The following is a 111,514-nucleotide window of genomic DNA, read 5'->3' as shown; positions in this document are numbered from 1 at the left end:
GGGCGGCCCGGGGAGAGCGGGGGGCCGAGGTGGGTCTTCCCTTGGGTGGGCTGCGTGGCGGGCCGGGGTGTGGGGGCGCGGTCGCGTCTCGCCTGCACGCCGGGTGGGTTTGGCGGCTTGGGGGTGAGTGGGGGTGGGGGTTGGGGGTGGGGGTTGGGTGCGCGCTGGGTGGGTTGGGGTATGCCGGGCGGGTTTGGCGGCTTGCGGCCGGTGGGTGGGGTGCGGTCGCGTCTCGCTGTATGCCGGGTGGGTTTGGCGGCATGGGGGTGAGTGGGGGTGGGGGTGGGGTGCGCGCTGGGTGGGTGGGGGCACGCCGGTTCGGTTTAGCGTCGATCGGTAAGTGGGTGGGGCGCCAGGCGGGCGTGGGTAGGGCGCCAGGCGGGCGTGGGTGCGGCTCCAGGCGGGTGGCGGCGCGCTTGGCGCCTTACGGCGGACGGCGGACGGTGGACGGTGGACGGCGGGCGATGGGCGATGGGCGGTGCATAGGGCGACGGGAGGGCTCAGCGGTCTACCCTCCCGTCACACCAGTCCCACGAGCCACGCACGATGAGCAATTGGAAGATGTGAGCAGCGATTGGGAGACAAAACCGCAGGTGGGAGAGGTTGGGCGTGGCCCATGTCTTGCAATTGCGTCCCAGAGCCGCTCCGCGCGCTCCGCATGGGTCCCCACCCCGATCGCACCGGCCTTGCCGGGATTGGGATCCGACATCCCTCCGGCCGCAAGCCGCTCAGTCGTCCCGGCATGCCCCCGCCCACCCCCCCACTGGCTGTCAGCCCCTGAGCCTGCCCGGCGTGCCCTCGCCCACCCAGCGCGCACCCCCCACCCACCGCAAGTCGCTGAGCCGGCCCGGCGTGCCCCCGTCCACCCAGCGCGCACCCCCCACCCACCCCCCACCCCCCACCCCCACCCACCGCGCACCGCACCACCCACCCACCGCTCGCCGCCAAGCCGACCCGGCGTGCTGGCGAGGCGCGACCGCGCCCCCGCACCCTGGCCGGGGACGCAGCCCACGCAAGGGAAGGCCTGCCTCGGCCCCTGCTTTTCCTGGGCCGCTCGCTCGCTTCTTCCCCGTGCTGGAGCGGCCCGGGTCAAGGGTCGGCCGTAGGCCGATCGCCGAAGGCGACGCGGAGTGGAGCGAAGCGGAACGCAGCGCCCTTGAGGCGGGCCGCGGAAGCACGACACTGGCAAAGAAGCGGGCGGCCCCCACGGTCACCGGACGACGCGGGCCAGGGAAGCCAGGACGGCCCGGATCTCCTCGACCATGTAGGCAGGCCGGTGGAAAACGTCCTCGGCGCTGAAACGGAGGAGCCTGCGCACCTCCGGGCACTGGAGGAGCTGGTTGTAGCGGGTGATGTCCCGGCGGTGGGCGTCACGGGTGCCGTGGTAGGCGTAGCCCTCGATCTCCACGCCGAGCCCCTCCGCCCGGAACAGGAAGTCGAGGTACCGGCTACGACCGTCAGGGGTACGCACCTCGGCCTGGCTCTCGGGGTGGAGCCCGGCGTCGTACATGCGCAGTCGGGCGACGGTCTCGGCGGGTGACCCGGCGAGCGGATCGGCCAGGCGCAGCCAGCCCCGGGCCCTGGCCGACCCCCGGGAGGGGACCTCAAGGGCGGCGGCGATCGAATCCAGCCCGGCGAGCGGGGCGCGGCGGACGCCTGCGACCCTGCGGTAGGAGAGAGCCGAGTCCACGGCGACGACCGCCTCGTCCCTGGGGCCGCATCGCAGCAGGTCGGTGAGTGTGCGGGCCAGGGTCGTGATCCGCAGGCCCTGTCGTTCGCCCATTTCCGTCCCAGTGAGCGGCAGGCGGTGCACGCGGACGCCGCTGCCCACACGGCGGACGGCGAGCTGCGGGTCGATGAACTCCAGGGGCGCATCGGAGCCACCGTTGAGAGTCTCGATCCGCCAGAGAGCAGCCGCCGAACGGTGGCTCACGACGAGCCGGGGGTCGAGCAACTGCACCGCGCGGAGTTGAGTGAGCAGGCCCAGCTCCCGCCCCGGCTCGGCCCAGGCGCCACGGCGGAGCTGGGTCCAGCCCTCGGCCCGCAGCGCACGCGTGAGGCTCCGCCGGGGCCAGCCGGCTTCGACGGCCCGTGAGGTGAGGAGGATGCCCCTCACCGACAGCGCCTTTAAGTCCTTCCGTTCCACTCGGTCAAGATCGCAGAATTCCCCGTCTGCCGCTTGGCCTGTGGATAACTCGGGTGAGGGCACAACTCATCATCACTGATCGCCAGTTGGGCTTGCGCAGCCGAAGCGTCTTCAAGGCCCTGCGCCGCACCGTACGCCGGTATCTGGAAGCCGCTTGTGCCGATGTGCAGCTCTGCGTCACCGAGTTCGTCACCAATCTCATCCGGCACGTAGGGCAGGGAAGCCCGGTTGGACGGGACGGACGTGGTGGCCGACGGCTTCGAGGGGGGAGGTGGGGCGGATTCCAAGGGCGTAGGTGACGCCAGCTTCCAAGGAACGAGCGTTCGAGTAGATCGAATACTTCCTGTCAAAGAACGGTCCGGGTCTTCCTCCGGCTCCGGACACACCTCGGCCGCGGCAGCTCCCCTCCGCGCTGCCGCGGCCGATCCCCGTCGGGATGGAGGTCTACTTGCCGTTCAGGTCCAAGGCGGGCGGGGCCGGCATGTTGTTGTCCATCGTCTTGATGGTGTCCTTGGCGGGCTCACTCGGCATGTTGTTGTCGAGCGTGATGATGGTCTCGTCGGTCGCCGCCGGCTCGCTCGGCATGTTGTTGTCCAGCGGAGTCGCGTCCGCGGCCTTCTTCGAGTCGCTCATGGGCTTGCTTCCCTCTGCTGTGGTGACGAGTGAGGAACGCCCGCCCGGAAGCTCCCCCGAGGGCTGCCGGACGGGCGTTCGGAGCCGCAGATTAGCCGGTTGGGCTCCTGGTCAGACCGTCTGCCCCCCGACGCGACGGTGTGACACGTACGAGAGTGCCGGGTTCGGATAAACGAATGCTGAACGTCGGCAGTGCGCGTTCGTGCGCGCTGACTATGCCGCTGCGGTCGGTGAGAGCAATGCGCGCACCTCTTGGGCCTCCTCAGCGCCATTCTGTTCGTAGAGGTTGAGTGCATCCCGCCAGCAGGCCTTTGCGCGGTCCGCCTGTCCCAAGGAAGCAAGGGCGCGACCCAAGAGTGTCAGGACGCTGCCCCGCGTCCGGTCGCCGCCGATGCATCCGAGTGCCAGGGCCTGTTCGGCGTGCTGAGCCGCTTGGGCGGGACGACGGGCAGCCATGTGCGCCTCGGAGATCCTGAAGTGGGTGGTCCCTTCCCAGAGCCGCTGTCGGTGGTCTGTGAAGATGGTCAGGGCCTCGGAGAACTGACTGAGGGCTTCAGCGTGCCGGTCGGCCTTGGTCAGCGCCACTCCCAAGGCGTAGTGCCCGTTCGCCAGCCGCATCGTGCTGCCCACTTTGATGTGGACGGCGAGGCCGTGCTGCGCGAACTCGATCGCCTTCGTGATGTTGCCCATCCCCATGTGGGCACGCGAGAGATTGCACAACGCCGTTGCCTCACAAAGGCCGTTGCCGGCTGCTCGGAACCCCTCTATCGCCTGATCGAAGAAGACCTTGCCAGCCGAGTACTGGTGCTGGTGAAGGGCGATGAGCCCCCGGTCATTGGCCGCCCAGCTGGCGGCAGTTGAGTCGTCGGCGGATGCCGCGCACTCCATGGCGAGCCGTGCCTCCTCAGCAGCCTGTTGGATGCGGCCTGAGACCAGCAGCACAGCCGTGAGCGTCGTGCGGGCTCTGCCTTCGGCGTGTACATCCCTCGCTGCCTGTGTTGCTTCGCACATGGCCACAGCCGTCGCCTCGTACTGATGGGAGTTGGCGCCCGACTCGGCCAGGTCCCTGGCCGCCCACAGCAGATCCACCCCCCGCCTGAGCCGCCCCGTCCCCGCCGACTGCCGCACGCAAGCCAGCAGCGGCGCTGCCTCCGTGTACAGCCAGTCCAGAGCCGCAGTTCCCTCACTGAACCACAGCCCCGGGAACTCCGTCGGCTCCAGGTCGTCCACCAGCCGGTCCCCCGGCCGCTCGATGGCGTACACCCCGGCCGTCGTGGCCAGGTAGAAGTCCAGCAACCGCGACATCGCCGCATCCCGCATGTCGGCCGACAGCTCATCCCTCTCCGCACAAGCACGCGCGTAGAGCCGGACCAGGTCATGGAACCGGTACCGCCCAGGCGCCGCCGATTCCAGCAAGGAGGTGTCGACCAACGCCTCCAGCAAGTCCTCGGTCTCCTCCGCAGGCAGGTCCAGCACAGCCGCAGCCGCCGCCAGGGAGATGTCCGGCCCGTCGGCCAGCCCCAGCAAGCGGAACGCCCGTGCCTGCGCGGGCTCCAGTTGTCCGTAGCCCAGCTCGAAGGTCGCCTTGACCGCCAGGTCGCCGGCCTGGAGTTCGTCCAGTCGCCGCCGCTCGTCCGCCAGCTTCGCCGCGAGTACGGACACCGTCCATGTCCGCCTGGCAGCGAGACGGGACGCCGCGATCCGGATCGCCAACGGCAGGAAACCGCACGCCGCGACCACGTCCAGCGCCGCTTCCCGCTCCGACGCCACCCGCTCCTCGCCCACGATCTTCGTGAACAGGGAAAGGGCCTCCTCGGGGGACATCACATCCAGGTCGACCAGGTGCGCCCCCGCCAGATCCACCATCCGCACCCGCGAGGTCACGAGTGCCGCGCACCCCTCGGTCCCGGGCAGGAGTGGCCGTACCTGCGCCGCGTCCCGCGCGTTGTCCAGCAGTACCAGCACCCGCCGCCCGTCCAGGACCGACCGGTACAGCGCCGCCCGCTCCTCCAGTGAGTCCGGGATCGCCGAGTCCGCCGTGCCCAGTGCCCGCAGGAAGGAGCCCAGTACCGTCTCCGGCTCCGCCGCCCTCGGGCCGGCGCCCTGCAGGTCCACGTACAACTGGCCGTCGGGGAAGGTGGAGCGCGCCTGGTGGGCCACGTGCACGGCCAGCGTCGTCTTGCCCACGCCCCCGATCCCGGCCAGTGCGGAGACGGCCATCACTCGGCCCTCGGCCGACGCCAGCACCTCGCTCAGCTCGTCCACAAAGCCGGCACGCCCCGTGAAGTCCGGCACCGTCGCCGGAAGCTGCGCCGGGCGCACCGGCACCACCGCCGGTTCCGCCACCGGCGCGGAGGGCTCCGCGAGTGCCGGGTCCGCCTGGAGGATCCTCTGCTGGAGTTCCTTCAGTTCCGGCCGCGGGTCCACCCCCAGCTCCTCGTCCAGCAGGCGCCGCGTGTCCGCGTACACCGCGAGCGCCTCCGCCTGGCGGCCGCTGCGGTACAGCGCCAGCATCAGCAGCTCGCGCAGCCGCTCCCGGAGCGGGTGGGCAGCGGTCAGCGCCGTCAGCTCCGAGACCGCCTCCGCGTGGCAGCCCTGCTCCAGGTCCATGTCCAGGCGGGTCTCCAACAGCTGGAGCCGCCACTCCTCCAGACGCACTCGTTGCGCGTCCGCGTACGGGCCCGGCACCCCCGCCAGGGGTTCGCCGTCCCACAGCCCCAGCACCCGGTTCAGCACATCGCGCGCATGGCACAGATCCCCGGCGTTCCGCGCCTTCTCCGCCTGTGCCGCCCACTCCTGCGCGACCGCCAGGTCCAGGGCCCCGTCGCCCAGCGCTCGCACCGCGTAGCCGCCCGACTCGCTCACCAGGACCCCGGGGTCCAGCACCTTCCGCAGCCTCGACGCGTACGTCCGTACCGCCGCCAGGGCTTGGGAGGGCGGCTCGGGGCCCCACAGGGCGTCGATCAGTTCCGCGGCGGTCGCCGTCCTGCCCTCGCGCAGCAGGAGGGCGGCGAGCAGGGCGCGCTGCTGGGGTGAGCCGGTGTTGAGCGGCTCCTCGCCTCGCCAGGCGCGCACCGGACCGAGCACGCTGAAGCGCAGCGCCGCCGGCTCCCCGGCGGAGGAGGCGGGGCGCCGCTGCTCCGGTACTCGCGGTCCACCGTCCATGCGTTCGTCCCCCTAGGCATCCCGAACAACTACGTCAGTTTGCCTTGTTCAGGGCGGATGCGTCAGCCGTCGGAGGCGCCGATCACAGGCCGACTCACGGGAGTCCACAACCCCCTCACATGCTCTGTGCACAGTTCCGCACAGACCCCACCATCACACACCATCACCCCAGCAGCTGACGGTCCGTCAGTTCGGCGCTACGGTGGGCGCCATGGACACTCACGACAGCCGGAGCGGCACCCTCGGCAGCATCCCGCTCGGCGCCCCCGGCGACTTTCCGCGGATCATCTCCGTCGACGACCACACCGTCGAACCCGCGCACGTCTGGCAGGATCGACTTCCCGGCAAATACAAGGACATCGGGCCACGTATCGTCCGCGCCCCCCTGAAGGAAATGACCTTCCTCGGTGGCCGGTTCAAGCCCGTCATGGGCGAACAGGGCGACGAGGGCCCGGTCGGCGACTGGTGGGTGTACGAGGACCTGCATCGGCCCCTCACCCGTCTCGACACCGCCGTCGGCTACGGCAGGGACGAGATCAGGCTCGAGGTGATCACGTACGAGCAGATGCGGCCGGGGTCGTACGACGTCCCGCAGCGCCTCGCCGACATGGACGTCAACCACGTGCAGTCGGCGCTCTGCTTCCCCACCTTCCCCCGCTTCTGCGGGCAGACCTTCACCGAGGCCGAGGACCGCGACCTCGGCCTGCTGTGCGTGCGGGCCTACAACGACTGGATGGTGGAGGAGTGGTGCGGGCCCGAGGCACACGGCCGGCTCATACCGCTCACCCTCATTCCCCTCTGGGACGCCGAGCTGGCGGCCCGGGAGGTCCGGCGGAACGCCGCCCGCGGGGTCCGTGCCGTCGCCTTCTCCGAGATACCCCCGCACCTCGGCCTGCCCTCCGTCCACACCGACGACTGGGACCCCTTCCTCGCCGCCTGCGACGAGACCGGCACGGTCGTCGCCATGCACATCGGCTCCAGCAGCCGCATGCCCTCCACCTCCGCCGACGCCCCGCCCGCCGTCGGCTCCACCATCACCTTCGCCAACTGCTGCTTCTCGATGGTGGACTGGCTGATGAGCGGCAAGTTCGAGCGGTTCCCGAACCTGAAGGTGATGTACGCGGAAGGGCAGATCGGCTGGATCCCGTACATCCTGGAGCGTGCCGATGTGGTGTGGGAGGAGAACCGGGGGTGGGGAGGCGTCGCCGACAAGGTCCACCGGCCGCCCTCCGAGCTGTTCGCCGAGCACGTCTACGGCTGCTTCTTCGACGACGCCTTCGGGCTGCGCAACCTCGACTCGATCGGCGTCGGCAATGTGCTGTACGAGACCGACTATCCCCACTCCGACTCCACCTGGCCGAAGTCCCGCGAGGTCGGCGAGGCCCAGATGGGGCACCTGGCGGCCGACGTGGTCGAGCGGATCGTACGGCGCAACGCGATCGAGCTGCTCGGGCTGACGGAGGACGGGCTGTGGCCCGGGAGCGGTGCGGGCGGGGCCGGCCGGGCCCGTGTCTGACGGAGCGTCAGTTACGACGATGTGCCCAGCCGTTGATCTGACGGAGCGTCAATGATCCTCAGGGGGTTCGTCATGTCCGTCCTGCGCCGGGGACTGCCCGAGGGGCTGCCCGAGGGGCGCCTCGCCTACGGCATCCAGCTCCCCGTCCAGTCGCAGAGCACCCTCTACGCGGAAGCCTGGGAAGCCTCCGCCGGCCCCGCCGACCTCGTCGGGATCGCCCGCGCCGCCGACCGCGCCGGCTTCGCCTACCTCGCCTGCTGCGACCACGTCGCCATCCCGCGCCGCCTCGCGCCCGCGATGAGCACGGTCTGGTACGACCCCGTCGCCACCCTCTCCCACCTCGCCGCCGTCACCGAACGCGTCCGGCTGCTCAGTCACGTCGCGATCGTCGGGCTCCGGCACCCGCTGGTGACCGCCAAGCAGTACGCCACCCTCGACCAGCTGAGCGGCGGGCGGCTGGTCCTCGGGGTCGGCGCCGGGCACGTGCGGGAGGAGTTCGAGGCGCTGGGGGTGGACTTCGAGCGGCGCGGCCCGCTGCTCGACGAGTCGATCGACGCCCTCCGGGCTGCCCTGGGCCCGGACGAATACCCCGAACACCACGGGAAGACGTACGACTTCGAGGGGCTCGGCCAGCGTCCCCGGCCCGCCCAGCCCCGTATCCCCCTCTGGGTCGGCGGCTCCTCGCCCGCCGCCGTGCGCCGGGCCGCCCTCAAGGGCGACGGGTGGCTGCCGCAGGGGGACCCGCGGGACCGGCTGCCCGCGCAGATCGCCCGGATCCGGCGGGTCCGGGAGGAGGCGGGCGTCGAGGCGCCCCTCACCATCGGCGCGATCACCGAACCCCTGTACGTCGGCCGGCCCGCCTGGGACACCGGCCGCCGCACCCTCACCGGCAGCCCGGACGCCCTCGCCGAGTCGCTCCGGGCGTACCGCGCGATGGGCGTGCACCAGATCCAGGTGCGGTTCCGCTGCCGGAGCCGTGCCGAGCTCACCGATCAGATAGCCGCCTTCGGGGCGGAGGTCGCCCCCGGACTCGACTGAGGAGAGACATGGCCAAGCTGGACGGACGCGTCGTCATCATCACCGGCGCGGCGCGCGGACAGGGCGAGCAGGAGGCGCGGCTCTTCGCGGCGGAGGGCGCCCGGGTGGTCGTATCGGATGTGCTCGACGACCAAGGGGAGGCGCTGGCGAAGGAGCTGGGGGCGCCGTACGTCCACCTGGACGTGAGCCGGGAGGACGACTGGCAGGCCGCGCTCGCCGCCGCGCGGAAGGCCTACGGCCGGGTCGACGGGCTGGTCAACAACGCCGGAATCCTGCGCTTCAACTCCCTGGTGGACACGCCGCTGGCGGAGTTCATGCAGGTCGTGCAGGTCAACCAGGTCGGCTGTTTCCTCGGCGTGAAGACGGTCGCGCCCGCGATGACCGAGGGCGGGGCGATCGTCAACACCGCCTCGTACACCGCGCTGACCGGCATGGCGGCGGTGGGCGCCTACGCCGCCACCAAGCACGCCGTCCTCGGGCTCACCCGGGTCGCCGCCCTGGAGCTGGCGCACCGGAGGATCCGCGTCAACGCCATCTGCCCGGGCGCCATCGACACCCCGATGTCCAACCCGGCCGGGCTGGACCCGGACGCGGACCCCGAGGAGACCACGAAGGCCCTCGACGAGCTGTACCGCAGGCTCGTACCGCTGGGGCGGATCGGCAGGCCGGAGGAGGTGGCGCGCCTCGCGCTCTTCCTCACGTCCGACGACTCCTCGTACATCACCGGGCAGCCGTTCGTGATCGACGGGGGATGGCTCGCCGGGGTCTCCGTTATCTGACTCTCCGTCAGCTATTGACCCTCCACGCGCCCGGTGCCAGAGTCGGCGGACAGCTGAATCTGACGATGTGTCAGAACGACTATCTGGGGACGGTGGTCCGCCTTGGAATTCGGGCTCTTTGTACAGGGATACGTGGGCAAGCGCGCCGAGACCGACCCGCTGGCCGAGCACAAGGCGCTGATGGAGGAGACCGAGTACGTCATCCAGGCGGACAGGTCCGGCTTCAAGTACGCCTGGGCGTCCGAGCACCACTTCCTGGAGGAGTACTCGCACCTCTCCGCCAACGACGTCTTCCTCGGCTACCTCGCCCACGCCACCGAGCGCATCCACCTCGGCTCCGGCATCTTCAACCCCCTCGCGCAGGTCAACCACCCGGTGAAGGTGGCCGAGAAGGTCGCCATGCTCGACCACCTCACCGGCAGGCGCTTCGAGTTCGGCAGCGGCCGGGGCGCCGGATCCCACGAGATCCTCGGCTTCCTGCCCGGCATCACCGACATGAACCACACCAAGGAAATCTGGGAAGAGACCATCGCCGAGTTCCCGAAGATGTGGCTCCAGGACGAGTACGCCGGCTTCCAGGGCATGCACTGGTCGCTGCCCCCGAGGAAGGTGCTCCCCAAGCCGTACGGCAAGTCGCACCCGGCGATGTGGTACGCGGCCGGGTCGCCGCCGTCGTACGCCATGGCCGCGCGGAAGGGCCTCGGAGTGCTCGGCTTCAGCATCCAGAAGGTCTCCGACATGGAATGGGTGCTGGAGCAGTACAAGACGGCGATCGTGAACGCCGAACCGGTCGGGGACTTCGTCAACGACAACGTGATGGTGACGACCACCGCCATCTGCGCGCCCACGCACGACGAGGCGATCCGGATCGCGGCGGGCGGCGGCCTGCACTACCTCCCCTCCCTCGTCTTCCGCTACCACGACACCTTCCCGCGCCCCGAGGGCTTCCCGGAGTGGCCGGAGACGCTCCCCGAGTACACCCCCGAGTTCGTCGAACTCCTCGTCGAGGAGGAGCTGCTGATCTGCGGCGACCCCGACGAGGTGCTGCGGCAGTGCAAACGCTGGGAGCAGGCCGGCGCCGACCAGCTCAGCTTCGGACTGCCGGTCGGGGTTCCCAAGGAGGAGACGCTGCAGACCATCCGGCTGATCGGTGAGCACGTCATCCCGAAGATCGACACGGATCCGGTCCACCGGACCACCCGGTTCCGGGAAGCGGCGTAAGGGGGGACCGTGCTGGATCACGTCATTCGGGGCGCCACCGTCGTCGACGGCTCGGGAACGCCCGCGTACACCGCCGACGTGGGGATCCGGGACGGCCGGATCGCCGTGATCGGCCAGGTCACCGAGGACGCCGGGACCACCGAGGACGCCACCGGCCTCGTCCTCACCCCCGGTTTCGTCGACCCCCACACCCACTACGACGCCCAGCTCTTCTGGGACCCGTACGCGACGCCGTCGTTGAATCACGGCGTGACGACGGTCGCCGCCGGCAACTGCGGCTTCACCCTCGCCCCCCTGAACCCGGACAGGCCCGAGGACGCCGACTACACCCGGCGGATGATGTCCAAGGTGGAGGGCATGTCCCTGGTCGCGCTGGAGGAGGGAGCGCCCTGGACCTGGCACGCCTTCGGGGAGTACCTGGACGCCCTGGAGGGCCGGATCGCCGTCAACGCGGGCTTCATGGTGGGGCACTGCGCGCTGCGCCGGTACGTGATGGGCCCGGAGGCGACCGGCGGGCAGCCCGCGCCGGAGCAGCTGCAGCAGATGCTGCGCCTCCTCCACGAGGCGATGGACGCGGGTGCCTTGGGCTTCTCCACCACCCAGTCGTCCACCCACTCCGACGGTGACGGCAGACCGGTCGCCTCCAGGCACGCGCGGCCCGAGGAGCTGCTGGCCCTGTCCCGGGCCGTCGGCGAGCACGAGGGCACGCAGATCGAGGCGATCGTCGCGGGCTGCCTCGACCAGTTCAGCGACGCCGAGATCGACCTGTTCGTGGAGATGAGCGCGGCGGCCGGACGGCCCCTGAACTGGAACGTCCTCACGGTCGACGCGGCCGTTCCCGAGCGGGTGCCGAGGCAGCTGTCGGCGAGCGAACGGGCCCGCAAGGCCGGCGGCCGGGTGGTGGCGCTCACCATGCCGATCCTCACGCCGATGAACATGTCCCTCGGCACCTTCTGCGCGCTGAACCTGATCCCCGGCTGGGGCGAGATCCTCGGCCTGCCCGTGCCCGAACGGATCGCGCGCCTCAGCGACCCGGAGGTCCGGGCGGAGATGCTGCGCCGCGCCGAGTCCAAGGAGGCGGGCGTCTTCCGGCGGCTGGCGGACTTCGGGCGGTACGTCATCGGCGACACCTACAGCGCGGCGAACCGCGGGCTGACCGGCCGCGTGGTCCGGGACATCGCCGAGGAGCGCGACCAGGACCCCTTCGCCTGCCTGGTGGACATCTGCGCGGCCGACGACCTGCGTACGGTCCTGTGGCCCATGCCCACCGACAACGACCCCGCGTCCTGGGCTCTGCGCGCCGAGACCTGGCAGCACGAGGACGTCCTGCTCGGCGGCTCCGACGCGGGCGCGCACCTGGACCGCATGTGCGGGGCGCCGTACACCACCCGGTTCCTCGGGGACTGTCTGCGCGGCCGGAAACTGGTCGGCCTCGAGCAGGCGGTGCGGATGCTGACGGACGACCCGGCACGCCTCTTCGGCCTGCGCGAGCGGGGCCGGGTCCGGGAGGGCTGGCATGCCGACCTCGTCCTGTTCGACCCGGAGCGGATCTCCGCGGGCCAGGCCACCCTGGTGCACGACCTGCCGGGTGACAGCCCGCGGCTGGACTCCAAGGCGATCGGCGTACGGGCCGTCTGGGTCAATGGGGTCGAGGCGATCCGGGACGACGTGGTGACCGGGGCGGTCCCCGGCCGGGTGCTGCGCTCGGGGCGGGACACCCGGACGGTGAGCACGAAGTGAGCGGTGGACAGCGGCTGTTCATCGGCGGCGCATGGGTCGACCCCGACGGCGGCCACTACCCGGTGACCGACCCGGCGACCGAGGAGACCGTCGGCTGGGCACCGGAGGCCTCGCGGGATCAGGCGCACGCGGCCTGTACCGCGGCCCGCGAGGCCTCCGGCCCGTGGTCCCGCACCCCGCCGGAGGAACGGGCGGCGGTCCTGGCCCGGGCCGCCGACCACATCCGCGCCCACCTGGTCCCGTACGCCGACCTCGCCCGCGCCGAGACCGGGGCCACGACCGGCACGGCCCGGGCGATGCAGGTCGGGGTGGCCGCGGCCCGCTTCCGCCGGTACGCGCGTGTGGAACCGGCCGAATGGGCGATCCCGCCGCAGATCAACGAGGCGGGACCGATGGGGAAGGCGGGGGTGATGGGCGCGCTGGCCGTACGCCAGCCGGTCGGCGTCGTCACGTGCGTCACCTCGTACAACAACCCCTGGGCGAACCCGGCCGGAAAGGTCGCCCCGGCGCTGGCCATGGGCAACACGGTCGTGGTGAAGCCCGCCCCGCAGGACCCGCTGTCCGTCTACCGCATGGCCGAGGCCCTGGAGGCGGCCGGGGCACCGCCCGGTGTCGTGAACGTCGTCTCCGGCCGCGAGACGGCAGTCGGCCAGGCCACCGTGGCCTCCCCCGACGTCGACATGGTGAGCTTCACCGGCTCCACGGCGGTCGGACAGCGCATCGCCGAGGTGTGCGGGCGGGGGATGAAACGGCAGCTGATGGAGCTGGGCGGGAAGGGCGCGGCGGTCGTCTTCGAGGACGCGGACATCGGGTCGGCGGTGGCGGGGATCGGCACGACCTTCTCCTTCTACAGCGGGCAGATCTGCACGGCGCCGACGCGAGTGCTGGTGCAGCGGGGCGTGTACGACCGTCTCGTCTCGGGACTGGCCGCGTACGCGGGGAAGCTGAAGGTGGGGGACCCGGCCGAGGCGGACACGGTGGTGGGCCCGGTCATCTCGGCGGAACACCGCGACCGGGTGGAGTCGTACGTCGAACTGGGCCGCAAGGAGGGGGCGACGGTGGTGGCGGGCGGCGAACGCCCGCCGCTCGACCGGGGCTTCTACGTCTCCCCGACCCTCCTCGCCGACTGCACCAACGACATGCGGGCGGCCCGCGAGGAGATATTCGGCCCTGTCGTCTCGGTGATCCCCTTCGACGACGAGGAGGAGGCCGTGACCCTCGCCAACGACTCCGACTACGGCCTGATCGACTACGTCTGGTCCGGCGATGTGGCCCGCGCCTTCCGGGTGGCGCGGCGGCTGCGGTCCGGCGGCGTCGGGATCAACACCGTCGGCCGCAACATGGAGGCGCCGTTCGGGGGGTTCAAGAGGAGCGGGGTCGGCCGGGACGTGGGGGTCTACGCGCTGCACGCGTACAGCGAGGTGCAGGCGATCGTCTGGCCGGGGTGAGGGACGGGGCGGGGGGCGGTGGGGGTCAGCTCTCCAAATCCACCCGCACCGTCAGCAGACCGGTCCCCAGCGCCCGTACCGCCGTGCTGTTCATCCGGGGCAGGTGGCGCAGGCGGGCGACCGGGTCGTCGTCGGGGAGCAGGTGGGCGGTGCCGGTGTGCCAGCGGCCCCGGATGCGGACCCGGACGGCCGGGTTCGCCTGGATGTTCCGTACGTACTGGGACCTCTCCCCGAACTCCGACACCAGCCAGAAGGAGTCCCCGATCCGCCGGCCGCCCACCGGGGTCTGCCGGGGCAGGCCGGAGACCCGGCCCGTGGTCTCCAGGACCGTCTGCGGGGGCAGACGGCGCAGTACCGGGTTGGCCACATGGCGCTGGAATGCGGTGGTGGCGCGGAATCTGAGGTCGGAGAGACGGGACATCGGTGGCGGGCTCCCTTGGGTGGGCGTGACCGGGAAGTGCTGCGTCCACGCTATGTTCGACCCCGGCAACAGGCGTTCGGGAGTCGGCGTGCGGAAGACAGAGCAACCTGTGGAGGCGGCCGGGACGGCGGAGCCGGCCCTCGCGTACACCGACGACGGCAGAACCCCTCCACCCCGGTTCTGGCCGCTCCTGCTGCTCGCGGCGGCCGTCCTGCCCGGTACGGCGATCGTCCTCGTCGGCCGCTGGTCGGAAGGCCCGGCCCTGCAGGCCTGGCGGACCGTCTGCCTGGCCGTCACCGTACAGGCGATGCCCTTCCTGCTCCTGGGCACGGCACTGTCCGGCGCGATCAACGCGTTCGTGCCGGCGCGGGTCTTCACCCGGCTGCTGCCCGGCCGGCCCGCGCTCGCCGTCCCGGTCGCCTCGGTCGCCGGGGCCGTGCTGCCCGGCTGCGAGTGCGCCTCCGTGCCGGTGGCGAACAGCCTGATCGGCCGCGGGGTCACACCCGCCGCGGCCTTCGCCTTCCTCCTCTCCGCCCCCGCGATCAACCCGGTCGTCCTGACCGCCACGGCCATCGCCTTCCCCGGCAACCCGGCCATGGTCCTGGCCCGGCTGCTCGCCTCGCTCGCCACAGCCGCCGTCATGGGCTGGCTCTGGCTGTGGCGGGGCCGCGAGGAGTGGCTGCGGCCGGCCGCCCGCCACACCGGCCACCACCCCGGCCGCAGCCGCTGGACGGAGTTCCGGCGCGGCTTCCAGCACGACTTCCTGCACGCGGGCGGCTTCCTGGTCGTCGGCGCGATGGCGGCGGCCACCTTCAACGTCACGGTCCCGCGTTCCGTACTCGACACCTTCACCGGCTCGCCCTGGCTGTCGGTACTGTTTCTGGCCGGGCTGGCCGTGCTCCTCGCGGTCTGCTCGGAGGCCGACGCCTTCGTGGCCGCCTCAATCACCGGCTTCTCGCCCGTCGCACGGCTCGCGTTCATGGTCGTCGGCCCCATGGTCGACCTGAAGCTGATCGCCCTCCAGACGGGCACCTTCGGCCGGGCCTTCGCGCTCCGCTTCTCCGCCGCCACGACGGTGGTCGCCGTTCTCTGCACCGCCCTGATCGGGGGAGTCCTGCTGTGAAGCGCTTCATACCCGCGGGCCTCCTCACCCTCACCGGCGCAGGCCTGCTGTACGCCTCGCTGTTCACCGAGCTGTACCTGAGATACGTCAGGGCGGGGATGCGGCCGTTGCTGGTCGCGTCGGGGGTGGTACTGGTGGTCTTGGCGGTGGGGGAGGCGTGGTCCTGGCGGAGGCGGGAGGGGGGAGAGGAGGATCGCGAGGGCGAGGGCGCCGGTCACGGGCACGACCACTCCACCGTGCCCCGCGCCGCATGGCTGCTGCTCCTCCCCGCCCTGAGCCTGCTCTTCTACGCCCCGCCGGCCCTCGGCGCCTACACCGCCTCCCATGCGGCCCCCAAGGCGGTGACGCAGCAAGGTCACTTCGACCCCCTGCCCGCGACCTCACCGCTCCCCATCACGCTCACCGACTTCACCCGCCGCGTGCAGCAGGACCGGGGCCAGGCCATCAAGGGCCGCAGCGTCCGAATGACGGGCCTCGTCACGCCCGGCAGGAGCGGCGAGGACGGCTGGTACCTGACCAGGATCGTCATCTCCTGCTGCGCGGCGGACGCCCAGACCGTGAAGGTACGGATCCACGGGGTCACCGCCCCCTCCGTCAACACCTGGGTCACCGTCACGGGAACCTGGCACCCCGGCGGCACGCTGGGTACGAGCAGTGCTGCGGTGGCCCTGGACGCCGGCAGCCTCAAGAAGGTCCGCCGTCCGGCGAACGGTTACGCGGACGCGCTGCCGCTGCCGGGGTTGGGCCTGGGGGAGTCCAGGAGGGTGGCGAAGGCGGTGGGGTGAGTGGTGAGGGCGGTTGCGGTGGGGTCTGCGAATTCTGTCAGGTGGATGGTGGTGGGGTGCTGGATATGTGGACGCAGGCCTCGCCTTCTTGGCAAGAGGACGACTTCTGCCAGACACGCGGATGGCGCGGCGGCGGGGGTGGGCGGCGTTCGGCCGGCTTGGCGGCCTCCGGGGGATAAGCCTCCGCCATATGTGGGCAAATCAGGCGGCGAGGTGGGGTGGTAGGCGCGATTGGCAGAGATGGGCCACCCCCAAGCTCAGCGGCCTGCGGTTTTGTCGTCCGCCTCTGGCGCATATCTGCCAACCGTGGTCGTGTGCGGCGGAGAGGGTCATGTGACGCACGACGGGCGCCGGCGGGGGCACAAGCCCCGGGCTCGTGGCCCCGGGCTCGTGGCTCCTGGCTCCTGGCCGCCATGCGCTCTGACTTCGGCTTGCCGCGGCTCGCTTGGTGCGCGCCCCACCCCCGGGGCGCAAGTCCTCCACACCCGTCGAGCGCGCCCGCTCAAGGCCCACCGTCAAGCGCTCCGACCTGGCCGGCTGGGCCGTATACGGCTACTGCCCCTCCCACTTCCGGTTCTTCTGGGGTCTGCGTCTGCACCTCATGTGCACGCCCGGCGGACTACCGATCGCCTGGGCGACCAGGACCTGCTGTCCACACACCCCGGAAAGACGATCGTCGGCGACAAGGGCTACGGAGGCGGAGGCCGAGCGGCTGCGCACCGAGGCCGCCGCCGACGCGTCCGCGTCCCGGGCGGAGGCCCCTGGGGAAATGAGCGGCAGAGTCCCAAGTCCCCTTGGTACGGTGCACCGATGTCAGCGATCAAGCAGTTCCAAGTCACCTTTGACTGCGCAGAACCTGAGCGTCTCGCTCGTTTCTGGTGCGAGGTGTTGGGGTACGTCGTACCGCCGCCACCGGAGGGGTTTGCCACTTGGGATGATTTCAAGCGTTCGCTGCCACCTGAGCAGCGGGATTCATGGTTCGCCTGCATAGATCCCTCAGGGGTGGGCCCGCGGCTGTACTTCCAGCGCGTCCCCGAGGGGAAGGCCGCCAAGAACCGGGTGCATCTTGATGTGCGGGTCGGCACCGGACTCGTGGGTGAAGAGCGCCTCGCCGCGCTTGAGGCGGAATGCGCACGACTGGTCCCGCTCGGCGCGGTACACGTGCGAACGCTGTATGACGGCAATGATTCGTGCATCCCGATGCTGGACATCGAGGGCAACGAGTTCTGTATCGACTGAGCTATGGGGCGGGAGTCATCCCGTGAGGGCGAGGTTGTGCAGCCGGGCGATGCCAAGCATGGCGGTGTGAACGCCGTCGCCTTTCAGGCGGCAGCCTCGAAGGATCTTCCAGGACTTCATCCGCGCGAAGACGTGCTCGACGGAGCTGCTGACCCGGATGCCGGAACCAGCCCGGCGTGCCGCCACTCGCCCAGCGCTCCCCAGCCCCTCACTCACCGATCGTCGCCAGCCTCACCCGGCATGCAGGCAAGGCGCGACCGTGCCCCCACACCCCGGCCCGCGCCGCGGCCCACGCAAGGGCCTTCGCTCCCAAACTCCGCCCCACAGCCCGGCCGACCGCAGGGCCCCACCCACCCAGGCCCCGTTTTTCCGGGCTGCCCGCTCGCTTCTCCCCCGTGCTGGAGCGAGCCGAGTCAAGGGTGGCCCGCAGGGCCATCGGCGAAGCCGACGCGGGAGCGCAGCGCAGCGGAGCGGGAGCGCCCTTTACTCGGCTCGCGGAAGCACGACAATCGACGAGAAGCGGGCGGCCCCCACGGCAACCCACAAAGCGGCGGCTACCTGACCCCCCCGCATCCCACCGTCACGCCCTCGCCTCCCCGAAAGGCATTACGTGTCCAACCCTCTTCTCACCGCCGACCCCATCCGCACCCGCGTCTGGACCTGGCCCTCCTCCTTCTCGAGCACGCCGAGGAGATGGCCGGGGTGTTGGACGACCCCGCTCCGCACCCCTTCACCGGGGGTGCCCCGGACACGCCGCAGGCTCTGCGCTCGCGCTACCTGCGGATGACCGCGGGCTCTCCCGATCCGGATGTCGTCTGGTTGAACTGGGTGATCAGGCTCAGGGACGAGGACCGCCTCACCGGTACCGTCCAGGCGACGGCCGGCCCCTCCGCCGACGGCCCCGTCGCCGAGATCGCCTGGGTGGTGGGGACCTCGTGGCAGGGGCGGGGCATCGCCTCCGAGGCGGCCCGGGGGCTCGTGGGCCGGCTCGGTCGGCAGGGCGTGCACGCGGTCGTCGCCCACATCCACCCGGAACATGCGGCGTCCGCCGCCGTCGCCGCCGGGCTCGCGCCCACCAGCGAGTGGCAGGACGGTGAAATCCGCTGGCGCCGCGTCCTCAACGCCCCAGGAAGATCGGGTTCGTGAGCGCCGCCAGCGCCCCCGGTACCGTGCCCGCCGCCGTCTCGTGTCGCAACTCGGCCCGCACGTAGGCCGCGTAGGCCGGAGTCGTGTGCCACTCGACGACTCCCGAGCCCGATACGGGGAGCGGGTCGCTCGTCAGCAGTACGCCCTGGTCGGTGACGAGGCGGGCCGTGCAGCGCGGTGCGCCCGACACCTCCAGGCGGACGGTCACCGGTGTGTCGCCGTCCACTTCCAGCCGCTCCCCGATGCCCGCGTGCCGTCCCCGGCCGCCCGTCGCCGTGAACGCCAGCGTCACGTTCTTCGACTCGGCGACGTACGACCGCCCCGCGCGGATGCCCTCCTGGATGGCCTCCCGGGTCAGGTCGTCGGCCAGGACGACGGTCTGGGGGCTGCCGACCACGTCCGGGTCGCGGTGGGCGTCGCTGTTGCCCATCGCCGGGAGCCACCCCCGACCGTCCCGTCCGTCTCGCCCGTCCCGGCCCTCCCGTACCGAGGCGACCAGCAGGTTGTCCCATTCGGCCAGTGTCACCTCGTCGTCCGGTGTGTACGGGCCGTTCCACACCTCCACCGCGTCCGCCTCGCCGAAGCCGAACTTCCAGCCGCAGCCGACGCAGGTGGCGTGCGGGTGGGCGGGGACCACGAGGCCGCCGGCGCGGCGGATACGGCCGGCGAAACGGGAGAAGCGGTTGTCCCGCGCCCGGTAGCGCCAGTCGATGAAGGTGCCGGGGTCGGTGCCGAGGGCGACGACGTGGCCGTTTCTTGTCGTGATCTCCTCGCCCAGCATGATCAGCAGGTCGTCCCCGGCCACGTCCGCCCAGTGGGGGTGGGAGGCGTGCGTGTTGTGTTCCGAGGTGTTGATGAAGTCCAGGCCCGCCGCCCGGGCGAGGGCCGCGATCTCCGCCGGGGTGCGGCGGCCGTCGGAGTACCAGGAGTGCAGGTGGCAGTCGCCCCGGTACCAGGCCCGGCCCCGCCCCGTGGCCCGCGAGGGCGGATACAGCGGCGGCACCGCGGCGCCCGGCTCGCCATAGGTCAGCGTGATCGTCAGCTCGTACGTCAGGCCCTGCGGGGCCACGGTGTAGGGGCCGAGGGCGACGTGCCAGGTGCCCTCCCCGACCGGTCCGGGGATGTAGCCCGGCGTCGCGTCGTCCGCGCGGACGAAGAACTCCGTGCGCGCCCCGCCCGACCAGCCTCGGAAGCCCCGGCCGCCGAGTTCGGTGCCGTGCTGGTCGAAGATGCCGATGTCGAGCGCGTTGCCGGGGGTGCCGGCCGGGACGGGCGGTTTGTCGTAGGTGTAGGCGACCTTGATCTCCCGTACGCCCGGGGGGACTTCGACGGGTACGTACACGAAGTCCGGGGAGCCGGGCGGCAGCGTGCCGCGTACCGTCCGGTTCTCCTGTCCCTGCTCGTCCGCCGCTGCGAAGCTCACGCTTCCCAACGTAAGCGCGGCTGCCGTTCCCGTCACGAACAGGGCGCGTCTTCCGATGCCGTGCGCGTCATCACACATGGGGTCACCGTCCAGTACGGGCGTGAACTCACCTCGTACACAGGGGAATCGCGAGTTGCCAGATTGTCATGGACGCGCACACCGGCGGATATGCCGACCAGTCGGTATGGACAGTGGACCTGCGCCCCGGTACACCTGGGACATGCGCATCGCCGTCACGATCTTCCTCACCGACGAGACCATCGCCCCGACCCGGCTCGCCCGTGAGCTGGAGCGGCGCGGGTTCGCCGGGCTGTACCTGCCGGAGCACACCCACATCCCGGTCGAGCGGACCAGCCCGTACCCGGCGGGCGGCGAGCTGCCGCGCGAGTACGGCCGTACCTTCGACCCCTTCGTCGCGCTCGGGCAGGCGGCGGCGGTGACCGAGCGGCTGGGGCTGGGCACGGGCATCACCCTCGTCGCCCAGCACGACCCGATCGACCTGGCCAAGCAGATCGCCACCCTGGACCACCTCTCCGGCGGGCGGTTCACCCTGGGTGTCGGCTTCGGCTGGAACGTGGAGGAGGCCGCCGACCACGGGGTGGAGTGGCGGACGCGGCGGGAGCTGGTCCGGGACCGGATGGCGCTCATGCGGGCCCTGTGGGCCGAGGAGCCGACCGCGCACGAGGGCGAGTTCGGGAGCGTGCGGGCCAGCCTCGCCCACCCCAAGCCCGTACAGAAGCCGCGCGGGCCGGTCGTCGGCCCCCGCACCCTCGTCGGCGGGGCCGCCGGGCCCAAGCTGTTCGCGCACATCGTGGAGTACGCCGACGGGTGGCTGCCGATCGGCGGGAGGGGCCTGACCGAGTCACTGCCGGTGCTGCGCGCCGCCTGGGCCGACGCCGGCCGCGACCCCGCCGCCCTGCAGGTCGTGCCGTACGCCGTCCACCCCAGCCCGGGCAAGCTGGCGCACTACGCGGAGCTCGGCATCGAGGAGGTCGTGGTGCAGCTGCCGCCGGCCGGGGAGGCGGAGGTGCTGGGGCTGCTGGACGGGTACGGCGACCATGTGCATGCCCCCTCCGCCTGACACCGTGTAACGGCCGGTGGGCGGGGCGGACCGGGCGGCTCCTGTTTGGCCTGATCACCGCGCTCGTATGCTCGAAGGATGACGACTTCCGCGACCTCCGGAACCGGCCCGACCGAGAACTCCATGCGTCGCGCCCTCAAACGCGCCCGTGAGGGCGTCGCCCTCGACGTCGCCGAGGCGGCGGTGCTGCTCCAGGCGCGCGGCACGGACCTCGAGGACCTCACCGCGTCAGCCGCCCGGGTGCGGGACGCGGGCCTTCAGACGGCGGGCCGGCCCGGTGTCATCACGTACTCGAAGAGCGTCTTCATCCCCCTCACCCGGCTGTGCCGGGACAAGTGCCACTACTGCACCTTCGTCACCGTGCCCGGCAAACTGCGCCGGGCCGGTCACGGGATGTTCATGTCCCCCGACGAGGTGCTCGACATCGCCCGTCGCGGTGCCGCCCTCGGCTGCAAGGAAGCCCTGATCACCCTCGGCGACAAGCCCGAGGACCGCTGGCCCGAGGCGCGGGAGTGGCTCGACGCGCACGGTTACGACGACACCATCGCGTACGTCCGGGCGATCTCGATCCGGATCCTGGAGGAGACGGGGCTGCTGCCCCACCTCAACCCCGGCGTCATGACCTGGACCGACTTCCAGCGGCTCAAGCCGGTGGCGCCGAGCATGGGCATGATGCTGGAGACGACCGCGACCCGGCTCTGGTCCGAGCCCGGCGGGCCGCACCACGGCTCCCCGGACAAGGAACCGGCCGTACGGCTGCGCGTCCTGGAGGACGCCGGCCGCTCCTCCGTCCCCTTCACCTCCGGCATCCTCATCGGCATCGGCGAGACCTACGAGGAGCGCGCCGAGTCCCTCTTCGCGCTCCGCAAGGTCTCCCGCGCCTACCACGGCATCCAGGAACTGATCATCCAGAACTTCCGCGCCAAGCCGGACACGGCCATGCGCGGCATGCCGGACGCCGAACTGGACGACCTCGTCGCCACGGTGGCGGTGGCCCGGCACATCATGGGGCCGAGCGCCTGCCTCCAGGCCCCGCCGAACCTCGTCGACGCCGAGTACGAGCGGCTCATCGGCGCCGGCATCGACGACTGGGGCGGGGTGTCGCCCCTGACCATCGACCACGTCAACCCCGAACGGCCCTGGCCGCAGATCGAGGAGCTGACCGCCAGGTCCGCGGCGGCCGGTTTCGCGTTGCGGGAACGTCTCTGCGTGTACCCGGAGTTCGTCCGGCGCGGCGAGCCCTGGCTGGACCCGCGGCTGCTGCCGCACGTACGGGCGCTGGCGGATGCGGAGACCGGGCTGGCGCGTGCGGACGCCGTGGTCGAGGGGCATCCCTGGCAGGAGCCGGAGGAGGCGTTCGCCGCGTCCGGCCGTACGGACCTGCACGTCTCGATCGACACCGAGGGCCGTACGTCGGACCGGCGCGACGACTTCGACGAGGTGTACGGCGACTGGGCCGCCCTGCGGGAGGCCGCCGCGCCCGGGATGGTGCCGGAGCGCATCGACACCGACGTACGGCAGGCCCTGCGCACCGCGGCCGACGACCCGACGCGGCTGACCGACACCGAGGCGCTCGCGCTGCTGCACGCGGACGGCCCGGCGCTGGACGCGCTGTGCCGGATCGCCGACGACGTCCGCAAGTCGGCGGTGGGTGACGACGTCACGTACATCGTCACCCGGAACATCAACTTCACCAACGTCTGCTACACCGGCTGCCGCTTCTGCGCCTTCGCCCAGCGCCGCACGGACGCCGACGCCTACACCCTGTCCCTGGACCAGGTGGCGGACCGCGCCCAGCAGGCCTGGGAGGTCGGCGCGGTGGAGGTCTGCATGCAGGGCGGCATCCACCCCGACCTGCCGGGGACGGCGTACTTCGACATCGCGAAGGCGGTGAAGTCCCGCGTCCCCGGGATGCATGTGCACGCCTTCTCCCCGATGGAGGTCGTCAACGGTGCCACCCGCACCGGGATGTCGATCCGCGAGTGGCTGACGGCGGCGAAGGAAGCGGGCCTCGACTCCATTCCGGGCACGGCGGCGGAGATCCTCGACGACGAGGTCCGCTGGGTGCTGACCAAGGGCAAGCTGCCCACGGCCACCTGGATCGAGGTCGTGACGACGGCACACGAGTTGGGCATCCGGTCCAGCTCGACGATGATGTACGGCCACGTGGACCAGCCCCGGCACTGGCTCGGCCACCTGCGGACGCTGGCCCGCATCCAGCAGCGGACGGGCGGCTTCACGGAGTTCGTGACGCTGCCGTTCATCCACACCAACGCGCCGGTGTACCTGGCGGGGATCGCGCGGCCGGGCCCGACGACGCGGGACAACAGGGCCGTCACGGCGATGGCCCGCCTCCTCCTGCACCCGCACATCCCCAACATCCAGACCAGCTGGGTGAAGCTGGGCACGGAGGGCGCGGCGGAGATGCTCCGTTCCGGCGCGAACGACCTGGGCGGCACCTTGATGGAGGAGACCATCTCCCGCATGGCGGGCTCCGGTTACGGCTCGTACAAGTCCGTCAAGGACCTGATCGCGGTGGCCGAGGCGGCGGGCCGTCCGGCGAAGCCGCGGACGACGCTGTACGGCGAGGTGTCCGAGGAGCGGCAGCGCGCGGCGGCGGCGTCGGACGGCCATCTGCCCGAACTGCTGCCGGTGTTGGACTGACAGGTGCCGGACTGACGCCCCCGGCGGGAAAGCCGGGGCGGCCGTCATGGCGGCCACGTCCAACGCGGCGCACGCGGTCGGCCGTCCTGCCTGGGGCGTCTGAAGGAATCAGTTGTTCTCCGGGGCCGCCCCAGGCGCATAGGTCACCAGCAGAGTCACCCCCGTCAGCACGATCACCCGGGTGGCCGCGTCCAGCCCGTTCCAGGTCTTCGACTGCCACATCGCGAACCATTCCCCGCCTATCGCGATGAACCCGGCGCCGAACAGCAGCAGGAGCATCAGCAGGCCGGCGGTGGAGGCCTGCCGGGCGCGCGGGTGGCGGCGGGCCCACAGATACGTCGCGGCGATCAGGACCAGCGCCGCGAGCGTCTCCCAGACGATGATCGCGACGTACGCCGCGTCCTGCCAGGCGTGCGAGGTGATGGCACGCCACATCAGGTCGTCGTCCTTGAACGTCGTGTCCATCGCCAGGACATGCCGGACGAACTGCTGGTTGGTGCCGAAGTCGGTGATGTTCCCGAAGGCGACGAGCGCGATGTAGAGGGCGACCGTACCGGTCAGGAGGGTGGCGGCGAGGCGGGGGGCGCGTGAGGAGTTGACCATGACAGCCACCTTCCCGGTACGGCCGGGTGCGGCCGTACACATTGAGACAGAATGGTGCGGCTGGGATCCGGAGCGAGGGGGACGTACGGATGGCGCAGTCGCGGTGGTCGATGCAGGAGCTGATCCGGCAGCGCAGGCGGGCCGGTTTCGTGGGGCGGAACGACGAACGGGCCGTGTTCCGCAGCAACTTCGACTTCCCGCCCGAGGACGAACGGCACCGCTTCCGCTTCCACGTGCACGGCAACGCGGGCGTCGGAAAGACCTTTCTCGTGAGGGAGTGGGAGCAGATAGCGCGCGAAAAGGGCGCGCTCACCGCTTACGTCGACGAGAGCGTCAGTAGCGTGCCGGAGGCGATGGCGGCGGTCAGCCGGCAATTCGCCGGCCAGGGACATCGGTTCAAGGGGCTGGACCGTTTGCTCTCCGCACACCGGGAGCGACGGCATGAGGCGGACGCGGCGGCGGTCGCCACGCTCGACGACGAGCCGGAGGGACCGTCGGCGGGCAGCATGGTGGCAGCCCGGGCGGGGTTGGCGGGTCTGGGGATGGTGCCCGGAGTGGGTGCCTTCGCGGGCGCCGTGGACGCCGCCCAACTGGCGCGCGGAGCCGACCGGTTGCGAGCCGGGCTCAGTGCCCGCTTCCGCGACCAGGACGAGGTGCTGCTGGTGCTCTCCCCGGAGCGCGTGCTCACGCCGGTCCTGCTGAGCGAGCTCTCGGACGCAGCGTCCGCCGCGCCGTGGACCGTCCTGTTCTTCGACACGTACGAGCGGACCGGACCGTTCCTCGACGGCTGGCTCCACGAGATGATGACGACGGACCGGTACGGCGCGCTGCCCCCGAACCTCGTTGTGGTGACGGCCGGTCAGCACTCCTCCGATGCCCATCTTTGGGGTGGTTTCGCCGACTTTGTCACGGATGTTCTGCTCGGGCCGTTCACGGAGGGTGAAACACGGTCACTGCTCGCGGGGAAGGGAGTCGTTGCCGAGCCCGTGATCGAGGAAGTGCTGAGGCTCACCGAGGGACTGCCCGTGCTGGTCTCGACCCTGGCCGAGCAGCGCCCCACTGATCCGGACGACATCGGTGATCCCAGCGCCACGGCCGTCGAACGCTTCCTGAAGTGGGAGCAGGATCCGGTACGCCGGTCGGTGGCACTCGCGTGCGCACTGCCCCGGAGCCTGAACATGGACGTGTTCCGTGCGGCGGCGGACTGCCCGGACGGGGAGGCCGACGCACTGTTCGGATGGCTGCGCGGGCGGCCGTTCGTGGACGACCGCGGGGACCGGCTGCTCTACCACGACCTTGTACGCGAGCCGATGCTCCGGTTGCAGCGGCATCGCTCGCCTCGTGGATGGGCCGAGCGTCACGAGAGGCTTGCGGGGGTCTTCGGGCGCTGGCGTGAGGAGGCGGCGAGGGAAGCGGCGAGGGATCCGCGCTACTTCCCGGAGTGGGCGTACGAGACCTGGCGCGAGCTGCGGCTGGAAGAGACCTATCACCTCCTTTGCTCCCGGCCCCTCGTGGCGCTCTGCGGGGCGCTGCGGGACCTGGTGGTGGCCTGCCGTGAGGATCAGGCCATCGGCCGCCGCTGGGCGAGGATGCTGGAGGACGCGGGCAACGCGGCGGACGTGCAGGTACTGAGCGACTGGGGCCGGCGCCTGCGCGAGGCGCTCGCGGACGACGCGGCTGGGGTGACCCATGCGATGGACCTGCTCCTTGCACGGCCCGGGCTCGACACGAGCGGCCGGTCGCTGGCCCATGCGCTGCGGGGCAGGGAGCTGCGGAAGGCCGGGGAACACGAGCGGGCGCTGGTCGAGTTCGACCGGGCGATCGAACTCGATCCGCGGTTGGTCGGGGCCTACAGCGGCCGTGGCGTCACGCACAGGCTCCTGGGCGACTACTCGGCGGGGCTGGCGGACCTCGACCGTGCGGACGAACTCGCCCCCGACACGTATTGGGTCCTCGCGGCGCGTGGTGAGATCAATCGGCTCGCGGGCCGCCTCCAGGAGGCGGTCGCCGACTTCGACCGGGCCGTCGCCCTCAACCCGATGCACGCCCAGTCTCTGGCCTGCAGGGCGGCGTGCCGCCACGCGCTCGGGCAGTACGGCGAAGCACTGGCCGATTTCGACCGTGCGCTGAGCCTCGACGAGGACTACCTGTGGGCGCTCGTGCGCAGGGCTCGCCTGCACCGGGTCATGGAGCGGTGGGACGCCGCGTTCGCCGATCTCGACCGGGCGGTTCGTCTCGCGCCCGACTCCGCGTGGGTGGCCTCGGAAAGGGGTGACGCCTACCGGATCGCGGGCCGGTTCGAGGAGACCGTCACCGAGCTGAGCCGAGCCATCTCCCTCAGCCCCGACCATGCCTCCGCGTGGGCAGGCCGTGGAGCGGCCCAGCACGAGCTGGGCCGACACGAGGAAGCGCTGGCCGACCTCGACCGTGCCATCGAGTTGAACCCCGGCTACCTCTGGGCGTTGGAGCGCCGGGCTCAGCTGGACCGACGCGAGGCGGAATGACCGGCGAACGCCACGAACTCGGCCCACGAGGCGCCCGTGAACGCGATCCGGGCGCCCTGCTTGTCCTTGGAGTCGCGTACGTGGACGGTGGCGTCGGTGGGGGGTATGGCTACCTCGACGCAGTCGGGGCCGTCGTTGCCGCTGTAGCTGCTCTTGAACCAGTTCAGGGCGGAGGTCACGTCTCTTCTCCCAAGACTTTCTCGATGAACGCTCGCGATTCACGGGGCGTGAGAGCCTGCGCCCGGATCATTCCATAGCGCATCTCAAGGATCTGGGCCTCCCGGTGATCACTGATCACTCGGTCGTGCATCTGGCCCTCCGTGCCCGAGCGTCTTGCCGTCCGGGAGTTTCAGCAGTCTGACCGTCGTCTGCAGTGTCACGGGGTACGGCTGACCTCGCGGCGACACCTTCTGGAGTGCAGCACTCCCGGGTTCACATCCCCCACACTCCGCCGACCGTTCCGCCCCCTAAATCGACCGTCCCCGGTCGATTACAGTGCTGACCTGTCGCACGTCGGACGGTGCCGTGAGGAGGTCAGGATGGGGGTGACATCCGGTGCCGTCTGGGGCCGTGTGGAGCAGCAGGACTTCCGTAGCCGGGTGCGCGGGGCGTTGCTCGGGGTGGCCGTCGGTGATGCGCTGGGGGCGCCCGTCGACGGGCTCGGGATGGAGGAGATCCGGGCCGGGTACGGGGTGGAGGGTCTCGTTGACCTGGCGGTGGGGTACGGGCGGCGCGGTGCCGTCACGCATCACACGCAGCTCACCCTCTTCACGGTGGACGGGCTGATACGCGCGCAGGTGCGGCGGGACACCGGTGCCTGGCATCCGCCCACCGATCTGCACCGGGCGTATCTGAGGTGGGCGGCGACGCAGCGGGACTGGGGCCCCGACGAGCGGCGCAAGGACGACGGGTGGCTGGCCCGGGAGGAGTGGCTGTACGCCCGGCGGGATCCCACGCGGGCGCTGCTGCTCGGGCTCGGTGACGAGACCATGGGCACGCTGGAAATGCCGAAGAATCCGGGCGAGGCCGGGCCCGAGGCCGTTGCCCGTTCCGCTCCCTTCGGGCTGCTCGTCGGCTGGGAGCCGCAGCTGGTGCTGCAGTTGGCCGTGGAGTGCGCGGCCCAGACCCACGGTCACCCCACCGCCTGCCTGTCGGCGGGCGCGTACGCGGTGATCGTGCACACGCTGGCCCGCGGCGAGAGCCTGGACGGTGCCGTGCAGCGGGCGCTGGCCCTGCTCGCCGTCCGGCCGGGACACCAGCCCGTCTCGGACGCCCTGCAGCATGCGCTGGGGGCGGTGCGACAGGGGATTCCCGGTCCGCCGCGGGTGGAGGAACTGGCCGGCGACGGTACGGCGGACGGGCTGCTCGCGGCGTCCGTGTACTGCGCGCTGGTGGGGGAGGACGTGCGGCACGGGCTGTGTCTGGCGGTGAACCAGAGTGGGCCGTCGGCGGCGGCGGGCGCCCTGACCGGCGGTCTGCTCGGCGCCCTGCACGGCGAGACGGCCCTCCCGCCGGGGTGGCTGGCGGAGCTGGAGGGCCGTCCCACGGTGCTGGAACTCGCCGACGACTTCGCGATGGAGATGACCCAGGGGCCGGCTCTGCACGGGCCCGCCGGGTCGTCGCCGGGGTGGCTGGCCCGGTATCCACGGGCCTGAGCCGGGCACGGACGCCGGGCGGGAAGGGGCCCTAAGCCCGGGTGCAGGTGTGTTCCGTCGTGCTGCCGTTCTCGTCCACGTGCCTGATGTGCAGGACGCCGTCGGCGTACATCACCTCGAGCCGCTGACCGGAACCGGTGCCGGCTGTCCCGGGCGGCTGCCAGGGGAGGACCTGGTTCACGGAGTTGCCGACCGACGCGGGGACGTTGGACGCGGCGGCGCTCTGTCCGCCGGAGCTGTCACCGCCCATGTCCTCGGGGACGCTCATCACCAGTCGCCCGTCCTGGAGCGCCCAGGTGCCGTTGACCGACTTCCCGTCGCCGTTCATCGACCACGTGCCGTCGGCGATGTTCATGGAGTAGGAGAAGGGGGCTCCGGAGGAGGGCTTCGAGGTGACTTTCCAGGAGCCACGGACGAACGCCGCGAACGCCTTTCCGGTCACCCCGGGCGCCGGCGACGATCCGCTCGTACCGGCCGTGCCCTCGTCCTTTCCCGTCCTCTGGCTCTTCCCCGGCCCCTTTCCCTTGCCCTCGTCGTTCCCCTTGCACGCCGCCAGCAGCGATGCGCCGACGCCGACGGTGAGATAGCGCAGGGTGGTACGGCGGCCCACCAGCCGGGAGGCCGCCCGCCACGCTTCGATGCTCATCCGTTCCCCGTTCCTGCCGATCAATGTGAACAGGCAGGTTACAGCCGCCGGTTGGGTGCTCCCGCCACGCCGTCCCCGGCACCCGCGGCCACCGGAACCGCGGCCACCGCATCACCGTCGGTGTTGACCTTCTCGATGACCGCCAGGCGGTCCGGGGTGTCCTCCGGCTTCAGGTGTCCGACGAGGATGTACAGGACCAGGGAGACGGCCAGCGGGACCGAGACCTGGTACTGGAGCGGGACTCCGCCGTCGACGTTCCAGTTGATCGGGTAGTTGACCAGCCAGAAGGCCAGCAGGCCCATCGCCCAGCTGGTGAGCGCGGCCGTCGGGCCGGAGCGGCGGAACGGGCGGAGCAGGCCCAGCATCATCGGGATCGCGATCGGGCCCATCAGACCGGCGACCCACTTGATGACGACGGTGATGATGTCCTTGAGGGTGGGGGAGTTGACCTGCGTCGCCACCGCCATGGACAGGCCGAGGAAGACGACCGTGGTCACCCGGGCGGCGATCAGGCCGGAGCGCTCGCCCCACGCCCGGGCCCGCGCCGACAGCACCGGCGCCACGTCCCGGGTGAAGACCGCGGCGATCGCGTTGGCGTCGGAGGAGCACATGGCCATGGTGTGGGAGAAGAAGCCGACGACGACCAGGCCCAGCAGGCCGTGCGGCAGGAGCTGTTCGGTCATCAGGCCGTAGGAGTCGGAGCCGTCCGGCTTCTGGGCGTGGACCAGGAGCGGTGACATCCACATCGGGAAGAAGAGGACGACCGGCCAGACCAGCCAGAGCGCCGCGGACAGGCGGGCGGAGCGGGTGGCCTCCTGCGGGCTGCCCGTCGCCATGTAGCGCTGGGCCTGGTTGAGCATGCCGCCGTTGTACTCGAAGAGCTTGATGAAGAGGAAGGCGAGCAGGAAGACGGTGCCGTAGGGGCCGACCAGGGGTTTGGCGTGGCCGTGCAGGGCGGGCTCGTCCCAGGCGCCGAAGAAGCCGATGCCCTTGTCGTTCAGCTTCAGTACGACCGCGACGAACATCGAGACGCCGGCCAGCAACTGGATGACGAACTGGCCGAGTTCGGTCAGCGCGTCCGCCCACAGGCCGCCGATGGTGCAGTAGACGGCCGTGACGGCGCCGGTGATGAGGATGCCCTGGTTCAGCGACACCCCGGTGAAGACGGACAGCAGCGTCGCGATCGCGGCCCACTTCGCGCCCACGTCCACGATCTTCAGCAGCATGCCGGACCAGGCGAGCGCCTGCTGGGTCCGCAGGTTGTAACGGTTCTTCAGGTACTCGAGCGGGGAGGCCACGTGGAGCCGGGAGCGCAGGCGGTTGATGCGCGGCGCGAACAGTTTCGAGCCGATGGCGATGCCGAGGGCGATCGGGAAGGACCAGGTGATGAAGGAGGTGACGCCGTAGGTGTAGGCGATGCCCGCGTACCCGGTGAACATCACCGCGCTGTAGCCCGACATGTGGTGAGAGATGCCGGACAGCCACCACGGCATCTTTCCGCCGGCCGTGAAGAAGTCGCTGACGTTGTCCACGCGCTTGTGCGACCAGACGCCGATGGCGACCATCACGCCGAAGTAGCCGATGAGCACAGCCCAGTCGAGACTGTTCATGCGCCCCCTTCCAGGGTCCGACTTGTGAACTCCGCTCAGCTGGCCGGCACTTCGCACAAACGGAGTGTGGACGGGGAAGGCCGCGAAGTGCCCGCTCATCGTGGGTGCGGTTACGCGGGCACGACAAGCGAGCGTAAGGTCAAGAGCAGGCAAAGATGTTCCGCTCGCTGACGCTAGTTCATGTACATGAACAATTATGAAGAGCCTCGAGTGGTTGAAAACAGAGGGTGGTCAGCGCATCAGTTCCCCGGCGTTGACCAGCAGTGACTGTCCGGTGATGGCCTTTGCCCGGTCCGAGGCCAGGAACGCCGCCGCGTCCGCGACGTCCCCGTCCGTGGCCAGTTCCGGCAACGCCATCCGCCCGGCCAGCCGCCCCAGCACCTCCGCCTCCGGCACGCCCTCCGTCTGCGCGGTGAACCGCACGTACGCCTGGACCGGCGGCCCCCACATCCAGCCGGGCAGCACGGTGTTGACCCGGATGCGGTACGGCCCGAGCTCTCGGGCCAGCGAGTACATCGCGCTGGTCAGGGCGCCCTTTGAGGCCGCGTACGCCGCCTGCTTCACCTGGGTGGGTGCGGCCACCGCCGACTGGGTGCCGATGAACACCACCGATCCGCCGCCGCCCTCCTTCAGCGCCGGCAGACAGGCCCGGGTCATCCGCAGTGTGCCCAGCAGGTTCACGTCGATGACCGACTGCCAGGTCGTGAAGTCGGCGTCCTCCAGCCCGCCGAAGCAGGAGTCCCAGGCGGCCACGTGCACCGCCGCGTCGATCCCCCCGAACCGCTCCCGCGCCAGCCCCGCCAGCGCCTCGCACTGCCCCTCGTCGGTGATGTCGGTCGCCCGGTGGGCGGTCCGCGTGCCTTCCGGGTCGATCTCGGCCGCGCTCTTGGCGAGGTTCGCCTCGGTGCGGGCGCCGAGCACCGCGTTCCCGCCCTCCCGTACGACCGCGGCGGCGACCCGGTGTCCCAGCCCGGCCCCGACCCCCGACACGACGACCGTCTTGCCCTCGAGCAGTGACATCCGGGCCTCCCGGGAGATGGCGCATTACCTGACGAGGCGTCAGAGTATGGGCGGCCGGCGGAGACCGGAAGGGGAACGGTACGAGCGAGGAGACCCGCAGCGAGACGGATCCGGGCAAGATCCTCATGACGTCCCGCCGTGTGGTGCACGCGCCCGTCGGCCACTGGAGAAGACGATCCCCAGTGTCGGCCGGGGCATCTGCTCCAGTGAATCCCCGTGAACCGCACTCCCGAGCCACGCGCCGCACTCAGGGAGACGGCGGGCCGCCGGACCGCGGCGCACGCCCCCGACGGGCCGTGCACCGGATCCTGGACCAGGACAAGCGGCACTCCTCGGAGGGCGGCCGGCCCGGCCTGGTCGCGGACCTTGGCCGCAACGCCCTCACCTCGCCGCGTTGATACGCGATGTACGCGGCAGACCTGCATGGTTCCGGTGGCGACAGCCGCCGACGGGTTCACCGCAACTCGTTCACGTAACGGTCCGTCCCGGGCACCGTGGGGATGAAGGGTGCGACGAACTGGACATCGCCCAGTCCCGAAGCGGCCACTGCTGTGTGCAAGTCCGCGAAGTGGTCGCGCCAGTTGTCGCGGGGATCACGCTGGAGGAACCACAGCAGTGTCAGCCGGGTCCCGACTCCCTCGACCTGTTTGACGTAGGTCATCCGGTCCAGGGGCAGCGGCGTCGGCGTGAAGACGGTCACCATGGCCGCGGGGGAGCCCGCCAGCCGTTTCGGGAGGTGGTCGTCGCACAACCACGTGAGCAGTTCCCCACGCCGACCGGGGGAGCCGGCCTCGATGACCTGGACGACGAGCCCGGCGTAGGGGTGGTCGAGGGCGTGGATGTCACGCGGGCCGTGATCGCCGTCGCGGTAGACGGTCGCCGCGTGGTCCTGGAAGGCCGTGAAGATGTGCGTGCGGTCCTGGAAGACACGGTGGTCCCGGTTGAGGCGCTTGTTGATGCTGACGGTCCACCGCATGTGGTCGTCGTAGCGGCCGGCGGTCATCCAGTAGACGGACAGGTAGCACCCTGCCGTCACCGGCTGGGCCACCGAGGAGGTCCGGGGACAGCGCAGGAGCTGCAGGTCTCGCGTGGCGACCCAGCGGCGTCCCGCGTACATCCACGGCATGGCCATCGCGCCGGCGATGTAGTGGTCGTCTTCGTACCAGCGGTTGTACTCACGCTCCCGGCCGGGGTGCGGCTCGACCATGGTGATGAGCGCGTGCCCGAGGTCGGCTCCGTAGGGGCCGACGGCGGCCAGTTCCGCGTACATGTGGCTGCGGGTATCAGCTGCGTGCGTCGCGTCGTCTGTCATGGGTCCGGTGTAGCTGACGGAGCGTCAGTTCGGGAGAGGCGTGCCGCTCATCCTCCCCGAAAAGTAGTGGCTGCGCTCCCGCCCGCCTGACCCTGCTGTGGTTCCCGGAGGCGGACCCGCCGGAGTGCGCCGGGGAGGGTCGAGCTGGTGGCTCCGTTCGTCCCGGCGGTCCCCCGGCACGGACCGGTACCTGGCCGACTTGCGCTGAACGTCAGCGGCTCAGGGCTCCTTCAGCTCGTCCGGGCACGGCGTCCCCCTGGGCAACTGATAAGGCGCGGCCAGCCGGTACGTCCCCGCCTTCGGCGCGAGCAGCATCGTCCACTTGTCCCCCTTGGCGTCCTCCGGCGTCTCCAGCAGGCAGCCGTTGACGTTGTCGTACGTCTTCGGCGTGCCGTCGGCCCGGTGCTTGGAGGCCTCGGTCTCCTGGGGCGGCTTCAGGCTCTTGCCCTTGGCGTCGACGATGCTCAGCCACGGCGAGTAGGGGATGCGGATGAGGATGCGCCCGGCCTTGCGGACCTCGATCGTCATCTCGCCCTGCTCCGCCCGGTCGACGACCGCGTTCGGCTCGGCGAGCGGGGCCGGGTCGGTCACCCGGAACAGCTGCCAGTTGGCGTCGCCCCAGATCTGCGTGAGGTACGGCATCCCGCGCTGGACGAGTGCCAGCTCCCGCTTGCCGCCGCCGTCGTCGTCGGGCTGGTCCTTGGGTACGACGATGAAGTGGACGGCCCAGCGCTGCAGCCACTCGTGGTAGTTGGCCGAGTTGAGCGTGTCGTCGTAGAAGAGCGGGTTGCGCTCCATGTCCGCCTGGCGGTTCCAGCCGCGGGCCAGGTTGACGTACGGGGCGAGCGCGGAAGCCTCCCGGTGGGAGCGGGCCGGGACCACCTCGACGCGGCCCTTCTCGGCGCCGACCTTCTGGAGTTCGTTGACCAGCGGAGCCAGTTCGCGCGCCCAGGAGGCGGCCGGGGTCGTGTGGACGATGTCGTCGACGGACTTGAAGCCGATCCAGCCGACGGAGCCCAGGAACGCCAGCACGATCGTGTACCACTTGCGCGAGCGCGGCACGGTGAACGGCAGTGCCGCGATCAGGGTCACACCCGCGAACAGCATCGGCAGCCGCGAGATGTTCGAACCGATCTGCGAGCTGACCAGCCAGACCAGCACCACCCCGAGGCTGAAGACCGCGGCCGTCAGCCGGACGGTCTTCCACTCCCTGGGGACGAGGAAGAGGCAGAGGAGCCCGTACAGCAGCGGCATGATCACCGAGCCGAACTTCATCGGCTGGGTGCCGGAGAAGGGGAAGAGCCAGGCCGAGACGGCGACGACCGCCGACGGCGCGAGACCCAGCGCCCAGGCGCCCGGCCGCCGCTTCTGCAGGAACAGGGCCACCGCGATCAGACCCACGAACAGGCCCGCGACCGGCGACGCCATGGTGGCGAGCGCGGCGAGCGGCGCCGCGACCAGGGCCTTCGCCCAGCGTTTGTGCCGCCAGCGGTACGGCCAGCAGAACACGGCCGCGACCGCGCTGAGCGCGAACACCGTGCCGAGGCCGAAGGTCACCCGGCCCGAGAGCGCGTTGCAGATCAGCGCGAACACACCGGCCAGCGCGGCCCACAGCGGGTTCTTCACCGACCGGCTGCGGATGAGGATCATCGTCAGCAGGCCCGCCGACAGCGTCCCCGCGATCATCATCGTCGTACGGACGCCGAGCACCGACATCAGATACGGCGACACCACGCTGTACGACACCGGGTGCATGCCGCCGTACCAGGCCAGGTTGTACGCCGAGTCCGGGTGCCGGCCGACGAACTCGGCCCAGGCGTCCTGCGCCGCGAGGTCGCCGCCGCTGTTGGCGAACGTGAAGAACCAGATGATGTGCAGTACGCCGGACAGCGCGGTCATGGACAGGGCGGGGTGGAGCAGCAGCCGCTGCCGGAGGGGCTCGGCGGCGGTCCGCAGCCGGGCCCGGCGGCCGGGACGGCCGTCCGGAGGTGTGTCAGCCTCGGACAGGCCTATTCGCGGGCCGGACCCCGGGCCGCTTCCCGGGCCCGGATCGGCGTCGTCGGCGCGTGTCGGCTCCGCAGTGGCCACCTGAAGGCACTCCCCGTGTCCCGTCTTCTGTTCTCGGCCGCGTTCCTCGGTGTTCCCGGCCGCTTCTCGTCCAGTTCGCGGCCGCGTCTCCTCGACGGCGAACCTGCCCCGATTCGTGACGCTAGCACGCACCCCGCCGCGGAGCTCCCGGGTGGTGCTCCGTCGGCGGGGGCGCGGCTGCCCACCATCGGTTCCCTGCCCATGATGCGCCGGACAGGCCCTAGCCGATGCGGGTCAGCTTGCTGCTCAGGCCCGGCTCGGTGAGGTCCTTGCGCAGGGCCACCGGGACCTTCACCGCGCCGCTCTTGCCGTCTCCCACGGTGAGGGTGCCCACCTTGGTGCCGGCCTTCGCGGTGTGCGGTACGTCGTCGGCCGCGAAGGACAGCTTCGCCTTCAGGCCGGCCCAGCCGACCGCGGTGACGTCCTCGGTGACGACCACCGGGGTGTGGCCGCCCAGGCCGTCGTCCACGTACCCGACGACGTCGCCCTTCTTGAGTATCTTCGCCGAGGTGAGCGCGTCCTGCGCGGCGACCAGCGCGGTCTTGCTGACCGCGTTGACCGTGTCGAGGATCGACGGCCCCTTGTGCTGGCCGAGGATCGCGCCGACGACGGTGACCGTCTCACCGCCGACCTTCTTGGTCGCGGCGAAGAGCAGGTTGCCGCCGGCCGCGGTGGTGGTGCCGGTCTTGATGCCGATCGCGCCGATGACGTAGGGGAGCTGGTTGTAGTTCGGCCAGGTGTGGCCGGACGGGTCCTTCCAGCTGGCCATGCTGGTGATCGCCGTCAGAGCCGGGATCTTCACGACCGCGTTGCCGAGCTTCACCTGGTCCTCGGCGGTGGAGACGGTGGTCTCCTTCAGGCCGGAGGGGTCGGTGTACGTCGTGTGCGTCATGCCGAGCTCCTTCGCGGTGGCGTTCATCTTCTTGACGAACGCCGCCTCTGAGCCCTCGTCCCAGCGGGCCAGCAGACGGGCGATGTTGTTCGCGGACGGAATCATGACGGCCGAGAGGGCCTGCTTCTCGGTGAGCTTGTCACCCTTCTTCACCGTGTTGAGGGTGGACTCGTTGTCCTTGTCGTAGCCGCCCTCCTTCTCGGCGGTGGCGTCGACGGTGATGGCCGGGCCCTCGGCGCCCGTCTTCAGCGGGTGGTCCCTGAGGATGATGTACGCGGTCATCGTCTTGGCGACGGAGCCGATGGCGACGGGGGTCTGCTTGCCGAAGCTGTCCATCGTGCCGATGCCGTTCACGTCCATCCAGCCCTGGCCCTCGGCCGGCCAGGGGAGGGTGATCTTGCCGCCCTTGAACTGGTACGTGTCCTCGGCGGTCAGGCCGAGGGTGGGGGTGGGCAGGGGGCGCAGAGCCTGTACGACCGCAAACACGATCGCCAGGAGAACCACCAGCGGGGTCCAGATCTTGACCCGGCGGACGATCCTGCGGACCGGGGTCTCCGGCGGCGGGGGCGTGTTCGTCAGCTCGGCGAGCAGGTCCAGCGGGGGCTTCGGGGGGAGCGGCTGCTGCGTGGTGCGCTCGGGGCCGATCTGGGGGACGGGGGCGGTGGCGTCGGCGGGGGCCGCCTTCGCCTCCGGCTCCGTCTTCGGGTCAGCCTTCGGCTCCGTCTTCGGCTTCCGGGTGGACGGGTCGTCGAGGGGCTTGAGCGCGACGAACTTGCTGGTGCGCTCGGCGTCGGACTCGGGGGTGCCGGGTGCCTCGGGCCTGCCGCCCAGCTTCAGCATGGTGGTCGGCTGGTCGACCCGCGGCTTCGGGGCCTTGAAGACGGCGGTGGGCTGGTCGACGGCCTTGGCTTCGCCTTCGGCCTCCGTCTTCCCGTCCGCAACGCCCGTGCGGCTCTCGTCGTCGGGTGCCGCCCCCTTCGGGGCGGAATCGCCGTCGGCGGCCGGCGGCTTGGGGGTGGCGTCCGCGTCCGGCTTCGCGGTGGTGTCGGCCTTCGGCTCGGCGTCCTCGGGCTCGGCGTCCTCGGGCTCGGCGTCCGTCTCCGAGGTGTCGCCCGCTTCCGGCTTCGCCGCAGTGTCGGTCTTCGCGGTGGCGTCTGCCTTCGGCTCGGTGTCCTCGCGGGGGTCCAGGGCCGCCTTCGGGTCCTCGTCGGCCACGGCCTCGGCTTCGGGGTCGGAGTCAGGCTCCGTCGTCTCGGCGTCCCCGTCGCCGGCCGAAGCCTCCGCGTCGGCGTCGGCGGGCTCGGCCACGTCCGCGGAAGCGGTGCCGCGCTCGTCGGCGGCCGTGGGCTCGTCCAGGTCCGTGGAAGTGCCCGCAGGCTCGTCCGGTACGTCGGCCTCGCCGTCGGAGCCGGCCCGCACGGCAGCCGCGCCGTCCTCGCTCCCGGCGTCCGTCTCCGAGGCGTCCCCGGCGTCCTCGTCCCCGGAATCGGAATCGGCCCGCGACGAACCCTCCGTCGCCTTCCCCTCGTCCGCCGAGTCCCCCGACCGTACCCACGCCGCCACGGCCTCACGGAGGCGGGCGTCGTCCTCGGGGGCGGGGTTGTCGCGTTCCCCGGCGCCGGACGCGTCGGACGCCAGGTCCCGGATCGAGAGGATCTTGGTCGCTGTGTCCACGGCGCCGCGCTTGCCGGACTCGCGGGACACCGCGAGCCGCGGGTCGCGTGCCTCGGGAACCGGACGCGCGCTCCCCGGCGTCGGTTCTGCCGACGACTCGCGCTGCTTCGACCTGTCGGGGGACTCGCCCGCCACCGATGCCTCCTCCATGTGCCGCACGTCTGCCGTGCGCCTGCCGAACCGACCGCCGTACGACGGCCAACCACCCGCCCGGACAACGCCTCCCCAGCACTGTCCGAACCATGTACCAGTGTCCTGTGTGCGGGCTTGTCCCCAGCGGTAGACGAGAACGACATACCTACCGGTTCCCTTACGAACCGGTCACGCACCCTCGACAGACCATTGTGAGAGGGGTCACCCTGTCATTCATCCACGCGGGGAGGCATGGATGGGCAGGAGCCGCAGAACAATTCCGGAAGAGCTTCTGCTGCTGGCACTGGACCCGACCACGGGTACCACTGCACAGCCGCAGTCGCTCGACCTCGGTCTGGCCGGAGCACAGCTAGTGGAGCTGGCGCTGGCCGGACGGATAGCCCCAGACGGGGATCGTATCGCCGTGGTGGTACCACGGCCGACAGGAGATCCAACACTGGACTGCGCGTTGGAGTTGCTGCGAAGGCGCGGCGCTCCGGTGCGTGCCGTCCACTGGATCGGCGGGCCGCGTCTCGGGCTCCGCCAGGTCTACCTCTCGCATCTGGAGCGGTGCGGCATGGTCGCCGCCGTGCCGGGACAGATGTGCGGGGTGCTGCCGACGACTCGCTACCAGGCGACGGACAACGAGATCAGCCGGGAGATCAAAGCCCGGCTGGACTCCGCGATCCGCACCGGCGTACCGCCGGACCCGCGGACCGCGGCGCTCGCCGCCCTGGCACACGCGGTCGGCCTCGGCAAGCACCTGTACCCGGGTAACGAAGGACGGTCCTCTCGTTCCCGGTTGCGGGACCTGATCAGGCACGACCCGATGGGCGGCCTCGTGGCGCACGCCGTGATGGACGTCCAGAACGGCGCGGCGGCCCAGCCGCGCCGCAGCCCGGCCCCGGCCGGCCGTCAGGCCGGACCAGGCGCCAGGCCCGCACCGGAACCCGCCCGCGGTGTTCCGATGCAAGCGCGCCATGGATCCATGGCGCGCGCCGTGGCCCACTGAGCCGCAGTCCCACGGCACCCACGCACGACAGCACCGCCGCACCGTCAGTCCCCAAGGCCCGGTTCGGGAGCCGCTGGTTCGAGCGGGGTGGGGGGACCCCGGGTCCCCCCACCCCGCTCGGCTGTGTCCGCACCGGTGCCCGAACTGACGCGTACGCGCCGCATATCCACCGTTTGCCAGCGGTAGGAAGCCCCTTGGTGGCAGTCTGCTCAACGGCAGATACGCAAAGTGGTAGGTACAGGCAGGCAGCCGGAGGTGCACGTCCCGTGGCGTCCAATGTCAATCCCACCGTCAGGCGGCGCCGGCTGGGCCAGGAGCTGCGCAGGCTCCGCGAGCTCAAGGGCATGACAGCCGAGGAAGTGGCGGAAAGACTGCTGGTGTCGCAGTCGAAGATCAGCCGTCTGGAGAACGGCCGGCGCAGCATCAGCCAGCGCGACGTCCGTGACCTGTGCGGGGTGTACGAGGTCGAGGACCAGCGGATCGTCGACTCCCTGATGGAGATGGCCCGCGACTCCCGGCAGCAGGGCTGGTGGCACGCGTTCGGTGACATCCCGTACAGCGTCTACATCGGGCTGGAGACGGACGCGGAGTCGCTGCGCGTGTACGAGCCCCAGCTGGTCACCGGCCTGTTGCAGACCCGGGCGTACGCGGAGGCGCTCGTGCAGGGGGCGTTGCCGGAGACCTCGATGTCCGACATCGACAAGCGCGTGCAGGTGCGGCTGCGGCGACAGGAACGTATCACCGCCGAGAACAACCCGCTCCGGCTGTGGGTGGTGCTCGACGAGGCCGCGCTGCGCCGGGTCGTGGGCAGCAAGCTGGTGATGCGGGAGCAGCTGGAGTACCTCATCGAGATGTCCCAGCTGCCGCACGTCACCGTGCAGGTGCTGCCGTTCGAGGTGGGCGCGCATCCCGGGCTCAACGGCCAGTACGCGATCCTGGAGTTCGCCGACGCGGCCGACTCCAGCGTGGTGTACCTCGAGGGCGTCACCAGTGACCTGTATCTGGAGAAGGCGCAGGACGTGCAGAAGTACGCCGTGATGTACGAGCATCTGCGGGCACAGTCCCTGAATGTGGACCAATCCCGCCAGTTCATCTCGGATGTGGCGAAAGAGTACGCCCGCTGAGCCCTCCGGCATGAGGGGCGCCGGATCGTACACCGGTGCCAGGTCCCGGCGGAAGTCCCCACTGGAATATGCCATCCAGTCGAGTGAACGAGTACGCCAGGAGGGGATGTTGCCGAGTAGCGTCGATCACGCCAACCGGTCGACAGGGTTGGCGTGAATCGCACTACAGAGCAACTCGCAACAGGAGTGGACATGGCACTGCTTCAGGGCGCCACGGAGACGTGGACGAAGTCCTCCTATTCCGCCGGGAACGGGGCATGCGTCGAGGTCAAGTCGCCCGCGACCGCGGAACTCGCCGTACGCGACTCCAAGGTCCCCGAGGGCCCCATCCTGGCCTTCCCCGCCAACGCGTGGAACGCCTTCGTGGCCTCGGTCAAGGCGTAGGGGGCCTCCCTGACCCACGCCCACCCGACTCCCGACCACCACAACTCCACAAGCACCACCCGGAGCCCTCTCGACCAGCCCGCCGTCCTTGCCGAGAGGGCTCTCCTCTCTTTCACCCACCCCCGCGGGCCGGCCCCACCATCACCTCACCGGAAACCCCACATCACACACCGCGTCCCCCACCCCCGCCGCATCCCAGTCGGCGAAGTACACCTCCCGGCAGGGCCCCGCGGCCTCAAGCCCCTCCCTCGCCATCCACTCCTCCACCGCCTCGAACGCCGCGAGGATCTGCGGATGAGCCACCTGCGCCTTGGTGATCCGGGTGAACACCAGCCGGTGGGCCCGGCTCCACCTTCGTACCGCCGTCTCCCACGTCCGCCCCCGCCGCTCCGCCCACGCACGAGCCGCCCCCTCGTCGGCGACGGGCACGCACGACTCCGCGGGACCGTCGCTCTCCATGGACACCTCGGAGTGGTACACGACGAACGGCGCCGCCCGACACCCCCGCACGCACGGGCCGCCGCCTCCAGCCGCCCCAGCGACGCCCCGATCCAGGCCGGCAACTCGTCCGCCAGCGTGTGCCGTTTCTCGGTGATCACCACCTGCTCGGGCACGTCCACCGTCTCGACCACGAACCTGCCGTACATCTCGGAGCTCCTCCCCGACAGCCGTCCACGGAGGTACTCGGCGAGCGTCCGCTGCTCCGCCACCCGCGCCTCGACGTCCGCCCAGTACCCGCCGAGCAGTTCCGCGGCCCGGGACCCGTCCGCCTCGACCACCTCCGCGATCAGCGCGAGCGGCATGCCGAGCCGGCGCAACTGCGCCACGAGCCGGGCGCGTTCGGCCTGGTCGGCGCGGTAGTAGCGGTAACCGCTGACCGCGTCGACGTACGCGGGGGCGAGCAGCCCGAGGCGGTCGTACAGCCGCAGTGCCTTGGCCGACAGACGGGCCCGCGCCGCGAACGCCCCGATGGTGAGCAGTTCCTCGTTCACACCGGCATCCTCCGTCACCGGGCGGTCCTTCCCCGCCCGGTGACAAGGACGCTCAGCCCTGCCCCAGGGGCAAGGTCAACGGCTAGGCCAGCTGCGCCTCGATGGCCGCCACGACCTCCGCCGCCTCCGGCTCGGTCTGCGGCGAGAAACGGGCGACGACGCGGCCGTCCCGCCCGATCAGGAACTTCTCGAAGTTCCAGCGGATGTCCCCGCTGTGCCCCCCGGCGTCGGCGAAGCCGACCAGGCGGTCGTACAGCGGGTGCCGGCCCGCCCCGTTCACCTCGACCTTCTCGGTCAGCGGGAAGGTCACACCGTACGTCGCGGAGCAGAACTCGGCGATCTCCTCGGCGCTGCCGGGCTCCTGCCCGAGGAACTGGTTGCAGGGCACGCCGAGGACGGTGAAGCCCTGCTCCGCGTACCGCTCCTGGAGGCGCTCGAGCCCGGAGTACTGCGGGGTCAGCCCGCACTTGGAGGCCACGTTCACGATGAGCACGGCCTTGCCCGCGTAGGCCGGCAGGTCCGCGGAGCCGCCCTGGAGGGCGCCGATCTCGACGTCGAGCACGGAGCCGGTGTGGTCAGTAGTCGTCATGAGCGGATGCTAGCTCCGCCGGCCGGTCGCGGGTTCCACGCCCCCCGCGGCCTGCAGCAGCACCTCCCCGGCCGCCGTCCGGGAGTACAGCACCGACCGGCCCGCCCGCCGCCGCTGAACCAGCCCCGCCTCCAGCAGCACCTTCAGATGCCGGCCCACCGAGCCGAGCCCCTGCCCGGTGACGGCGGTCAGCTGGGTCGTGGACATGGGGGAGCCGAGCAGTACCAGCACCCCCGCCCGCGCGGTCCCCAGCAGGGCGCCCAGCGCCGTAGGCCCGGCGCGGTCGTCGCGTCCGGCCAGCACACCGTCGCAGGAGTAGACCAGGGCGTACCGGTCGGGCTCCTCCCAGGACACCCAGCCGGTCCTCGGGGTCACCGGCACGAAGAGGAGCGCGCCGGATATCTCCCGGGGCGGGTACTCGTGGAGGTTGATCTGGAGCCGGTTGGCGCCCAGCCAGCGGGTCCGGCCCGGCCTCAGCGAGTCCAGCACCTCCGCCCAGCCGCCCCGGCTCACCCGGTCCGTACGGGCGACCACGTCGGCCTCCAGCACCCGCCGGCGCCGCTCCCAGTACGGCCGTACGGTCTCGGTCCAGACGTACTCCAGCAGGTCGGCCGCGCGGGCCGGCAGGTCGTCGCGGTGCAGGGCGTCGGGCAGCGGCCCGGCGAGCGAGACCCGTAAGTGGGTGCGGGCCTCCTCCGGCCGGGCGGCCCGCACCCGGGCGAGGCCCTCCTCGGCGCTCTCGTCGTCCCGGGGCGTGGGGGTGAGGAAGTCGGCGATCCAGTCCCGGCCGAGCCCGGACCGCACGAGCAGCGCGGTCACCGGGTCGGCGGCCAGCCGCTCCCGGTAGCCGGGCAGGTGGTCGCGCAGCCACCGCTGCTCACCGGGGTGCCCGGCCGTGCCCGTGTGCAGCAGTTTCAGGCTCGCGAAGGTTTCGGCGAGCGGCGAGATGACGAACCGGCTGCGGGCGAGCGTGTCCGCGTTGACCTGCCACCAGCCCATGGTCACCTCCGGAGCTCTCGCAGGGACGGAACTTTCGCACGAGCGCGAAACAATAACGGCCGCCCGGCGCCCCGCGAAGACTCCCCGCATGCGCAGCTACCGGGACCTCTTCCGTACCCCAGAGTTCAGCCCCTTGTTCCTGACCGTCGGCGCCCAGACCGCCGCCCAGACGGTGGGCGGCCTGGCGCTGGGCACCCTCGTCTTCCGGACGACGGGCTCGCCCCTGCTGTCCGCGCTGAGCATGTTCGGCCCGTCCCTGGCCCAGGTGCTGGGTGCGAGCCTGCTGCTCTCCGGCGCCGACCGGCTGCCCCCACGGGCGGCGCTGACGGGCCTTCCGCTCGCCTTCGCGGCCTGTGCCGCGCTGCTCGCTCTGCCCGGCCTGCCGTTGGCGGCGGTCTTCGCCGTCGTGCTTGTCCAGGGACTGCTGGCCTCCCTCGGCGGGGGAGTCCGCTGGGGTCTGCTGAACGAGATCCTGCCCAAGGAGGGCTATCTGCCGGGGCGTTCGGTGTTCAACATGATGAACGGGCTGATGCAGATCGCCGGGTTCGCCACCGGCGGCGTCCTGGTCTCGGCGCTGACCCCGCGCGCCACCCTGCTGACCTCGGCGGCGCTGTATCTGACGGCGGCGCTCGGCGCCCGCCTCGGGCTGACCCGGCGCCCGCCCCGGGCCGTCGGCCGTCCCTCCGTCGCCGCGACCTGGCGCACCAACGCCCTGCTGTGGTCCTCCCGCCCCCGCCGCCTGGTCTACCTCGCCCTGTGGGTCCCCAACGGCCTGGTGGTGGGCTGCGAGTCCCTGTACGTGTCCTACGCCCCGGACGCCGCCGGCACGCTGTTCGCCTCGGGCGCGCTGGGCATGCTCGCCGGGGACGTCGTCGTGGGCCGCCTGCTGCCTCCGGGTGTGCGGCGACGGCTGGCCGTACCCCTGCTTCTCCTGCTGGCCACGCCGTACGTCTTGTTCCCCCTGCACCCGCCCGTGCCGCTCGCCGCCGCCCTGGCCGCCCTCGCGTCCGTCGGCTTCGGCGCGAGCCTGGTCCAGCAGGAGCGGCTGATGGCCCTGACCCCGGACGAGCTCGCCGGGCACGCCCTGGGCCTGGACTCGGCGGGCCGGCTCACCCTGCAGGGCGTGAGCGCCTCCCTGGCGGGTTCGGTGGCCCAGCTCACCTCCCCCGCCACGGGCGTGGCGGCCATGGCTCTCGCCTCGGCCACCGTGACGCTGGCGCTGGTTACGGCTGCCCGGCGGGACGTACGGGAGCGGCTTCGGCCGGTGTCGCCGACGTAGCCGGCGTAACCGGAGCCGCCTCGGTCGCCGGGGGCGCCTGGGTCGCCGGGGGCGCGAACTGCTGGGCCGCCCGGTCGAAGTAGCGCAGCAGCTCCACCGGGAAGGGCATCACCAGCGTCGAGTTCTTCTCGGCGGCGACCTCCACGACCGTCTGCAGCAGCCGCAGCTGCATGGCCTCCGGGGTGTCGGACATGATCCGGGACGCGTTGGCGAGCTGCTGCGCGGCCTGGAACTCGCCGTCCGCGGTGATCACCCGTGCCCGCCGCTCCCGCTCCGCCTCGGCCTGCCGGGACATGGACCGCTTCAGCGACTCAGGCAGCTGTACGTCCTTGATCTCGACGCGGTCGATGTGGATGCCCCACCCGGCGGCCGGGCTGTCGATCATGAGCGCGAGCCCCTCGTGCAGCCGCTCCCGGTCCGACAGCAGGTCGTCCAGGTCGCTCTTGCCGATGATGGACCGCAGGGAGGACTGGGCGACCTGCCCGACGGCGAAGACGTAGTCCTGCACCTCGATGGCGGCCTTCACGGGGTCCGTCACCCGGAAGTAGACGACGGCGTCGACCTTCACGGACACGTTGTCCTTGGTGATGCCCTCCTGGGTGGGCACCGGCATGGTGACCACCTGCACGTTCACCTTCCGCATCCGGTCGGCGAACGGGATGAGGAAGGTGACGCCCGGCTGCCGGTACCCCGGCAGCGCCTTGCCCATGCGGAACACCACCCCGCGCTCGATCTGGTTGACCACCCGCATCCCACTGCGCAGCACGAGCAGGGCCAGCACGGCCACGACCACCACTGCGACGACGGTGCCTTCCATGGCACTCCATTCCTTCTGCTGACTCAGCCGGCTCGGCCGGCCTTTCCTGGCCGGCTGACTCCGCTGACCGGGACACGAATGAGGACACCGGACGAGGGGCGCTGGATGCGCTGAGCGGCGTCAGGAATGCGTAAAGAAGCCCGGCCCATGGCGCAACCCGCCGGATCCCTCCTCGCCCGGGGCTTCTTCGCCACGACGGGGCCACGACAAGGGACACTGGACACGTGCCCTTCGACACCACGCCACCGCGCCCGCTGCTCCCCGGCGAACACCCGCTGTGGGACGAGGCGTTGGCCCTGGTGAACCGCGATTTGGCGGCCACCCTCCCGGAACAGCGCCCCCTGCGCCTGCTGGCCCACGCACCCTGGGCGGACGGGGAACCGGAGCAGGTGTACGTCTGCCTCGCCAACGGCGACTCCCACGGCCGGCCCCTGTGGCCCGACTCCGCGACCACCCTCGAGTCCGCCGTCTCCGCCGTGGCCGAAGCCGCCCAGGACACCATGATGGAGTGCCTCTGGCGGGTCTGGCCGGTCTGCCCCGCCCACGACCTGGGCATGCACGTAGGGGGCGCCTCCGACCGCCCGGCATGGTGCTGCGCGGGCGGCCGCACCCCGAAGGATCCGGCTCACGCACGTGCGGCCGTGGGTGAACTGGACACGCTCCAGCGACCGCACCGCCCCAACCGGAAGCGCCGCGACAAGGACCGGCGCCGGTGAACCCCTACCGCGCCGCCTTCTGTCAGGACGGCTTGACCGCCGACGCCGCGGTAACGGTCACCTTGTTGTCGCACTCGGCGAACTGGCCGTCCTTCAGAGCGACTTGGTGCGACCCCGAACCCGGCAGACCGACCACCAGCGTGGGGTAGACCACGGGATCCGCGCCGGACTCGCAATAGCCGTCCGCCTCACCCTGGACCTGGACGAAGGTCAGCTTCACCCATGCCTTGCCACCCGGGGACACCTTCACGGGCGACGCCGTCCCCGCGCGGGTCACCGACAGCGGAGCGTTGTGCTCGGGGGAACCGTTGCCGGCCCCCGCCACCGACGGATGGCCCTTGAGGACGCACGGCTGACTCGAGACGTTGGTGAACTCGACGACCGCCGCTCCGGTGCCCGTGCCGGCCGGACGATCGGCGGCCTGATAGGCAGCCGCCTCCAGGCTGTCCACGGCACACGTCTTCACGGCCCCGCCCGCCGACCCGGACCCGGCCCCGGCCCCGGAGGAGACGCTGGCCGCCGGCACCGCCGACGTGCCTTCCGTCGCAGGCGCCGAGGTGGCGGAGCCCGGCGAACCGGAGGGAGCGTCCGTCGTACTCGACGGGCTGGAGGCCGCCCCGGCGGATCCCGAGCCCCCGGACTCGCACCCGGCCACCATCAGAGCGGCCGAGGCCGCGACCACCGCCACCAGGTTTCTGCGGATGCCGTTGCTGTACTGCATGTCGTCCCCCGAATTCGGTTCGCACGGGGTGCCGGTCCTCGCCGGCACCTGCCCATGCAGACAGAGCCGGCGGACCAGGGGTTCTGTCGACCGCCGATCTGTGACGCGGCGGTGACGAGATCCGGATCTCCGAGAGTGATCCAGGGCTTCGAAATCCTGGAAAGACCTGCTCGTGCGGGCCCCTGCCCATGTTCCTGCTGCCCGGCGCCCCTGTCCACGCGGCGGGCTCGGGCATGGCCCGGGGCGGCTTCGGCCGAGACGCGCGAAAATGGAAGAGGCACACCCATACCGGCTCAGGAGAGGAGGAGACGGCATGGCCACTGCAGCTCAGACCGTGCTCGAGCCTACGGAGCGTGTGCGGGCCCAGAACAAGTTGTCGGAGGCTGCTCTGACAACGCTCGAGCCCACTGAGCGTGTGCGGGCCCAGAAGGGGCGGCACGCGACGTGGAGCAGGCGTGTGCCCACGGGACGTGCGGAGGTTCAGCAGGAGCGGGCAGAGCAGCCGCATCCTGACGGCGCGGGCATCCACCTGCTCACCCGCACGTTCCGCCCTCCGGTTCCGATCCCGTACCTGAGCCTGGAGAACCTCCCCACCCGGGACGTGGTCTTCTACGGGGGCCTGGGAGCGCTCGCTGCGGCGGGGGCTCTTGAGTGGCCGGTTGCTCTGGCCATCGGCGGAGCCACCTGGCTGCTGCGCGGCAGGGGAAGGGAAGAGCGCTGAGGCGCGGCAGAGCCGGCACAGAGCGGCGCCCGGCAGCGACGACGCTGTCGGGCGTCAACGGGTGTGCGCTTCGGTGACCTTCACGTACTACCTGGCCTTGTGGCGCTGGTAGTGGCGGGCGACGCGCATCCGGTTGCCGCAGCGGGTGGCCGAGCACCAGCGGCGGCGCGGATGAGCGGCGAGGAAGAGCATCACGCAGTCGTCGGCCTCGCACTCCCGGATGGTGGTGACCGCCGGGTCGGCCAGCAGTTCGGCGGCGGCCTCCGCGAGGCAGGCGGCCAGCCGCCGGCCCGGTGAGCCGTCGCGTCGGCGGATGGCAGCCACCGCCGACCCGTTCCACGCCAGCTCGTTGATCGCCGGCGCGGCACGCTGCGCCTGGTTGAGCGCCTCCAAGTCGGCGGCCAGGGGCTCGTCGCCTCGGCGGACGTGGTCGAGGGCGCGGGCGGTGTGCTCCCGTACGGCGTGCACCGCGGTCAGATCCGCGGCGGTGACCTCCTGTGGCACCTCGCCCGGGAGGCGCTCGGCCTGGAGGGCCCACCAGGCCAGCAGGGCGCGCGGAGTCGCCAGCAGGTCACCGGCGGCCGAACGGGTGTTGACCAGGTCCAGTGCCAGCGGTTCTCCGGTCAGAGGCGCGAGATCGCTCATCTGGCTAATGGTACATCTCTGCATTGACGCGTTAGTCGGAGCTCGCTATACCTAATGGATCTACTGATGGAAAAGGGGTTAGGATGCTTGCTCCAGTCGCCCGCACCGTCCATCGTCACCTGGAGGTCGACGGCGTCCGCGTCTTCTACCGGGAGTCCCTCCCCGACCGGGCCGACGCACCCGTGCTGCTGCTCCTGCACGGCTTTCCGTCCGGTTCTCACCAATTCCGCCGCGTCCTCGACGTACTCGGCACGTGCTACCGGCTGATCGCCCCGGACTACCCCGGCTTCGGCCACACCCAGGCCCCGGACGGCTTCGCCTACTCGTTCGACCGGCTCGCCGGCACCACCGAAGCCTTCGTCCGGCGCCTCGGCCTCGACCGGTTCGTGATGTACGTCTTCGACTTCGGCGCACCCGTCGGCTTCCGCATCGCCGAACGCCATCCCGAGTGGATCGCGGGGCTCGTGGTGCAGAACGGCAACGCTTACGAGGAAGGACTCTCGGAGGCCGCCCGCGGCCTCATCGGCCTGACCCCCGAGACGCCCGGCGCCGAGGATGCCGTCCGGGACATGTTCACCCTCGCCGGCACCCGCAGCCAGTACGAGACCGGCGTGACCGGCCCCGACCTGATCGCCCCGGACGGCTGGACCCTCGACCAGCACTTCCTGGACCTGCCGGGCCGCAAGGAAGCCCAGCTCGCCCTGCTCTTCGACTACCACTCCAACGTCGAGCGCTACGACTCCTGGCAGGCCTGGCTGCGCCGGCACACCCCGCCCACCCTCATCGCCTGGGGAAGCCGCGACCCCTTCTTCCCCGAGCCCGGGGCCCGCGCCTACCTCCGCGACCTGCCCGACGCCGAACTCCACCTCTTCGACACCGGCCACTTCGCCCTCGAGACCCATCTGCCGGAGATCGCCCCGCTGATCGCCGGCTTCCTCGACCGCGCCTGGACCTGAGGACCGTCCGGGGCTTACCGGAAGGACCGCAGCCGGAGGCTGTTGGTGACGACGAAGACCGAGGAGAAGGCCATCGCGGCGCCTGCGATCATGGGGTTCAGCATGCCCGCGGCGGCCAGGGGCAGGGCGGCGACGTTGTAGCCGAAGGCCCAGAAGAGGTTGCCCTTGATGGTGCCGAGGGTCTTGCGGGAGAGACGGATCGCGTCCGCGGCCACCCGCAGGTCGCCGCGTACGAGGGTGAGGTCGCCGGCCTCGATCGCCGCGTCCGTGCCAGAGCCCATGGCCAGCCCGAGGTCGGCAGTGGCCAGGGCGGCCGCGTCGTTGACGCCGTCCCCGACCATCGCGACCGTACGGCCTTCGCTCTGCAGCCGCTTGACCACGTCCACCTTGTCCTCGGGGAGGACCTCCGCGATCACCTCGTCGATGCCGACGCTCCTGGCCACGGCCTCGGCGACGAGCCGGTTGTCACCGGTCAGCAGAACCGGCCTGAGCCCGAGCCGACGCAGTTCGGCCACGGCCTGCGCACTGGTCTCCTTGACCGCGTCGGCGACGGTGAGGACACCGCGTGCCGCGCCGTCCCAGGCGACGGCGACCGCCGTACGCCCCTCGGTCTCCGCGGCGGCCTTGGCCTCGGCCAGCTCCCGGGGCAACTGGACGGACCACTGCGTGAGGAGCTTCTCGCGGCCGACGAGTACCGCGTGCCCGTCGACGACGCCCTGGACGCCGAGTCCGGCGACGTTCTCGAAGCTCTCCGGCACCGGCAGGCCTCCGGCTCGCTCGGCGGCACCGGCGGCGATGGCCTGGGCGACCGGGTGTTCCGAGGCGTGCTCCAAGGCGCCCGCCAGCCGCAGCAGTTCCCCCTCATCGACACCGGGTGCCGCGAAGACGTCCTGGAGCCGCATGCGGCCCGTGGTCACGGTGCCGGTCTTGTCGAGGACGACGGTGTCGACGCGACGGGTGGACTCCAGCACCTCGGGACCCTTGATGAGGATGCCGAGCTGGGCGCCGCGCCCGGTGCCGACCATGAGCGCTGTCGGCGTGGCGAGGCCGAGCGCGCACGGGCAGGCGATGATCAGTACCGCGACGGCCGCGGTGAACGCTGCCGCGGCAGCTCCGGTGACGAACAGCCACGTCAGCAGGGTGCCGAGCGCGAGGAGGATGACGACCGGAACGAAGACCGCCGATATCCGGTCGGCGAGCCGCTGCACCTCGGCCTTGCCGTTCTGCGCGTCCTCCACCAGCCTGGCCATGCGGGCGAGCTGGGTGCCGGCGCCGACCCGGGTCGCCTCGACGACGAGCCGGCCCCCGGCGTTGACCGTCGCGCCGGTGACCACGTCACCGACCGTGACGTCCACGGGCACGGACTCGCCGGTCAGCATGGAGGCGTCGACGGCCGAGACACCCTCGACGACGGTGCCGTCGGTGGCGATCTTCTCGCCGGGGCGTACGACGAAGCGGTCACCCACGCCCAACTGTGCTGTGGGGATACGCACCTCCCTGCCGTCCCGCAGTACGGAGACGTCCTTGGCGCCCAGCTCCATGAGCGCCCGCAGGGCCGCTCCCGCCTTGCGCTTGGACCTCGCCTCCAGGTAGCGCCCGGCGAGGATGAACGTGGTCACCCCGGCCGCGGCCTCCAGGTAGATGGAGGAGGAGCCGTCCGAACGGGAGACGGTGAACTCGAAGCCGTGCCGCATGCCCGGCATGCCGGCGTGCCCGAGGAACAGCGCCCATACCGACCAGCCCAGGGCGGCGAGCGTGCCGATGGACACCAGCGTGTCCATGGTGGCGGCACCGTGCCGGGCGTTCGTCCAGGCGGCCCGGTGGAAGGGGAAGGCACCCCAGACGACGACGGGGGCGGCCAACGTCAACGACAGCCACTGCCAGTTGTCGAACTGCAGGGCCGGAACCATCGCCAGCAGGACAACCGGTACCGACAGCGCGAGCGAGACGAACAGACGCTGGCGCAGGGAGAACAGTTCGACGTGTTCGACGTCCGCAGCCGGCGGAGCTGCCTGGTCCGGGCCCTCCTCGCCGAGCGGGGGAGCGGCAGGGGCCGGCTCCTCTGCCGTGTAACCGGTCTTCTCGACGGTGGCGATGAGGTCGGCGACCTCGATCCCGTTCCCGTAGGAGACCTTCGCCTTCTCCGTGGCGAAGTTGACGGTCGCCGTGACACCGTCCATCCGGTTGAGCTTCTTCTCGATACGGGCCGCGCACGAAGCGCAGGTCATACCGCCGATGGAGAGCTCGACCTCGTCGGCGGCCGCGGCTGCGGGTGCCTTGGCGGGAGAGGTCTTCGCGGGAGCCGTACTGGTCATGGAGATTCTCCTGTCGAAGGCCGGGACGTACGGCGTCCGTATCAGCGGAGCGGCACGTCCCGGCGGGAGGAAACCGCGTGACCCGGGCAGCCGGGCCATTGAAGGGGTCAGACCGTGCCGACGAGTTCGTAGCCCGCCTCGTCGACGGCGGCGCGGACGGCCTCCTCGTCGAGCGGGACGGCTGAGGTGACGGTCACCTCGCCTGTCTCGGCGACGGCCGTGACCGTGGTGACGCCGTCCAGCGCGGATATCTCGTGGGAGACGGCGCCCTCGCAGTGGCCACAGGTCATGCCGGACACCTTGTACACGGTGGTGACACCACTGGCCTGGGCGTCGGCCCCTCCGGACTGGCAGGAACCACCGGCGGAGCAGCAGGAGCCGGAGGCTTTCGTGTCGTTCATGGTCTCTTCCTCGGGTGCTCGACGCGTGGGTGCTGCCGGAAGGAGCCCGATCCCCGCTCCCTCCGACGCACACAACCATACTCCATACCCCCTAGGGGTATGCCATCGCGGGCGGTCGGCGCCTGCTGCCGCGATGACAGGCCGCCATTCCCGCTCATCGCCCAGCGGGACCGGCATGCGGCACCGCAGCGCGGCGAGCATCGGCTCGGCATGGCTCGCGGCCGGATGACCGCACGAGAACAACGTGACGCCGCGCTCAAGGCAGCAGGCACACTGCCGGCCACGTCCCGCGCGGGACGCTCACCGATGCTCACGGAGCAGCGCGAGCCGACGTTTGTACTCGTCGTCGTCGATCTCTCCGCGGGCGAACCGCTCCGCGAGGACGTCCTCAGCGCGGCCGCTTCCCCACCCGGGCTCGTCCGAGGAGCGGGTCGGGCCGCTCTGGCGCGCACCGCGGTGGCTGCCCGTGAGGCAGCGGGCGAGCGCGACGACACCGGCGATCACCAGCGCCCAGAAGAGCACCATGAAGAGGGCCATGACGAACCAGCCGCCCCAGCCCCAGCCGCCGTACCACATCATGCCGATCACCCTCTTCGGCCGGTGGGAAAGGCCCACGTCCAGGATGCTCCACTGGCGGCCGACGCATCCTGCCTGCTCACCAGCCTCCCGCAGGGCCGGGTGGCCGCCCCAGGGCCGTCTGGCCCGCCACCTGCCGACGACCGGCCCACGTGCGCGCCGTCAGCTGCCGCCGTTATCGCTACTGGACCAGGACTCGATGCCGCCGCGTAGCGTGAGGCAGGCGACGAGCGGGCCCGCAACCGCGGTATGAGCCGGGGTCTGTTGATCGGCCCTGCTGACGGGAGCCGACGAGCACCGCGTCGAGTGGTCTCCATGCGGTCTCCATCCTGGGGTGGACGCTGTCTGTCCCCCCGTGAGCCGATCCGCCTGCGCCGCCGGCTTGATGGAATGGCTGCCGTGGCTGCCATGACGCCTGCGCCGGGCAGCCGGCCGCTCACCATTACGGGTGCGTGCCGACGCCGGCGCCCTGCCCGTGGCCGACGCCCAGGTCGCGGTCGTCGCCGCGATCGACATGCTCCTCTTCCCCACAGAGACCGCCCGCGTCCTGACCGGGGACGGCGTCCTGATATGGATCGACCGGCTCGGCGAGGACGGGCCGCTGTACCTGCCCGCGGACGACGTCGCCGCCGCGCTGCCCGGGCGGTGGCAGGCCGTCGAGGCGGACGCGGTGCGGGGAAGCCGGGCTCGTTCTGCGCTGATCGAGTGAGGAGGGGGACGGTGCCCGCACCGGCCCCCTCCGTCTCTGAGTCTCGGCTCTCGAGTCTCAGTTCTTGCCGAGGAGCTTGTTCATCTCGGTGATCTCAGCGGTCTGCGCGGTGACGATGTCATCGGCCATGGCGGTGGCGGGCCCGTACTTGCCCTTGCTCTTCTCCGTGGTGGCCATCTCGACGGCGCCCTTGTGGTGATCGACCATCATGGTCAGGAACATGGTGTCGAAGTCCGTGCCGGACGCCTTCTCCAGCTTGTCCATGTCCTCGCTGTCCATCATCCCGGACATGCCCGAGTGCGCCGAGTGGTCCATGCCGGGCATCGACCCCATGGAGCTGTCGGACGCCGGCACGTCCTCGCCCCAGGACTTCAGCCAGCCGCTCATGGTCTGGATCTCCGGGTCCTGCGCCTTTTCGATGCGCGCGGCGAGGTCCTTGACCTTGGCGGAGGAGGCCCGGCCGGCAGCCAGCTTCGCCATCTCCAGGGCCTGCTGGTGGTGCGGGATCATGCCCTGGGCGAAGGAGACGTCCTGGGCGTTGTGGGCGCCGGCCGCGACTTCGGCGCTCGCGGAGGACGACGCGGAGCCGTGACCCTCGTGTCCGCTGCCGCTGTTGGCGCTGCCGCTGTCATTGCCGCAGGCGGCGAGGATGAGTGCGGCAGTGACGGCTGTGGCCGTCAGGGTGGCGCGACGGGTCAGATGACGGGTGTTGCGCATGGTGGAACTCCTGCTGTTGAGAAAGGGATCTGTGCGTGACGGAGCGCACCGCGGCGCCGAGGTGGGGGCGCGGGTGCCGCGCGGCGTCTAGATCCGCAGGAGTTGGAGTTCCGCCAGGGACGGTGGGGCGCGGGCACCGTCCGGGGCCGAGGCCGCGTACGGGCACGGGGCGCCACCCTGTACGGGCACGGCGACCCGGTCGGCAACGAGGCCCGGCAGGGCCGGCGCACCGCTCACCGCGGCCGCCATGCAGGTCGGGTCGGCATGCTTGACGTGGCCGTCACCGCAGTCACCGTCCCCGGGACAGCCGTCGTGGACACCGACCGCAGCCGTCATGTGCCGCGTCCCCGCGTGCTCGGGGGCAGCGCCGCCGGGCGCCAGAGCATGCATCGCCAGCAGCCCGGCCAGCAGCCCGAGCACGAGCAGCCCCCGCCACCGCCACACGGGCGGTCGCGCCAGGAGCTGCTGCGGGCTGGTCATCGGGCTCATCCTATGCGGGGAGTGTGCGTTGGCTCGGTGGTGTCCGTTGTGCATACGGGTGTCGTGATACCGGCGTTCAAAGAAGGACCACGACGACCCTCCTCCGCGCCGCCCGCCGACCTGCGCTTGCGTGCGTGGGGAGACAGAAGTGAAGGAGGAGCCGACGCGGCGGGATCCGGCGTTTCGTTTGCCCTGCGGCCTCTGCTGTGTCCCTCTGGTTGAGCCGGTAGATCGTGCATCGTGGTTGAGGCTCGACAGGGGTCCACGTCGTGGATGTCCCTCACCTCGTCTTGGCGCACCGCTGGATCGATGTGCCACGGTGGACTATGAGCAACGACTACGACCGCATCCGCACAGGTATCGAGTTCATGACCGCCTATGTCTCCGGAAACGACTTGATGACGGCGTACGTCGTTGAGCGGCGACGCGAAGACCCCAAGGCGGCCGAGACTTTGATGGACGGCTCAGCAGCCTTGTGCGCCCTGCTGCTGCGGAAGATGGCGAAGGACACCGGGCAGACAGAGCACGCGATCTTGCAGGAGTTGGCCCGCGGCATCCACCGCCACGAGCAGAAGTCCGACGACTGACCGGGCGGTCGGAGCCAGAGTGACCGGACACTGCATGTGTGGCACGTGTGTGGCGCGGCCGTGATCATGGCGAAGGGTCAGTTCGAGAGGATCCAGCCTCTGAACCGGCCCTTTGTCGTGTGCCCCCGGCAGGATTCGAACCTGCGACGCCCGCTTTGGAGGAGTTCGGTCCGTCGGCCTCACTGCCCTGCTGTGGCGGAGCTCGCGCTGCTTTCGGTGACCCCCAGGAGCCGCTGACGTCTGTCGTCGTTGATGTCAGCTGTGGATGTCAGAGGCCACCGCGGATTCGGTCAGAATCCCCCCGCCTCCCGCCGGTAGCACCTCGCCAGTCGCCGTGCGGGAAAGCCGTCGCGGATCTCGGCGCTCCGCGACCGTTGGTCCGCCTTCGCTGGATCATCCCTGTGATGTTTGAGCATGCAGTTGCGCTGGATGTTCGGGGCACCTGTGTGACGGCTGTGTCCCGACCACGACAGCTCCGAGAAGGGGGATCACGATGGCCGCGCGTACAGCGCGTCACCGGCGTTCACTGAAGCGTCGCATACTCGCAGGGGTGTCCGTCGCCGCGGCCGCCGGGTTCGCGGTCACCGCGACGATGGCCCTGAACGCCGAGGCCGCATGGACGGCGGCATGGAACGTGTCGGCCCCCGGCTGGTTCGCCGCCGACTCGCCCCAGGTCTCCGTTGACCGCCAGGGCGACGCTCTGCTGGCCTGGACAGCCGGCGACCTGTCGACGACGTACTCCTACCAGCGGGTCCAGACCAGGGTGAAGTTCGCGAACGGCACCACGGGCGCGATCCGCACGCTGTCGCCGGACGGCGCCGCGGTGTCCTGGCCAGAGGCCGACTCCGACGACACCGGCGACTCGGCGGTGGTCTGGCAACAGGACAGTCAGGTCGTGGGCCGACGGGTCTCGGCCTCCGGCAGTCTCGTCGGACCGCTCCAGAAGCTCTCTACGTCGGCGCCCGCGACGACCCCGGTGGTCGCGGTGACGCCGGGCGGCACCGCGATGGCGGCGTGGACGGAGACCCGCGACGGAAGCTGGTACGCGGTCGCCCGCCGCCTCAAGCTCGACGGAACGGTCGGCGCGGCCATCACCCTCGGCTCGGGCTCGGCCGAGAAGCCGGCCATCGGCGTCGACCGTAACGGCCAGTTCGTCGTCGCGTGGGCGCGGGCCTCGGACGTCGTGGCCAAGCGGATCACGTCGACGTCCGTTTCCTCGGCAAAGGTGCTGACGTCGCCGATCGCGTCGTACGGCGGCTTCGGCATGGTGCGGGTCGGCGTCGACCGGGACGGCGACGCGGTCATCACCTACCACTCCGGCGGCGGAACCGTATCGCAGGTCTGGGCCTCGCGCTGGAGCCGCACCGGTACGCTGGCGGCCCCTCTGCGTATCTCGGCTTCCACGGACAACGTGGGCTTCCACCACACCCTCGCGACCGACCTCGACGGCGACTCGATGATCGTGTGGACCCGCTACAACAACGGCAAGCTCGAGTTGCTCGGCCGCCGGCTCTCCGCGGGCGGCACCCGCGGCAGCGTCACCACCCTCGGTCTCGGTGACCGCCCCGACCTGGCCCTGGACGACGACGGCGACGGCATGCTGGTGTACCACACGGTCGTTCCCAAGTCGACGCCGCCGTACAGCTACACGAAGACCAGCGCCCGCCTGGTGAGCCGCTCCGGTACCTTCGGCACCACCAAGACGCTCACCTCGGACGGCCGGGTGCCCCAGGTCGGCGCCCGCCCGAGCTCCCGGTTCACGGTGATCTGGCAACAGGAAAGCTATCCGTACACGATCAAGTCCGTCGCCGGTCCCTGACATGACTCCGGCACGCGCCAGCTGATCGCCCTGCACGGCAAAAGGCCCGGGTCGATGGCGAATTCCAGGGGTCGTTGCAACACGTGATCACTGACGTGTGGTGGCGAGCAGTTTAGACAGACGCTCGGCTGGGGTTTCCCAGCCGAGCGTCTTGCGTGGGCGGTTGTTGAGTTCGGCAGCGACTGCGTCGAGGTGGTCGCGGGTGTGGCCGGACAGGCTGCTGCCCTTGGGGAAGTACTGCCGCGGGAGGCCGTTGGTGTTCTCGTTCAAGCCTCGCTGCCAGGGGCTGCCGGGGTCGCAGAAGTAGACCGGCATGTCCGTGGCGACGCTGAAGGAGTGGTGGGCGGCCATCTCGGCGCCCTGGTCCCAGGTCAAGGACCCATTCAGGCGGGGCGGCAGGGTCTGGACCGTGTCGACCAGCGCCTTGCGGACGGCGGCGGCTCCGTGGCCGTTGGGAAGGTGGACCAGCATCAAGTAGCGGGTGCTGCGTTCGACCAGGGTGGCGATGGCAGAGCGGGAGTTGCTGCCGATGATGAGGTCGCCTTCCCAGTGCCCGGGAACAGCGCGGTCTGCGACTTCTGCGGGCCGCTCGCTGATCATCACCATCGGGTGAGGGAACCGCTTCCTGCGGCGTGCTGAGTGCCGATGGGGCCGGCGCACTGCGCGTCCGGTCCGCAGAGCGCGGGTCAGTTCCCGCTTCAGCTCGCCGCGGTCCTGGACGTAGAGAGCTTGGTAGATCGTCTCGTGGACCACGTGCATCTCTGGCCGGTCGGGGAAGCGTCTGCGCAGAGCGTGGCAGATCTGCTCGGGGCTCCAGCGCAAGGTCAGGTGATGCTGGACGAAGTCACGGAGCTCCGGGTTTTGGCCGATCTTGCTGGCCTTCGGCCGTGGCCGGCGCCGAATTGCTCGCCGGTGGGCCGCATGCGGTCGGTAGTACCACTGGCCGCTGGGTCCGTCCCTGCCGCGACGTCCTCAGGGACGTGTGGCTGCCGTGCCACGGGGGGTCAGGCCCCCCATGTGGAGATCGGCCCATCGGGTCGTCCTCTCGGGGTGGCGGAACATTCCGTGTTGCGCGGAAAGGGCCGCGACGATGTCCGTCCCGCGACCGTTTTCCCTGTGTTCGGCGAGGTGGAGGGCGGCGGGCGATGGGCGTCGTCGAGGCGCCGGCCGCGCGTCGGTGACCTCGATGCGGAGGGCGCAGGGGATGCCGACCTCGGGCAGGGACAACCGCAGCACTGCCGGAGGCAGTGCGTGGACGATCGCGTTGGTGGTCAGCTCGGAGATCACCAGGAGGGCGTCGTCGACTGTAGGAGTGGGCACGCGCCATTGGGTGAGGACGGGGCGGCCCGTCGGCGTACGGCGGAGACGACCTCCGGGATGTGCGGCAGTGCGCAGACGTGCTCGGCCCTTGAGGGCCGGGCCAGATCGGCGTCAGACGTGCTCGTGGCAGGGGCACTCACCCTCGGCCACCTCCACTGGTCTTTGCTTCTCGTGGCGGAAGCGGAGGTTGGTTCCGTTCCGCTGGTGGCGGTCGGGTTACTCGGCGGTGGAGAGGATCTGGGTCAGTGCCGCGACGGCCTCGTCGGCGTCGTGGCCTTCGGCGCGGACGGTCAGGGTGCTGCCCGCCGTGGCACCGAGGCCCATGACGGCCAGGACACCGGTCGGATTGACCGTCCGGCCGGCGTACTCCAGTTGTATGGCACTGGTGAATCCGGCTGCAGCCCGGGCGAGTCGGCCCGCCGGCCGGGCGTGGAGGTTGGCGGGCAGGACGATGGCGGTCTCGTGCTGGGACACGGTCGTGGTGGTGGGCTCAGAGCTTGTGGACATGGCGGGCCTCCTTGGCGGCGTCGGCGACGGTCTTCAGGTCGGCACCGGATGCGGCGGTGACGACGGCTGCGACGGCTCCTTCGACGAAAGGTGCGTCGACAATCAGCACGTCGGGGCTGGGATGGTCTTCCAGGACGGTGAGGGCGGTCAGGACGGAGCTGCCGAGGTCGGGCAGGACGACGACACCGGCTCCACGGTCGACGCTGCGGATGGCTGCGAGGACGAGGTCGTAGCTGGTGCCGATCCGGCCGTCGCCGGTGCCTCCGGCGGTGGCGAGGGGGACGGTGTCGGAGCCGATCTGCTCCACCAGTAGGCGAAGGCCCGAGGCGAGCTCGGCGCTGTGGGACACGAGTACGATGCCGACAGATGCGCTCATGAACAGTTACCGTAGATGTCGGAACACTGTTCAGCAATAGTGAACCAGGGAGAATTTTTCGATGGTGCAGGCGGTACAGCGGGCGGTGCAGATCCTGCGGGAGCTCGCGTCCACCGGGCCCCGGCTGGGCGTGACCGAGCTGGCAGACCGCCTGGGCGTGGCCAAGCCGACCGTGCATGCGCTGTTGCGCACGCTGGAGGCCGAGGGGCTGGTGGTGCAGGACCGGCACAGTTCGAAGTACCAGCTCGGCCCGGACCTGGTGCAGCTCGGCAACGCCTACCTGGACACCCAGGAGTTGCGTACCCGCTCGCTGACCTGGGCGGACCAGCTTGCGAACCGGGCGAACGAGGCGGTCTGGGTGGCCGTGCTCAACGGTGACCACGTCCTGGTGGTGCACCATGCCTTCCGGCCCGAGGGTGCGGTGCAGATCCTCGAGGTGGGCGCCAGCATCCCGTGGGGCACGTGTGCTCTGGGCAAGGCCATCGTGGCCTTCGTTCCGGCCGGCGAGCGGCAGCGTCTGCTCGCGGGGGAGCCGGCGGTGCTCACCGGCGCCAGCATCACCGACCCGGAGGAGCTGGCGGGCCAGCTGAAGGAGGTCCTCAGGACGGGGTACGCCATCGAGGACCAGGAGTCCGCCATCGGGGACGCGGGTATCGCATCCCCGGTCTTCGACCGCTCCGGCGAGGTGGTTGGCGCCATCGGCGTCGTCGGCCCCGTCGAGCGGCTGCTGGCCGAATCAGCACGTCAGGAGCTCGCGGTCGCCGTCCGGGAGACCGCCCGCAACCTCTCCCGCGACCTGGGCGCCCCCCGCGGGGCGGCCGCCCGCACCACGATGACCTGACCTGCCTCCCGCATCCCGGCGGCGGCCTGCCGCTTGCCCGCCCTGCCTCCTGGTCCAGGCCCCTCGGCACTCCGCCGTGGGGCCTTCCTCGTGCCGGCGGACGGCGAGAGCTGCCGAACCTCTTGACAGGCCGGAAACGCAGCCTTAATTTTCGGAACAACTTTCATTCATGATGAACAATCTGCCAGCCGGATTCTTAAATCTGCCCGGCTTCCCCCTGAGCGGCCGCCAGGTGCCCCGACCCTGATCACCTGGCGGCCACCTCCCATCACAGCCCGCTCCACGCGGAGGAGGTGAGACGCCCAAGCCGCCGCTTCGGCGCTGGGCGCCTTCATGGAAGAAAACACCTACCCACAGAAACTTCTGGCCGAGATGCTGGGCACCGCGATGCTGGTGTTCATCGGCGTCGGTTCAGTCCCCGCAACACTCATCGTCAACGGCGAGGCACCGTTCACCTTCGCCGACCTGGGCATGATCTCGCTGGCGTTCGCCACCGTGGTCATCGCGATGGTCTACGCGATTGGCCACATCTCCGGCTGCCAGATCAACCCGGCCATCACCCTCGCGCTCGCCGCGACGCGGAAGATGCCCTGGCGGGACGTCCCCGGCTACGTCGCGGCCCAGGTGGCCGGGGCGGTGCTGGGCGCGCTGGCCATCGTCGGGGTGCTGGGGAAGAAGGCGGTCGACGTCGGCCTCGGCATCGCCGCCTACGGCAGCGGAGTCGGCGCCGGCCAAGCGTTCTTTGCCGAAGCCGTGGGCACCTTCATGCTCGCCTTCATCGTCTTCGGGGCCATCGACCGCCGCGCGTCAGGCGGCTTCGCCGGTCTGGCCATCGGCCTCGGCGTGTTCGCGATCATCATCCCGGTGGCGCCGGCCACGGCGGCGTCCATCAACCCTGCCAGGACGCTCGGTCCGATGATCACCGGTGAGCTTTTCAACGGCACAGTCCACTGGAATCAGTTGCCCGTCTACCTGGCCGCCGAGGTGATCGGCGCGGTCGCCGCCGGCCTCCTCTACACCGCCCTGAACGCCCGTCGAGGCGTCACCGCCGCCACCGAGGCAACGACCGAGCCGGTCGCAGCCGCTGAAGGAGCCCTGTCGTGAAGAAGCTCATCAACGCCCCTGAAGCGGTGCTGGCCGAGGCGCTGTCCGGGATCGCCGCCGCCCACCCCGGACTGAAGGTCGACGCGGAGAACAAGGTGATCTCCCGCGGCGACGCCCGCAGAAGCGGCAAGGTGGCCCTGGTCTCCGGCGGCGGCTCCGGCCACGAACCCCTGCACGGCGGCTTCGTGGGGCAGGGCATGCTCGACGCCGCTTGCCCCGGCGAGGTGTTCACATCCCCCGTGCCCGGTCAGATGGTGGCCGCGGCCCAGGCCGTCGACGGTGGCGCGGGCGTGCTGTTCATCGTGAAGAATTACACCGGCGACGTCCTCAACTTCCAGATGGCCGCCGAACTGGCCGCGGAGGAGGGCATATCGGTGGAGACCGTCCTGGTCGACGACGACGTCGCCGTCCAGGACTCCACCTGGACCGCCGGACGCCGAGGCACCGGAGCCACCGTCTTCGTCGAGAAGATCGCCGGCGCGCTCGCCGAGCAGGGCGCTGGCCTCGCCGCCGCGGCGGAGATGGCCAAACGGGTGAACGCCGCCTCCCGTTCCTTCGCCGTCGCACTGACCGCCTGTACCGCCCCAGCCTCCGGCAAGCCCGGCTTCGACCTGCCCGAGGACGAGATGGAGGTCGGCGTCGGCATCCACGGCGAGCCCGGACGGAGCCGCGAGAAGCTCCAGTCAGCCAAGGAGATCGTGGCCACCGCCCTGGACGCCATCCTCGCCGACCAGCCGCTGACGGCCGGCGACGAGACCATCGTGATGGTCAACGGCCTGGGCGGCACCCCGCTCATCGAGTTGTACGTGGTCTTCAACGAGGTCGCTGCCGCACTCGCGGACAAGGGCGTGGTCATCGCCCGCAACCTCGTCGGCAACTACGTGACCAGCCTGGACATGGCGGGTGTTTCTCTCACCGTGTGCAAGGCGGATGCCGACATGCTGTCCCTGTGGGACGCGCCTGTGAACACCCCGGCCCTGCGCTGGGGCATCTGAAGCCGAGCCGGGGGCGGGGCCGCGCAATACGCGAGGGCCGGGCCGGTGCCTTCCCGCTGCCTGCCCGCCCGGATCGCACCCCTCGCGTCATCCCCCCCGCCCCCGGCTCACCCCACCGCCAACCAGCCCCGTACCGACCACGAACGGAGATCCCGTGGACACCGACCTCGCCCGCACGTGGGTGCAGGCCATCGCAGCCGCCGTGGACAAGCACAAGGACCACCTCACCCAGCTCGACTCGGCCATCGGCGACGCCGACCATGGCACCAACATGCACCGCGGCTTCTCCGCCGCCATCACGGCCTTGGCCGACTACGAACCGGACACCGTCGGGGCCGTACTGGTCAAGGCCGGTACCACCCTCATCTCCACCGTCGGCGGCGCCTCCGGGCCGCTCTACGGCGGCGCTTTCCGCGCCATCGGCAAGGCCCTGGACATCCCCGCCGCAGACACACAGCAGTTCGCCGTCGCACTGGCCGCCGGCCTTGCGAGCGTCCAGAAGCTTGGTGCGGCCGCACCCGGCGACAAGACCATGATTGACGCTTATGCCCCCGCGCTGGCCGCCTTCCAGCAACAGGCCGACGCCGGAGCCGACATGGCCGCCGCGGCCCTGGCCGCCGCCGACGCCGCCGAAGAGGGCATGCGCGCCACCACCCCGATGCAGGCCCGCAAGGGCCGCGCCTCCTACCTCGGCGCCCGCAGCATCGGCCACCAGGATCCGGGCGCCACCTCCACCGCCCTTGTCTTCCGCGCCCTCGCCGAGACGCTAGGGGACCGATGACCGACCGTCGCACCTACACCGGGCACGCCGCCGCACCCGGCATGGCCCTCGGCTTCGTCCACCGCACCGACCGGCCGCTCACCAGAACGGCGCTGCCCCACCGCGCAGGCGGCGACCCCATGCAGCAGATCACCGACGCCTTCGACGCCGTCGCCGCCCGCCTGCTCGACCTGTCCACCTCGCTGCGGGAACAGGGCAAGGACGAACAGGCCGACATCATGGAGGTCAACAGCTACATCGCACAGGACCAGGATCTGCGCGACCAGGCCATCAAGAGGGCGAACGACGGCCGGCCGGTACCCGTTGCCGTCCGCCGGGCCATCGACGCCTACGCCGGAACCATCGCCGCCCTGGACGATCCCACCCTTGCCGAACGCGCCGCGGACGTCCGGCAGGTCGGCCGCCGCGTCCTGGCCCACCTCCACGGCGACACGGGCCCCGCCCCCGACCAGCCCCTCATCCTGGTCGCCCACGAGATCGGCGCCGCCGACCTGCTGGAACCCGGCCAGACGGTGACAGCAGCCATCTCCGTGACCGGCGGCCCGAACTCCCACGCCGCGATCGTCGCCCGCTCGCTGGGCATCCCCTTCCTCCTGGCCGTCGACCCCGAACTGCTCGAACTGCCGGACGGCCGGGAGATCCTGCTCGACGCCGATCGAGCCAGCGCGGTCGCCCACCCCGGCGACGACGAACGTGCCAGGGCCCTGCAGGCCATGAAGGCCGCCAGGGCTCGCAGGCTCGCCCTCGCCGAAGAACGTCACCTGCCCGCCGAGACACTCGACCAGCACCACATCGTTCTGCGGGCCAACGTGGCCACCACAGCCGAGGCCCGCGCCGCCCTGACCACGGGCGCCGAAGGTGTCGGCCTGCTCCGCACCGAGCTTCCCTTCCTCAACCATCACGCCTGGCCCACCCGCGATCAGCACGCGGCCACCCTCGTTCCCATCCTGCGCGCCCTCACCGGGCAGGTCGTCACGGCCCGCACGCTCGACTTCGCCGACGACAAACTCCCGCCATTCCTGGCCCGCCTCCAAGGCGCGCGGCTCGGCCGCGGCCTCCCTCTCATGCTCGCCCAACCCGACGCCTTCGCCGACCAGTTCCACAGCCTGCTCAGCGCCGGAGCCCATACCGACCTGCGCATCATGATCCCCATGGTCGCGAGCGTCGACGAACTACGCGCCTGCCGACGCCTCCTTGAGGCAGCGGCCACCGAAGCCGGCGTACCGGTGCCACCCCTGGGCATCATGGTGGAACTCCCCGAAGCCGTTGCCGCGGTCGACGACCTCGCCCGCGAAGCCTCCTTCTTCTCCATCGGCAGCAACGACCTCACCTGCCAGATCCTGGGCCTGGACCGACGCGACCCCACCGCCACCCCCGCCATGGCGGCACACCCCGCCGTACTCGACGCCATCGCCCGCGTCGTCACCGCCGCCCACCGCCACAATCGTCACGTCTCCGTCTGCGGTGACGCCGCCGCACACCCCCTGGTGACCCCCCTTCTCATCGGCCTCGGCTGCGACAGCCTCTCGGTCGGCCCCGCCGCCCTCGACGAGGTCCGGGCCCGCATCCGCCGGCTCCGCCACGACACCTGTGCCTCCCTGGCCGCCGTCGCCCTCACCCGCGAAACCCCCGAAGAGGTCTGGCGACTCGTCGAGCAGTGCTGCCAGCCATCGCTGCCCTGACCCGAGCCGCGCACATGGCGATTTCCGCTGACGTTCTTGTCCAGCCGACGCTCTTATCAAGTCCACAGGGGCCTGACCCATGAAGAAACTCATCAACTCGCCCGACGAGGTGCTTGCCGATGCTCTCGTCGGTGTGGCCGCCGCGCACCCCTCACTGACGGTCAACACGACCGACCGCTACATCGCCCGCGCAGGCGGGCCGACCCTGGGGAAAGTCGGCCTGGTGTCCGGTGGCGGATCCGGGCACGAGCCGCTGCACGGCGGATTTCCATGCGTGCGCACCGCACACGCCCTCACGGCACTCGCTCGGCCAACAGGGAGTAAGCGTTGTCGCGACCCTCGCCGAGCCATGGGTTGACGGAGCGGACATGTCCTGAAGGCGTCCACCCCGACGCGGCGGCGGCTTGTTGCTCGGGACGTGCCACTCCGTCCGCTCACGCAACCGGCCCCGGACAAGAAGTCCGAGGCCGGTCAAAACGCCTCCCTGGGGGAGAAGCCCCAGGTCAGCGGCTTACTGCGTTGTGCCCCCGGCAGGATTCGAACCTGCGACACCCGCTTTAGGAGTTCGGTCCAGGCGCTAAAGGGGGGCATGGGTACTGGGTCGTACCGGGCGATGGGACAGCTGCTGTTGCGTGCTTACTACTGCGGCTGTTCCCGGTCGTTGATGTCAGCGCTGGATGTCAGCCAGGCCTGTTCCGGGCCTCGATTTTCCCTTTCACCTGGGCTGGTAGTCCCAGAAGCAGTAGGCGCACGCGCCGCGCCCTTCAGCCATGGCTTCGGGCAACGAGACACGGCGTCGAGGATGAGTCTCCATGCCCAAACTCAGGGCGTACTCTTGCCCTTCTTCCAGGGCCTTGCAGGCCGAGGAACGATGGAAGACCTGGCCTCCGGCTGTGATGTATACGAACTTGACCAGGCCCTCGGGAGCAGGAGCGCAGTCCACGCACTGTTGGACGACTAAGTCGTGTATGCATCGCTCATCCATGTCGCCAGGTTAGTCAGGAGGTCTGACAAGATCCCGAGTGTCACGCGTGCGCCTCGTTGCTGACCGCCCTCGACGTCGACCCCGGATCGCCATGCAGATCCTTCGCCACTCAGAACGGCGGGCGCCTCCGATCGGGTTGTATGTGCCTCAGCCGTCGGCAGTCAGCCACGACGGCGGGTGCGCCGACCGACGAGGCGCGCGTATGTCTCGCTGCACCTCTCACCGACCTCAGGCCCGGTGTAGTGCCGTCGACGGGAGCAGTCGTGCCGGCCGGACCGTTGGGACCTGGCGGAGTCGACCACCCCTCAAAGCCCGCAGCTTGGAAGCTGCGATCACCTGGGGCCGGTTGTGGCGCTGGCCTGGGCGAACGAACGGACTGGAGCCTCGTTGGGCCACTGGCTTTCACTGTGATTCCCCGCTGTTCCCCGCTTGATCTGGTGCGCTTGTGGTGCAGTCCGCACGGCGTCGAGGTCATGCTCGGGGGCGCGTTGTCAGTGGGCATGGCTAAGGTCTCATACGCGCGGCCGGCTTCCGAGGTGTTCAGCTCCGTAGAGCAGTTGCATCCCCGGCTCTGTCTGGGGGCGGCCCGGGTACGGCCCGGGACCTAACCAACGGTCGGGCTTCGTCGATGGCTAAGGAGAGACCTGCCAGCGCCGGCCGCGCACCGAGCAGGGCGCCGCCGTGAAAGCAGACGCACGCTCATGGGCGGCTCGCGACCAAGTTGGAACCGGCGCGGGGGCTCAGATGAACATTGCTGAACGGGGCTGAATGAGACGGAAACTGAGACGGTTTGCCCGCCCACCGCTGTCAGAGGCCTCGTCTAGTCTCCGCCCATGAGCATGATCGGTGAGTACCTGCGCGTTACGGCTGCTGCACTCGACCGGGCGATTAAGGACCCTGACTGGGCGCTGCATTTCGCCGAAGAGGTCCAGGACGCCGAGCAGGAGTCAGAACCTGAGCCGACCGAAGCGCGTCATTTCAGCACGTCCAAGACCTGGGACATGCTGGGCTTCCTCTTGACGCGTGCCGACTTCCCGGTGGACGTCATCCATGGTGAGGAGCCGTTTGCCGAGGACGAGGACTGGGGTTACGGGCCGCCGAGGTACCTGCGCTCGGAGCGGGTGTGTCTTGCAGCGCAGGCGCTGCGTGCCACCACGTATGACCAGCTCGTTAGCGGCGTGACTCCGGGCGACCTGACCAAGGCTGATGTGTATCCCCTGGCTGGGGCGTATCCCCTCGGATGGGATGAGCCTGGAGCGCTTGAGTGGGGGCGTCACTGGTACGACGGCCTGACGCAGTTCTTCGAGGCTGCCGCGGCGGCGGGTGACGCCATGCTCGTGTGGCTCGACTGATCGCCTCCGCCTGTCGACGACCCCGAGGACGGCGTGGGCTGAGTCAAACAGGTCCGCGATCTTGAAAACCGTCGTGGCAGCGATGTCACCGTGGGTTCAAATCCCACCGCCTCCGCGTGGTGAGCAGTGAGAAAGGCCCCTGACCTGGATGTCCGGTCGGGTGTCGTTCTCATGTTCAGTGTCCGTGACTTACCCTCGTTCCCCGTGATTTCCCGTTCGATCGGGCACGGCGGGGGCACGGGCTACTTCTGGCACACCGGTTCTGCTGGTCAGGCTTCAAAGCCTCCAGCGAGCCAGACGATCAGTAGCGCGACAGCGAATAGCAGGACGAGGCCCCCGAGCGCCACGAGGCAGCCGAAGAAGCAGTTGGACACGTCGTCAGCCGTGGTCCCCCGCAGAGCCTGCACGAGACCAGCGATGATGAGAACAGCGAGTGTGATGCCCGCTGCCCAAAACATGATCAATACTGGTCTGTCACTGGCAGCTAAGTTCATGGGGCCTCCGCTGTGATGGCGCAGCCTGTCACTGGATGTTCAGCGTGCCATGCGCAGCGTTACTGCGGACGGTCTTCTGGGAAAGGTGATGGCTGCCGACAGTCTCGATCCGTCATCGCTCCACGAACCGATAGAGCGAACCCTGGCGAGTTAATCTCTCCGCACCCCGTCTCAACCCCCAGCTCCCATCCCGTCTGCCGTCGACCCACACACCGTGGAGCGGGCGTGGTTCATGGCGTCCAGGTGGAGCGCGCCACTGTACGAACGACCTGGACGCCATGGGCCGCGTCTGCTCGGCTCTGCCTGGGTCGACGGCAGACGGGATGGGAGCTCCCCGCGCACGCCACAACTCGGCCGGCACTCGCGAACGGCGCCCCCTGCATCTCGGAGCCTGAGCGCCCCCGCCGGAGGCACTGCTTTGAGCGTTGCCGCGCTATGCGGTGATCGACGCATGGCCACCGGCCCTATCCACATGTGGGCGCGCGTCGGCGCAGCGCGCGCGAGCGGCTGGTGGTACTGAGCGTGATCGGGCACTCCAGCTCCGGCCGTGGGACTGTTGATCGCTGGAACGTCGAAGACGGAGCATGCGCCTGCGTGTGGCGGTAGTGGGCCATGGACGACACGCCGTACATCGAACCGCGCCGCAAGCTGAGCACGTACGACAAGTACGAGATGCATGTGCGCCGCTACTTGGTCCCTCTGCTGGGGACCAAGCGGCTGGAGTCGCTCAGCGTCGCCGAGGTGCGCCGCTTCACCACGCGCATGCAGAGCGCCAGCACGGCTGCGCCCGCGAAGGAAGCGCACCGCGTGCTCCGTACCGCGCTCACGGCGGCCGTGCGCGAGGAACTCATCACGCGGAATGTCGCATTGCTCGTGGAACCGCCCCGAGTGAAGCAACGCGAGATCAGTCCCTGGTCCCTGGAGGAGACGCTGACGTTCCTGGAGGCGGCACGGCGAGACCCGCTCTACGCCGCGTTCGTGCTGGCCATCGCCATGGGTCTGCGGCGCGGTGAACTGGTGGGCCTGCGCCGGCCGGATGTGGACCTGGACAACCGAGTTTTGCACGTACGCCAGCAGACGCAGCGCCGGCGCGGCACGCTCTACGACGACGACCCCAAGAGCCGCCGCCGGCGCGTGGTCCCGATGCCCGCGTTGTGTATCGCTCCGCTTCGCTGGCACCGGCTCCGGCAGCGGGAAGCGTTCGCGCGCACGGGCGTCGCGTGGTCCGAGAAAGGCTACGTATTCGCCACGCGCAACGGCCGGCCGGTGGAGCCCCGGAACGTCTATCGGTCGTTCACGCGCGTGGCCGCCGATGCCGGGCTGCGGGTGGTCCGGCTGCACGATGCCCGGCACGGCTGCGCCACGCTGCTGACGGCGGCCGGCGTGGCCCCACGGGCCATCATGGAGATCCTGGGGCACAGCCAGATCAGCATCCCGATGGACGTGTACACGCACGTCGTGCACGACACCCAGCGGGAGGCGATCAGCCACATGGATCGGCTGCTAAAGCGCCGTCTGCCCGCAGCTTGACGGCAGGCCCATAGGCGACGCGTTGGTCGGCGGGTGTCTCGCACAGAGCCCGCCTGGCCGGCGAGCGCATGTGAGACCTTCCTGTCCCTCGTCGTCGAGGGCGTACGGCACCCCTCCGGCGAACACGAGCTGGCCGCTGCCTTCGCCCTGCGATGCATCAGGCATGGGGCCTCGGGGACCGTACTCCGACGGCGGCTGAGCTGCGCGGGTGACATATCCTCACCCCACCTGCCATGCCTGCGGCCGGGGGGATTCACGGCCGGGGCAGGCCCGAAGCAATTGGGGATTCATGAGCATGAAATCCATAGGTGCCGTCCTCACCGGCGCCCTGGCGCTTTCCGCCTCCGCTGCCACCGCCCCGGCCGCCTACGCGGCGGAAACCGGCGTGGTGATCCAGAAGCTGTCCGTGAACGGCGGCAAGCCGATCGTCCTCGGCACCTCCCAGACCGAGTCGTTCACCATCTCGGTGACCGCCTCGGACGACTCGGGGATCAGCAACGACCTCGCGTTCCTCCAGATCGACCGGGAGGTCGGCGATGACTACTGGTCGTATCACGGCACCCCGACGTGCACCGCGGTCAACGCCACCACCTCCACCTGCAAGCTCACTTTCAAGCTCGACTCGGGCTGGGGCGTGCCTCCCAATACCCTCGCGGGTAAGTGGGACGTAACCGTCCAACTCCAGTCCAGGGACGGTGACCTCTACAACAACGGCGGCGCCACCAAGCACTCGGTCCTGCGGCGCGGCACGCTCAGCGTCAATGCCGGGCCCGAGCCGGTCGCCAAGGGCAAGCCGATCACGGTCACGGGCAAGCTGGCCCGCGCCAACTGGGACAAACGCATCTACGCGGGCTACACCAACCAGCCCGTGAAGCTGCAGTTCCGCAAGGCGGGCACCACCACCTACACGACCCTCAAGACGGTCTACACCAACTCGACGGGCAACCTGTCGACGACGGCCACAGCAGCGGCCGACGGCTACTGGCGCTGGTCCTTCGCGGGCACGTCCACCACTTCGGCGGTCAACGCCGCAGGCGACTACGTCGACGTGGGTTAACAGCCAGCTTGCGCCAGGGGACGGATCTCGTACGCGGCCAGTACGGCCGTTAGGTGCGAGACGCCACTGCCGTCAAAACCTGCCGTCAAAGGCCCCGGACCATGATCGGTCCGGGGCCTTTTGCCTGGTGCCCCCGGCAGTCGGCTCCTCCAGTTGTCGTACGGCGGCCACTTCTGCGCCAGGCGCTGCTGGGCGCGTCGGAGTCGTGCCTTGTCTGCGCCGACAAGGGTCGGATGCCGACTCCTCAACGGACTCTGGCTCCCCCCAACCCGTGCTGTCCAGTCCGGCCCCACTCCGGGAGAGCGGATACACCGGGCTCTCATCGGGGACGGACGGCCGAGCCCGCGGCGCCCCCGCGAAAGTCACTCCTGCCGTGTCAACGGTCCCCCCGCGGCGCCCGGGTGCGCTCTGCCACCGCCAGTAGAGATTGGTGTGCGCGATCACCTGGTCCGGAGCCAGCACGTACTACTCGCTGAGGTCCTGGTGTTTGCGCGTCACGACCAACGTCACGTCGTACCCGTGAATGAACGCCCCATGGAGGGTCGAGTGGATGCACGCGTCGGTCCGGGCCCCCGTGACGATGAGCTGGTCCATTCCAAGCTCGGCCAGTGTCCGACCAAGCGATGCCGCGCGCCAGATGTTCTGGGGCAACGAACCACTGAGTTGATTCCATCCTGAAGTCACCGGTCACGGGACGGGTTTGGGGTCTGGCTGGGGTACTCAGGCGGGTCCTGGTGGTGATCGGTGCTGGGAGATCGTTCGTCAGCGACACACGAGCGCAGCGTGTACAGAGTGGCGAATTCACCCCTGTCCCACGCGAGTTGGCTGTGATGGGGTTGCGTCGAACATACGTTCCCTTGAAGGAGGATCGTTGAGACGCACGCGAATAGGGACGGCGCTGCGCTGCATGGCAGCCGGTGCCGTCCTTACTGTTCTGGCCAGTGCGGGAACAGCTTCGGCAGCTGACTTACCGAAGGCACCTGATCCACTGGGTGCGCCGCCGCAGGTCCACGGCCCGGAGGCAGAGATGTCCGTCATGGCGGGGTCGCGGCCTGTGTCCGGCCGTACCCCCGAGGCGGGTCTGCCGTTCAAGAGTGTGAGCGGCAAGTGGCAGGTCAACACGATCACGCCGACGCTGCGTAACACGGTGACGGACGCGGACGGCGACAAGGTCAACCTGACGTTTGAGGTGTGGACGGCCAACGCCGACGGCACTCCAGGCAGCAAGGTCAAGCTGACTGACGCCAACCCGTATGGGGTGCTGGTTTCCCCGTATGTGAACTCAGGGGCGAAGGCCGAGGTGAAGGTTGCGGCAGGTCGGTTGAAGAACAACACGACCTACATGTTCCACACCAACGCCTACGACGGGTCCCTGTACGAGACGACCTGGTCGCCGTGGGCGACCTTCACGGTGCGGGCCGGGATCGACCTGACCCTTCCCGCTCGGGACGACACCAGCCCCAACCCCAACCAGACCATCCAGGAACCCAGCAGCAACCCGGAGAAGCCGCTGGTCGTGAACACCTCGTCGCTGTCGGCGCAGCCCGACAGCGACAGCGGCGGCGGCAAGGAGCAGTGCGGCCCGGTCAGCAAGGACGGGGGACAGGTCTGCTTCGGTAAGCCGGTGCCTGCGGACAAGGGGCCCAAGATGCCGTCGACCCTGGCCCCGACGGAGTCCGGTGGCGCTGCCGGGGTGGCCGACTGGTGCGAGGACGATCTGACGCTGGTCCGCGCCACCCGAACGCTGGTCTGCGAGAACCGCAAGGTGCCCGCCTACTACCGCAAGGACGGTCAGGTCCAGGCCACCGCCTGGTTTCTGTTCCAGCGGCTGATCAGCCTGGACGGGGTAAACAGCTTCAGCGAGACGCTGACCGTCAAGCCGATCAGCATCCCCGCCGACTTCTACAGGATTCAGCTAGGCATCTACCAGCACTTGTGTGAAGACGGCTGTGACCCGGTCGAAGCCGATCCCTCCGCCTGGAAGGGCGCACCCGACTGGACCGCCGGGGACACTCACATCGCTTACATCACCTCCGGCTATCTGTGGGATGACTCCACCGCCGACAAGCAGTACACGTTCAAGCCGGACGTACAGATCAACGGCATCATCGACCCGGTCGGTGAGGAGACCATCCAGACCATCGGATATCAGTGGAGCCTGGGCGGTGTCAGCGACTTCGACGAGGTGCGCTGCGACACCAAGGCGCAGTCCACCAAGGCGGGCTGCGTGATCCCCGCCTACGCGCCCACGTACACGTTCAACGCGGGCAAGAACCCGCAGGCGGCGGCGCACGCCTGGCTGATCCAGCAGGCCACGCCCAAGACCCCCGGCGTGCAGAGCGCGGGCACGCCGCTGTACTACCTGCCCGGCGGCCGGGACGGCAAGAACCGCGCCGTCATCTGCGACGAGGACGGCTGGGCGAGGAACAACCACGACCCGGCCGCGATGAACAGCAGCACCGACACTCCGGACTGCGACGAGTTCACCTTCAACGCGACGTACAACAGCGGCGGCATGCCCGCCAACCTGGGCGGCCTGAACCCGGTGTCGTCCGGATCGAAGTGCATCCAGTCCTACGCGACCAAGGTCGACGGAAAGATCCACCTACGCAACCTCCCCGGCGCCCTGACAACCTTCAAGGAAGTCTGCGGCCGGTCCGCTATGTCCGGCAGCCAGAACCGAGGATCTATGGGCGCGTTCTCCGCCGGCTTCGTGAACAACATGCGGCTGATGGACAAGGACGCCTACTGGCTGGAGACCAACATCACCGGCAGTTGCACCAGCGCGAACAGTGACGCCTGGCGCTGCACGATGACCCTCAAGTAACCCGCACACCCACGACCGCGGGGCGGCACGGAACCCATCCGCGCCGCCCCGCGGTTTACGCATAGGGGCCAGTCAGCCTGGCTGCGGGCAAGCGGCCCTGTTCCACGTCTGCCCGTGGGACGCGGATACCCAGGATGTCGCCGACGGCCTGCCACACCACGCCGTGCAGACCACCCTCCTGCGCGTCAAGAAGGTCATGCCATTGTGGGACGGTGTACCCCTCCGGGCAGGTCGCCCCGGCGGCTTTCAGGCCCTCGCCCAGGGCGGCCAGCTTGCTGCCTTCTACCGCATGCGGGTGGTCCGTCAGATCGTCGCCGAAGTTGTTCATGTACACGTTCCCGTCGCCGGGCGCGTAGACGAGATAGCTCGGGTTGACCGCTACGTTCGCGTTCAGGCAGATCAGCTCTTGCCCGACCGTGGGGGTCATCTTGTCCTCGTCCTCGAAGAACCATTCGCACCAGGTGCACGACCCTCGGTCTTCCAGAACGTATGCCCACTCACCGGACGTGCCGTACATGCAGGGTGCGTCCCGGGTCGGATGGAAGTCCCGGTACGGCATACCGCTCAATATCTCCTCCTCATCCGCGCCCAGCCTGAGCAGCAGATCCCGGACAGGGACCCCGCGCATCGCGGTCATGGAGATCCCGCCGAGCATCCCGTCAGACGTCCGTTTATCGAATGTGTGCTGCCCAATCCACTTCAAGCCTTCCGTCACTGCGCTGCACCTCCGCGGTGTCGTCGGGTGCCGATCGTCATGATGCCCCGGCTTTCGGCCCGAGGCCGGGGCACCATGACGATCGCTGGTCACGGGGCTGGTGTGGGGTCCGGCTGGGGCACTCGGGCTGGTCGTGGTGGTGATCGGTAGCCGGTAGTCGTCTGCTGTGTCGGCAGTTTGCCGGAATCGCGCGCCCTCGTCGGCTCTTCCTCCTATTTTCCCTGGAGCAGTGAGTTCTGGTGGGGGCGGGAGTTGGGGACTCGCTGCCGGTCAGGGCCTTGATGGTGATCGTCTGTCACCTGGAGACTTCGGCGCGGGTGAGGTCGAGCAGGGCCCGCAGCAGTGCGGTGGCGTGACGGGCTTTCAGGCGGAGCTTGGTGAGTACACGCGGGTTCTTGAGGTCGGCGAAACCGTGCTCGTTTGCCGCGCATTCGCGGGCGACGAGTTTGTTCGCCTCTTTCTGTGCGGTCGTCAGGCGAGCCTGGGGCGCCCGGTAGCCGGTGATGACCACCGGGTTGTCCAGGTCGTTGTCGAGGCCGAGTAAGCCGAGGTCGTCGATCGCGCCGAGCCCGGCTTGGCGCAGGTGGGCGGTGATGTGGTCGTGCCGGGCGGCGGTGACGTCGTGGGTGCGGCCGCGCCGGCGGCTGCGACCCAGATCAGGTTGCCGCGTTCGTCGGTGAGGGGTGGAAGGCGACGCGGTGTGGGACCTGCCACCCCTCAGGCCGGACACCCAAGGCTGATCGAACCATTGCGAGACGGCGCCCTGCGAAGCGGCGAGCGGGCCGTCCCGGGGCAGGCAAGGCCGCCGTGACTAGAGATCTTCGGGTAGGAGCCGGAACGCCGGGTGACCGGTCAGGGGCCGGACCATGCGGAAGTGGTGGTCGGTGGTGAGCAGGGCGTCGGTGCGGTAGGCGGCGGCGAGGGCGACGTTCATGGCGTCGGTGAGGCCGATGCCTTTGCCGCCGTCGGCGTCCGCGTAGCCTTCGGCGACCGCGATCGCCGCGCTCAGGTGAGTGCTGACGGCGGGCACCTCGAAGCGTCGGGTTGCGACGTTACGTTCGATGAAGCGCGCCGCGATCAGGGCCTTCTGGGCTCCGGCACGGGTTGAGATCAGGTAGTCCAGTTCGGCCAGGACCATGGGGGAGATGATGAGGTGGCTGGTTGCTGCCAGGGCCTTCTTGTGTTCCTGGTGGCCGGTGAGTTTCGGGTCGAGCAGGCGGTACAGGCCGCTGGTGTCGGCGACGGTGACCAGGCTCACTCGCCCATCCCCTTGAGGGTGTCCTCGATCTCGTCGTCGGTGAGGTCGGGCAGGCCGAGGTCGGGGAGATCGAGGTCGCCCATGGCGTCGGTTGGGTACGGGGGCACCTCGGTGTCGTTTATCGGGACGACCCGTGCGACGGGGGTCCCGTTCTTGGTGACGGTGACGGTTTCGCCGCGGGCTGCTGCGGCGAGGATCTGGGAGGACTTCTGATTGAACTCGCGGGCCGTAGTCTCCATGTACTACATGTTACTACGCGAGTGATGTGCATCGGTGGCACCTCGTGCACATGGAGTACGGGCGCGAAGTGCGGGACGCCGGACGGGTGCGCACCATGGCGATCGAAGCGGGTTGCACCGCTTTCTCCAGTGGGTTCTCCGGTGCGCAGGGCCAGGAGTTTCCGTCGACGCCCAGCAGTGTCGAAGTGGTCTGGCCAGGGCGATGTCATACAGGTCATGGCGAAACCGTGCGAAGCCCCACGGCGCGATCGACGTAAAGCTACCTGGTGTTACTCGTCGCACCGTTCCCATCAAGTTCCCATTTGGGACAAAAACACCCCTCCGCGACATCTGCGGAGGGGTGTTATGTCCAATTACCTGGCGCTTTGTCGTGCCCCCGGCAGGATTCGAACCTGCGACACCCGCTTTAGGAGAGGCCCAAGATCGCTTTCGGGTGACTCTTGCGCCGGACGGCGCTGATCAGCAAGGAAGCCGGGAAGGTGTTTATCAGAACTGCTTACCGTATCTGACCTGCGAGGATTCCACTCCTGACCAGTCCTGGACAGGCCCGAACGCTCCTGCGCCGTCCCACGCACTACGTCCCCGCTGTGTCCCCGCCGGTCCTTCCCGTCCCCGTTCTGTCCCCGCTTGGACGGCCCGTGCCAGCCTCTGACCAGTGACACTCCGAGGTCCAGGTGAGGCCGCGGATTGCGTTTCGTGAGCACCGCTTGCCCTTCGCGGCAAGGGTTCACTTCCTCGGGCACCGCGGATGTTGCCGAACCACACCCCTCGGTGGGCGCGACGGAGCTGGTAGGGGTAGGGGTCGCCGACCGTCTCGAGGCCGAGGGCGTCGGAGACGAGGACGCGGCGTTCGCCGTGCGACAGCTTGGGCCGCGATTTCACGAGAAGACGAGTTCCTTGACCGGAGCGGTAGGTACAAGGGTGGCCGTGAGGCGGGTCCAGGCGCGCAGGAGGGTGTCCGATGCACCCTTGTATCGTACGAATTCTGCGCCGTGCTGATTCAGCCATTCTTGGCCTGCCTGGCGTACCAGTGAATCAGGACGTTCCGGCGCGCTGTGTCGGGGTTAGTAATCGGCTCGTCTTGGTGGTCATCGTCGGGGCGGGCATCGAGCCACCCCCGACAAAGCGGGGGCATTGAGCCGCCCAGACACTATGGGCTTCCCTACTGAGGGCAGTGCGGCGTGACATTCCAGCTGCTGTACTGGCGGATCCGGGCACGGCCGGTGCGGTGCGCCTTGTGGGGCCGGTGCCCGGTGAGATTCCCGTTTCGTTTTGCTCAATCCGGTCGAGAATTGCCGGAGATGGCGCCCCACGTTTTCCGCCCAACGAGAATTTTGATCACGCGAATCTTCAATCCTTTGAGGCCATTCGCGAGACGCGCAGGGAATTCCTTCAGATCGCTGTAAGACTGCTGCCTGAACCCGATGTAGGTCATAGTCAAGACCAGCCATGGGATGACAAGCAGTATTCCATCTTTGATGTTGAAGTCCATTTCTCGCTGCGCCGCCCCAATGACTAGCAGGGCTAGGAGGGCGATGGCGGTTCTCCCGAGCTTTCGGTGCCGGGGCACCGTCCGGGCCGGAGACGGAGGCGGAACCGGGCTCTGAGCAGGCACGGGAGTTTCGTTCCCACCAACCCCGCCAAGCTGCTGGCTTTCTACGCCCAGCAGTATGATGCAAATGGCAACTGCTGTGCTCAATGCCAGGAACATACTCGAGGGAGTTGAGTCGCCTTCCAGCGCTAGGCGAGCGCCGAGGAGTACGCCGCAAATCGAGGCCGCGAGGTAGGAGAGATTCCAAGGGGCCCATGGTCGTGACGATTTGCGATTAGCAAGTACGGGCTCTCGCTGACGGTCTCCTGAGCGAGGCGCTCCCGCTTTTCTACGTAGTGGCACCTTCGGACTGCTGAGGAAGGAGAGGAGGAGTATCAAGTGTGGCTTTGCGCGCAACCATTGGTCGTCAACAACGTACCACTCTCGGTCCGATTCCGAGCGACAATAGCTTGCCGCTTCTAGAACCCAAGTGAGGAGTACGAACATCACCCCGAAAAAGAACGCATAGACCGCCCCTGTGAGAGCCAATGAACTTATAGGCGCGATGTCTGCCGCGTAAAGCCCTGCGAGGAAGCGCAGGGAGTATCCAGCACCAACGAGCAGCCACAAACTAGTGGCGATTATGTACTGTCGTGGATGCGTATTGTCCTCGACGGGAGTACGAGATTCAAGATTTCGCAGCACTTCATAGATGCAGGCTATTCCGAACACAATGCCCACCAAAATCAACACTAGAGCAATGTTTCCGGCTATCCATGCCACTGTTACGGCCCCGAGGACGCGGCCGGCGGCAACGCACAGACTGCTGTAGACCAGGTAGCGCTTCTGCGACTTCTCTGCCGCTGCCCTGTAGGGCAGGCGTCGTCTGGCCCGGCTATGTGGATGCTTTGCATCCTCCTCTATACCGCGGATATCGTTCCATTGGTACCGTGCGGAGTAGACAAGATACTCGAAGATCAGCAGGGTTAGTAGCATCTTCCCCCAATTGAAGCCGTTACTTTGAGCCCATGAGGCAATGAGAAAAACGAATGGAATGAAGAGCCACTTAATCAAATCCTCCGGCCTCGGCAAGATCAGGTAGGAGGCGAAGCTGCTGGCGCTTGCCGTCGAAGGCTGGCAGCAGCCGGGTGCGGATGTTCCGTGCCGCGGTCGCGGCGGGCGGGTTGTTGGTGAAGTGGACGCCGACGTTGTAGCGGATGCCAGGGGCGAGGTGCTTGAGGCTCTCGGCGTACGACTCGGCGTCGCTGTCACCCTTCTCGAACTCGCGGGGCGGCACGTCGAGCGCCCAAGTCTGGACGGCCTCGCCTCGCCGGACGGCCTCGCCTCGCCAGAGTTGCTTGATGCCGACGCGGCGGCCGTCGGGGTGGGCGAGGTACGCGGACGGGCCCGGGTGGGGTTTGCTGTCGGCGTCGACGACCCAGCCGTCGCCGAGCGCCGCAGCGGTCGCGGCGACGAACTCGGCGAAGTGCGCGGGGAAGACCCGCTGCTTCTTCGGGGCGTCCGAGGTCTTGTGTGCGGTCGGTTTCGTTGGGTTCAACGTCTGTCCTTCGGTAGCAGGGCGACTCAGGTCATGCACCAGCCGGAATCACATTCCGCGTCATCGGAATGCGCCAAGGGCAGCGGTGCGGCTTCGGGGATGGCTTCGGGAAGAGGCTTGCCTCGTCGCGTCAGGTAGGCCGGGTCTCTCCCCAGCGCGACGCGCTGAGCGATCAGAGTGGCTTCGAGCGCGGACGCCTTCTCGAAGAGATCTGGCTCGCTGCGGCGCATCTCTTGCCACTGCTGAAGCGTCTTGAACGGGCAGAAGAAGCAGGCGCTTTTCGGCGGGACGGCCAGCCCGGCCCGTTCGATGATGTCGACACAGTCGGTGCGGCGGAGCCCCTGGTCGAGAAGCGGGTAGACGATCTCCTCGTGAGGTTCGGAGCGGCGTCGGTTGGCGCGGTGGATCTCATCGACCGAGATACCGATGGCGACCTGGGCCGGCGCGTCCTTCGTTGCGCCGTGCTCACGAAGCCAGCGGCCCACGACTCTGATCTTGAAGTCCGCCGTGCAGGAGCGTCGCCCCGGAGCCCCGTTGCTCATGCGTACTGGAATGGGGATGGAACGAGATCCGGGGCGTACGAGCCGTTCCCAGAGAGTCTCGGTGGTTCCGTCGCGTCTGCGTCGCTCAAGGATGTGGAGGGTGACTCCGTGCTCTGCTGCATAGGGCGCGGCAACCTCTCGTACGTACCGGAGCGTCGCGGGGTGCTCGCTGTCGTCGCCGACATTGGCGAACAGGAAGGTGCCGAAGTCGATGCGGCGCTGTGCGGCGAGGACGAGGAGTGTGGTGGATTGGACTCCTCCGCCGTAGGAGACGATGTTCACGCCGCGGCTCCTTCGAGGAGCTGGTCGAGGGCGCCGAGCAGTCGTCTGGCTTTCTGCTCGAAGAGGGCCTGCTCCACAACCGCGTTGCGGTGTTTGATGACCGCGGCGCGCTCGGCGAGGGCCTTGTCGGTGGCGGTGCCGTCGTCGGCGAGGGAGTTGCCGCACCAGATGGCGACCTTGGGGCCGAGGTCCCAGATGATCGCGTTGACGGCGGCGCAGGCGGTGGCCAGCGGGTCGATGTCGTTGCCGAACCAGCGGAAGTCGTGCGGGTTCAGGTCAAGTTCGCGCATGCGCTGGGCGACGGAGCGGAACATGCCTCCGCTGCCGATGGCCGGCTCGCGTACGGACATGCCCGGTCCGCAGACGCTGTCGTCGACGAGGATGTGTGCCATCAGGTCGGTGACGCACGGGGGTGTGTGGTACTCGCCGCGCCACTTCTTGTCGCTCTTGTGGCGCAGGCCGGTCAGCAGGGGGCTGAGGACGTCGGCCTCCGACCGCTCGTAGGGGTCGTCCTGGGCGGTGAGGTCGAACAGCCCGTTGTAGACCGCGGTGTGGATGACGGCCTGGACGGCCCGGAGCTGGTACTCGTCAGGGTTCTCCGCCACCCAGTCGTGCAGGGGACGAGCGACCTCGATGAGGTCCGGGCGGGCCATCCACTGGACGCCCCAGATCTCCCGCAGGAGCCCGGGGAGCTGGGCAGGTTCCAGAGTGAGGAGCCAGTCGCTGATGAGCGGCTCGCGGAAGAAGGACAGCGCGGCCACGGTGCCGATGGGAACGTCCATGCGACTTCCGCCGTAGTGGCTGAACCACGCTGCGATGACGTTCTCGGCGACTTCGCTGGCGTGCCGGTGCGGGTCGCCCCACAACGGGCGGCGCTTGCGGCGCGAGGCCGGGAACGACCGCGGCTTGGGCGGCTTGGCGGCCTCCTCCTCACGGCGTTTGGCGCGTTCTTCGAGCTTCTGCTCCACCTCGCCGAACAGGTCGAACTGGACCACGCCCTCACCGCCCTGCGGTCTCGGCCGAGGCGAACGGGTGCGGTGGGGCGCCAGTGGGGGCGGGCACGGGGCCCGCCTGCAGGATCGCCGTGGCCCGGTCGGCGCGCTGGATGTAGTAGGCGTGGTCCTCGCCGAGGCGCCGCATGCGCTCTTCGTGCTGGGCGATGAGTCCGCCGTAGCGGTTCAGGGAGCGGGGCGCGCAGTGGTGTTCGTGGGCGCGGCGCAATTCTGGGGTCCAGGGCTGGGCGAGCCAGTGGCTGGCGAGGGCGGAGACGATGGCGGTGGCCTTGCGTGCCGTGCCCTTCGGGACGCGTACGGGGGCACTGATGATGAGGCGGTACGGGCGGAGCCGGAGGTAGCCCGCGTCGAGGGAGGCGCGGGTGAAGGACTCGGTGCCGGCGAGGGCGGTGCCGAAGAGGACCGGGGCCTCGTCCTTCTGGAAGCCGAGGGGTCCGGTGCCGTACGCGACCTGGAGGATCTCCTCCATCGGGTCCTGGTCGGCTTCGGGGTGGTGGTCGGGATCCCAGCCGAGCGTGAAGGTGCCGATGCCGGTGACGCGGTAGACGGCTTGGCCGGTGTCGAAGTCGGCGTACTCGGCGACCTCGAGGGCCGGTCCGCTGCCGACGGTGAAGGTAAGCACGAGGGTGCCCTTTCTCGTGATTCAGGCATGGGTGGGTAGGGGGCCGGCCGATGTCGCGGGCTCGGCCCCCTGACGTGGTGCGGATGGGCTTGGGCTATCCGTGCTCGGCGCGCCAGCCGTTGACGTACGCCCCGACCTCCTCGGCGAGGGGTTCGAGGGACATGTCGCCGGGCGGGGAGCCCTCGTCGGTCGTGGTGTCGTAGACGATCCGGGCCGTGCCGTAGGTGTTGTCGATGTGGACGGCCTTCCAGCCGCCGATCTCCCGGCGGTCGTTGTGCCAGGGGAGCGAGTAGCGGCCGGCGATCGCGACGTACTGCTCGCCGTCGTCGGAGAGCTGGACGGTGATGTTCAGCTCGTTGCCGCACCAGTCGACGCCGACGTCGGTGCAGTGCTGTTCGAGGGCTTCGATTACGTCGGAGTACAGGGCCCGGACCTTCTCCTCGTCGGCGTGGCGCAGGAGCTGGACGGCGCTGAGGTAGTGCAGGGCCATCACTCGGCCCCCTTGTTGTGGTGGAGGTCGGGGACGTGGTCGGCACAGACGAACGAGAGGGGTTCGCCGTCGCGGGGGAGATCCAGTTCGATGTCCTGGCTCTTGCGGCACAGCAGGCAGGCCAGGGAGACGGTGCGGACCATGCGGAGGGCCCGGATGGGCGTGCTGGCCGGGAGGTGCATCGGCTCGGTACGACCGGGAAGGTTGAGGGCGAGCAGGGCGAGCTCGGAGGAGAGGATGGCCTTCTTGATGCCCGCCACGGTGAGCGGGGTGCTCGGCGCGTCGGGGAAGACGAACACGTCGCTAGGGCGCAGTTCGTGCGCGTACACGGGTCTGGTGAAGCCGAGGGTGATCACGGCGTGACTGCTCATGCTTGAGTGCTCTCTTTCGATTGCGGATGGATCGGATGTCTCCGGAAGCCGTCTCGCACACGGCGCCGGAGGTGTCTGGCTAGTCGTCGATCAGGTGCACGGGGCTGCTGAGCGTCCCTCGGCTGAGCTCCTCAGCGATGTGTGGAGGTACGCGCGGTACCTGGGCGGCGTGGAGAGTGAGTTCGCCGCTGACGAAGTCGACGGCGACCGTGCCGTCCGGCTCGACGCGGGTGACGCGCCCGTAGAGCGGCTGCTCGGGGTGCCTGACCCAGTCGTGGACGGCGAGAGGCGGCAGATGTCGTGGGCACAAGCCCTGGTCACGCAGGGAGAGGTGCGGAGCCGAGGGGTGCCAGCAGGGTTGTCCGTCGGGGCGGGGATGTTCGCAGCCACGGGCGATGTGGCCGTAGCCGTCGCAGCGGATCAGGACCGGATTGGGCCACGGCTCTCGGGCGCGTACGACGGCGAATGTGACGGCACCGTGCGGGCCCTGGTCGTGGTGGGCGACGTACTCGATGGTCAGGCCGATGGCCATGGGCCAGGTCTGCAGCACGTTCGCGGCGATCGTCTGGGCGTGCACAGCGGGAACGGAGGGCGCGGGCGAGCGGTCGACAGTCAGGGCCATGACACTCACTCCTCTCCGCCCTCGGACTGCGGGAGCAGGAAGAAGGCGGTGTGATCCGCCGGGCCGCCGACCCGTGCCAGGTATCGCGCGCGGAGGTGCGGCAGGGCCTGGATCTGCCGGACGAGCCCACTGATCGACCGATCGGTGTCCTCTGACCACAGTGGCCGGTCGTCGCGAGCGTGGATCTCCAGGTTCAGCCCAGTGGCGTCGACCACCGTCACGCTGGTGATGCGAGGCGTCCTGCCGGCCAGGTCGGCCGTGAGCAGCTGTGCGTCCGCGTGGTGGGCGCGAACGAGTTCGGCAATCTGGGTGGCACGGTCGTACGGCGGGAGATCGAGGATCCAGTGCCGGCCGACCGGTTCCGGGCGTACGGCGCTCCATGCGACCGAGTCGTGTCCGGCGAGCGCAGTGGTCAGGTCCTCGTCGAGTTCCATGATGTCGAGGGAGGTCATGTCCAGTCTGGCGTCGAGCACTCGCCGCTCGGCTCCATCCGACTCGCTCGCCCACAAGGCGCGCAACTCCACTTCGCGGTTGTGAGAGAAGTGCTCGAACGTCAGGTGCGTGGTGTCGGGGTAGGCGGCGCGGATGCGTGCGGTGACGTGGTCCAGGACGGCGATCTCGTACTGGGCCTGAGCCTTGGTGACGGCCCGGACGGCCCGCTGGCGGTGGCGCAGGGCTTCTGCGGCCTGCTCTGCGATGCTGTTGGTCATCAGAGGTGTGTCCTTCCAGAAGGGGGACCTGAGTCAGGGGCGGGGGGTCCTGTCGGAGGCCGCCCCGCGATACGGGAAGACGAGCTGCCACAGCTGCCCCTCGTGCTCGGAGGCGAGGTCCACGCACGAGGTCAGATGGCGACTGCGCAGGTGCTGCAGGGCATAGAGCTGGCCGAGGACGCGGGCCAGTTCGTGGGACACGTCGTGCGGCCACGGGCTGTCCGCCGTCTCCGGGGAGCATCGCGGGCACGGGATGCTGACCGTCTCGCCACCGACCACCCCGACCCGCTCGAAGCCGACAGTGATGCGTCCGTCGTGTGCCTCGAAGCGGCAGATCAGCGATTCGGCGTCGGGGACGTGATGGCGGACGATGGCGGCGACGGTGGCGGCGCGGTCGGCCGGCGGGAGGGTGAGCCAGCGGCGGTCGCGGTGCTCGTAGACGGGGTGCGGCTCGACGACGCCCCAGTGGTGGAGAAACGAGTCGGTCAGCACGCGGCCGAGGTCGTCAACGAGCTCGTCGAGGTCCAGCGGTCCGTCCCGCCACTCCTGTTCCGGGTCGTCGTGGGGGTCGTACAGGAGGCGGCAGGTGCCGATCGCGGACTCCTGGGCGCTCCAGATGCCGTGCAGCTCAACGTCGCCGTCGGCGTCGATGCCGATCTCGAGGTATTCGGCCTCGGGGTGGGCCAGGCGCACGCGAGCGGCGATGTCGTCGTGGATTGCTAGGAAGAGCGTCTGACCCGCCTGGACGTAGGCGGTCGCGAGATCGTTGAGCGGGAGCTGAGTGGGTCGAAGTTGCTCGTCACTCATGGCGGTTGACTCCTTCAGATGCGTTGGATTGATCAGCGCGCACGACGGCGCAGGACGATGGCGGTCGCGTTGTCCGGGCCGTCGGCGCCGGCCGCGCCGACGAGGAGCTCGGCGCCGTCGTTCGGGTCGTCGCACAGGAGGGCGTCGACGATGGTCTGTTCGGTGACGCTCCGGCTGACGCCGTCGGTGCACAGCAGGACGGCGGCGGTGCGGTGCGCGGGCAGGGACGTGGTCACGAACTCGTGGCGTGCGACGGTGCGCGTGACCTTGCGGTCGTACATCGGCAACGTGCCGCTCCGTGCGGCGTGACGGCGGATGCGCTCGCCGAGCGAGTGGTCGTACGTGGCGCGCTGGAGCTCCCCGTTGGTGGTGAGGGCGTAGGCGCGGCACAGCCCGGCCCAGGTGATCTGGATGCGACTGTGGGCGGGGTCGAACAGCGCGGTGACGATGGAGGCGTCCGCGGCGATGCCGCTGGCGGCGAGCTTGCTGCGGGCGCCGATGCAGCCGAACTCAGGCGCGGAGGCGAGTGCCGTGTTGGCGGCCGCCTCGGCGGTCAGCTCGGCGGCGTCGGCCGCCGCGGTGGTGTCACCGATCCCGTCGGTGACGGCCACGGCGATACGGCCGGTGGCCCGGTCGCCGCCGACGGAGAAGGCGTCCGCCTGTACTTCGCGGCGGCCTTGTAGTTGCGCGCCGCCCGCGCGCCATGGTGTTCGGGACATCGCTGGACTCCTTTGCGTGCGAAGGGGATGGGAAGGCCCGCCCGGGGCCGCAGCCGCTCGCACCAGCGCGGCCCGGGCGGGGGATTGGGGCTACGGGTTGCCGACCGCGCTGAGCTGGGCCGTCGAGGCGACGAACTGTGCGCAGGAGCCGAAGCGTTCGCGCGGCGTGTGCTCCCTCTCCCACTGACCGCAGCGAGCACACGTGGGCTGGACGTGTCCCGGCGCGGGGCGCGCGACGTACGCGCCGGGCAAACCCCCGTCGGTGAAGATGACGACCCCGGTGGCCTCCTCGAGGCTCGCGGCGCCCCGGCCGCGCTGGATGGCCTCGCGCAGGGTGCGGCGCAGCAGGCCGCCGGACCAGTCGACGCCCGGGCTGCTGTCGGCTCGCGGGTCCTCGTAGGTGACGCGGTAGGCGGGAAACGTCGCCTCCTCGGGGTCGGTGAGGGGGCGGGCCCAGAACTGGACGGGGCGGTCGTCGTCGTGCCGCTCGGGCATCGGGGCGACGGCGGAGACGATGCGCATGATCAGGTCGCCGTTGTCGCCGAGTCCGGCTTGCCGGGCCGCGTGGGCGCACAGTTCCTTGAAGCCGGAGACGCCGTAGGCGGCGAGCCACCGGTCCGGCGTCAGCTCCCCGCCGAAGTTCCTCCGGAAGTCGGCGCGGTCGCGGCGCTGGACAGCGGCGATGATGCTGACCGCGCGGTCGATCACGTCCGGCGCGATGCCGTACTTGGCGGCTTCGGCGTGCAGTAACTGCTCACGGGTGGGCTGGTCCACTTCTCTCTCTCCTTCGTGGATGCCGGGCCCCGGTGGTCCAGGGGCCCGTGGTCGGTGGGGCGCTACGGGTTGGCCGGGGGCCGCTGGTCGAAGTGCTCGGCCGCGGTGCCGTGCAGGACGTTCAGCCGGGCCGACAGGCGCTTGCCGAGCGTGCGGCCGTGCATGTCGATGCCGCTCTCGTGGCTGACGGACTCCAGGCGCCATCGGCGGTGACCGTCGTCGAGCGTGAAGTCGTACAGCTCGGCGGGCCTGGATCCACGCAGTGTCAGGACGCGCACGGACCTGCCGTCCGGGTCGGTACGGAGGGCGGGCGGGCCCTGGACGCGCGCCGCGAGCACTATCGCGGCGATGTCGGACAGCGGGAGGCCGCTCATTGGTTTCCTCGCACTCTGGTTGGTACACCCAGCGTGGAGCCGGGTGTCAGATGTCTGTCACCACACATGTCACGGGCGTGCGTAAGCGCCGCGCGAGATCAGATGTCCGGGTACAGGTCCTTGCGGCCAGTGGTCTCGCGTAGGCGCAGACGAGCAGCCGTCCGGCACCCTCGACTCCGAGCACCTCGGTGATGAACTGCACCGGGGTCACCGGGCGGTCGATCGCCTCGCCGTAGGCGCGGGCCAGAGCTTCGCCGATATTGCGTGCCAGCTCCTGTGTCTGCGTGAACTGCTGCGGCATGACGCCCTGGGTGGCGAGCCTGCTGGTGAGCGCTCGACGCTCGTCGGGGGTGAGGTGTCGGAACACTGGTTGGGCCTCCTGGTGGCGTGGGTTCTGATTGGTGACGTTGATAACATTTTATCAATCTTGATCACCGTGTGTCAAGTGTCCTTTATCTTCGAGGGTTCGCCTTCCCGGAGCGATCGCGCTTGATGGCCTCACGTACGGCCCGGCGCGGCCCGTCCAAGGCGCCCTGGGCCTGGAGTTCCGCGGCGCGGACGCGTCGCGCCCGGTCCTCCTCGAACCACCGGCGGTCCCGGCTGCGGGCGCGCTGATCCTTCTCGCGGTTCTCCTGAGCCGCAGCGGCGGCACGCCGGGCACGCGGACTGGTGCCGCAGCCACGGCAGTTGGCAGCAGGGGAATCCGGGTGCGCCACACAGCCGCCGGACCCGCGACGACCGTAACCATCCGCCGGGGGTATGGGGTTCTTCTGGTGGTTCCCTGACGGTTCCCCGGCCAGTTTGGCCGGTTCCCCCTCCGAATTTGGCCGCTGGTCAGACTGGCCGGTGGCCATTTTGGCCGCCTGTTTCGTCCGCCTTCCGCCGCTCTTCTTTCCTGCCCTCTTCGCCTCCGGTTCGGGGACGTCGGAACCGTCCGTCGTTGAGGCTGACGGCGGTGGCGTCTGCGGACGCGGGGCGTGGATCGTGTAGCGGTTGCTGGTGCGGCGCCCGTCCGAGAACCGGGCTTGGGAGACGATGAAGCCCTCCTGCTCCAGCCACTCCAGGTGCCGGCGTACGGTGCGCTCACCCTGGCTCGTCTTCTCCGCCAGCGTGGCCTGTCCGGGGAAGCAGGACCAAGACTCGTCGGCGAAGTCGCACAGCGCGAGCAGCACCAGCTTCGCGCCCGGCTTGGGGATGTTCTGCCGGAAGGCCCAGGCCATGGCCTCGATGCTCAACTGCGGTCCCCTTCCTTCTTCCAGGCCGCCCGCCAGCGCGTGATGGTGCGGGGCTCGACGTTGAGGCGTTCGGCGATCTCGTCCGCCGCCAGTTCGGCCCGGGTCATGAGCCGTGCGGCGAGCTCCTGCTCGGCCTCGTTGAGGCTGGGGAGCGGGAGATCTCCGTTGACGACCCGTTCGACGGCCAGGAAGTCGACGCCGGCTACGCCCGTGGTCGTCGTGCTGACGTACACGCGACGTCCGGGCTCGCGGGTGGGGTCGGTGCCGCTGATGACGAACGCGGAGGCGACGTTGTGTGGCCGGGGCGAGTAGGTGGTGGGCACGACCGGCTCACACCTCGTCCAGGTCGCGGCCGCAGTCCAGGGCGTCGCTGTGCGCGCCGCCGTGGCCCGTGGGCCGGGCACACGGCGTGTGGTCGACGAAGGATGGGACCCCACATGGACCGACCGGCCGGCCGTCGCTCTCCATGACGGCGAGAGCCTGCCCCGGCAGGTCAGTGCGCAGAAGCCGGCTGGCCTCGGCAGTGATCTGCTCCAGCGTGACCGCGACCGCGCGTGCTCTGTCACGCTGTGCCAGGGCCTGGGCCGCCTTGGCGCGCCAGCCCGATGCCTCGTCCCTCAACTGGGAGATGACCGGCATCACGACGTTCATGAGGGAGTCGGTGATGTCTCCGGCGTGGTCGGCGTACGCCATGCGCGGCCAGTTCGTGGTGAGCGCGTCGGCCAGCCGATGGCGGACGAGGTCCGCGGTCAGCGGGTGGGGCGGCTCCGTGGGGTCGTCGGGCGGCATCGGGCCGTCCAGGATGGCCGCGAGGTGGAGCAGCAGGCCGATGACGTCGACATCGTCGGTTTCGAAGGCAGCCATCTCGTGCAGCGTGCGCTCGATGCGCGACTGGGCGCCGAGCGGCGCCACGCCGGACGCATCCCCGTAGAGCGGCAGGGCTGCCAGGCAGGCGTCAGCCGCTCGGTAGTGAGGCGCGGCGGCGGTAGGGGAGAGTTCGGGCAGCGGGCGGTCGCCGTACGCCCTGGCCAGGATGTCCGCGAGGTGCTCGCGGGGCATGGATGTGGACATGATTTCCCCCTCCAAGGGTTGTCCGGTGAGCAGGTGCGGACCGGGGCCACCCGCGGTCGGTTCCGTGGTACGGCGGCCCCGGGGCGGGTGGTGGGTCAGCTCGTCTCGGGGATGCGGGAGACGCTGATGGTGCGCGAGGTCCGGCCGCCGGAACGCATGGGGATGTCGATACCGAGGCCGTCGAGGATCCGGGTCATCGCCTCGGGGTCGGGCTCGGGCGGTCGCGGGTTGCCGCCGGACCACGACAGTTTGAAAGCGCCGTACGTGCCGGCGTCGGCGGCGTCCAGCATCTTCCGGGCCTTGGCCTTACGCTTCTTCGCCGCGCTCTCCACCTCGGCGGCGTCGGCGTAGGCGCGCAGGGCCTCGGTGATGGCAGCAGAGTCCTTGGCGAGGATGGTCTGCGGGGCCCGGTCGTCGGCGAGCTGGTCGAGGTTCCAGCAGGCCGTCTTAAACGGGCAGTTGTCACAGATGATCGACAGGCCGGGGCCGTCGAGGTCGCGCGGCATGGCCTCCGGCTCGGGGCTGGCCAGCACGTCCTCGGCCCACGCCAGGGCCTGTTTCGTGACGTCCTCGTCGTACGCGCGCTGGTGGACGACGACCTGCCCGTACTCACGCCCGACATAGCGCAGCCGTACGACGTCGACCGGCAGCGGTTCACCGGTCGGCAAACCGGGGTGGTCCTTGAGACCGCCGGTGCGCAGCAGGTGCGCGTACAGGTGGACCTGGAACCACTCCGCCTGGCTGGGGCCCTGGCGTACGACGACGTCGAGGGCCCGGGTGCTCTTGGTCTTGACGTCCTCCACGACGCCCACGTCGCTGAGGGGTGAGCCTTCCACGGCTTCGTGTCCGACGACCTGGCGGTGCAGGGAGTCCGGAGCCCAGTAGGCGTCGGCGTGGCCCAGGATCACCCCGTCGGTGAGTTCCAGCTCGGTCCAGGCGCCGTACTGCTCGCGGAGGACGCGCAGGATGCCCTCGTGCAGCCAGGTGCCGAGGATCGCGGCGTGCATGTTGTCGGTGAGGTCGGTCGGCCAGGTGCCGTGTAGCTCGTACGCGGCACGGCGTCTGCACAGGCCGATCGACGAGGGGCCGAGGAGGCGCTGCCGCGAGCGGGGCCGGGCGCGGTCGTCGCGGTGCGCGCCTCTCCAGAGGTCGGGGACGGGGACGCCGAGGTTCTCGGCGATGCTGTCGGTGGTCATGATGATCTCGCACTCTGTTGGGAGGGCTGCCCGGTTGCCATGCGGGCAGGAGGGCTACTGCGCTGGGCTGGTGGCGGACTTGCTCCGGGAAGACTTCCGGGCGGCCGGCTTCTCGGCAGTGGTCTTCCGCGCCGAGGTCTTCTTCGCGGTGGCCTTCCGCGATGCCGCCTTCTTGGCCGGGGCGCGTCGGCGCGTGGCCGGGGTTTCGGCCCCCGGATCGGCCTGGAGGGGCGCGTCCTCACTGGTCCCACCGTCCGGCTGCAGCGCGTCGAGGAGAGCACGCAACTGCTCGGCGGTGGCGTCCTGGTAGGAGACACCGAAGTCGTCGAAGCACCGCTCGTTGACGGCGTCGAAGCCCACGCCGAGCCGACTGGCAAGCTCCTGAACTTCCCTGCGTGTCTTCTCCAGTTCGGCGCGCGGGTCGATCGGTGAGGGCGTGTCGTTCTCCTTTGCCGCCCCGGTGTCCGACTCCTCTTCGCCGCTGTGGGTGTCGAGGACCTCGCCCTCGACGACGTCCCCGGAGGAGGACTCCTTGCCGTCCCACTGAGACGCGTCCGGCTGTTCCGCTCTCGCGGTCTTGAGTCGCACGGTGGCGGCCTGGACGCGCTCGCGGGACTCAGCCGCGTCGGCCGCGTGCATCTCCTCGTCGACGTGCAGTCCAGACAGGTCCGCTGGGCAGGCCCGACGTAGGGCAAGTGCCTCGGCGACCTTGCTGAGTTGGCTGGCGGGCATCTGGGGCCACAGGCCGCCGAGCTTGTACTCCTGTGCCTCGTAGTCCCACACCTTCGGCGCGTACTCCCGCCAGTGGGCGACCGCGGGGAAGCGAGCATCCCCGCGCCAGACGACGACCTTGCACGCGGTCGGCGGTTCGTCGCGCAGCCACACCGTGTGCTCGCCGCCATCGGCGTCGTACCAGACAAAGTCCTCGTACGCGATGGACTGCCCGGCTCGGTCGGCCGCCCGGCGCGCGATCAGCCGGTAGCCGTCGATCCCGGTCTGGATGGTCCAGCGGATCTCGCCACGCGACTTGCGCTTGATCATGTAGATCTGCCGGCCGAACGGGTCGAGCCCGGACGCCTTGCAGTAGTGGAAGAAGATCCCCAGCTGCGCCGGACTGGCTTCCGCCAGGTCCGGGAAAGCCGCGCGCAGCGCGCGCAACTGCTGGTCCTCGAACGCCTTCTGGTCTTCGCGGATCGCGAGCCAGGTGACCGGAGCATCGGCCACGTCCCCTCCAAGCACCTCGTACCCTTCAATGACGTTCAACTGTCACAACACATGTTGTGATCAATTGAGGTAATCAAAATCTATTTCACTTGATCGCGACCGTCAAGTTTGAGATATCAGACGTCGTCGCTCGTGCGCAGACTGCGCAGCTGGAACACGCCCGCCCACTCCGGGTGTCGCGCGCACAGAAGGCGCGCGTAGCGCGACGTGAAGTTGTTGTTCAGGCGGAACGGCTCGCCGTCCGCGATGTGCGGCGATGACCAGCGAAGCTGCTCGAACAGGGCCTTGACGCCGATGCGTCCGCCGCCAGCCTTGATCCATTGGGTTGTCAGCTCCTCCAGCGCCTCGAGAACCCACGGGTTTGAGGCGTGGAAGTCATCGAACCGTTCGTCGAGCGTGGGCCCCCCGCGCGGCCGAACCTCTGGGTCCGACTCGGGTAGAGCTATGCCGAACGGCAGCTCCTGCTGTCGGTACACGCACCTCACCCCCAAGCTATGACGGTGCACCGTCTGAACACATGTCGAGGTCAACCCTAGAGGCAAGAGCCACGGACTGCGCGGGTAGGGCGGCAAGTTTGGCCTGGTGACGGCGTGGCTACCGATGATGAGTAGCCGCACACGGATGGGGTTGAGTACACCCTCGGATGTCCGCGACACGCGGCGGTGATGGGGTGGGAGCCATGACCACGGACGCCAGCCGCCTTCCGCAGACCTCCCACCCGACGTGGTGGAGGACACCCCTCATCGCGACCCTGCCGGGCCTCCCGCTTCTGGTCAGGGAGTTCACCCTCTTCTGGACCGACGGCTACACCAGCGGCATCGAGGTCATGCTCGTCACGGCGACGGCCCTGCTCGCCATCGCCTGGGCCCTGCCCCACCGACGATCCATGCGGGTCCTGCGCCTGCTGGCCGCCGGTACGGCCCTCGCCCTGGCCGTACTCCCGCTGGTGCTCGCGGTGCTGATGGGCCTGGCCATGGCCTCGGGTTGACGCCTAGCGCCTGGGCCGTACCGTCAGGGAGAAGCCGGCCTCCAGCAGTACGGCCGCGAACGCCGCCACATCCTCGGCGGTGTGTTCCCCCGGCGTGAACGTCCGCGCCTCCGGCAGTGGTGGGGGCGTCGGCTTTGGCTCCGCCGAGGGCTTCCGCCCTCGGGGCTTGATCTGCTCGCGCTCACCTGCCCGAATCCGGTCGATGCCTTCCTGGACGGTGGCGCGTCCGCGCTCCTTGGCGTCCGCGAGGACGGTGTCCAGCAGCCACAGCGGTGATCCGGAGATCAGGGCGTCCTCGGGTGCGAAGCTCTTGCGTACCCGCCACTGGTAGACGTCCATGTACTTCTTGCCGAAGATCCAGGGGATCTCCTTGAGGCCGATGATGTGAGGGAGGTCGGCAGGGTCGTCGACCTCGTACCCGTCGGCGATCTGAGCCTTGTACTCCTTCAGTCGCTGAGCGTCGAACTCGCGGCTGCCGTCCTCGGACAGTCCGAGGACCGTGGGCAGCAGCCAGTATGGATTGCCGGAGATGACGGCGTCCGGCTCTCCGAGTACGCCCCGCGTCTTCCAGAGCTGCGAGGTCTGCCGCTCCACTCCGTAGAGGAACGCGATCTCCGCGTGCCCCAGGAGGTAAGGGAACCGCTTCTTCGCCACGACGCCTCCGTACCCGAGCAGATATAACGAACTTGATGCATCAAGCATAGTTGCTGGAATGACATGCCTGATCGGGGGCAAAGGCTATGAGTGAACAGGCTGGTTACTGACGAGGGCGTCCAGGGCGCTGGCGGACTCCGGCGCGAGTCGGTAGATCCCGTGCACGCTCACCGCGCGCAGCAGTTCCCCGTCCACGACGTGCTTGATGTGCCTCTCGCCACGTCGTGACCGGTAGGTGAGCTGGGTGAGCACGTTGCCGGGGACAGGCGTGTCGAAGGTGAGCGGAGATCCAGGTGGGCCGACCACGACCTCGGTGACGCAACTCGTCTTCAGCGGCTTCCAGTGGGCCAGCCGGAGGTAGTCCTCCATGGCCAAGTGGTCGCCGACCGTGTCGTAGTCCAGCAGGCGGGCCACCTCCATGGACCCGAGCACCCACATCCGTTTGCGGAAGACCCGTATCGGATAGACGCGATCGCCGGGCTTCACCCCAGCGCGCCCGAAGCTCGGCAACGACTGATGTGGCCCGCCGAAGAGCACGCTCAACCTCTCTCCCTCGAAGCCGCCGCGGATGAGCGCTGTGCACAGGTCATTGGTCCACAAGGTGGTGTACGCCTCAGCCATGCCCGGACGGTATCCGGGACCGCCGACAGCGCCGTCTGTGGCCCGTGGAAGCCGTTCTTGTCGGACGTGGCACAGCACTCTAGGCTGTCCTCCTCTTTCCTTTGTGGAACGGCGCCCCGGGATCTGACTCGCACTCTGCCCGGGGCGCTGCCGCGTTCCCCAACGCAGCGGTTGACTGTCAGCCCCGGATGGCAGAGTGCCGGCATGAGTTACGACCTCGCTGTGTGGGAGGGCGCGCCTCCCGCGGACGACGAAGCCGCTGGCAAGCTGTTCGACGCCCTGTACGACCAGTACGTGGCAGCTGACGAGGAGGTCCCGCCGACTCCGGCTATATCGGCTTACGTCTCGGCGCTCCTCGACCAATGGCCCGACCTGACGGAGGACGAGGACGACATCTCGCCTTGGTCGACCGAACCGCTCATCAACGAGGCCAGTGGGCCGTTCATCTACTTTCCGATGCGCTACAGCATGGCTGACGAGGCCAGGGAGTACGCGGCGAACGTCGCCGCGTCCATGGGGCTTGTCTGCTACGACCCCCAGCACAGCCAGCTACTGACGTAGTCCGGTCCGGCCCCGAACGGGCTCAGGTCAGGATGTGGATGAGGAACCACGCGGCGAACCCGGTCCAGGGCGAAGACCGCACGGCCTGGGCGGGTGTGCACGCGAAACCATGCGCGGACGCGCTCGGAGAGGGTGTTGCCGTCCTCGCCGTCCACCAGGGTGAACAACTCGTATGCGAGGCCGATCACGAGCAGGTTGGCCCAGATAAGGTCGGGCGTGGTCAATCGGTTCTCCTTCTTCTCCGAGCTGCTCTGTGATCCGGTTCTGTCAGCGGCCCATCGCCGACCAGATGGCGACGCCGAGAGCGGCGAGTCCTGTGAGCATGCTGATGGTGGGGAGAGGCCAGCGGGCTCGCTCAAGAGCGGTGACGCGGGCGTCGAGCTCCTCGACGTCCTTGTCGATCTGGTCGGACCGCTGGACGAGGAGGGCGAGTTGGCCGTCGATGCGCGCCAGCCCGACTTCGAGGGCACGTCGGAGTTCGGCGAGCTCCAGGGCGATCTCTCCGTCGGGCATGGGCGCTGCTCCTGTGTTCAGTTGATGGTGGTGGAGGCCGGGTCGCTCCTGGCCGGCAGCCATGAGGCCGTACCGGCGCGGCCGAGGAGGGAACCGACGGCACCCTTCACGACGGCGAGGCCCGCGGGGATCGCGGCGATGGCCGCCGACTCAAGCGCGGACAGGGTGATGAGGTTGATCGTGCCGGATGCGAGGAGCAGGCCGAGGAACGCCTCGACGTACGTCAGCACGGCGCGCTCGGCGATGTCGGCGAAGAGTCTGGGAGCAGTGTTGGTGGCCATGGGGGAGGGGTCCTCTCGGGAAGTGCATCAGGGCTTGGGGACGCGGAGCTTGGCCCAGCTAGTCGGGCCCGGGATGCCGTCGGCGTCGTCGCCGACGTAGCCGAGCTTGCGCTGCCAGGCCGCATACGAGCGGCGGTCGGCCTCGGTCCAGCGCGGGCCGGGGCCCTTGGCGTACTGGCCGCAGCCCTCGGCGACGAGGCGCTTGCCCATCGCGGTGATCAGGGCCGAGCGTCGGCCTGTGCGGAAGTAGTCGGCGCCGGGGAACGGCGCGTACTCCGGCTTGTCGGCGTCGGGCTTCGGGGCAGTCGGCTTGCCGCCGAGGAGCTTCGTGACGGCCGCGCGGAAGTCGTCCATCGCGATACCGGCGGGGTCCGGTTTCCTGGGCTGCCACTCCTTGTGGGCGATGACCGAGCGTGCGGTCCAGCTGTGGGCACGGCACAGGGCGGCACTGACCTTGTGCATGGCGTCGAGCTGGGCCTGCGGCCATGCCTGACCGCCACCCGTGTTGATGCACTCGAAGCCGTAGAAGTGGGGGTTGCCGTCGGTGTTCGCCTCGTTGTCCGTCGGCAGGGGCTGCTCCGCGATGACTGCCTTCAGGACATCGCCGTCACCGGCCCCCGCGTGGTTGGCGCGGCCGTACCCGACGAGGTGCACTGTGCCGGAGCGGTCGATGACCCCGTGGCAGAGCGGACCCGGGAGTGAGGTGTAGCCGGTGCGGCAGAGCTCCACCATGCCGGCCTCGGACGAGTACGGACCGGTGTGGTGGATCATGACGCCGTGGACCGGACCCCAGGCGCCCTTGTGGTTGCGGTTGTGGGTGCGCCAGCTGCCGTGCTCGACGACGCGGACGCCGGACTTCTTCAGGACGGCGAGGAACTGGTCTGCGGACAGGGGCTGTGCCACGTCGGGACGCCTTCTCCCCCGCGCCTCCGTGCAGTTGAACGGCGCCAGGAGCCAACTGGCGGTCCCTCAAAGAAGAGCCGCGACCGTCCTTTGCGGCGGGTGGAGGGTCACCCTGCGCTGCCCATCCTATGTACCAGCATCCCAATGGGAGCAAGAGAGTACGCCGTGCTACTGCCCCAAGTTCGCTTCACTGGCGATTACGCGACCCGGGAGTCTGCCACTTCCGATAGATCCGGACGCTGGCAGAGGCAGAGTCGAGCCGCTCCAGCCACGGGTCGCAGTGGATGCCGACCTGTTCAAGGGCAAGTCGGAGCTTCATGGCGATGCCTCTGCTCATACGGACCCGACGAGTCTGCATGATCTGACTCAGCGCATCCTGGCTGTCCACGTCTCGATCCGAGTTCCGGGGCGCGTTGCCCTCCGTCATCCAGTCCTCGGCCAGGCAGCGCATATGTGCTTCGCGATACATGTTGGTGACGCCGCCACGGGTCGTCGTGATCGAGTCGATGTCCACGAGGCGGTTACGGATGGTCTCGCGAGTGTGAGTAAGAGCGCGGTCTGAAGGCATGGCTGGCCGTCCCTGGTTAGATCAGGAGAATGTCATTTCTTGGCGTCCGCTCATTTAAGGGTCCGCTTAATCCTGGCGTCAAGCGATTCCATGGATTCCAACCTGTCGAGGCATGTTGTCGCAGGTCACATGCATCACGCAGGTCGCGCATGTCCGATTTAACTCTTCAGCTCAAATTGGATCCCGTAAATTTGCTTACTCAATTTACGGGCTTCCCGAGTATTGCGAGGGATATTTTTCGCGGTTATGTAGCGGCGGCTATTTGGTGTACGTGACGCGTAGCTGCGGTGGGTAGGTCTGGCCGACGCCCTGGGCGCGGCCGTAGTAGGTCTTGTCCGAGTTGTTCGGGTCCAGGGCGATGCCGCGCCAGCTCGTGGAGTCGAACACCGCGGTGATGTCGACCCATTTGCCGACATTCTTGCCCCAGGTGATCGTCTGTGCCTCGCTGTCGGAGCTGAACGTCGAAGGGCGGGAGGCGTGCTTGTGGGCCTTGATGACGGCTTTGCCGCCGCTGTTGTAGTACCAGTGGTCGAAGTAGAGGTAGACCTCCGCTTTCTGGATGGTGGCGCCGGACAGGTCGGTGGCGAGGGAGGAGGGGAAGCCGATCAGGCTCGCTTGCATGCCGTTGGTGGAGCTGTAGTAGCCCTGCAGGCACTTGTTGCCGTAGTAGGAGTTGTACGCGCCCCGGTTGGCGTAGGAGCCGGACCATGAGGCCGCATAGGTCTTGGTGTAGGTCTTCTTCGGCGGGGTCGTCGTACCGCCGCCGGTGTTGTACTGGCCGGTCTCGGGGAGGTATGCGCCCAAGTCCTCGATGTACATCAGGCCCGGGTGGTTCGAGCCGCCGAATAGGCGCACGGTCTGAACGCTCGGGCCGTTCTGGCAGCGGAAGGCGATCAACAGGCGGTGCAGTCCGGCGCCGAAGGCCGCACCGGATCGGATGGTCTCCAGGTGGATGCGGCGGAAACCAGCCGTGAGCATGGGGAAAATGGCGGACTGGATCTGGGGTGAGGAGATCGTCGGGGTACTTGCGCCGGCGTCCTTGAGGGCGAGGACGAGTTCGCCTCCTGCGGCCGAAGGGGCGGCGTAGCAGTCGAGGACAACGCGGTACATGCGGCTGGTATCCGCGTCGAAGGACAGCTCGACGTAGCCGTAGTCGGTAGTGCCCGCGGTGACCGAAGTGGCCTGGTAGTCGACGGCGACCAGGCCGCGGGCGAAGCCGGAAATACGGGTCTCGAAGGGGTCGCCGCCGATCGTGAGTGCCCCGGCGACCGCAAGGTCGGCGAAGCCAGCGTTGCCGCTCTGGTCGATCGTGGCGACCGGAGCGCCGTCGGTACGCAGGGTGAGGTAGTTGGGTGCGCCGGTGATCAGTGAGACGGCTTCGTCGCCGTCCTCGTCGTAAAGGCGCAGGCCGAGCGGGGAGATCTCTGAGCGGGCCCCGGTGGGGGCGGTGGTGAGGGCGGGGCGGCACTCGATGTTGTCGAACCAGACCGCGCCCGCTGTGCCGGACGTGGCCTGGAGGCGGACCTGTCCGTACGCGGCCGAGGGAGGGGCCTTGAGCAGAGGGCCGGTGAGGCGGCGCCAGGTGTCGTCGGGCGTCGGGGTGGTGGTCGAGATGACGCCGGAGCTGAGCCACGTGCCGTTCGTGTCGTACCAGCGCAGGGCAAGCAGGACGCCGTTTCCGGCGTAGTCGGTTGAGACCTTGTAGTCGGCGGCGAGCCAGAACTGATCTCCCGGCGTGACCGGGAAGCGGTCGTAGAAGAGGGAGCGGGAGGAGCCGGAGGACGCGTTGTCAATGCGTAGGGCATGCGCGGAGTTGTTGCCGCCTTCCGTCACAACGACGAGGTTCTGGCCGGTGATCTGCCCGGCGACGACACCGGTCTCGAAGCTGGGGTCGGGCACGAGGTTGCCGGTCGCTCCGATCTCCAGGTCGCCCGGGCCGACGGTGCCGGGGGCGCGCGGCCCTACAGCCGGGGACGGTGCGGAGGCAGCGCCGGAGGTGTTGCGGCCGACGAGCCGTACGTACAGCGGTGCGCTCGCGGTGATGATCAGGGTGCCGCCCTGCGGGGACTCGAGTGTGCCGCGCAGGGTCGCCGGGCCCGGGATGAAGTCGGCCTCGGCCGCGGTGTGGACCTCGGCGCGAGCCCAGTCGAGAGGCGGGGCCGGTGCGTCGGCGAAGGTGCCGTCCCAGGTCACGGCGATACCGCCGATCGCCGGGGCAAGAACCGGCGCGGTCGGCTGCGGCGGAGGTGGGCCGTTGACGATGTTGACGGCGGTGGTCCCGTCCGGCTGCTGGCCGATGACGGCGCGAAGGGAGCCGTTCTCGTCGTAGACGTCCAGCGCGCCGTTCTCGATGGAGGAGTGAGCGAGGCGGGAGGTGCGGTTCTGCTGGGTAAGGCGGCGCTCGAGGGCGGCGATGCGGGCTGCTAGGCGCGCCAGGTCGTTGGACATGCGGGTCAGCTCCCGTAGGTGAAGCGGTCTGCACGCGCGAGGGTGAGGGTGATGCGCTCGGGGTCGTCGCCCTGGGGCGGTCGCAGGGTCCAGCCGGTGATGCGGCACCATCCGTCGAACTCGCTCCACTGGTCGTGCAGCGAGACACGCACGTCGTCGCCGATCTGCCAGGAGCCGACCGGGGCCGCGGGGTGATCGATGACCTCGATTTCTGTGATCTCGCCGAGCACCTGGCGGGCGGTGCGTTCGGTGCGGGCGCGGGCGGCGAGCCGGTCGTTGGCCTTCTCCGCGGGTACGTCGAGGACGTGCTCCAGGCGGAGCCGGCCGTTGCGGATGGCGTCGACTGCGCGGCGGCGGCCGCGGCCCTCACCGGCGCCGAGGGCGATGACGACCTGGGCATAGGAGTCGGCGTCGTAGGCCACGGGGACGGTGGTGGCGACGTTGATGCCGGAGGTGAAGGAGATGTCGGTGCGGCGGATGCCCAGCCGGGGCCAGCCGAGCCGGATCCGTCCGGCGGCGCGACCCACGGTCCGGTCGGTGGTCTCCGTCCACTCGGGACCGCCCGCGATCTGCGTCATGTCGTCGACGACCTCTCCGAGGACGGGGGCTTCCCACCAGTCGGTGCGATAGGGCTCGGCCGGGGTGCCGGCCGTGGCCTTGCTGGTGGTGGGGTCGACGGTGACACCGAGGTCTCCGTCGGGCTGGGATTGCGCGTAGGCCCAGACGTCGCGGATGACCTGGCAGGGGTCGGCATTGACGTACGGACCGCGGCCATTCAGGTTGCCGTGGACGTCGTGGCGGCGGTGCAGGTAGCTGCCCCAGCCCGCGGCCTCGATTGGGTAGGAGGGGCCTTCTGGCTGGGCCCGCCAGATGATGCCGCCCCACAGCAGAGTGCCGTCCCGTTCGACAGTCACCAGGGTGTTGCCGGGGTCGAGCTGGGTAGGGAGCAGGTGCGCCAAGCGTGGGGCGAGGGTTGCCGAGAAGTCGCCCGTGGCGTTGAGGGAGAGGCCGAACTCGACGTCGGACAGCAGTAGGTCGGCCGCGAGCAGCTCGCCGGTCAGGGCGTGGTGCGTCTGATAGCGGTAGGCGGGCATGGGCTTCAGAACACGCCTTCGGAGAACTCGACGTCCGCGAAGATGCTGGTGCCAGCGTCGACGCTGAGATCGCCGGTCTCTGCCTTGGACATGTACGTCTTGACGTACAGCGTTTGCGTGGTGCCACGCGCGGAGGCCGAGACGCTGATGGTGTCGCCGAGCACGACGGTGTTGCGGCGGGTGCCGGTGCCCTGGTCGTCGTCGATGACGGTGGCCTGGCCGGGGTCGCTGCCCAGGAAGGACTGCATCTGCGCGAAGACATCGGCCCGAGACATGCGCAGGCCAGCGAATGTGAGCATCACCTTGGCGGTGGTGGCCCAGATCGGGACACGGATACTCCAGCGGGCCGCCGACGGCCAGTCGTGCCACTTGCCGTCCTGGTACGTGAGCGTGCTGGAGGCGTTCGGGAAGGACGGGAACAGGACGCGTTCCCGGCGCGGGTTCGCGATGCTCCGTACGTCCTTGATCATCGAGTCGGTGATGACGCCCGTGTTTGCCGGGAGGTCCAGGCGGGCGAGCGGGATAGCGGTCATACCGGACGGCACGGCCGTGGTGGTGGCCGGCACGTTACTGACAACGTGGAAGTAGCCAATCTCGTTGGTCTCCGGGTCGCGTGTGCCTTCGTACTCGGGGTCCTCGACACGCAGCACGACCAGGTCCGAGCGGGGGCTCGCGCCGGTGGGTGCGACGGGCACGAGGGCGTCGCCGACGTTGTACTGGGTGTACGAGCCCTGGCCCCAGGTCGCACCCCGGATCACGGCGGAGCCATCCCCGACCCGTACGCCGGCGCCGGGCGTGGAGAGCTGGCGCACCTTGAGGTCGTCGCCCTCGGTCACGCCTTGCGAGCCGCGGGCGAGGTCGCGGACCATCATCCGGAAGGCCCGGGCGGCGTGGGTGCCGCCGTGGGTGAGCAGCGGCGGGTTGATCAGCGTCACGAACAGCTCCTCCAGGACATAGGGATCACAGGGCGGCGTAGGCCGCGCGCCAGGTCACGGCCAACCGGGTGGTGTTGGTGTAGTCGCGGGCGGTCCACCACAGCTCGCTCCGGCCGGGCGGGATGACGAAGGTGTCCAGGCGGGACGCCGCCGACAGGGCGGGCGCGAGGTTGCCGGTGCCGTTCCGCAGCACCCAGCGCGTGCCGGGCCGGGCCTCGATGTCGATGTACTCGCCGCTTCTCAGTGCTACGGAGAGCTCGATCACCCGGCCGGACTCCACGTGCCGGATGCGGGGGTTGGTGCACGGGCCGGTGATCCGCAGGGACGGCCACGCCGGAAGGTCGCCGTCGTTGTGGACCCAGCCGCGGCGCTCGTCGGGGATCGCCACGCCGGTCGTCAGCGGGGCGACCAGCGGCGCGCGGAAGCCGCCGAGGCCATCGGCTGACAGGGCCAGCGTCAGCGCGGAGGCGTCGTCGGCGTGGAAGCGCGGGTCGAGCGCGGCGAACTCGATGTCCAGGGGGATCCAGCCGTGCAGCGTGCTCGCGGTGCTGGTGCTCTCCACGCGGCGCAGCCGCCCGTACAGGCGGCGCGTTGTCCGGCCAGGCCAGCGCAGCCGCAGTACCGTCTGCGCTCCGGAGTCCGTACGGATCGCCGGGTCGTCGGCGGCGCGGTGGAGGCGGGCGAGCAGGTCGAGAGCGCGTGCCGGATCACTTGGTGTACGGATGCCGGCCTCGATGCGGACCGTACGCGGCCCGTACAAATCGACGCCGGGGAAGGCGCCGCCCCCGGCCGGGTTATCCACATCCTGTGTACGAAGCTCGGGGACGCCCAGCCCCTCGACTTCTCCGACCGGAATGTCTGTTCCGGGGCCCAGGAGGACACCAGCGACCTCGATCTGCCACTCGTCGAGTTCCGGCATTACAGTCGGCCTCCCCGCTGGGCGTTGCGTAGGCGGCGCATGACCTCGGCGCCGATTTGCTGCGGAGTTGCCTGAGTTGAGGTGACGGTGACGGGCATGGTGCCGATCAGCGGCTGCTGCTCGCGTACGACGACGACCTGGACCGTTCCTGCCGGTCGGGCATCGACGGTGCGCACGGGGACGGGAGCGGTGTCTGCCGGGGCGAGTTGGAGTCCGAAGCGCTGGGCCACGTCGGTGAGTACGGCCGTCGCCGCGGCGCGCTTGGCCGGTGCGAGTGGGATGAATGCCTCCCCGCCCGTGCTCGCCTCTGCGAACTTGATCAGAGCGGTGGGCGAGGAGTAGATGCCGGGCTCCCAGACGCCTCCGTTGGCGTACGCCAGCCCCTTGTTGGCCTTCGCGAGGTCGGAGAGGAACCGGGTCGCGCGAGCGCCGGGCGCCGACTTGATGCGGGACTGGCCGAGGTTGCCGACCTCGATGACCCGGTCCTCCTCCAGGCCGGTCGTGTCCGCGACGGCGTGGATGCCGGTGGTGCTCGTCTTGATCGCGCTGATGATGGTCAGCAGATCCGTGAGGTCCTCGGCCGCGAGGGTCTTGGCAGCTGCCTTCGCCACGTCGTTGGCCTGCCGCGCCTTCTTCGGGCTCTTCACCGCCTCGGCGGCCAAGTCCTCCGCGGCCTCGTCGCCCTGTTCGGCGAGCCGCGCGGCGAGGTCGCCGTAGCCGAGAGCGGCGAGCTTGGCCAGGTTCTGCTCGAAGGTGCTCTGGTCCTTTACGGCCTGCCGGAGCTGGGTGGTGAAGTCGCCGAGGGTCGCCTTCGCGACCAGGCCCAGCCGCTCCAGGTCTGAGGCCATTTCCTTGAGATACTTCGACGAGCCGGTGGCCATCTTGTTGGTCAGCTCGATGCCGTCCTCGCCCATGGCTTCGAGTGCGTCGGCCACGTCCTGGCCCGCGCGCCGGGCGACGGTCCGCAGGTCCTTGCGCCACCGCTCGGTCCTCTTCACCGCTTTGTCGAGGTTCTTCTCGAACCTCGACAGGTCGAAGACATCAACCTCCTTGCCCTTCCTCTTCACGGTGCGCATGGAGTCCGACCGGATCGACGACACCGAGACAAGTTCGCTTGCCTCGGAGGGGCTGTAGGACCAGCCGGACAGGCCGCCGTCCTCGTACCAGGTGACGTCGCCGCCGAAGCGCCGGACGACCTCCTCGACGATGGCCTTGCTGCGGGGGCGCTTGCTCACAGCGAGTGGTACGTACGCCTCGCCCTGCGTCTCCGGCTCGGCCCACACTCGCCAGGAGCCGGCCGGGGCGATCTGTGCGACGTGGTTCTCACGTCGCACTCCCCGGAGGCCGCCGTTGGCGAAGTAGTCGACGACCGCGCCGTCGGCGCGGGCCTGGATGGAGTCGGGGATGCCGTTGGCATCCTGGTCCCACGAAGTGGGCTTAAGGAAGACGCCGATGCCGACGTTCCGGCCGTAGATGTTGTTGATCGCGCTCTGGATGGTGCCGACCGAGGTGAGCGGCGGCTGCGTCGGCACGGTGACCTCGGCCTTGCCGTCGGGCAGAGTTCGGATCTTGAAGCCGAGGTCTTCCAGCGCCTGGCGTGCCGCTCCGGTCGGCGCGCTGATCGTGACCGTCTTCGCGTTCGGTGTGGTGCGCAGCTTGTCCTGCATCGCCTGCAGGGAGGCGAGAGCCCCCTGTGTGGCGGCATTGACCTTGACGTTCTTGCTGCCGGGGACCGTACCGAGCTGGTCGATGAGCGCCTTCAGGGCACCGCGGGCGCCCTTCGTGGGAGCAGTGATCTTGATCTCGCGCGTGCCGGGGACGGTCTTCACGGTGAAGCCGAGGTCCTTCAGCTTCTTCTGGGCTTCCTCGCTGAGCGAGTCCACGCGGATCGTGGTCGCCTTCGGCAGCCGGTCGAACTCGGCCTGGACGGCGAGGAGGTCGGCAAGCGTGGAGTCCATGCCCTCGGTCTCCAGCAGGAGCGACACCTTCGACGGCATCAGGCCGAGGCTGTCCGCCACCGCCTCCGCCTGCTGGCGCGTCAGCCCGTAGCCTTGGGCCGCTTTGACTGCAGCTTCCCGGGCCTTGTCCATCTGTGCGCGGGCAGCGGCGAGGGACTCGGGCAGCGACTTGTTGTTCTGCTGGGCCAAGGCGTACGCCGAGACGGAGGCGTCGGCGGCTGCATCGCTCAGGGACGTGAGGGACTGGTAGAGCTGCTGGCCGTTGCGAGTGGCGGTGTTGAGCGTCCCGTTGTTGTTCAGCAGGGCCTTGCCGAAGCCGTCAGCCTTGTCGATCCCGTCGTCCAGAGCCTCGTTGACGCTGAGGATGGCGCTGTTCACACGCGCCTCGGCGGCCTGCAGGGAGATGCTGCCTCCAGAGAGCAGGTCGAGGGCGTCCTTGAGCGCACGGGTGCGGGTGTCGGCGTCGGCGGTCTTGTCGGCGAGCGCGCCCACGGCCGTCTTGAGCCGGTCGTATGCGCTCGCTCCGCCCTTCGTGTCGCTGCTGGCGTCGGCGAGGCGCTTGGCATTCTTGACCGACTCGGCCATCTCGCCCTTGACCTCGCCGAGCGCGCCTGCGGCGATCTTGGCCTTCAGGCCGGTGTCGGTGTATGTCTTGGCGGCGCCGCCCTGCGTCGCGATCCACTTGACGTTTGCTTCGGCGGTCGCATTCAGCTCCGACTGGAGATCTTCCAGCGAACGGCCCTGGCCCAGGTAGACATCGGTGAGCTCGGTCATGGAAACGCCGGCGCGCTCCATGACGTCGACGAGCTTGTCCTTGCCGTCGCGGACCTTCGTGTCCAGCAGCGTCTGGGCGGCGGCCCGGCGCACGTTGTCGTCGATGACGCCGCCGGACTCGCGCAGCGCGTCGGTCAGGGTGCTCACCCGCTGCTCGTGCTCGGCCGCCGCGCGGGCGGCCTTCTCCTGCTGCGAGGCGAGGAGCCCGAGCCCGAGGGTGACCCCGACCAGTGCGGCACCCCACGGGCCGCCCATGAATCCGACCAGCCCGGACATCGCGCCCCGCAGCCCGACACCGGCCGCGCGGGCCATGCCGGTGAGCGTGCTGGTGAAGCCAGTCGCTGGGCCTTGGGCGCTGCGGAAGGCCGCGCCCATCTGACCGACGATCGGGATCCGGGTCTGGAGCACTGCGAAAGCCGCGCTGAGCCTGCCAATCTGCGCGCCACTCGACGCGGCAAGGGACTGCTGAACGCGCATCTGTCCGTTGAAGCCCTGCCACGCGCCGGTGAGCCGCCCACCCAGAGTCGAGGCCAGCCCGCCCAGAATGGGTGTGACCCGTCGGGCCAGGAACATCGCGGCGATCGCGCTCTGCACCGGCCCTGGCAGCGCGGCGAACGCACGCACCACGGCGCCCACGGTCTCACCGACCGGCACCAGGACGGCCGACAGCCCGGCCACGGCGGACAGGGCGAGGTTCGCGACGGTGACAAGGATGTCCAGGGCGTTCGCCGCGCCACCGGAGTCGTCCGCGAGCGCCCCGAGGGCGTCGGCGATGGGCTCCGCGCCCTGGGCGAGGTTGTCCAGTACGTCACCGAGCGCGCGCCCCGCGTTGATCAGCAGGTTCAGCCCGGACGCCAGAGCGTCCTCGCCGATCTCCTTCAGCGGGCCAATGAGCTGCTCGGCCTCGTCGATCAGCCCGCCCAGACCCTGTCGCGCCCGCTGCTTGAGCTCGGGCCCATAGAGGGTCGCCAGGTCCCGCCCGTACTCGATCGCGGCGACGAGGTACGGGGTCGCGCCGGACAGGCCCCGCGTCAGGAGCCGGGTCACGTATTCCAGGCCCGGCGCCATCGCGTCGTACAGCGCGAGACCGGTCTGCCGCGTCTGCTTCTGCAGCAGCGTCATCGCACCCGCGAGCCCCTGTCCGCGGGCGGCGGTGATCTGCGCCGCCGCGCCGGTCTCGCGTACGGCGAGGTTGAGCGCGTCGAAGGACTCAGTGCCCTGGTGCGCGAGCGCGATGGCGCCGGACATGGCGGGCTTGCCCATCGCCTTCTTCACCGCGGCGGTGAAGTCCTGCTGCGACATCTCGTGCTGGGCGCGGGAGAGTTCCTCGATGACGTAGCGAAGGCCCTTGAACCGGCCTTGGGTGTCCCATGCCTCGATGCCGAGGGCCTTCAGCCCGTCGCGCATCTCCTTGGTGGGGGCGGCGAGGTTGGCCATCATGCTGCGAAGGGCCGTGCCGGCGGTCTGGCCGAGGATGCCGGCCTTGCCGAGCATGCCGACTGCCGAGGCCGCGTCCTCCATGCTGACGCCGAGGCCGGCGGCGACCGGACCGGCGTACCGCATGGCGTAGTAGATGTCGATGATGCCGCCGGAGGCGTTGTTCGCGGTGGCGGCGAGGATGTCGGAGGCGCGGGCGGCCTGGTCGGCGCCGAGGCCGAACTGGTCCATGATGTCGCCGAGGTAGCGGGCGGAGTCGGCCGCGTTGACTCCGGCGGCGGAGGCGAGCTGGAGTGAGGCGCGGGTGGCGGTGATGGCCTGGTCGGTGCGGAAGCCCGCTTTCGCCAGCTCCACCATCGCCTCGGCGGCGTCGGCCGCGGTGGTGGTCGGCAGGGTGAGGTCGTTGCCGAGCTGGTTGGCCATCCAGGCGGCACGTTGCATCTGCCCGGCAGTGGCTCCGGTCACCGCCTGGAAGATGTTCATCTGCCGCTGGTAGCGGTTGCCCTCCTCGACCAGCTGACCGGTTCCCAGGACGAGCGCCCCTCCGGCGAGGAGCCGGCTGAGCGCGCTCGCCTGCCGACCGGCGCCCTTGAGGGAACGCTCCAGCACACCGGCGTCGCTGCCCGCACGGCGCAGACGGCTGCCCGTCTGTCCACCCCGGACGCCGAGGGTCCCGAGGCGTGAGGCGGTGGCCTGGGCCCGCGCGCCCAGAAGGTCTACCTGCCGGGCGGCGCGTCGGCTGGAAGCGTCGAGTGCGGCGAGGCGGCGGTCGAGGTCGCGGGTGCGTCGGCCCAGGTCGCGTGCGGCATCGGCAGCCGAGCGCAGCCCGGAGATCAGGCTATTGGCCTGTGCTGTCAGCTGGACGGTGAGGTTATACGTCGCCATGCGACCGGCTCACCGCCCGTTCGACGCGTCGTCGCCGTGCAGCGCCTCGTACGCCGACCGCGGCAGCAGCGTGATCTTGATGCCATAGCCCGCCCGCCCCTCGGGTACCTGGTCGCGTTCCTGGGCGATCAGCTCACAGCCCGGGCAGCGCACGGTGTCCGTGACGTACGCGTGCCGGTGGCCGCCCTTGGCCGGGTCCCACTCCTCGGCGCGGGTTCGACAGTCCGGGCAGAGCGTGCGCTGCCACTGCTGCCAGGCCATGGCCTTAGCCCGGTCCAGCTCGCTCCAGCGGCCGTCCCCGCCGAGGAACTGCGAGTGCGGGATGCCGTACTCCGCGCACAGCTCCAGCTCGGCCCGCAGCCGCGGGTCGGCCGTCAGCCTTTTCCCAGATCGGCCCGGTCGACCCGGCCCTCCTGCTGCACCTCCCAGGCCGCCTCCCACAGCGCGTTCGCGTCCGGCGCCGACCACGTATCCAGCAGCTCACGCGCCTCGGCCTCGCTCATTCCGTCCGTACTGGACGCGGCGATGAGAGCGGCCGGGAAGGCGTCGGGATTGAACGCCGCACTGTCGGCCGCCTGGTCGTCAGTCGGCGGATGCGCGTGCAGGAGCTCCTCGAGGACCGGGCGCGGCAGCGCGCGGAACGTGAGGTAGACGGACTCTCTGTTCAGCGCGTCGGACGCCGCCTCGTAGCGCTCGGCAGCGAGCCGGGCCCGCTCGGCGAAGACACCGTTCTCTGCGTCACTTTCGGCGAGCAGCCGGGCGCGGTCGGCGGCCCGCTTGGCCTCGTCGTACTCTGCCCGCAGCGCTGCGTCGTCGCAGATCTGCAGAACGCGCTCTGGCAGGGAGCGGCGGCGCAGCCGCTCCATCTTCTGCTCCCAGGTCACCGCACCCTTGGTCGCGCCGGCCATCAGCTGCCTCCCGTCGAGGCGGCCGGGACAGCGGCGTCCAGCGCCGGTGGGGAGGTGATGGAGAAGATGGCCTGGAACTTCGCGGCCTCGTTGCCCGCGTTGTACTGCGCGGCGCGGGAGGCCACCTGCACGGGGAAGCTGTCCATCGACTTCGACCCGGGGATGTCGCCTTTGCGCAGGAAGACAACGAAGCCGATCGCGCCCTTGGGTAGCAGCGTCTCGATGTTGTCGCTGAGCTGGTCCTCGTAGAAGGTGATCGAGGAGTTGTCGGCCTTGTCGTTGCCGGGGATGGAGGAGGAGAAGGTCGACGCCATGTCCGGCGTCTCGATCGCCTCGTTCGTCAGCGACCAGCCGTCGACGTCGCTGATCGCCTCGGTTAGATCGGTTGCGTTCGGCGCGGACAGCTCCGCGCGGCTGGGGATCTTCGTCGCCGCTGCGACGCTCTTCAACCAGTAGATCTTAGTGATGCCGCGCCGCATGAAGCGCTGCTGAGCCACGGTGCACTCCCAGACGGGTGCTGCGCCGGGCTCGTCGGCCGGGCGTCCGCGTGGCTCCGCGGTGAGAAGAGGATCAGGCGGGTGTCACGGTGATCGTGAACCGCTGCACGTAGGTAACGATACTGCCCTGCGAACCGTCAACCGGTTCTCCGTCGGCGTCGTGGGTCAACTCCCGGTCGATCACCCGTATCCCGGGGACGACGATCTCCGTACGCCACCCGCTGGGCGTCCGGTCGAAGAGCGTCGCGCGGACCCGGTCGCCAAGCCACTGCACCTGGTCCGCCCGCTCGCCGACGCTCGTCGCCTGGTACGTCCAGGCTGCGTCCGCCTGCCAGTCGGCGAAGGACGGGCCGGAGAACTCGCCGGGCAGGCTGTCGAGGATCAGATACGGGAAGGCCGCGGCCTGCCCGTCCGGCGCCCGCGGCAAGACGCCGAGCCCGCATGGCCGTCCGGTGCCTGCGGCCAGCACGTTCACGAGCGCCCGAGTCAGCGGAAGCCGAGGGAGACTCATCGCGGCAGCACCCCCGTGCGCAGGGCCTCCAGGAACCCCGGCTCGGTCTGCCGGAACGCCGGCTCGATGTGCGGGTACGGCGGCTGCCGGTACTGCCGCCCCAACCGGTCGACACCGACGAACCCGTACTCCAGCCGCCGCGACTGCGGAGCATCCGTGAAGACCACGGCACTAACCCGACCACCGGCCATGGTCACCTTCACATCCCACGACGCCCGGTACTGCCCAGTGATCACGTTCGGCCCTGGCCGCCCGGAGGCGTTCTTCTGGATCCGGACCCGTAGCAGCATCGCGTGGTGCCGGGTGATCGCCCGCGTACGGGCCCGGACAGCCGGCCCCATGCCCGACAGCGCTGCAGCCAGCTCAATCGGGTCCCGAAACGCGGTCGCGTCGGGATGAGCGTTGGGATGCGGATTCACCGAGGCCATGGCGGAGCCTAAATGACCCGCCCGGTCCACTGCGATCAGTCGGTCGACCATCTTCCAGCCCATCGGACGAGCGGCTCACTCACAAGCACGGTGACGGATATCGTGATCAGACGACTTCGGGGGAGGGTTGCAGTGGATCTCGTTGACAGGTACCAGGCCCTCTATCGTGGCGCCCTGCTCGTTGCCGAGTCCGCCGATGACGCGTATCGCCTGGACGCTCTGGAACGGTTCCTCAAGCCGTGGGTCCGCGGCCGACTCGACAGGCTGCGCGGACTGCTGGAGAGCTGCGACAACAGACGAGAACTGGCCGAGGACACGCGGCGCCTGGCGAGTACAGCCGCCGAGTACTCCCGGCTACGGGATGCACTGTTCTCCGATGTGCACCACACAGGCCCTGAGCCCCCGTGGCGCATCGTGGAGGCAGAGGCATTCGCAATCCGGGCCCAGTCCGGGGTGTTGCTGGAGCAGCCGACGTTCGTCCTGCAGCGGCTTGCGGCTGTGTCGGACGTACCTGGTGCCGCGACCTGGGAATTCACTGTGATCGGCAATCCATCGGACCCCGGCGACATGGGCAGCTCGTTCGTCGTGATGGTGTCCACGGAAGACCACCCTGGCGGCGTGCCGGTTCAGGTGGCCAAAGAACTGGAGAGCAATCGCAGCTGGTACCAGCAGCTTGAGTACGGCTTCTACGCCCTGGGCATCAAGCCGTTCCTGCCCGCGATCTACGATCCGGACCGCCACCGGAAGTAATCGACCACGGTGACGCGGGCAGCCGTCACATCCGGACAAGCGGGTAACCAGCAGCTGCGCGTCATTCAGCTGAGGACTTGAAGACGGACGAGGCGTACGACAGCGAACGTTCCCACGGCGGTGTCACCGACACGGAAGCGGCGTCCGACGAGCTGAGGGTCCCGGGACGAGCTGATGACGGTCAACAGGTCGCCCGGGCTCGCGCAGGGGGCCGCGATGGGCAGCATGGCCTGATACGCGGTAGTGGTCGGCATCTGCGCGATGGAGCCGTCGAGCGGCACGAGCAGAGCAGGTTGACCCATGGGCACCACGGCCCCGCGCCCCTCCCACACGACTTCGCCAGCACCATCGGGGGGCTCCAGCAGGCCGGTCGTCTCGTTGAGTACATCGTCCGCGCCGCCGTCCGGATCGCGCCAGAGCCGCAACTCGTCATCGAGCATCCTCTCGACGACACGGCGCACACCGGAGAGCTCAAGCCCCACGGGCCCACTCCGCCAACTGCCGCAGCACCGCCGCCGTACCGCCACCCGGCACGTTCTCCATGTCCATCCGGGCGAGGGCAGCGCGCTCGACCTCGAGCGGATCCAGAGCCTCCAGGAAGGCGGCGGCAGCAGGACCCGGGTCCGGGGGCGTGCCGATCTCAACCTGAGCAAGCAGATCCAGTGCGGTCGGCCACGATCCGGTCGGTCGCAGGTGCAGCAGGACGCGAGGTAGGTCGTGTGGCACAGCGTGGACGTCCACCGCGGCTACGTGCTCGCTCACGTCCTGGCCGTCGACCGCAACGGCATAGGAGCGCCCGTCAAATGTGAGCTGGAAGCGATTCGGCGATGTCACCGGCGGAGCATAAACCCATGCTGTACGAAGAAGCACAGCACCGACTGTCGGTGGCGTCGCCTACTGTGCACTGCATGGCGCTGACGGACATCACGGCTTCCGAGGTCCTACGGGCGATCGAGGAATGCGACTCACTCGGTCGTGAGGGATTCCTACACCAGTATGGCTTCGGTGAAGCACGTCGCTACCTGCTGTCCCACAACGGCAGGTTCTACGACTCGAAGGCAATCGTAGGCGTCGCCCATGGCTATCTGCCAGGCCAGGAGTGCCTTTCCCCTGCGGGTCTTTCCGGGGGTGCGGACCATGCCGTTCGGCTACTCCGCAGACTCAGCTTCACGGTCGTGGACGATCCCGTCAAGGGCGCCTCGCGAACTGATGCACTCCTCGATGCCATCGCCAACCTCAGAGTAAACCGGGCCTCGGGTCAGCCCGCTCTATACCAACCAATCACCCTCCTCTGGGCTATCGGACGCGCTCGCCGAGGAGAATCACGTCTGCTGCCCTGGCCCGAAACTGAGAAGCCACTCCAGGATCTTCTGAATCGCCATGGCCTGCGGGGCGAGCGCCCCCGTCCCGATTACCCGATCTCGGCTCTCTACTACGCTGGCTTGTGGGAACTGCAGGACCACTCCAGTGCGGTACCTCCCGCTCGCGGAGACACGGCTCTCAGACGCTGGTACGCCGAGAACCGGCCGCGCGGTGGACTGCCCGAGCCGGAGTACGACCTCCTACAGCGCTCGGGCGAAGCCCGCCTCGCGTCGATAGACGCGCTTCTGATCCGGTACTTTGAGGGCCTGGATTACAGGTTGTTGCTCACTGACGTCGGGCTATACGACGAAGGGGTGGCCGACGACGTCTCGGATCCGGGAGACACCGGAATACCGCAGGCGGTTGTCGTGGCCGCGCAGTACGAGCGGCTCTGCCGCATCGTCGAGCATCGCGAGGACGAGAACCAAGGGCGACGCACGATCCGAACCTTGGCGAACCCCATAAGATCCGGCTCCGCCCGGCGCGCGGTCCTCCTACGCAGCGAGGGCCGTTGCGAGAACCCGGCCTGCACCGGTCAACCTGCCGATGTAACCGATACCGGCGATCCGCTACTCGAGATCGATCACATAGAGGACCTTGCCCGCGGTGGACGTGACCACCCCAGTCAGATGATCGCCCTCTGCGCCAATTGCCACGCGATCAAGACCCGTGGCCGGACGAGGGAAACGCTCCGTGCCAGGCTGCTTGACGTGGCACGGGCACGCCACACTCTTCTCGTGCCCCCCGGAAACCTGCGAAGCCAGAAGGCAATCTGAGGGCCCATGGACGACAACTACCCTGCCACCACGTCAGGCGAAGAGCGGAACCCGGGAATGCCCCGCCATGTTGTCGAGGTCGGTGAGGGCCGGCCCGGCCAATGGCAGTTCATCGTCCTCGATCCCGACAGGTGGTCTCAGCTCACCGAGGGAGAACAAAAGGCTGAACGTCATCGGGCGATCAAACGGCGGCAAAACCGGCGGCGGGCACGGCGCATACGCGAGAACGGCCGGCGGGACAGCTACACGCTTGAGCAGATCGGCGAACGCGATGGTTGGTGTTGTGCGATTTGCCACACCCCCGTCAACGGAGCCTTCAAACAGCCGCATCCGTGCTCCCCGAGTGTCCACCACGTCGTCGAGATCGTGGCCGGTGGCACCGACACTCTGGGCAACCTCGTCCTTGCCCATCAGTTCTGCAACAGCGACTCCTATAACTGGGGCCAGAAGGCGCCTGGCGTGGCCCGGCAACGCCTGGCAGATCGCGTGCTCTACGGCAAGCACGGACCAGGACGACGCGACCGAGTGCCTGATGCGGATGCTGTCGCCCTGGCCGACGCAATCATCGGCAGCGTCGCCGATCTTTAGAAAGCCTCCGCTGACCACTGTCGACGAATCCAGGCAGTCACGCGCCCTCGGCGCTCGCCTTCTCCAGATTTTCCAACACCTGTTCGGCCGCTATGCGTGCCTGGGCATTGAGATCCTGCTCTGACACCACGTGAGCGGGTGAGTACCTCTCGATGAAGAGGAACTGACCGGCACCGATGTCCACCGTGAGCGACGCCCGCCAGTCGTCGCCGTACATGACCTGGCGGGCCGCACCGCGTCCCTTCACCGTGACCGGCACGGCCTTCGTGGGGCTGGGGTCTGTTCCGTCGGCGGTCTCCAGCAGGGCTTCCTCGTTCTTGAACACGGAGACCACGTAGCCGGCCGGATTGTCCTCGTCCGGGGTCATGGAGAAGTGGCAGCTGACCTCGCCCTTGCCAGACATCGGTTCCCCCACACCCCGATGGCCTTCTGCTGGGCCTCTGTGAGTGTGGCTTCGCAGATGGAGCTCTCGGTCACTCCGCCGGTGTTGATGGGCACCGCGGGCCACATGCGCAACCGCGGAGCCACTGCTACTTCTTGCGGTTTCGGTGGGACTACGCCGTGGGCGTGGACGAGGCGATCACATTAACCAGTCACCAGTCCCTACCTTGTTGATCGGGCTGAGCGAGCCATTCGTAGGGTTGGCTCACCCAGGGGTGCCGGGTGTGGCTTTCACCAGTCTGTCGTT

The 111,514-nt window shown here is 69.7% G+C and carries 110 protein-coding genes, 1 tRNA gene and 6 pseudogenes; 41 read left to right on the top strand and 76 right to left on the bottom strand.

Annotation, left to right across the window (positions count from 1 at the left end):
* Positions 1-1,210: 1,210 nt before the first annotated feature.
* The 3 genes from ACIBBH_RS34445 to ACIBBH_RS34435 form a co-directional block, all read right to left on the bottom strand.
* Positions 1,211-2,116 carry a hypothetical protein gene (locus ACIBBH_RS34445; protein WP_399411518.1) on the bottom strand — a complete coding sequence of 302 codons (906 nt, stop codon included), beginning with the start codon at positions 2,114-2,116 and terminating at the stop codon, positions 1,211-1,213.
* Between the two features lie 474 nt (positions 2,117-2,590).
* Entirely contained in the window at positions 2,591-2,779 is a 189-nt protein-coding gene (locus ACIBBH_RS34440; protein ID WP_399411516.1) for a hypothetical protein, read from the bottom strand.
* Between the two features lie 213 nt (positions 2,780-2,992).
* On the bottom strand, positions 2,993-5,944 hold the full coding sequence (locus tag ACIBBH_RS34435) for a BTAD domain-containing putative transcriptional regulator (RefSeq protein ID WP_399411514.1): 2,952 nt from the start codon (positions 5,942-5,944) through the stop codon (positions 2,993-2,995).
* 211 nt (positions 5,945-6,155) lie between these two features.
* On the opposite strand from ACIBBH_RS34435, the gene ACIBBH_RS34430 reads away from it, so the two are divergent.
* The 6 genes from ACIBBH_RS34430 (at position 6,156) to ACIBBH_RS34405 (ending at position 13,686) form a co-directional block, all read left to right on the top strand.
* The gene (locus ACIBBH_RS34430) at positions 6,156-7,460 is read left to right on the top strand and encodes an amidohydrolase family protein (RefSeq protein ID WP_399411512.1); all 1,305 of its coding nucleotides are present in this window, start codon (positions 6,156-6,158) and stop codon (positions 7,458-7,460) included.
* Between the two features lie 72 nt (positions 7,461-7,532).
* Complete coding sequence (locus tag ACIBBH_RS34425; protein ID WP_399411527.1) at positions 7,533-8,498, top strand: LLM class F420-dependent oxidoreductase; 966 nt, start codon at positions 7,533-7,535, stop codon at positions 8,496-8,498.
* An 8-nt stretch (positions 8,499-8,506) separates the two neighbouring features.
* On the top strand, positions 8,507-9,277 hold the full coding sequence (locus ACIBBH_RS34420; protein WP_399411510.1) for an SDR family NAD(P)-dependent oxidoreductase: 771 nt from the start codon (positions 8,507-8,509) through the stop codon (positions 9,275-9,277).
* A 102-nt stretch (positions 9,278-9,379) separates the two neighbouring features.
* Positions 9,380-10,498, top strand: a complete 1,119-nt coding sequence (locus ACIBBH_RS34415; protein ID WP_399411508.1) for an LLM class flavin-dependent oxidoreductase — start codon at positions 9,380-9,382, stop codon at positions 10,496-10,498.
* 9 nt (positions 10,499-10,507) lie between these two features.
* Entirely contained in the window at positions 10,508-12,238 is a 1,731-nt protein-coding gene (locus tag ACIBBH_RS34410; RefSeq protein WP_399411506.1) for an amidohydrolase family protein, read from the top strand.
* Positions 12,235-13,686 (top strand): aldehyde dehydrogenase family protein, encoded by a 1,452-nt coding sequence (locus ACIBBH_RS34405; RefSeq protein ID WP_399411504.1) that lies wholly within the window; start codon positions 12,235-12,237, stop codon positions 13,684-13,686. Before ACIBBH_RS34410 ends, ACIBBH_RS34405 begins: the two co-directional genes overlap by 4 nt.
* Positions 13,687-13,711: 25 nt before the next feature.
* On the opposite strand, the gene ACIBBH_RS34400 is transcribed toward ACIBBH_RS34405, so the two are convergent.
* Positions 13,712-14,107 carry a nitroreductase family deazaflavin-dependent oxidoreductase gene (locus tag ACIBBH_RS34400; protein ID WP_399411502.1) on the bottom strand — a complete coding sequence of 132 codons (396 nt, stop codon included), beginning with the start codon at positions 14,105-14,107 and terminating at the stop codon, positions 13,712-13,714.
* A 52-nt stretch (positions 14,108-14,159) separates the two neighbouring features.
* Here ACIBBH_RS34400 and ACIBBH_RS34395 point away from each other — a divergent pair, with 52 nt between their 5' ends.
* From ACIBBH_RS34395 to ACIBBH_RS34380, 4 genes and pseudogenes are all read left to right on the top strand, one after another.
* Positions 14,160-15,230 carry a permease gene (locus tag ACIBBH_RS34395; RefSeq protein WP_399411500.1) on the top strand — a complete coding sequence of 357 codons (1,071 nt, stop codon included), beginning with the start codon at positions 14,160-14,162 and terminating at the stop codon, positions 15,228-15,230.
* Complete coding sequence (locus tag ACIBBH_RS34390; protein ID WP_399411498.1) at positions 15,227-16,015, top strand: TIGR03943 family putative permease subunit; 789 nt, start codon at positions 15,227-15,229, stop codon at positions 16,013-16,015. The genes ACIBBH_RS34395 and ACIBBH_RS34390 overlap by 4 nt, the downstream gene beginning before the upstream one ends.
* Positions 16,016-16,493: 478 nt before the next feature.
* Positions 16,494-16,714, top strand: a pseudogene (locus ACIBBH_RS34385) (IS982 family transposase); the annotation flags it as partial.
* 111 nt (positions 16,715-16,825) lie between these two features.
* Entirely contained in the window at positions 16,826-17,254 is a 429-nt protein-coding gene (locus ACIBBH_RS34380) for a VOC family protein (RefSeq protein ID WP_399411525.1), read from the top strand.
* A gap of 15 nt (positions 17,255-17,269) precedes the next feature.
* Here the strand turns inward: ACIBBH_RS34380 and ACIBBH_RS34375 are convergent.
* Positions 17,270-17,410: pseudogene (locus ACIBBH_RS34375) on the bottom strand (IS5/IS1182 family transposase); the annotation flags it as partial.
* 498 nt (positions 17,411-17,908) lie between these two features.
* Here ACIBBH_RS34375 and ACIBBH_RS34370 point away from each other — a divergent pair.
* Positions 17,909-18,400, top strand: coding sequence for a GNAT family N-acetyltransferase (locus ACIBBH_RS34370; protein WP_399411523.1), 492 nt, complete (start codon positions 17,909-17,911; stop codon positions 18,398-18,400).
* On the opposite strand, the gene ACIBBH_RS34365 is transcribed toward ACIBBH_RS34370, so the two are convergent.
* A complete protein-coding gene (locus ACIBBH_RS34365; RefSeq protein ID WP_399411496.1) occupies positions 18,372-19,901 on the bottom strand; it encodes a CehA/McbA family metallohydrolase in 1,530 nt (509 codons plus the stop codon). The two genes, ACIBBH_RS34370 and ACIBBH_RS34365, sit on opposite strands and share 29 nt — an antisense overlap.
* 142 nt (positions 19,902-20,043) lie before the next feature.
* Here ACIBBH_RS34365 and ACIBBH_RS34360 point away from each other — a divergent pair, with 142 nt between their 5' ends.
* Entirely contained in the window at positions 20,044-20,904 is an 861-nt protein-coding gene (locus ACIBBH_RS34360; protein WP_399411494.1) for an LLM class F420-dependent oxidoreductase, read from the top strand.
* A 78-nt stretch (positions 20,905-20,982) separates the two neighbouring features.
* A complete protein-coding gene (locus tag ACIBBH_RS34355; protein WP_399411492.1) occupies positions 20,983-23,568 on the top strand; it encodes a bifunctional FO biosynthesis protein CofGH in 2,586 nt (861 codons plus the stop codon).
* A 108-nt stretch (positions 23,569-23,676) separates the two neighbouring features.
* Here ACIBBH_RS34355 and ACIBBH_RS34350 read toward each other — a convergent pair whose 3' ends face one another.
* Positions 23,677-24,171 (bottom strand): DUF2165 domain-containing protein, encoded by a 495-nt coding sequence (locus ACIBBH_RS34350; RefSeq protein ID WP_399411490.1) that lies wholly within the window; start codon positions 24,169-24,171, stop codon positions 23,677-23,679.
* An 89-nt stretch (positions 24,172-24,260) separates the two neighbouring features.
* On the opposite strand from ACIBBH_RS34350, the gene ACIBBH_RS34345 reads away from it, so the two are divergent.
* A complete protein-coding gene (locus ACIBBH_RS34345; protein WP_399411488.1) occupies positions 24,261-26,675 on the top strand; it encodes a tetratricopeptide repeat protein in 2,415 nt (804 codons plus the stop codon).
* On the opposite strand, the gene ACIBBH_RS34340 is transcribed toward ACIBBH_RS34345, so the two are convergent.
* Both ACIBBH_RS34340 and ACIBBH_RS34335 read right to left on the bottom strand, forming a co-directional pair.
* The gene (locus ACIBBH_RS34340) at positions 26,648-26,854 is read right to left on the bottom strand and encodes a DUF397 domain-containing protein (RefSeq protein ID WP_399411486.1); all 207 of its coding nucleotides are present in this window, start codon (positions 26,852-26,854) and stop codon (positions 26,648-26,650) included. The two genes, ACIBBH_RS34345 and ACIBBH_RS34340, sit on opposite strands and share 28 nt — an antisense overlap.
* Positions 26,851-27,037 (bottom strand): annotated as a pseudogene (locus ACIBBH_RS34335) (Scr1 family TA system antitoxin-like transcriptional regulator); the annotation flags it as partial. The pseudogene ACIBBH_RS34335 and the gene ACIBBH_RS34340, both read right to left, overlap by 4 nt.
* A 177-nt stretch (positions 27,038-27,214) precedes the next feature.
* Here ACIBBH_RS34335 and ACIBBH_RS34330 point away from each other — a divergent pair.
* A complete protein-coding gene (locus ACIBBH_RS34330) occupies positions 27,215-28,330 on the top strand; it encodes an ADP-ribosylglycohydrolase family protein (RefSeq protein WP_399411484.1) in 1,116 nt (371 codons plus the stop codon).
* Positions 28,331-28,361: 31 nt separating this feature from the next.
* On the opposite strand, the gene ACIBBH_RS34325 is transcribed toward ACIBBH_RS34330, so the two are convergent.
* From ACIBBH_RS34325 to ACIBBH_RS34300, 6 genes are all read right to left on the bottom strand, one after another.
* Positions 28,362-28,976, bottom strand: coding sequence for a hypothetical protein (locus tag ACIBBH_RS34325; protein WP_399411482.1), 615 nt, complete (start codon positions 28,974-28,976; stop codon positions 28,362-28,364).
* 38 nt (positions 28,977-29,014) lie between these two features.
* Positions 29,015-30,586, bottom strand: a complete 1,572-nt coding sequence (locus ACIBBH_RS34320; protein WP_399411480.1) for a sodium:solute symporter family protein — start codon at positions 30,584-30,586, stop codon at positions 29,015-29,017.
* Positions 30,587-30,817: 231 nt separating this feature from the next.
* The gene (locus tag ACIBBH_RS34315; RefSeq protein WP_399411478.1) at positions 30,818-31,606 is read right to left on the bottom strand and encodes an SDR family oxidoreductase; all 789 of its coding nucleotides are present in this window, start codon (positions 31,604-31,606) and stop codon (positions 30,818-30,820) included.
* A 454-nt stretch (positions 31,607-32,060) separates the two neighbouring features.
* Entirely contained in the window at positions 32,061-32,918 is an 858-nt protein-coding gene (locus ACIBBH_RS34310) for a hypothetical protein (RefSeq protein ID WP_399411476.1), read from the bottom strand.
* Between the two features lie 219 nt (positions 32,919-33,137).
* Positions 33,138-35,006, bottom strand: coding sequence for an MFS transporter (locus tag ACIBBH_RS34305; protein WP_399411474.1), 1,869 nt, complete (start codon positions 35,004-35,006; stop codon positions 33,138-33,140).
* Between the two features lie 220 nt (positions 35,007-35,226).
* Entirely contained in the window at positions 35,227-37,722 is a 2,496-nt protein-coding gene (locus ACIBBH_RS34300) for a D-alanyl-D-alanine carboxypeptidase (protein ID WP_399411472.1), read from the bottom strand.
* A 238-nt stretch (positions 37,723-37,960) separates the two neighbouring features.
* Between ACIBBH_RS34300 and ACIBBH_RS34295 the strand changes: the two genes are divergently transcribed.
* The 3 genes from ACIBBH_RS34295 (at position 37,961) to ACIBBH_RS34285 (ending at position 40,224) form a co-directional block, all read left to right on the top strand.
* The gene (locus ACIBBH_RS34295; protein WP_399411470.1) at positions 37,961-38,716 is read left to right on the top strand and encodes a GPP34 family phosphoprotein; all 756 of its coding nucleotides are present in this window, start codon (positions 37,961-37,963) and stop codon (positions 38,714-38,716) included.
* Between the two features lie 266 nt (positions 38,717-38,982).
* Complete coding sequence (locus tag ACIBBH_RS34290; protein WP_399411468.1) at positions 38,983-39,840, top strand: helix-turn-helix domain-containing protein; 858 nt, start codon at positions 38,983-38,985, stop codon at positions 39,838-39,840.
* A 192-nt stretch (positions 39,841-40,032) separates the two neighbouring features.
* Positions 40,033-40,224 carry a DUF397 domain-containing protein gene (locus ACIBBH_RS34285; RefSeq protein WP_399411466.1) on the top strand — a complete coding sequence of 64 codons (192 nt, stop codon included), beginning with the start codon at positions 40,033-40,035 and terminating at the stop codon, positions 40,222-40,224.
* A gap of 141 nt (positions 40,225-40,365) precedes the next feature.
* Here the strand turns inward: ACIBBH_RS34285 and ACIBBH_RS34280 are convergent.
* The 3 genes and pseudogenes from ACIBBH_RS34280 to ACIBBH_RS34270 form a co-directional block, all read right to left on the bottom strand.
* Positions 40,366-41,234, bottom strand: a pseudogene (locus tag ACIBBH_RS34280) (MerR family transcriptional regulator).
* 64 nt (positions 41,235-41,298) lie between these two features.
* Positions 41,299-41,805: a glutathione peroxidase gene (locus tag ACIBBH_RS34275; RefSeq protein WP_399411464.1), complete on the bottom strand. Its 507-nt coding sequence runs from the start codon at positions 41,803-41,805 to the stop codon at positions 41,299-41,301.
* 9 nt (positions 41,806-41,814) lie between these two features.
* Positions 41,815-42,804, bottom strand: a complete 990-nt coding sequence (locus ACIBBH_RS34270) for an ArsR/SmtB family transcription factor (protein WP_399411462.1) — start codon at positions 42,802-42,804, stop codon at positions 41,815-41,817.
* Positions 42,805-42,892: 88 nt separating this feature from the next.
* Here ACIBBH_RS34270 and ACIBBH_RS34265 point away from each other — a divergent pair, with 88 nt between their 5' ends.
* Positions 42,893-44,083, top strand: a complete 1,191-nt coding sequence (locus ACIBBH_RS34265) for an MFS transporter (protein WP_399411460.1) — start codon at positions 42,893-42,895, stop codon at positions 44,081-44,083.
* On the opposite strand, the gene ACIBBH_RS34260 is transcribed toward ACIBBH_RS34265, so the two are convergent.
* The gene (locus tag ACIBBH_RS34260) at positions 44,028-44,900 is read right to left on the bottom strand and encodes a slipin family protein (RefSeq protein ID WP_399411458.1); all 873 of its coding nucleotides are present in this window, start codon (positions 44,898-44,900) and stop codon (positions 44,028-44,030) included. The genes ACIBBH_RS34265 and ACIBBH_RS34260 overlap by 56 nt on opposite strands.
* A 224-nt stretch (positions 44,901-45,124) precedes the next feature.
* Here ACIBBH_RS34260 and ACIBBH_RS34255 point away from each other — a divergent pair, with 224 nt between their 5' ends.
* Positions 45,125-45,616 (top strand): hypothetical protein, encoded by a 492-nt coding sequence (locus ACIBBH_RS34255; RefSeq protein ID WP_399411456.1) that lies wholly within the window; start codon positions 45,125-45,127, stop codon positions 45,614-45,616.
* A 22-nt stretch (positions 45,617-45,638) separates the two neighbouring features.
* On the opposite strand, the gene ACIBBH_RS34250 is transcribed toward ACIBBH_RS34255, so the two are convergent.
* Positions 45,639-46,337: a DUF4232 domain-containing protein gene (locus ACIBBH_RS34250; protein ID WP_399411454.1), complete on the bottom strand. Its 699-nt coding sequence runs from the start codon at positions 46,335-46,337 to the stop codon at positions 45,639-45,641.
* Between the two features lie 457 nt (positions 46,338-46,794).
* On the opposite strand from ACIBBH_RS34250, the gene ACIBBH_RS34245 reads away from it, so the two are divergent.
* Positions 46,795-47,058 (top strand): hypothetical protein, encoded by a 264-nt coding sequence (locus ACIBBH_RS34245; RefSeq protein ID WP_399411452.1) that lies wholly within the window; start codon positions 46,795-46,797, stop codon positions 47,056-47,058.
* 87 nt (positions 47,059-47,145) lie between these two features.
* On the opposite strand, the gene ACIBBH_RS34240 is transcribed toward ACIBBH_RS34245, so the two are convergent.
* Complete coding sequence (locus ACIBBH_RS34240) at positions 47,146-47,703, bottom strand: CGNR zinc finger domain-containing protein (RefSeq protein ID WP_399411450.1); 558 nt, start codon at positions 47,701-47,703, stop codon at positions 47,146-47,148.
* Positions 47,704-47,786: 83 nt separating this feature from the next.
* Between ACIBBH_RS34240 and ACIBBH_RS34235 the strand changes: the two genes are divergently transcribed.
* Positions 47,787-48,659: an alpha/beta fold hydrolase gene (locus ACIBBH_RS34235; RefSeq protein ID WP_399411448.1), complete on the top strand. Its 873-nt coding sequence runs from the start codon at positions 47,787-47,789 to the stop codon at positions 48,657-48,659.
* Positions 48,660-48,673: 14 nt separating this feature from the next.
* On the opposite strand, the gene ACIBBH_RS34230 is transcribed toward ACIBBH_RS34235, so the two are convergent.
* From ACIBBH_RS34230 to ACIBBH_RS34220, 3 genes are all read right to left on the bottom strand, one after another.
* The gene (locus tag ACIBBH_RS34230) at positions 48,674-50,974 is read right to left on the bottom strand and encodes a heavy metal translocating P-type ATPase (RefSeq protein ID WP_399411446.1); all 2,301 of its coding nucleotides are present in this window, start codon (positions 50,972-50,974) and stop codon (positions 48,674-48,676) included.
* 107 nt (positions 50,975-51,081) lie between these two features.
* The gene (locus ACIBBH_RS34225) at positions 51,082-51,375 is read right to left on the bottom strand and encodes a heavy-metal-associated domain-containing protein (RefSeq protein WP_399411443.1); all 294 of its coding nucleotides are present in this window, start codon (positions 51,373-51,375) and stop codon (positions 51,082-51,084) included.
* Between the two features lie 300 nt (positions 51,376-51,675).
* Positions 51,676-51,954, bottom strand: coding sequence for an SHOCT domain-containing protein (locus ACIBBH_RS34220; RefSeq protein ID WP_399411521.1), 279 nt, complete (start codon positions 51,952-51,954; stop codon positions 51,676-51,678).
* Between the two features lie 445 nt (positions 51,955-52,399).
* On the opposite strand from ACIBBH_RS34220, the gene ACIBBH_RS34215 reads away from it, so the two are divergent.
* Positions 52,400-52,660 carry a hypothetical protein gene (locus ACIBBH_RS34215; protein ID WP_399411441.1) on the top strand — a complete coding sequence of 87 codons (261 nt, stop codon included), beginning with the start codon at positions 52,400-52,402 and terminating at the stop codon, positions 52,658-52,660.
* 57 nt (positions 52,661-52,717) lie between these two features.
* Here ACIBBH_RS34215 and ACIBBH_RS34210 read toward each other — a convergent pair whose 3' ends face one another.
* Together ACIBBH_RS34210 and ACIBBH_RS34205 are read right to left on the bottom strand one after the other, a co-directional pair.
* On the bottom strand, positions 52,718-53,377 hold the full coding sequence (locus ACIBBH_RS34210; RefSeq protein WP_399411439.1) for a DUF305 domain-containing protein: 660 nt from the start codon (positions 53,375-53,377) through the stop codon (positions 52,718-52,720).
* An 87-nt stretch (positions 53,378-53,464) separates the two neighbouring features.
* Positions 53,465-53,857, bottom strand: a complete 393-nt coding sequence (locus tag ACIBBH_RS34205) for a DUF6153 family protein (protein ID WP_399411437.1) — start codon at positions 53,855-53,857, stop codon at positions 53,465-53,467.
* Positions 53,858-54,183: 326 nt separating this feature from the next.
* Between ACIBBH_RS34205 and ACIBBH_RS34200 the strand changes: the two genes are divergently transcribed.
* Entirely contained in the window at positions 54,184-54,444 is a 261-nt protein-coding gene (locus tag ACIBBH_RS34200) for a hypothetical protein (RefSeq protein ID WP_399411435.1), read from the top strand.
* Between the two features lie 550 nt (positions 54,445-54,994).
* Positions 54,995-56,263, top strand: a complete 1,269-nt coding sequence (locus ACIBBH_RS34195) for a hypothetical protein (RefSeq protein WP_399411433.1) — start codon at positions 54,995-54,997, stop codon at positions 56,261-56,263.
* 87 nt (positions 56,264-56,350) lie between these two features.
* Here ACIBBH_RS34195 and ACIBBH_RS34190 read toward each other — a convergent pair.
* From ACIBBH_RS34190 to dhaM, 4 genes and pseudogenes are all read right to left on the bottom strand, one after another.
* A pseudogene (locus ACIBBH_RS34190) lies at positions 56,351-57,196 on the bottom strand (IS30 family transposase); the annotation flags it as partial.
* Between the two features lie 39 nt (positions 57,197-57,235).
* Positions 57,236-57,583, bottom strand: coding sequence for an ATP-binding protein (locus tag ACIBBH_RS34185; RefSeq protein WP_399411431.1), 348 nt, complete (start codon positions 57,581-57,583; stop codon positions 57,236-57,238).
* A 216-nt stretch (positions 57,584-57,799) separates the two neighbouring features.
* Positions 57,800-58,090 carry an HPr family phosphocarrier protein gene (locus ACIBBH_RS34180; RefSeq protein ID WP_399411429.1) on the bottom strand — a complete coding sequence of 97 codons (291 nt, stop codon included), beginning with the start codon at positions 58,088-58,090 and terminating at the stop codon, positions 57,800-57,802.
* On the bottom strand, positions 58,074-58,466 hold the full coding sequence (gene dhaM / locus ACIBBH_RS34175; RefSeq protein WP_399411427.1) for a dihydroxyacetone kinase phosphoryl donor subunit DhaM: 393 nt from the start codon (positions 58,464-58,466) through the stop codon (positions 58,074-58,076). Before dhaM ends, ACIBBH_RS34180 begins: the two co-directional genes overlap by 17 nt.
* Before the next feature lie 61 nt (positions 58,467-58,527).
* Between dhaM and ACIBBH_RS34170 the strand changes: the two genes are divergently transcribed.
* The 8 genes and pseudogenes from ACIBBH_RS34170 to ACIBBH_RS34135 all read left to right on the top strand — a co-directional run bounded on the left by ACIBBH_RS34170 (position 58,528) and on the right by ACIBBH_RS34135 (position 66,321).
* Complete coding sequence (locus ACIBBH_RS34170; RefSeq protein WP_399411425.1) at positions 58,528-59,307, top strand: IclR family transcriptional regulator; 780 nt, start codon at positions 58,528-58,530, stop codon at positions 59,305-59,307.
* 333 nt (positions 59,308-59,640) lie between these two features.
* Complete coding sequence (locus tag ACIBBH_RS34165; protein ID WP_399411423.1) at positions 59,641-60,411, top strand: MIP/aquaporin family protein; 771 nt, start codon at positions 59,641-59,643, stop codon at positions 60,409-60,411.
* Complete coding sequence (gene dhaK / locus ACIBBH_RS34160) at positions 60,408-61,406, top strand: dihydroxyacetone kinase subunit DhaK (protein ID WP_399411421.1); 999 nt, start codon at positions 60,408-60,410, stop codon at positions 61,404-61,406. Before ACIBBH_RS34165 ends, dhaK begins: the two co-directional genes overlap by 4 nt.
* 154 nt (positions 61,407-61,560) lie before the next feature.
* Positions 61,561-62,187 (top strand): dihydroxyacetone kinase subunit DhaL, encoded by a 627-nt coding sequence (dhaL, locus tag ACIBBH_RS34155; protein WP_399411419.1) that lies wholly within the window; start codon positions 61,561-61,563, stop codon positions 62,185-62,187.
* Positions 62,184-63,869: a phosphoenolpyruvate--protein phosphotransferase gene (locus ACIBBH_RS34150; RefSeq protein ID WP_399411417.1), complete on the top strand. Its 1,686-nt coding sequence runs from the start codon at positions 62,184-62,186 to the stop codon at positions 63,867-63,869. Before dhaL ends, ACIBBH_RS34150 begins: the two co-directional genes overlap by 4 nt.
* A gap of 79 nt (positions 63,870-63,948) precedes the next feature.
* Positions 63,949-64,137, top strand: a pseudogene (locus ACIBBH_RS34145) (dihydroxyacetone kinase subunit DhaK); the annotation flags it as partial.
* 1,550 nt (positions 64,138-65,687) lie between these two features.
* Positions 65,688-66,206, top strand: a complete 519-nt coding sequence (locus ACIBBH_RS34140) for a YfbM family protein (protein WP_399411415.1) — start codon at positions 65,688-65,690, stop codon at positions 66,204-66,206.
* A gap of 26 nt (positions 66,207-66,232) precedes the next feature.
* Positions 66,233-66,321: transfer RNA gene (locus tag ACIBBH_RS34135), tRNA-Ser, on the top strand.
* Positions 66,322-66,475: 154 nt separating this feature from the next.
* Here the strand turns inward: ACIBBH_RS34135 and ACIBBH_RS34130 are convergent.
* Positions 66,476-66,700 (bottom strand): hypothetical protein, encoded by a 225-nt coding sequence (locus ACIBBH_RS34130; RefSeq protein WP_399411413.1) that lies wholly within the window; start codon positions 66,698-66,700, stop codon positions 66,476-66,478.
* Positions 66,701-67,312: 612 nt separating this feature from the next.
* Here ACIBBH_RS34130 and ACIBBH_RS34125 point away from each other — a divergent pair.
* Together ACIBBH_RS34125 and ACIBBH_RS34120 are read left to right on the top strand one after the other, a co-directional pair.
* A complete protein-coding gene (locus tag ACIBBH_RS34125; protein WP_399411411.1) occupies positions 67,313-68,230 on the top strand; it encodes a tyrosine-type recombinase/integrase in 918 nt (305 codons plus the stop codon).
* Between the two features lie 295 nt (positions 68,231-68,525).
* Positions 68,526-69,287 carry a hypothetical protein gene (locus tag ACIBBH_RS34120; RefSeq protein WP_399411409.1) on the top strand — a complete coding sequence of 254 codons (762 nt, stop codon included), beginning with the start codon at positions 68,526-68,528 and terminating at the stop codon, positions 69,285-69,287.
* A 465-nt stretch (positions 69,288-69,752) separates the two neighbouring features.
* On the opposite strand, the gene ACIBBH_RS34115 is transcribed toward ACIBBH_RS34120, so the two are convergent.
* The gene (locus ACIBBH_RS34115) at positions 69,753-69,971 is read right to left on the bottom strand and encodes an isochorismatase family protein (RefSeq protein ID WP_399411407.1); all 219 of its coding nucleotides are present in this window, start codon (positions 69,969-69,971) and stop codon (positions 69,753-69,755) included.
* A gap of 370 nt (positions 69,972-70,341) precedes the next feature.
* Between ACIBBH_RS34115 and ACIBBH_RS34110 the strand changes: the two genes are divergently transcribed.
* A complete protein-coding gene (locus tag ACIBBH_RS34110; protein WP_399411405.1) occupies positions 70,342-72,114 on the top strand; it encodes a hypothetical protein in 1,773 nt (590 codons plus the stop codon).
* Positions 72,115-72,169: 55 nt separating this feature from the next.
* On the opposite strand, the gene ACIBBH_RS34105 is transcribed toward ACIBBH_RS34110, so the two are convergent.
* From ACIBBH_RS34105 to ACIBBH_RS33990, 24 genes are all read right to left on the bottom strand, one after another.
* On the bottom strand, positions 72,170-72,829 hold the full coding sequence (locus ACIBBH_RS34105; protein WP_399411403.1) for a hypothetical protein: 660 nt from the start codon (positions 72,827-72,829) through the stop codon (positions 72,170-72,172).
* 295 nt (positions 72,830-73,124) lie between these two features.
* Positions 73,125-73,559 (bottom strand): hypothetical protein, encoded by a 435-nt coding sequence (locus tag ACIBBH_RS34100; RefSeq protein WP_399411401.1) that lies wholly within the window; start codon positions 73,557-73,559, stop codon positions 73,125-73,127.
* An 81-nt stretch (positions 73,560-73,640) separates the two neighbouring features.
* The gene (locus tag ACIBBH_RS34095; protein WP_399411399.1) at positions 73,641-74,087 is read right to left on the bottom strand and encodes a PIN domain-containing protein; all 447 of its coding nucleotides are present in this window, start codon (positions 74,085-74,087) and stop codon (positions 73,641-73,643) included.
* Positions 74,084-74,326: a type II toxin-antitoxin system Phd/YefM family antitoxin gene (locus ACIBBH_RS34090; RefSeq protein WP_399411396.1), complete on the bottom strand. Its 243-nt coding sequence runs from the start codon at positions 74,324-74,326 to the stop codon at positions 74,084-74,086. The genes ACIBBH_RS34095 and ACIBBH_RS34090 overlap by 4 nt, the downstream gene beginning before the upstream one ends.
* A gap of 1,276 nt (positions 74,327-75,602) precedes the next feature.
* Positions 75,603-76,931 (bottom strand): hypothetical protein, encoded by a 1,329-nt coding sequence (locus ACIBBH_RS34085; RefSeq protein WP_399411394.1) that lies wholly within the window; start codon positions 76,929-76,931, stop codon positions 75,603-75,605.
* A complete protein-coding gene (locus ACIBBH_RS34080) occupies positions 76,924-77,415 on the bottom strand; it encodes a hypothetical protein (RefSeq protein ID WP_399411392.1) in 492 nt (163 codons plus the stop codon). Before ACIBBH_RS34080 ends, ACIBBH_RS34085 begins: the two co-directional genes overlap by 8 nt.
* A gap of 26 nt (positions 77,416-77,441) precedes the next feature.
* Positions 77,442-78,239: a phosphoadenosine phosphosulfate reductase gene (locus tag ACIBBH_RS34075; RefSeq protein ID WP_399411391.1), complete on the bottom strand. Its 798-nt coding sequence runs from the start codon at positions 78,237-78,239 to the stop codon at positions 77,442-77,444.
* The gene (locus tag ACIBBH_RS34070) at positions 78,236-79,234 is read right to left on the bottom strand and encodes an N-6 DNA methylase (RefSeq protein ID WP_399411389.1); all 999 of its coding nucleotides are present in this window, start codon (positions 79,232-79,234) and stop codon (positions 78,236-78,238) included. The genes ACIBBH_RS34075 and ACIBBH_RS34070 overlap by 4 nt, the downstream gene beginning before the upstream one ends.
* A gap of 4 nt (positions 79,235-79,238) precedes the next feature.
* Positions 79,239-79,874 (bottom strand): hypothetical protein, encoded by a 636-nt coding sequence (locus ACIBBH_RS34065; RefSeq protein WP_399411387.1) that lies wholly within the window; start codon positions 79,872-79,874, stop codon positions 79,239-79,241.
* 94 nt (positions 79,875-79,968) lie between these two features.
* A complete protein-coding gene (locus ACIBBH_RS34060; RefSeq protein WP_399411385.1) occupies positions 79,969-80,364 on the bottom strand; it encodes a hypothetical protein in 396 nt (131 codons plus the stop codon).
* Positions 80,364-80,735, bottom strand: coding sequence for a hypothetical protein (locus ACIBBH_RS34055; RefSeq protein ID WP_399411383.1), 372 nt, complete (start codon positions 80,733-80,735; stop codon positions 80,364-80,366). The genes ACIBBH_RS34060 and ACIBBH_RS34055 overlap by 1 nt, the downstream gene beginning before the upstream one ends.
* 79 nt (positions 80,736-80,814) lie before the next feature.
* Positions 80,815-81,357, bottom strand: coding sequence for a hypothetical protein (locus tag ACIBBH_RS34050; protein WP_399411381.1), 543 nt, complete (start codon positions 81,355-81,357; stop codon positions 80,815-80,817).
* A gap of 5 nt (positions 81,358-81,362) precedes the next feature.
* A complete protein-coding gene (locus tag ACIBBH_RS34045) occupies positions 81,363-82,067 on the bottom strand; it encodes a hypothetical protein (RefSeq protein WP_399411380.1) in 705 nt (234 codons plus the stop codon).
* A gap of 33 nt (positions 82,068-82,100) precedes the next feature.
* Positions 82,101-82,874, bottom strand: a complete 774-nt coding sequence (locus tag ACIBBH_RS34040) for a hypothetical protein (protein WP_399411379.1) — start codon at positions 82,872-82,874, stop codon at positions 82,101-82,103.
* Positions 82,875-82,906: 32 nt separating this feature from the next.
* A complete protein-coding gene (locus tag ACIBBH_RS34035) occupies positions 82,907-83,593 on the bottom strand; it encodes a PP2C family protein-serine/threonine phosphatase (RefSeq protein ID WP_399411377.1) in 687 nt (228 codons plus the stop codon).
* A 90-nt stretch (positions 83,594-83,683) separates the two neighbouring features.
* Complete coding sequence (locus ACIBBH_RS34030; protein ID WP_399411375.1) at positions 83,684-84,367, bottom strand: hypothetical protein; 684 nt, start codon at positions 84,365-84,367, stop codon at positions 83,684-83,686.
* A gap of 62 nt (positions 84,368-84,429) precedes the next feature.
* Entirely contained in the window at positions 84,430-84,741 is a 312-nt protein-coding gene (locus tag ACIBBH_RS34025) for a hypothetical protein (RefSeq protein ID WP_399411373.1), read from the bottom strand.
* A 46-nt stretch (positions 84,742-84,787) separates the two neighbouring features.
* Positions 84,788-85,108 (bottom strand): hypothetical protein, encoded by a 321-nt coding sequence (locus ACIBBH_RS34020; RefSeq protein ID WP_399411371.1) that lies wholly within the window; start codon positions 85,106-85,108, stop codon positions 84,788-84,790.
* Between the two features lie 85 nt (positions 85,109-85,193).
* The gene (locus tag ACIBBH_RS34015; RefSeq protein ID WP_399411369.1) at positions 85,194-85,976 is read right to left on the bottom strand and encodes a helix-turn-helix domain-containing protein; all 783 of its coding nucleotides are present in this window, start codon (positions 85,974-85,976) and stop codon (positions 85,194-85,196) included.
* Positions 85,973-86,299 carry a helix-turn-helix domain-containing protein gene (locus ACIBBH_RS34010; protein WP_399411367.1) on the bottom strand — a complete coding sequence of 109 codons (327 nt, stop codon included), beginning with the start codon at positions 86,297-86,299 and terminating at the stop codon, positions 85,973-85,975. Before ACIBBH_RS34010 ends, ACIBBH_RS34015 begins: the two co-directional genes overlap by 4 nt.
* Before the next feature lie 7 nt (positions 86,300-86,306).
* On the bottom strand, positions 86,307-87,047 hold the full coding sequence (locus ACIBBH_RS34005; RefSeq protein WP_399411365.1) for a hypothetical protein: 741 nt from the start codon (positions 87,045-87,047) through the stop codon (positions 86,307-86,309).
* Positions 87,048-87,142: 95 nt separating this feature from the next.
* Positions 87,143-88,243, bottom strand: coding sequence for a PD-(D/E)XK nuclease family protein (locus ACIBBH_RS34000; protein ID WP_399411363.1), 1,101 nt, complete (start codon positions 88,241-88,243; stop codon positions 87,143-87,145).
* Positions 88,244-88,297: 54 nt separating this feature from the next.
* Positions 88,298-89,467 (bottom strand): recombinase RecT, encoded by a 1,170-nt coding sequence (locus ACIBBH_RS33995; RefSeq protein WP_399411361.1) that lies wholly within the window; start codon positions 89,465-89,467, stop codon positions 88,298-88,300.
* 116 nt (positions 89,468-89,583) lie between these two features.
* On the bottom strand, positions 89,584-89,943 hold the full coding sequence (locus ACIBBH_RS33990) for a hypothetical protein (RefSeq protein WP_399411359.1): 360 nt from the start codon (positions 89,941-89,943) through the stop codon (positions 89,584-89,586).
* Positions 89,944-90,146: 203 nt separating this feature from the next.
* Here ACIBBH_RS33990 and ACIBBH_RS33985 point away from each other — a divergent pair, with 203 nt between their 5' ends.
* A complete protein-coding gene (locus tag ACIBBH_RS33985; protein WP_399411357.1) occupies positions 90,147-90,455 on the top strand; it encodes a hypothetical protein in 309 nt (102 codons plus the stop codon).
* A 3-nt stretch (positions 90,456-90,458) separates the two neighbouring features.
* On the opposite strand, the gene ACIBBH_RS33980 is transcribed toward ACIBBH_RS33985, so the two are convergent.
* Positions 90,459-91,109 (bottom strand): hypothetical protein, encoded by a 651-nt coding sequence (locus ACIBBH_RS33980; RefSeq protein ID WP_399411355.1) that lies wholly within the window; start codon positions 91,107-91,109, stop codon positions 90,459-90,461.
* Between the two features lie 84 nt (positions 91,110-91,193).
* On the bottom strand, positions 91,194-91,730 hold the full coding sequence (locus tag ACIBBH_RS33975) for a hypothetical protein (protein ID WP_399411353.1): 537 nt from the start codon (positions 91,728-91,730) through the stop codon (positions 91,194-91,196).
* Between the two features lie 204 nt (positions 91,731-91,934).
* Here ACIBBH_RS33975 and ACIBBH_RS33970 point away from each other — a divergent pair, with 204 nt between their 5' ends.
* Positions 91,935-92,291, top strand: coding sequence for a hypothetical protein (locus ACIBBH_RS33970; protein ID WP_399411351.1), 357 nt, complete (start codon positions 91,935-91,937; stop codon positions 92,289-92,291).
* Here the strand turns inward: ACIBBH_RS33970 and ACIBBH_RS33965 are convergent.
* The 15 genes from ACIBBH_RS33965 to ACIBBH_RS33895 all read right to left on the bottom strand — a co-directional run bounded on the left by ACIBBH_RS33965 (position 92,258) and on the right by ACIBBH_RS33895 (position 107,413).
* On the bottom strand, positions 92,258-92,515 hold the full coding sequence (locus ACIBBH_RS33965) for a hypothetical protein (protein WP_399411349.1): 258 nt from the start codon (positions 92,513-92,515) through the stop codon (positions 92,258-92,260). The genes ACIBBH_RS33970 and ACIBBH_RS33965 overlap by 34 nt on opposite strands.
* A gap of 43 nt (positions 92,516-92,558) precedes the next feature.
* Positions 92,559-92,804: a hypothetical protein gene (locus ACIBBH_RS33960; RefSeq protein ID WP_399411347.1), complete on the bottom strand. Its 246-nt coding sequence runs from the start codon at positions 92,802-92,804 to the stop codon at positions 92,559-92,561.
* A gap of 17 nt (positions 92,805-92,821) precedes the next feature.
* Entirely contained in the window at positions 92,822-93,085 is a 264-nt protein-coding gene (locus ACIBBH_RS33955) for a hypothetical protein (protein ID WP_399411345.1), read from the bottom strand.
* A gap of 27 nt (positions 93,086-93,112) precedes the next feature.
* On the bottom strand, positions 93,113-93,988 hold the full coding sequence (locus ACIBBH_RS33950) for a peptidoglycan-binding protein (protein ID WP_399411343.1): 876 nt from the start codon (positions 93,986-93,988) through the stop codon (positions 93,113-93,115).
* Between the two features lie 187 nt (positions 93,989-94,175).
* Positions 94,176-94,502: a hypothetical protein gene (locus tag ACIBBH_RS33945; protein WP_399411341.1), complete on the bottom strand. Its 327-nt coding sequence runs from the start codon at positions 94,500-94,502 to the stop codon at positions 94,176-94,178.
* A 312-nt stretch (positions 94,503-94,814) separates the two neighbouring features.
* Complete coding sequence (locus ACIBBH_RS33940) at positions 94,815-97,004, bottom strand: hypothetical protein (protein WP_399411339.1); 2,190 nt, start codon at positions 97,002-97,004, stop codon at positions 94,815-94,817.
* Between the two features lie 5 nt (positions 97,005-97,009).
* Positions 97,010-98,098 carry a hypothetical protein gene (locus ACIBBH_RS33935; protein ID WP_399411337.1) on the bottom strand — a complete coding sequence of 363 codons (1,089 nt, stop codon included), beginning with the start codon at positions 98,096-98,098 and terminating at the stop codon, positions 97,010-97,012.
* A gap of 5 nt (positions 98,099-98,103) precedes the next feature.
* Positions 98,104-99,033 carry a hypothetical protein gene (locus ACIBBH_RS33930; RefSeq protein ID WP_399411335.1) on the bottom strand — a complete coding sequence of 310 codons (930 nt, stop codon included), beginning with the start codon at positions 99,031-99,033 and terminating at the stop codon, positions 98,104-98,106.
* A 25-nt stretch (positions 99,034-99,058) separates the two neighbouring features.
* Entirely contained in the window at positions 99,059-99,952 is an 894-nt protein-coding gene (locus ACIBBH_RS33925; RefSeq protein WP_399411333.1) for a phage distal tail protein, read from the bottom strand.
* Complete coding sequence (locus tag ACIBBH_RS33920) at positions 99,952-105,006, bottom strand: phage tail tape measure protein (protein WP_399411331.1); 5,055 nt, start codon at positions 105,004-105,006, stop codon at positions 99,952-99,954. Before ACIBBH_RS33920 ends, ACIBBH_RS33925 begins: the two co-directional genes overlap by 1 nt.
* Positions 105,007-105,015: 9 nt before the next feature.
* On the bottom strand, positions 105,016-105,267 hold the full coding sequence (locus ACIBBH_RS33915) for a hypothetical protein (RefSeq protein ID WP_399411328.1): 252 nt from the start codon (positions 105,265-105,267) through the stop codon (positions 105,016-105,018).
* A 113-nt stretch (positions 105,268-105,380) separates the two neighbouring features.
* Entirely contained in the window at positions 105,381-105,914 is a 534-nt protein-coding gene (locus ACIBBH_RS33910; RefSeq protein WP_399411326.1) for a hypothetical protein, read from the bottom strand.
* Positions 105,914-106,411, bottom strand: a complete 498-nt coding sequence (locus tag ACIBBH_RS33905) for a hypothetical protein (RefSeq protein WP_399411324.1) — start codon at positions 106,409-106,411, stop codon at positions 105,914-105,916. The genes ACIBBH_RS33910 and ACIBBH_RS33905 overlap by 1 nt, the downstream gene beginning before the upstream one ends.
* Before the next feature lie 73 nt (positions 106,412-106,484).
* On the bottom strand, positions 106,485-106,922 hold the full coding sequence (locus tag ACIBBH_RS33900) for a hypothetical protein (RefSeq protein WP_399411322.1): 438 nt from the start codon (positions 106,920-106,922) through the stop codon (positions 106,485-106,487).
* Positions 106,919-107,413, bottom strand: coding sequence for an HK97 gp10 family phage protein (locus ACIBBH_RS33895; protein WP_399411320.1), 495 nt, complete (start codon positions 107,411-107,413; stop codon positions 106,919-106,921). The genes ACIBBH_RS33900 and ACIBBH_RS33895 overlap by 4 nt, the downstream gene beginning before the upstream one ends.
* Before the next feature lie 69 nt (positions 107,414-107,482).
* On the opposite strand from ACIBBH_RS33895, the gene ACIBBH_RS33890 reads away from it, so the two are divergent.
* Positions 107,483-108,100: a hypothetical protein gene (locus ACIBBH_RS33890; RefSeq protein WP_399411318.1), complete on the top strand. Its 618-nt coding sequence runs from the start codon at positions 107,483-107,485 to the stop codon at positions 108,098-108,100.
* 65 nt (positions 108,101-108,165) lie between these two features.
* On the opposite strand, the gene ACIBBH_RS33885 is transcribed toward ACIBBH_RS33890, so the two are convergent.
* The gene (locus ACIBBH_RS33885; protein WP_399411520.1) at positions 108,166-108,561 is read right to left on the bottom strand and encodes a DUF6093 family protein; all 396 of its coding nucleotides are present in this window, start codon (positions 108,559-108,561) and stop codon (positions 108,166-108,168) included.
* Between the two features lie 10 nt (positions 108,562-108,571).
* Complete coding sequence (locus ACIBBH_RS33880) at positions 108,572-108,934, bottom strand: hypothetical protein (protein WP_399411316.1); 363 nt, start codon at positions 108,932-108,934, stop codon at positions 108,572-108,574.
* Positions 108,935-109,008: 74 nt separating this feature from the next.
* Here ACIBBH_RS33880 and ACIBBH_RS33875 point away from each other — a divergent pair, with 74 nt between their 5' ends.
* Together ACIBBH_RS33875 and ACIBBH_RS33870 are read left to right on the top strand one after the other, a co-directional pair.
* Positions 109,009-110,238: an HNH endonuclease signature motif containing protein gene (locus ACIBBH_RS33875; protein WP_399411314.1), complete on the top strand. Its 1,230-nt coding sequence runs from the start codon at positions 109,009-109,011 to the stop codon at positions 110,236-110,238.
* A gap of 6 nt (positions 110,239-110,244) precedes the next feature.
* Positions 110,245-110,826: an HNH endonuclease gene (locus ACIBBH_RS33870; RefSeq protein ID WP_399411312.1), complete on the top strand. Its 582-nt coding sequence runs from the start codon at positions 110,245-110,247 to the stop codon at positions 110,824-110,826.
* Between the two features lie 37 nt (positions 110,827-110,863).
* On the opposite strand, the gene ACIBBH_RS33865 is transcribed toward ACIBBH_RS33870, so the two are convergent.
* Positions 110,864-111,229, bottom strand: a complete 366-nt coding sequence (locus ACIBBH_RS33865) for a hypothetical protein (protein ID WP_399411309.1) — start codon at positions 111,227-111,229, stop codon at positions 110,864-110,866.
* Positions 111,230-111,514: the final 285 nt, after the last annotated feature.

Origin of the sequence: Streptomyces sp. NPDC051636 (assembly GCF_044453765.1) — a bacterium.
Taxonomy (GTDB): domain Bacteria; phylum Actinomycetota; class Actinomycetes; order Streptomycetales; family Streptomycetaceae; genus Streptomyces.
The sequence above is the reverse complement of the archived record's forward strand: the minus strand, read 5'-3'. Positions and strand labels throughout refer to the sequence as shown.

Bases quoted from the DNA above. Each gene is read 5' to 3' on its own strand.
- ACIBBH_RS34440 (WP_399411516.1), bottom strand. From the start codon at position 2,779: ATGAGCGACTCGAAGAAGGCCGCGGACGCGACTCCGCTGGACAACAAC.
- ACIBBH_RS34435 (WP_399411514.1), bottom strand. From the start codon at position 5,944: ATGGACGGTGGACCGCGAGTACCGGAGCAGCGGCGCCCCGCCTCCTCC.
- ACIBBH_RS34430 (WP_399411512.1), top strand. From the start codon at position 6,156: ATGGACACTCACGACAGCCGGAGCGGCACCCTCGGCAGCATCCCGCTC.
- ACIBBH_RS34425 (WP_399411527.1), top strand. From the start codon at position 7,533: ATGTCCGTCCTGCGCCGGGGACTGCCCGAGGGGCTGCCCGAGGGGCGC.
- ACIBBH_RS34420 (WP_399411510.1), top strand. From the start codon at position 8,507: ATGGCCAAGCTGGACGGACGCGTCGTCATCATCACCGGCGCGGCGCGC.
- ACIBBH_RS34400 (WP_399411502.1), bottom strand. From the start codon at position 14,107: ATGTCCCGTCTCTCCGACCTCAGATTCCGCGCCACCACCGCATTCCAG.
- ACIBBH_RS34395 (WP_399411500.1), top strand. From the start codon at position 14,160: ATGTTCGACCCCGGCAACAGGCGTTCGGGAGTCGGCGTGCGGAAGACA.
- ACIBBH_RS34380 (WP_399411525.1), top strand. From the start codon at position 16,826: ATGTCAGCGATCAAGCAGTTCCAAGTCACCTTTGACTGCGCAGAACCT.
- ACIBBH_RS34365 (WP_399411496.1), bottom strand. From the start codon at position 19,901: ATGTGTGATGACGCGCACGGCATCGGAAGACGCGCCCTGTTCGTGACG.
- ACIBBH_RS34360 (WP_399411494.1), top strand. From the start codon at position 20,044: ATGCGCATCGCCGTCACGATCTTCCTCACCGACGAGACCATCGCCCCG.
- ACIBBH_RS34355 (WP_399411492.1), top strand. From the start codon at position 20,983: ATGACGACTTCCGCGACCTCCGGAACCGGCCCGACCGAGAACTCCATG.
- ACIBBH_RS34350 (WP_399411490.1), bottom strand. From the start codon at position 24,171: ATGGTCAACTCCTCACGCGCCCCCCGCCTCGCCGCCACCCTCCTGACC.
- ACIBBH_RS34345 (WP_399411488.1), top strand. From the start codon at position 24,261: ATGGCGCAGTCGCGGTGGTCGATGCAGGAGCTGATCCGGCAGCGCAGG.
- ACIBBH_RS34330 (WP_399411484.1), top strand. From the start codon at position 27,215: ATGGGGGTGACATCCGGTGCCGTCTGGGGCCGTGTGGAGCAGCAGGAC.
- ACIBBH_RS34325 (WP_399411482.1), bottom strand. From the start codon at position 28,976: ATGAGCATCGAAGCGTGGCGGGCGGCCTCCCGGCTGGTGGGCCGCCGT.
- ACIBBH_RS34320 (WP_399411480.1), bottom strand. From the start codon at position 30,586: ATGAACAGTCTCGACTGGGCTGTGCTCATCGGCTACTTCGGCGTGATG.
- ACIBBH_RS34315 (WP_399411478.1), bottom strand. From the start codon at position 31,606: ATGTCACTGCTCGAGGGCAAGACGGTCGTCGTGTCGGGGGTCGGGGCC.
- ACIBBH_RS34310 (WP_399411476.1), bottom strand. From the start codon at position 32,918: ATGACAGACGACGCGACGCACGCAGCTGATACCCGCAGCCACATGTAC.
- ACIBBH_RS34300 (WP_399411472.1), bottom strand. From the start codon at position 37,722: ATGGAGGAGGCATCGGTGGCGGGCGAGTCCCCCGACAGGTCGAAGCAG.
- ACIBBH_RS34295 (WP_399411470.1), top strand. From the start codon at position 37,961: ATGGGCAGGAGCCGCAGAACAATTCCGGAAGAGCTTCTGCTGCTGGCA.
- ACIBBH_RS34285 (WP_399411466.1), top strand. From the start codon at position 40,033: ATGGCACTGCTTCAGGGCGCCACGGAGACGTGGACGAAGTCCTCCTAT.
- ACIBBH_RS34275 (WP_399411464.1), bottom strand. From the start codon at position 41,805: ATGACGACTACTGACCACACCGGCTCCGTGCTCGACGTCGAGATCGGC.
- ACIBBH_RS34270 (WP_399411462.1), bottom strand. From the start codon at position 42,804: ATGGGCTGGTGGCAGGTCAACGCGGACACGCTCGCCCGCAGCCGGTTC.
- ACIBBH_RS34265 (WP_399411460.1), top strand. From the start codon at position 42,893: ATGCGCAGCTACCGGGACCTCTTCCGTACCCCAGAGTTCAGCCCCTTG.
- ACIBBH_RS34260 (WP_399411458.1), bottom strand. From the start codon at position 44,900: ATGGAAGGCACCGTCGTCGCAGTGGTGGTCGTGGCCGTGCTGGCCCTG.
- ACIBBH_RS34250 (WP_399411454.1), bottom strand. From the start codon at position 46,337: ATGCAGTACAGCAACGGCATCCGCAGAAACCTGGTGGCGGTGGTCGCG.
- ACIBBH_RS34240 (WP_399411450.1), bottom strand. From the start codon at position 47,703: ATGAGCGATCTCGCGCCTCTGACCGGAGAACCGCTGGCACTGGACCTG.
- ACIBBH_RS34235 (WP_399411448.1), top strand. From the start codon at position 47,787: ATGCTTGCTCCAGTCGCCCGCACCGTCCATCGTCACCTGGAGGTCGAC.
- ACIBBH_RS34230 (WP_399411446.1), bottom strand. From the start codon at position 50,974: ATGACCAGTACGGCTCCCGCGAAGACCTCTCCCGCCAAGGCACCCGCA.
- ACIBBH_RS34225 (WP_399411443.1), bottom strand. From the start codon at position 51,375: ATGAACGACACGAAAGCCTCCGGCTCCTGCTGCTCCGCCGGTGGTTCC.
- ACIBBH_RS34220 (WP_399411521.1), bottom strand. From the start codon at position 51,954: ATGATGTGGTACGGCGGCTGGGGCTGGGGCGGCTGGTTCGTCATGGCC.
- ACIBBH_RS34210 (WP_399411439.1), bottom strand. From the start codon at position 53,377: ATGCGCAACACCCGTCATCTGACCCGTCGCGCCACCCTGACGGCCACA.
- ACIBBH_RS34205 (WP_399411437.1), bottom strand. From the start codon at position 53,857: ATGACCAGCCCGCAGCAGCTCCTGGCGCGACCGCCCGTGTGGCGGTGG.
- ACIBBH_RS34200 (WP_399411435.1), top strand. From the start codon at position 54,184: ATGAGCAACGACTACGACCGCATCCGCACAGGTATCGAGTTCATGACC.
- ACIBBH_RS34180 (WP_399411429.1), bottom strand. From the start codon at position 58,090: ATGTCCACAAGCTCTGAGCCCACCACCACGACCGTGTCCCAGCACGAG.
- dhaM (WP_399411427.1), bottom strand. From the start codon at position 58,466: ATGAGCGCATCTGTCGGCATCGTACTCGTGTCCCACAGCGCCGAGCTC.
- ACIBBH_RS34170 (WP_399411425.1), top strand. From the start codon at position 58,528: ATGGTGCAGGCGGTACAGCGGGCGGTGCAGATCCTGCGGGAGCTCGCG.
- ACIBBH_RS34165 (WP_399411423.1), top strand. From the start codon at position 59,641: ATGGAAGAAAACACCTACCCACAGAAACTTCTGGCCGAGATGCTGGGC.
- ACIBBH_RS34150 (WP_399411417.1), top strand. From the start codon at position 62,184: ATGACCGACCGTCGCACCTACACCGGGCACGCCGCCGCACCCGGCATG.
- ACIBBH_RS34140 (WP_399411415.1), top strand. From the start codon at position 65,688: ATGAGCATGATCGGTGAGTACCTGCGCGTTACGGCTGCTGCACTCGAC.
- ACIBBH_RS34130 (WP_399411413.1), bottom strand. From the start codon at position 66,700: ATGAACTTAGCTGCCAGTGACAGACCAGTATTGATCATGTTTTGGGCA.
- ACIBBH_RS34125 (WP_399411411.1), top strand. From the start codon at position 67,313: ATGGACGACACGCCGTACATCGAACCGCGCCGCAAGCTGAGCACGTAC.
- ACIBBH_RS34120 (WP_399411409.1), top strand. From the start codon at position 68,526: ATGAAATCCATAGGTGCCGTCCTCACCGGCGCCCTGGCGCTTTCCGCC.
- ACIBBH_RS34090 (WP_399411396.1), bottom strand. From the start codon at position 74,326: ATGGAGACTACGGCCCGCGAGTTCAATCAGAAGTCCTCCCAGATCCTC.
- ACIBBH_RS34060 (WP_399411385.1), bottom strand. From the start codon at position 80,364: ATGGCCCTGCACTACCTCAGCGCCGTCCAGCTCCTGCGCCACGCCGAC.
- ACIBBH_RS34055 (WP_399411383.1), bottom strand. From the start codon at position 80,735: ATGAGCAGTCACGCCGTGATCACCCTCGGCTTCACCAGACCCGTGTAC.
- ACIBBH_RS34050 (WP_399411381.1), bottom strand. From the start codon at position 81,357: ATGGCCCTGACTGTCGACCGCTCGCCCGCGCCCTCCGTTCCCGCTGTG.
- ACIBBH_RS34045 (WP_399411380.1), bottom strand. From the start codon at position 82,067: ATGACCAACAGCATCGCAGAGCAGGCCGCAGAAGCCCTGCGCCACCGC.
- ACIBBH_RS34040 (WP_399411379.1), bottom strand. From the start codon at position 82,874: ATGAGTGACGAGCAACTTCGACCCACTCAGCTCCCGCTCAACGATCTC.
- ACIBBH_RS34035 (WP_399411377.1), bottom strand. From the start codon at position 83,593: ATGTCCCGAACACCATGGCGCGCGGGCGGCGCGCAACTACAAGGCCGC.
- ACIBBH_RS34025 (WP_399411373.1), bottom strand. From the start codon at position 84,741: ATGAGCGGCCTCCCGCTGTCCGACATCGCCGCGATAGTGCTCGCGGCG.
- ACIBBH_RS34005 (WP_399411365.1), bottom strand. From the start codon at position 87,047: ATGTCCACATCCATGCCCCGCGAGCACCTCGCGGACATCCTGGCCAGG.
- ACIBBH_RS34000 (WP_399411363.1), bottom strand. From the start codon at position 88,243: ATGACCACCGACAGCATCGCCGAGAACCTCGGCGTCCCCGTCCCCGAC.
- ACIBBH_RS33985 (WP_399411357.1), top strand. From the start codon at position 90,147: ATGACCACGGACGCCAGCCGCCTTCCGCAGACCTCCCACCCGACGTGG.
- ACIBBH_RS33975 (WP_399411353.1), bottom strand. From the start codon at position 91,730: ATGGCTGAGGCGTACACCACCTTGTGGACCAATGACCTGTGCACAGCG.
- ACIBBH_RS33970 (WP_399411351.1), top strand. From the start codon at position 91,935: ATGAGTTACGACCTCGCTGTGTGGGAGGGCGCGCCTCCCGCGGACGAC.
- ACIBBH_RS33960 (WP_399411347.1), bottom strand. From the start codon at position 92,804: ATGCCCGACGGAGAGATCGCCCTGGAGCTCGCCGAACTCCGACGTGCC.
- ACIBBH_RS33955 (WP_399411345.1), bottom strand. From the start codon at position 93,085: ATGGCCACCAACACTGCTCCCAGACTCTTCGCCGACATCGCCGAGCGC.
- ACIBBH_RS33940 (WP_399411339.1), bottom strand. From the start codon at position 97,004: ATGTCCAACGACCTGGCGCGCCTAGCAGCCCGCATCGCCGCCCTCGAG.
- ACIBBH_RS33935 (WP_399411337.1), bottom strand. From the start codon at position 98,098: ATGCCCGCCTACCGCTATCAGACGCACCACGCCCTGACCGGCGAGCTG.
- ACIBBH_RS33925 (WP_399411333.1), bottom strand. From the start codon at position 99,952: ATGCCGGAACTCGACGAGTGGCAGATCGAGGTCGCTGGTGTCCTCCTG.
- ACIBBH_RS33920 (WP_399411331.1), bottom strand. From the start codon at position 105,006: ATGGCGACGTATAACCTCACCGTCCAGCTGACAGCACAGGCCAATAGC.
- ACIBBH_RS33915 (WP_399411328.1), bottom strand. From the start codon at position 105,267: ATGGCCTGGCAGCAGTGGCAGCGCACGCTCTGCCCGGACTGTCGAACC.
- ACIBBH_RS33910 (WP_399411326.1), bottom strand. From the start codon at position 105,914: ATGGCCGGCGCGACCAAGGGTGCGGTGACCTGGGAGCAGAAGATGGAG.
- ACIBBH_RS33900 (WP_399411322.1), bottom strand. From the start codon at position 106,922: ATGAGTCTCCCTCGGCTTCCGCTGACTCGGGCGCTCGTGAACGTGCTG.
- ACIBBH_RS33895 (WP_399411320.1), bottom strand. From the start codon at position 107,413: ATGGGCTGGAAGATGGTCGACCGACTGATCGCAGTGGACCGGGCGGGT.
- ACIBBH_RS33875 (WP_399411314.1), top strand. From the start codon at position 109,009: ATGGCGCTGACGGACATCACGGCTTCCGAGGTCCTACGGGCGATCGAG.
- ACIBBH_RS33870 (WP_399411312.1), top strand. From the start codon at position 110,245: ATGGACGACAACTACCCTGCCACCACGTCAGGCGAAGAGCGGAACCCG.
- ACIBBH_RS33865 (WP_399411309.1), bottom strand. From the start codon at position 111,229: ATGTCTGGCAAGGGCGAGGTCAGCTGCCACTTCTCCATGACCCCGGAC.